Raw genomic sequence first — 115,343 nt, forward strand, 5'->3', positions numbered from 1 at the left:
ATAAAGCTGCCGGAATGTCTAAGAGCGTTTTTCGCTGTTGCGGGTGCAAAAGTAGAACCTTTTTCCGCTTCTGCAATACTTTTTACCGGCTTTTTTAAATCTTTTTTCAAGTTATTTCTTAACTATCTCATAACGGACGCTTTACATTTTAAGATTTTTCAGTTTTGCGTAAGGTTTTTCTTCGTACGGCCGCGTTTTTGGCATTTTTTGGCGCTTCCGGATTCCCGATTCTGCAAAGTTTTCAGGTTTTCAGCCTCTTTTTATATGATTCTCCACCATTTTAAAGGAGGCTTTACATCCCAAAGCTTCTTCTGGAAACCGAGGCCATAGCCCCGATAGGAGCGGAAATCCTTTTTATGGCGGGGTTCGCCATAAAAAGATTGGAGCGCATAGCGGGAAACAGCTCCTTATTAATATTAAAACTGCAATGCTGGAATTCCAAACATGAAAAGCTTTGGCTCCGCTCAGCAAGACGATCAATATTTTATACTTATATATATGTATACAAAAACAAAACCCGACAGGTTTTCAAAATCTGTCGGGTTTATGTACTATTATATATATGTAGAATTATTTCTTATTTAAATCTTTTGCTTTTTGTTGCCACTTCTCTGCTAGATCTTCGTAATCTACAGGATTGGCTGACTTTTGATTTGTTAATCGACCAGATTCAAATGCTCGAACTAAAATTGTCTCTATTAAATAGTCTTCGTTAACTTCGTATGGCTTATACTCTTCTTTTAAACTAATGTCAAATAAATTAGCGGTTGTATTAGAAACAAATGCCTTGAATCCACTTTTTAGTGTTTTAATCAACTCATATGTCGTAATTCCTGTTTGACGATGTATGAGCTTTACTAAAATCTGCCCTTGTTTTCTAGAGAGCTTTTTAAGCCTTTCTTCAAATTCGTTATTCAGATAATCTTCTACAATCTTAAAATACTTCTTTTTCTCGCGACTTGTTTTTAGACGAGCCATTCCGTTATTCAATGCAGTTAATCGCTCTGCGGCCAGTTTAGCATACGGGTATACTTTATATACTCTATTTTGAAGAATCTGAAATTGCTTCATTTCTTCTGGACTCATCTTTTGCCCTTTTGAAATAATTATTTCTGGCAATTGAATAGTGTCTCCAAGAATAGAGTCTTTCTCTGTCAATATATATCCCATTTGTTCATTTTCCTTGGGAGTAACTTGGGCTTTGGATGAAAAACAAACTAAGAGTATAAATAAAAAGGTGGTTAGTCTCATTGAATCATAATTTAAATGTAAAATTATATATTTATACACAACTCTGATACCAAATTTATATTTTAGCAAAAAAATATTTTTATGATTACAAATTCTATCTTAAATGATTCTTCAATAGCATTTTTAGAAAGCTACCTAAATAACGCTTCTCCAACAGGTTACGAAAGTGAGGGGCAAAAACTTTGGATGAATTATTTAAAACCTTATGTAGATACATTTATTACAGATACTTATGGTACAGCTGTTGGGGTAATTAATCCAGATGCTCCTTATAAAGTTGTAATCGAGGGACATGCAGATGAAATTTCATGGTATGTAAATTATATTACAGAAGATGGTTTAATCTACGTTATTCGAAATGGTGGTTCTGATCATCAGATTGCTCCTTCTAAAAGAGTAAACATTCATACTAAAAACGGAATCGTTAAAGGTGTTTTTGGATGGCCTGCAATTCATACTCGTTTACGTGACAAGGAAGAGATTCCTAAATTAAGTAATATTTTTATTGATTTAGGATGCGAAAATAAAGAGCAAGTTGAAGCTTTAGGTGTTCACGTTGGGTGTGTGATTACTTATCCTGATGAATTTATGATTCTTAACGAAAACAAATTTGTCTGCCGTGCTATCGATAATAGAATGGGTGGTTTTATGATTGCCGAAGTTGCTCGTTTATTAAAAGAAAATAATAAAACGCTTCCTTTTGGTTTATATATTGTGAATTCTGTTCAGGAAGAAATTGGTCTTCGAGGAGCTGAAATGATTGCACATAGAATAAAACCAAATGTTGCGATTGTTACTGATGTTTGTCACGACACTACTACTCCAATGATTGATAAAAAGGTTGAAGGAGACCTTAAAATGGGTAAAGGTCCTGTTATTGGTTATTCTCCAGCTATTCAGAACAAATTACGTGATTTGATCGTAGATGCTGCTTCAGAAAATAAAATTCCGTTTCAAAGGCATGCTACTTCACGTGCAACGGGAACAGACACTGATGCTTTTGCTTATAGTAACGGCGGTGTTCCTTCTGCATTGATTTCGCTTCCGTTGCGTTATATGCATACCACAGTTGAAATGGTTCATAGAGATGATGTTGAAAATGTTATCCAATTGATTTATGAGTCATTACTAAAAATTGAAAACAATCAGACGTTCTCATATTTCAATTAAAAAAACAATTCTACATATTAAATTCGACCGTTTCTTGAAATGGTCGAATTTCTAAATTTACGAATAATGAAAATACTACTACTCGAAGACGATTTTACTTTGTCGAAAGAAATCTCAGCATTCTTTACCTCAAAGAAGTTCGAGTGTATTCCTTATTATGATGGTTCATTGTTGTTGAAAAAATATTTTCCGTATGAATATGATCTGGTTATTCTGGACATTAATGTTCCCGGATTAAACGGAATAGAGGTTTGCAAAGGCATTCGTAAAATCGACATTAAAACACCAATAATAATGCTTACTGCTTTTAGCGAAATTGAAGACAAATTGTCTTCATTTGATAATGGAGCAGATGATTATTTAGTAAAACCATTTCATTTTGAAGAATTGTATGCTAGAGTACAATCTCTTTTAAGAAGAAAGGAAGTTCCGCAGCAAGTAGAAAGTAAAATTGTAATCAGAGATTTAGAAATTTTTGAAGAAGACATGAAAGTTTTTAAATCTGGTGAAGAAATTAAACTTACTCCAAAAGAGTTTAAATTGATTTTAATTTTGGCTCATGCCAAAGGAAAAGTGCTTTCGAAACAATTTATTGCCGAAAAACTTTGGGACTATCATATTGAAACGAACCAGAATACTATTGAAGTTTATATTAACTTTTTAAGAAAAAAAATCGACAAGGATCACGAAGTAAAACTTATTCGTACCAAGGTTGGCTATGGCTATTATCTAAGCGATCAAGAATGACATTAAAAAATAGAATATCACTTTTAGTAAGTCTACTGTTTACCATTCTTTTTGGACTGGCATCTACAGTGATATTCATTTTGTATTCTAATTATCGAAAAGAAGAGTTTCGAGATCGATTAGAGATTAAAGCTTTATCTAACATTAAATTACTGGTTAATGTCAAACAAGTCGATAATCAACTTTTAAAAATAATAGATCAAAATTCTATTAATAAGCTGTATGATGAAAAAACATTAGTTTTTGACTCTAATTATAAGTTAATCTATAGCAGTATTGATGATGCTAAAATTAATTGGTCTGTTGAAGACTTAAAGTTTTTAAAAAAGAATAAAACCTTTTTTAAACAGCAAGGGGATTATGAAGTGTATGGCGTTTTTTACGATACAAACGATAAGGACTTTTATGCTTTAATATCTGCAACAGATAATTATGGTAAAAAGAAACTGCTTTTTTTAAGATACACATTAATCATTTCGTACATTTTCTTTACCACAATCTGTTGGTTGCTAACTTCTTTTATGGTTAGAAAAGCAATGAATCCGCTTCTTGCTTTTCATCAGAAAATAAAGAACATTAACGAAAATAATCTCGATACCAGAATTGCATCTAACAATACCAAAAATGAAGTGGATTTGCTTGCTGATGAATTTAACTTTATGATGGACCGAATTGAGATTTCATACCAAAAACAAAAAGAATTTACTGCTCATGCCTCACATGAATTAAGAACGCCACTTTCTAGAATGACTTCTCAGATCGAAAATGCTATTGCTGATCCAGAAACAAAACCTAAAAATAGTTCTTTCTTAAACAATATATTGTCTGACGTTAATCATTTAGGTGAATTAATTAATTCGCTTCTCATTCTTTCAAAAATTGATAATAGAAAAACTGAAAACAACGAAATTCAGCGTATAGACGAGATTTTATTTTCCTCAATCGAAAAAATCAACAAAACATTCCCAGATTTTGTGATTCTTTTTGAAATGGAAGAAAGCGATGATTTAGATACCGCATTAGAAATAAAAGGAAACAAAAACCTTCTAGAAATTGCTTTAACTAACATATTAAAGAATGCCTACATTTATTCAGACAATAAACAGGCTAAAGTAAAAATAAGCACTGATCATTATCATCTTATAATTTCTGTTTCAAATACAGGAAATACTTTAAACGAAGAAGAACAAAAAAATCTTTTCGAACCTTTTATGCGTGGGCAAAACTCAAAAAAAACTTCAGGTTTTGGGCTCGGACTAAGAATTGTTCATCGCATTTTGACAGTTCACAGAGCAAACATAACCTACTCAACTCCAAATATTAACACGAATTTATTTCAATTATTTTTCGATTTGTAAACTTTTTTAAGCTATTTTTAAGGTAGATTTTAAGCTCCCCTAAAGCCTGTTGATAGCATATTTGTATAATCCTAAATTAATACAATGAAAAAGTTATTCGCATTGCTGTTGTTTGCGGTTTTAAGTCAGACTGCAATAGCACAAAAAACAGTCACGCTTCAAGACTGTGAAAGCCAATTCTTAAAAAAGAATTTATTTTTATTAGCATCTCAATACAATATCGATGCTTCTAAGGCTCTAACCATTCAAGCCCGTATTTGGGATAACCCAGTAATAACTGCTGAACTGAATGCGTATAACCCAGAAAGAGACAAGTTTTTTGACATTGGCAAAGAAGGCCAAAAAGCATTTAGTATCGAACAGCTTATTTATCTTGGCGGAAAAAAACGTAATGAAGTTAAGTTGGCTCAAACCAATACACAATTGGCAGAATTACAATTTAACGATGTGCTACGCACCTTAAAATTGCAATTACGTAAAAGTTTTTACACGGTTTATTACAATACTAAAAACCTTGAAAACACAGATAAACAATTGGCTCACATTGAAAATCTGATTAATTCTTATTCGGTTCAGGCTCAAAAAGGAAATATTCCTTTAAAAGATGTGGTACGTCTACAATCGTTATATCTGAATTTTAAAAATGAGCGCCTTGAAGTCGTAAACAATAATATAGAAGAGCAGGCAAATTTAAAATTGCTTTTGAACGAGACTGAAAATGTAATTCCTTCTGTAAGCAAAGATGATTCAAATAAGTACTTAAAGGTTATTGCTTTTGATCTTAAAGGGTTTGAAGAACAAGCTATTGCAAACCGTCCTGATTATTTAGCAAAGCAAAAAGAAATTGAAGCCAATGAACTCAATGTGCGATTTCAGAAATCGCTTGCTGTTCCAGATCTTACTTTGGGTGCCAATTATGACCAGCGAAGTGGAGCTTTCAATAAAGAAGCCAATGTTAGTATAGGTATTCCGTTGCCGCTTTGGAATAAAAACAAAGGAAATATCAAATATGCTCAAACTATTCTAGAACAATCAAAAGTTGAAAAACAAAATTTTGAACTACAGCTTCAAACTGAAATCACTTCTGCTTGGACAAAATGGGATGAATCTAGACAAAACTACAGTGTAATTAAACCTACCGTAAATTCTGATTTTGAAGCTGTTTACAACGGGATGCTAACCAACTTTCAGAAACGAAATGTCAGTCTTTTAGAATTTACCGACTTCATGGAAAGCTACAATCAAGCAATAATTCAATTAAATGAATTGAAGAAAAAAGTAGTATTAGCAGGTGAAGAATTAAACAGTACCATCAACAAAGATTTATTTTAAAACAGTAAAGAAATGAAACATATATTATTCGTAGGAATCGCAATTGTAAGTCTATCTCTAGCAAGCTGCAAAAAAGAAGTCGAAAATCCTGAAACAAATACCTCTTTTGTTTTAAGCAACGATATGCTAAAAACGACAACTACTGCAAATGCAGAAATGCAGCCCTTAAAAAATGAATTAAGTTTTTACGGAAAAATTACTGCTGACAATAATAAAATGATAGATGTTTATCCTTTAGTTGGCGGAAATGTAATGAAAGTAAATGTTGAGCTTGGTGATTACGTTAAAAAGGGACAAGTTCTAGCTACAATAAAAAGTACCGATGTCGCTGATTTTGAAAAACAATCTATTGATGCAAAAAGTGATTTATTGGTTGCAAAAAACAATTTAAAAGTAGCTCAAGAGTTATTTGACGGAAAATTAAATTCTGAAAGTGATGTGCTTCAAGCAAAATCTGAAGTTAATAAAGCACAATCTCAATTGAGCAAAATTCAGGAAACTTACAAGATCTATAATATTAAAGCAGGATCCATATATGAAGTAACGGCTCCGATAAGCGGTTTTATTATTCAAAAAAGTATTAATCAAGATATGCTTTTACGAAATGATCGTTCTGAAAACATATTCGATATTGCAGAAATCAGTGAAGTTTGGGCAATGGCAAACATTAATGAAATTGATATTAATAAAGTTAAGCTAGGAACCGCCGCAGCTGTTACCACTTTAAGTTATCCAGATAAAACATTTCATGGGAAGGTTGATAAAATCTACAATGTAATTGATCCTGAAACCAAAGCAATGCAAGCAAGAATCAAATTAAACAATCCTGATTATATGCTGAAACCTGATATGAATGCCAATATAAAACTATCATTTAACGAAGGTCAGTCTATGATAGCCGTACCGAGTAAAGCTATTGTTTTTGACAAGAGTAAAAACTTTGTTGTTGTATTTAAGGACCGTAATAACATAGAAACAAGACAAGTAGAAGTTTATAGAGTTGTAGGCGATACAACCTACATTTCAAGTGGATTAAAAGAAAGTGAGAAGGTAATCACAAACAATCAGTTATTTATTTACGGTGCTTTAAATAATTAAGACATGAACAAATTCATAAAAAATATCATTGCTTTCTCTTTAAAGAATAAAGCATTTACTTTCTTTTGGGTCGGATTATTGGCTGTCGCAGGATTTATTTCATTTAAAAACATGCCTATTGACGCCTTCCCAGATGTTACCAATACACAAATTATCATCATTACACAATGGAACGGAAAGAGCGCCGAAGAAGTAGAACGCTTCGTTACTTCTCCAATCGAGATATCAATGAACTCGGTTCAGAAAAAAACCAGCGTTAGAAGTATTACAATGTTTGGGTTATCGGTCATTAAAATCATTTTTGATGATGGCGTCGATGATACTTTTGCTCGCTTTCAGGTAAACAATTTACTGAAAAACGTTTCGCTTCCGGATGATGTTGAACCTGATGTACAGCCACCTTATGGGCCAACAGGAGAAATTTTCAGATATATTGTAAAAAGTGACAGCAGAGACAGTAGAGAATTATTGACTTACCAAAATTGGGTAATAGATAAACAATTGCGTTCTCTTCCTGGTGTTGCCGATTTAAATGTTTTTGGAGGACAAACTAAAACGTACGAAGTTGGAGTTGATCCAATAAAATTAGCTAAATATAATATCACGCCATTACAAGTTTATAACGCAGTAAATGCAGGTAACTTAAACGTTGGTGGTGACGTTATCGAGAAAAATGGACAAGCATTTGTTGTTCGTGGTGTAGGTTTATTAAAGTCTAAAGAAGATATCGGAAATATAATTGTTGATGATGCAGGCGGAAATCCAATTCTAGTTAAAAATCTTGCTGATGTTTACGAAAGTTCAATGCCAAGAGTTGGACAAACCGGTCTAGGAAATAATGATGATGCTGTTGAAGGGATTGTCGTGATGCGTAAAGGCGAAAATCCGCAGGAAACTCTTGCTTTAATTAAAGCCAAAATTAAAGACCTTAACGATAATGTTTTACCAAAAGATATTAAAATTGAAACATTCTATGATCGTGATAATCTGATGAATTTCACGACCGAAACCGTAATGCACAATTTATTTGAGGGTATAATTCTAGTTACTGTTGTCGTATTTCTTTTCATGGCCGACTGGAGAACTACTTTTACAGTATCGATCGTTATTCCGCTTTCATTATTATTCGCTTTTTTATGTCTTAAAATGATGGGAATGAGCGCCAACTTATTAAGTTTAGGTGCAGTCGATTTCGGAATTATCATTGATGGTGCCGTTGTAATGGTCGAAGGATTATTTGTAGTCTTAGATCATCGAGCACATCAATTGGGAATGGAAAAATTTAATAAAATTGCTAAAGGAAGCTTGATTAAGAAAACTGGAACAGAAATGGGTAAAGCCATTTTCTTTTCTAAATTGATCATTATTACAGCTTTACTTCCTATTTTCTCCTTCCAGAAAGTAGAAGGAAAAATGTTCTCTCCCCTAGCCTTTACATTAGGTTTTGCATTATTGGGAGCACTTATTTTCACCTTGACTTTAGTTCCGGTTCTTTCTCATATTCTATTAAATAAAAATGTAAAAGAAAAACATAATCCGTTTGTTAATTTTTGGGATCGAATTGTAGGCAAAGGATTTGCTTGGACATTTAAACATAAAGTTCAAACATTAATCGCTTCTATAGGATTACTGGCTGCGGTTTTCTTTTCTGCTGGATTCTTAGGAACAGAATTTTTGCCACAATTAAATGAAGGTGCACTATGGGTAACGGCTGAATTACCAATGAGTACTTCTCTTCCTGAAAGTGTTAAGACGGCAGCGATGATTAGAAAAGACCTTGAAAGTTTCCCTGAAGTTAAAAAAGTTTTATCTCAAACTGGTCGTAGTAATGACGGAACCGATCCAAACGGTTTTGGATTCATTCAGCTTCAGGTTGATTTATTGCCAAAAGCAGAATGGAAGCGCAAGATTTCGATGGATGATCTGATTAATGAAATGGATAATAAACTGAAAGTTCATCAAGGAATTACCTATAATTATTCGCAACCTGTAATTGATAATGTTGCTGAATCTGTAGCAGGATTCAAGGCTTCTAATGCAGTTAAAATTTATGGTGATGATTTGAATAAATTAGACCAGTTAGCCAATGAAGTTTTAGCTCAAATAAAAAATATTCCTGGTATAAAAGATGCTGGTATTTTAAGAAATGTTGGTCAGCCCGAAATTAGCGTTATTCTAGATAGAGAAAAAATGGCGGCTTATGGAGTAACTTTAAGTGACGCTCAAGCAGTTTTAGAATTGGCTTTTGGAGGAAAAACAGCAACTGAAAAATATGAAGATGAAAAGAAATTTGATGTTCGTGTTCGTTTTTCAAAAGAATATAGAAAAGATGAAAAAGATTTGGAAGAAATTAAAGTTCCAACCATCAGCGGAATTAAGATTCCTTTAAAAGAAATCTGTGACATTAAAACTATTACTGGTCCTGCATTTATTTACCGAGATAATACCAAACGTTTTATTGGAGTTAAATTCTCTGTTCGTGATAGAGACTTAGGAAGTACCATTGCCGAGGCACAGCAAAAAGTAAATCAATTGAAGCTTCCTGCAGGTTACACAACAGGCTGGACCGGAGAATTCGAAAACCAAGTTCGTGCAAGTGCGCGTCTTGCTCAGGTTGTGCCAATCAGTTTAATTGGAATATTTGTTCTTTTATTTATTTTATTCGGAAACTTTAAAGATTCCCTTCTTGTTTTAGCCAATGTTCCGTTTGCCATTATTGGCGGAATTATTGCTCTTCATATTACAGGAATGAATTTTGGTATTTCTGCGGGTGTTGGATTTATTGCACTTCTAGGAATCTGTATTCAAAATGGAGTAATTCTGATATCTGAATTCCATCATAATCTGAAAGCCAAATTCTCACTAGAAGAATCTATTTTTAGAGGGGTTAAAGCCAGAACTAGAGCTGTGGTGATGACAGCATTAATGGCCTCTATTGGTCTTATGCCAGCAGCCATTTCTACAGGAATTGGTTCAGAATCTCAAAAACCACTTGCCATTGTAATTATTGGAGGTTTAATGACCGCAACTGTATTAACTTTATTGGTATTTCCAATTTTATTCTGGGTATTCAATAGAAAAAAAGATGTGCCAATAGAATAAACAATCAAAATATTTAGTTTTAAATCAATTTGTTGGGATTTAAAAAAGAAGAAGCATCATTCTCGTAATGATGCTTTTTTGTTTTTAGATCATTTAACTTTAAAACAAAAAAAATGACCTTTTGCTCAGAAAGGTCATTTTACTAACTCAAAACTTTTAAACTGTTATTTCAAATCTTTCAAAAGCGCAATTGCATCTGAAGCATTTGATGTTTGTGCATATTTCAATGCCGTAAAACCTTTTTCATTTTTGGCATTAGGATTTGCTCCATTAGCCAATAAAACTTTAATGATTTCATGTTTATTGTAACGTGCAGCGATCATTAAAGGAGTAAAATCTTCAGAGATCTGATTAACGTCTGCGCCGTATTCAATAAACTTTTTAACTGTTTCAATGTCGCCTTTACTAATAGCAACATTCAAAGGAGTTGCAGTATAACCTGTGCGCTCAATTGGATTTTTAACAGTTGTAACTCCGTTTGAAGCCATTGCTACATTTCCAAATGTCACTAAGGCTAGTCCTAAATAAATAACTGATTTTTTCATAATGATTGATGTTTATTAAATGATTGATGATGATTTTAATTTGATGATGTAAAAGTAAAATATTTTATCGTATTATGCATTACAAAGTACCATGTTTTAACCAATTCTTAACAGTTACTTAATAAAACGGTAATCAAAGAACCTTTAAGTTATCAAATTATTGATTTTACTATAATAGACTACAGAAAAGAAAAAATGTTACAACAAATCTTATTTTTTTTCAATCTTTTTGCAAAGGCAGTTATTTCGAACTCTCAATTATTTTTTTAAATTTACTATAAGATTAAAAATCAAAAGCATATTTTTTTAATCTAAAAGCCCTATAATTTGTCACTTAGCAAAAAAAATCTGTTTAAAAAAGCTATTAACCTTAAAACAAAAAACCATGATTTTTATTAAAAGATTACTCGTCATCTTAATTTTATTTATTTCAATTGTTTTAATTGCGGCTTATTTTATGCCAAAGGAATATTCGGTTGAAAGAGAAATTACAATAAATAGATCTGCTGATAGTATTTTTAAGTATGTCAGATCCCTAAAAAATCAAAATGAGTTTAGTGTATGGGCGAATATGGATCCAAAAATGAAAGTTAATTATAAAGGAATTGATGGCGCAGTAGGCTCTGTATCTTCTTGGGAAAGTAATGTTAAAGAAGTTGGCGTTGGCGAGCAAGAAATTACAAAAATAACAGAAGGACGACGCCTAGATTTTGCACTTCGTTTTAAAAAGCCAATGGAAGATACTGCTGTTGGTTTTATGTCTACAGAACCTGTTTCAGGAAATCAGACAAAAGTAAAATGGGGAATCAGCGGTGTAATTCCTTATCCAACCAATATTATGCTTCCCATGCTGAAAATGGATCAAATGATTGGAAACGATTTACAAAAAGGTTTAGAAAACCTAAAAGATAAGATGGAAGAGAATTAATCTCTCATTAAAAATAAAAAGCATCATCGAGAAAATGATGCTTTTTTCTTTTTCATAAAATGACTATCGTCGCGACTTTTCTAAAATAGCTATCGATTCAGTTGCTTTAGCATAATTAGCATAGTCCAAAGCTTTAAACCCTTGCTCATTTACAATTGATGACTTAGCACCATTTGCTAATAAAATTTTAATAATTTCAAAATGATTATAACGAGCAGCTAACATTAGCGGCGTCATCTTTCTTGAAATCTTATTGACATCTGCACCGTATTCAATACATTTTTTCACTTTTTCAATATCTCCCTTGCATATAGCTCTGTGTAAAGGTGATGCAGAATAAGCTGGAATCTCAATTTTATTTTTAATTGCCAACTCTTTACTAGAAGCAGTGGCAAAACTTGCAAATGCGACAAAAGTCATTCCTAAGATAATTACTGTCTTTTTCATAATTGATTGTTTATTAAGTGATTGATGATGATATATTTATACTATAGACGACTAATAAATGATTTGGTTTCTGATTTTTGAAAAAAGAATAAAAAAAGCATCATCTTTCTATAAGATGATGCTTTTCTTTTTTGCTTTTAAAAATTTTATCTAAGCCCTTTTAAAATGGCTGCAGACTCAGTTGATTTCGCATATCTGGCATAATCCAATGCTCTAAGTCCATGCGAATTTTCAATTGAAGGTTTAGCTCCATTTGCCAATAAAATTTTAATAATTTCTACATTATTAAAACGAGCCGCAAGCATTAAAGGCGTCATGTTTCGCACAATTTTATTTACATCTGCGCCATATTCAATGCTTTTCTTTACGGTTTCAACATCTCCATTGCACACTGCCAAATGTAAAGGCGATGAAAAATTGAAAGGAATTTCAATTTGATTTTTACTTTCTAACTTCAAGTTAGAAGCTGTTGCAAAATTTGCAAATACGGCCAAAGCCGTTCCGAAAACGATTACTGTTTTTTTCATGATTGATTGCTTGTTTAATGATTAATGATTGTGATGATTACTTGTTAGACGCTCATTACATAGAAAACGTTGCATTAGAAATGAAAAAAAGATAAAATTTCTTGGAGCAAGATTAAAAACCTCAATCAAGCACGCTGAAGTGTGTTTTTAATTTAATTTTTAGCAAAAAAAAATACCCTGCTGTAAAAACAGCAGGGTATTTTATTATAAATTTTAAAGCTTAAGTATTCGTTTAAGCTCGAAATTGTTATTTTGAAGAAAGGTATTCTAATACATTTTTTTCAATACGCTGATCAATATTATCAATATCAGCTTTTACAAATTCCTCTCCTAAAATGTTCTCATATAATTCAATATATCTTTCAGAAACAGATTCAATGTATTCATCTGACATGTTTGGAATTTGCTGCCCATCTTTTCCTTGAAAATCATTTTCGATTAACCAACGACGAACAAATTCTTTAGATAATTGTTTTTGCTCCTCTCCTTTTTCTTGTCTTTCAGCATATCCGTCTGCGTAGAAATAACGAGAAGAATCTGGTGTATGGATTTCGTCAATTAAAACAATAACACCATCTTTTGTTTTTCCGAATTCGTATTTTGTATCTACCAAAATCAATCCGCGTTTAGCAGCGATTTCAGTTCCTCTTTGAAATAAAGCTCTTGTATATTTTTCTAGAATTAAATAATCTTCTTCAGAAACAATTCCTTTAGCCAAAATATCTTCGCGAGAAATATCTTCGTCATGAGAACCATTGTCTGCTTTTGTAGTTGGTGTAATAATTGGCTCTGGAAATTTATCGTTTTCTTTTAAACCTTCAGCCATTGTTACGCCACAGATTTGTTTTCTTCCTGTTGCATATTCACGAGCTGCATGTCCAGAAAGGTAACCGCGAATAACCATTTCTACTTTAAAAGGATCACATAAGTGTCCAACAGCAACGTTTGGATCTGGAGTAGCAATCAGCCAGTTTGGAACGATATCTTGCGTCAATTCCATAAATTTTGTTGCAATCTGGTTCAAGATTTGTCCTTTGTACGGAATTCCTTTTGGCAAAACTACATCAAAAGCCGAAAGTCTATCGGTTGCTACCATTACTAAAAGTTCGTCGTTAATATTGTAAACTTCTCTAACTTTTCCGCGGTAAACTGATTTCTGGTTCGGGAAATTAAAATTTGTAGTTGTGATTGTATTGCTCATTATCTAGTTGTGTTGTTTTTTATGAAGGCAAATTTAAAACTATTTGGCAGAGCAAACAAAGAAAATATTACTTCAATTTTAGTGAATTATTTAAAGCTTAAAATTCCTTTGCCAAAAGATTTAATAGATTCATCTAAAGCTCCTATTGTAGTATCGGTTAACTTTCTAAAATCATCTGATTGTACAATCAGAATTTGCCCTTGATTATGTGTTGGTGCGGTGGGAACAAAAATCACGGCAGAACCGTTTTCATTCTCTTCAATTAAATGTGCAGGTTGCCAAAAATCTCCGTTTTTAAACAAAATAGGCAAATCTGTAACGGGTTTAGGCTCATGATTTCTTTTTAAAAGTTTTTCTTCAGCCTCTTTTTTATTTTTTTCATAACCAGGCAAAAAGATCATCAGCTTCTCGTCTATCCAATTCGTAAATCGTTTTAAAACGGCCAATCGCATTAAATAGCCACTTAAATAAATCAAAATCAACAATATTAATCCACCAGCAATATCTGTTGCATATTTTCCCAATACCAAATCTAAGCGTAGAAAGTGTGCAAATTTTTCTCCATAATCCTGAAAGAACTTCCAGACTTTTCCCAACAAAATAAAAAAAACTAAAAGTGGTAATAAAACTAATGCTCCTGAAATGCAATTTCGTTCAGCTTGAAGTAAAAATCTTTTCATGATTAAATAGTTAAGGTTAAAAAAATAAGAGCTAACTCTCTGTGAATTAGCTCTTATAAAAATAACTATTATTTATTATTCAGCAACAAACTGAATATAAAACATTCTTAATTAAGTTGTTGCAAACTCTTTATCTAGAATTTTTGAAGCAATATATTTTGCAACACCATCTTCTGCATTTGTTTTAATTACTTCTAAATCTGGTAAAGCATCTTTTAAAATTGATGGAGCATTACCCATAATTAGACCTTTTCCAGTTGAAGACAGCATTTGCAAATCATTAAAACCATCTCCAAACGAAATAGCTTCATCCATAGTAAATCCTTCTTTTTCTAACACTTTTGCAATTGCAACTGCTTTGTCTACAGATTTATCCATAAATTCCAAACAAGTTGGCAAGCTAAAAGCATGATGCAAATGCTCTGAAGAATTGGCTAAAACAGCATCTCTCACTTTCAACAATTTTTCATGATTATCGCATGAAAAAAAGATTTTAATCGCTTTGAAATCTTCTATAGTTTTATAATCGACTAATTCTGGACGGTATTTTAATTCGGCTTGGAAAGAATTTAATCTTTCATTCCATTTATTAGTTTGCCAAACATTTTCCTTAAATAATACAACTGTCACATCTGGATCGATTTCTATATTTAATGCCGCTTTAACTACATCGCTGTCTAAATTAAAAGCAAAAAGTTCTTCTCTATTTGGTGAATGAATTCTTCCTCCGTTAGAACTTACAAGGTAAATTGGAACTTCAAGCGTATCAATTATAGCCATTGCATCAAGATGATGACGTCCTGTAGCTACAACAATCAAATAACCCTGATTATGAAGTTCTTGAAAAATTGATTTTGTGTAATCTGATATTCTGTGTTGTGGGTTGAGTAAAGTTCCATCAAGGTCACTTACTACCGCTTTTATATTTTTAAGTTTTGTCATATTAATATTCTAATATTTAGAATTGCAAATTTACGGCTTTAAGCTTGGTTAGACAAAGATTAGAGGCTTTGAAAACCAAAATTGAGGTAAGTTTATTATTTATTTAACTATTCCGTTAAATATTGCTATATAAATAATTTAAATCTTAACAATTCCTGTTTTATATAAATCAATAGCTTTTCTAATTATTATTTCAATCTGTTCCAAAGGCAAATCTTCATTAACATCAAACAGCATAATTTTCATTCTAGAGCGATTTTCTTGAATAAGAAAAACTTCGTCAAAATGCTTTCCTTCTACAATTCCTATATAAGGTTCTTTGAGTTTTTTATGAATCCACAAATAGCAGAACATTTTTCCTTTATAAGAGAAGAATGGCATTCCATATTTTAGAGTATTGGTTATCTCCTGATCTTGTTTTAGAATGATTTCTTTTAATGCCAGAAATATCCCTTTTATAGGTTCTTCTTGGTTTAGGTAAAAATCATCTAGTTGTTTCATTTTTTTAATTGAATTTAATATTCAAACCCATTTTTCCAATCAACAATTTCTTTTGGATGATTATAATCATTTGGATAATTACCTTTGATAAATTCAAACTGATTTTTTGTCAATAATACAATTTTTCCGTCATTGCCTGAGCTAATCGGATAAAACTGTTCATTACTATCTTGCATTTTAAGCTGATCATTTAACATTTCAATGAAATTCGAATATGCTATTGTCCAATCGTAATTTCCAAAATCATTATCGAAAGCAACATATTCTTTTCCGTTTAGTTTTATCTTATGAAGTAAATGTTTATCAGTTTGAGATTCAAATTCTTCAGATATTACAAGTTTTAGATTTAACTTATCAAATAAAACTTTAAAGGTTTCTAAATATTGAATTAATCCTCCTCCTTCAAACAATGTTTCAGAATCAATAAAATAAAATCTATTATCTGTAAAACTTAAATCTTCTCTCATTTGACCTTCAAAGAAATTCAATTGATCATAAGACTTTTCAAATTCATATCTTGTAATTTGCAAATCATTTTTATCGGTTAAACTGAAAAAATTCAATCTGTTTAATTCTTGAACAATTTCCTTTCCACTTAATTTGTTTATTTTTCTTTCTGTTTTATTTTCTTCTCTTTTTTGAGCATAAAACTTAACTGCAAAAAAAAGTAAACCAACAATCAAAATAATTTTACTTTCCATTCTTTTTCAATGATAATAAAAAAATATTCGTTTTGCACTTTTCAAAAGAAAACGTACAAAACGAATATTAATAAATGTTAAAACACAATTCACGATTTACATTCAACATTTGACTAAAATTTATAATTAATCGTGGTTTTCTATTTGCTTATACGCATCGATTACCTTTTTAACCAATCTGTGACGAACGATATCTTTATCATCCAGATAAATAATTCCGATGCCTTCAATATCTTTCAGAACCAAAAGTGCTTCTTTAAGACCAGAAATGGTTCTTCGCGGCAAATCGACCTGACCTGGATCACCAGTAATCATGAATTTGGCATTTTTTCCCATACGGGTCAAAAACATTTTCATTTGTGAATGTGTGGTATTTTGAGCCTCGTCAAGAATTACAAAAGCATTGTCAAGAGTTCGTCCGCGCATAAAAGCTAAAGGTGCAATCTGGATAATTCCTTTCAGAATATAATCTTCCAGTTTTTCATTCGGAATCATATCGCGTAATGCGTCATAAAGCGGTTGCATGTAAGGATCAAGTTTTTCCTTCATATCTCCAGGCAAGAAACCAAGATTTTCACCTGCTTCAACTGCCGGACGCGTCAGAATGATTCTTTTTACTTCCTTATCCTTCAGCATTTTTACTGCCATTGCAACTCCCGTGTACGTTTTTCCTGTTCCGGCTGGACCTACTGCAAAAACCATATCGTTCTTTTTAACAGTATCAACCAGCAATTGCTGATTTGGCGTCATTGCCTTCACAATCTTACCGCCAACACCATGAACTAAGATTTTGTCATGATCGTAAGCTCTCTTTTCATCCTGACCATCACTCATTATTACACGTTCTATTACATTATCGTCAATATTGTTGTAACGTGTAAAGTGAAGCATTAATCTTTGAAATCTTTTTTCGAATTCGTCTAAAACTTCTTTTTCGCCAAATGCCTTTAAAGTTGTCCCTCGCGCTACGATTTTAAGCTTCGGGTAATACTTTTTAATGATTTCTAAATGGCTGTCTTGCGCGCCCCAAAATTCTTTTGGTGCAATATCTACTAGCTCGATTATTCTTTCGTTCAAATGAAGTAGTTTTAAATTAAAAATTCCTTTTAATATTTAGTGGTTGTCGGGTCTTTTTTATTTATCACAATAATCAAACTCAGTTTTCAATTTCATTATCATAAAACTTAAATCAGTGTTTTTGAATATTGTAACTTGCAAATGCTTTAAAAATCACAATTTGTCTTTTCTTTCTTTCAATTTGTGTTTACTATTATTAGCTTTGCATTTCTCAAATTTAATGAAAATTAGATTTAAATACTATCAATAGTTATAAACAAAAATATGTCAATAATTACCCTTACTACAGACTACGGCTTAAAAGATCACTTTGTGGGGTCGCTGAAGGGTAAAATACTTTCTGAAAATCCAGAAGTTCAGATTATTGACATTTCTCATGACATTGATCCCTTTAATACTGCCGAAGCAAGTTACATTATTGGCGCCGCTTATATGAGTTTCCCAAAAGGAACTGTACATCTTATTGGTGTCGATATTGAACGCAATAAAGAGAACCAGCATATCGCCATGCAATGGAACGATCACTATTTTATTTGTGCCGACAACGGAATCTTAAGTATGCTGACACAAAAAATCGTTCCGCAGAAAATTGTAGCAATCAACATTCATGATCGCTTTCCTATTGAAGCTACAGATTTGGATATTTTTATTCAGGTTGCTTCTCACTTATCTAGAGGCGGTTTATTGAATGTTATTGGAAAAGAAATTCCTTCTATTAAAGAAGCTACAGAATTACAAGCTCTTGTGGCCGATGACGGAAATTCTATAAAAGGCAATATCATTTATATTGATCATTTTGGAAATGTGGTTACAAATATTTCTAAAAAACAATTCTTAGAAATTTCACGCGGACGTCCTTATGAAATCGTGATGAAACCAAAAAGCATCAAGACAATTCTGCCAAATTATTCGGCAATTGCAACTTCAGACAAATATCCAATTAAAACCTATGAAGGAGAAAAACTGGCTATTTTTAATGAAGCGGGATTTCTTGAAATTGCTATTTTTAGAAGCAATCCTTCTAAAGTGGGTTCTGCAAATAGTTTACTTGGTTTAAATTATCGTGATGTGATTACGATTAAATTTTCTTAGTTAGATGGATTCTAATACAAAAAAATATATCATAAATAATTTAAAGTGGCCTGCCAATCAATACATTTCAAATTATTTTGCTTTATTTTTTCCCTTTCTTTTTATTTATGCAGGTTTAAGCAAGTATGATGACGATGAATCCGCTTTAACATTAATCATTGTTGGAATATCAGTTTTAATTTATATGATTTTCAGAATTGAAAGTGAGAGAAGATTTAAGGAAATATTTTTCAACAAAGATCTTTCTACCTCTGAAATTGGAAAATTGATAGAGTCAACTGGATGGACTCTAATGGCTAATTCTAATGCTAGCGGAATTATAAAACTGAATACAAGCTCTTCTTTTTTGGATCCAGGTCAAACCGTTACAATTATTCGAGTAACAAAAGAAAAAGTAATACTCAACACTCGGCCCAATGGCAGAGCTTTTTTTACTTTTTTCAAAGATATACTCAATTATAATAAAGTAAAACAAATATTAGCAAAATAAATATTTGGTCAATAAAATTATTTTCTCAAAAGAATTATTTATATAAAAAAGAATGATCTATTTTGGTATTTTTGCGCACCTGATAAAGTTTTTAGGCATTTCAAAAATCTAAAATCTGAATTCTAAAATCTAAAAATAATAAAAAATGTTCGTAAGAATAGTAAAAATGAGTTTTCACGAGGAAAAAATTCCTGATTTTCTAGAGAATTTTGAATCTGTGAAAGAGAAAATACGAAATGCAGAAGGAAATCGTTTTTTAGAATTGTATCAGGACAAAAATGATAAATGTATCTTTTTCACTTACAGTTATTGGGAAACTGAAGAAGATTTGGAAAAATACAGAAATTCTGAACTGTTTAATACCGTTTGGGATTTTACAAAAAAACTATTCAATGCAAAACCAGAAGCTTGGAGCGTTGATAAATTGATGAGCTTAAATTAAAACGATATTTAACCGCAAAGAACGCAAGTTTTTTTGTTAAAAAGCTTTGTATAAAACGCTAAGTTCGCAAAGCTTCAAGCAAAAACTTTGCGAACATTGCGTAAAACTTTGCGTTCTTTGCGGTTAGAAAAAAATTGAAACAAAATATATGAAGTCTATAATTTTACGAGAAATAAAATCCTTTTTTGGCTCTCCTATTGGCTATTTGGTCATTGCTATATTCCTAATCAGCAACGGGCTTTTTTTATGGGTATTCGAAGGAGATTATAATATCCTAAATACAGGCTATGCCGATTTAACTCCGTTTTTCACATTGGCTCCATGGATTTTGATTTTCTTAATTCCAGCCGTTACTATGAGAAGTTTCTCTGATGAAAAAAAGCAAGGGACTTTAGAATTGCTTCTAACAAAACCATTATCAATCTGGGAAATCGTAAATGGTAAATTCTTTGGCTCATTTTTGCTGATTATTTTGGCTATTATTCCAACTTTAATTTATGTAAAAGTAATTTCAGATTTAGGTTCGCCAGAAGGTAATATTGACATGGGAAGCACTATTGGTTCTTACTTCGGATTATTATTTTTAATAGCTTCTTATTCAGCAATTGGTATCTTTACTTCTACCCTTTCAGAAAATCAGATTGTGGCATTTATTGTTGCCGTTTTTCTTTGCTTTTTCTTTTATTTTGGTTTCGAAGGTCTAGCTTCTTTAATTCCAGGTTCAAACAATTTTATTTCGATTTTAGGAATGCAGAGTCATTTTAAAAGTATGAGTCGTGGTGTCATCGATACTCGAGATATTATTTATTTCATAAGCATTGCCATTGCTTTCTTGTCTTTTACAGTTTACCAATTAAAATCTTTTAAAGCCTAATGAAACCATTTACAAAGCAAAATTTAAAGACGTTAGGCATCACTATTTTTATTTTAGTTGTATTAAATGTCCTTGGCACCTTATTTTTTCATCGTTTTGATTTAACCAAAGACAAACGTTATACCTTATCGCCAACTTCGTTAGGAATTGTAAAACAAGTCAAAAATCCGCTTTCTATAAAAATATATATGGCAGGTGATCTTCCTGCTGATTTTAGACGTTTACAGCAGGAAACTAAACAATTATTAGAAGAATTTCAAGCCTATAATAGCAATATTGTTTTTGAATTTGTTGATCCGTTAGAAAATGAAGACGAAAGCGAAGAATTGACAAAATCACTTTTCCAAAAAGGATTAACTCCTGTAAATATTACCGTTGACGATAAAGGAAAACAATCGCAAGCTATGGTTTTTCCGTGGGCAGTTGCAGTTTACAATAACAAAGAAGTTAATATTCCTTTATTGAAAAATATAATGGGATCTTCTACTACACAAAAAGTAATTGGTTCTATTCAGCATTTAGAATATTCAATCGCTGATGCCATTAACAAAGTAACTAAAAACAAACAGAAAAAAGTTGCCATCATAAAAGGAAATGGTGAATTGAACGAAATTCACGTTGCCAAAATGCTGATGCAAATTCGCGAAAGTTATTTTATCGGACCATTCACTTTAGATTCTGTTGCAAAAGATCCGAACGGAACTTTAAATGCGCTGAAAAAATATGATCTAGCCATTATTTCTAAACCTACAGAAAAATTCTCTGACGAAGAAAAAGAAGTTCTGGATCAGTTTATTATGAATGGTGGAAAAACGCTTTGGTTAATTGACCAAGTGGCTGCCGATATGGACAGTTTGTACAATGATATGGGAGCAACTCTAGCATATCCTAGAGATTTAAACCTTAATGACATGTTCTTCAAATACGGATTCAGAATTAATCCTGACTTGATTAAAGACGAACAAGGAACTCCAATAAAATTGGCAACTGGCGAACAAGGAAGCGCAACACAATATCAGGATTTTATTTGGAAATTTGCGCCACAGGTTTACCCAACTAGCACACACCCTATTGTTAAAAATCTAGGTGGAATTAAATTCGATTTCGCAAATCCGATTGACACTTTAAAAAACGGAATTAAGAAAACTGTTTTATTACAATCTTCTCAATATTCTAAAACAATTGGTTCTCCAGTAGAAGTTAATCTGAATATGGTGACTGAGAAAACAACTCCGCAGGATTATTTAAACAAAGGAAACAAACCACTTGCTGTTTTATTGGAAGGCTCTTTCCATTCGGCTTTTGAAAATAGAGTTTTACCTTTTAAAGACAATTCTTTCACAGTACAAGGAAAACCAAACAAAATGATTGTGGTTGCTGACGGGGACATCGCAAGAAACCAGTTAGACAAAAACATGATGCCGGTTGAATTAGGTTACGACCAAAGAACAGGCCAATTATACGATAACAAAGACTTCATTATGAATTCTATAAATTATCTTCTTGATGATACAGGACTTATTAACATTAGAAGTAAAGATGTAGAATTGCCTTTATTGGATAAAGAAAAAGTTTATGAAAGTTATACCTTTACGCAATTCATAACTATCGGAGTTCCAATTCTAATTTTATTAGTTTTCGGACTTGTATTTACTTTTGTAAGAAAAAGAAAATACAGTAAATAGATGTTAATAAAAAAATGTAATACTTTCGATAGTTTAAGATATATTTGTAATCCGTATATTTAGCACTTTATTTGCTAAAGCATCCATCAAAAAATAAAATAAAACAGATGAAATTTATAGTATCGAGTTCGTACTTATTAAAACAATTACAAGTTTTAGGTAGTGTAATCAATAGTAATAATACGTTGCCTATTTTAGACAACTTTTTATTTGAACTAAACAGCAATGAGTTGACCGTTTCTGCTTCAGATCTTGAAACGACTATGTCGGCTACATTATCGATCGATTCTACAAGTAAAGGAAGTGTAGCAGTTCCTGCTAAACTTTTACTTGAAATTTTAAAAACTTTCCCAGAGCAACCTTTAACTTTTACTGTTGAAGATAACAACACAGTAGAAATTAGCTCTAATTCTGGTAAATATGCATTGGCTTATGCTGCAGGAGAAGAATTTCCTAAAGCAGTAAGTCTTGAAGATCCATCTGTAACACTTGTTCCTGCAGAAGTTTTAGCAACTGCGGTAAGCAAAACTATTTTTGCTGCTGGAAACGATGATTTGCGTCCGGTAATGTCTGGAGTATTCTTCCAATTTTCACCAGAAGGATTAATTTTTGTGGCTACAGATGCTCACAAATTGGTAAAATATGCTCGTACAGATGTTAAAGCATCTCAAGTTGCAGATTTCATCATGCCTAAAAAACCTTTAAACATTTTAAAAAGTATTTTAGGAAGCTCTGACGCTGAAGTAAAAATTGAATACAACGATTCAAATGCGACTTTCTCATTTGACAATTATATCTTAATGTGTCGTTTAATCGACGGAAAATACCCAAACTACGAAGCGGTAATTCCAAAAGAAAACCCAAACAAATTAATGATCGATCGTTCTTTATTCTTAAGTTCTGTTCGTCGTGTTGCGATTTTCTCTAACAAAACTACGCACCAAATTCGTTTAAAAATTGCTGGAGCTGAATTAAACGTGTCTGCAGAAGATATTGACTACTCAAACAAAGCAGAAGAAAGATTGACTTGTGATTATCAAGGAGATGATTTGCAAATTGGTTTCAACTCTCGTTTCTTAACAGAGATGCTAACTAATCTTCAATCTGACATGATTATGCTTGAAATGTCATTACCAAATAGAGCTGGTATTTTAACGCCAGTTGATGGTTTAGAAGAGGGAGAAACAGTTACTATGCTTGTAATGCCTGTAATGTTAAATAGTTAACATTAAAGTTTCTTTCTGTTACAGGGATATTTTTTAGTTTCAATATAAAGATCTATTATTGTAAAAAAAAAGATATCGCTATTAACCAACCATTTTTTATACCTAGAAACCGCAATTCCCATAAAGAGTTGCGGTTTTTTATTTGAGGTTGTTTTTTTTCAAGTTTCAAGTTGATATACTATACGTATAATTTATAACGCAGAGTACGCTAAGGTTACGCAAAGTTCGCTAAGATTATTTTTTTAGGATTCTTTTGGAATGCAAAGAGCACAAAGCTTGGTGGACATATATTTTTATAGAAAATCTTAGAGAAAAGAAAACTTTGTGACCTTTGCGTAACCTTAGCGCACTTTGCGGTAAAAAAACACAAAGCATATCAAACTTGAAACCTGAAACTTGAAACAAACAATTTTCCGTATCTTTGTAACATGAAAATAGAAATTTGGTCGGACATCATGTGTCCGTTTTGTTATATCGGAAAAAGACAATTGGAAACTGCACTTGCAGTATTCCCTAATAATGAATTTGAAATTGAATGGAAAAGCTTTCAGCTTGATCCAACCATAACTTCTCAGCCAGACATGGACGTTTATACGTTCTTGGCAAAAAGAAAAGGCATGTCGATTGAACAATCTAAAGAAATGCACAAAGGCGTCACAGAACGCGCTAAAAGCGTTGGTTTGGATTATAATTTTGATAAAGCTGTTATCTCGAATTCTTTAAACGCTCACAGAATTATTCAATTAGCTAAAACCAAAAACATGGGTGACAGAATGGAAGAGATTTTCTTTAAAGCTTATTTTACTGACGGAAGAGATTTAAATAATGGTCTTACTTTAATAGAATTGGGAATTCAGGCTGGTTTAGAAGAAAATGAAATCAGAGAGGTTCTTGAAAGTGATTCTTTATTCTTAAAAGAAGTTGAGTCAGATATTAAAGAAGCGGGTGAAATTGGCGTTCAAGGGGTTCCATTCTTTGTTTTTGATCGAAAATATGCAGTTTCAGGCGCTCAGCCAATTGAAACGTTTGTAAAGACAATTCAAGAAGTTTTAAAATAAAACTTTAAAACATAAAAAACGTAAAAGCGTGCTGTTTATATTTAAACAGCACGCTTTTATTATTTAGTTCTACTTTAGAAACTAAAAAAATTAATGGCCTGCTCTACCTTTAGAATCAGTTAATTTTGTAGTAGTGCTTTTTCCTCTAGAACCAGAAGTTGATTTTTGAGTTTTTCCAGAATCTTTCATTCCAGATTTCGAATCTTTTCTTGAAGTTTCCATAATGTTATAATTTTTTAAATTATTAGTTATACAAAGTTGCAAAACACATAAACAATTGGTTTACAGAATTAAACTTGATTTTTACAAAATAAGAATTAAACTCAATTTACAGAATAAACGAATCATGTAAAATTAAATTCGAATTTTATAATTTTTTCAACTGCTTAATTTTCAAATTTGTATATATCATTTAAGATAAATACTTACTAATTTAAAATAGCAGCCATGAGAACGGATACCGACAACAGAAAAACTGCATTACTAAATGATTATAAATGCAATAAACCAGATCACGTAGACACTGCCCATGAAAATGAAGCAATGGATCAAGAATTTACTTCAGGACAAGATCCAGATACTCACTATAGAAATCGATGCGATCATTTTTCTGATGATTGTTACGAAATCATAGAAAGCGGACTCAATCTGGCTGAGGATAATACGCCCTATTCTTCTTATGATGATACAAACCCTTATAACAGTTATAATTTAGATAACGAAAATGATAGATATAGCTGTCCTCCTTACAGAAATTTTGAATATTAAAAAACTCCATAACAGTTATGTCGCCAAAGAATGATCAGGAAATTATGAATGAATACTTGTCTAATGAAAGAACTTTATTAGCATGGCTTCGCACGGGAATTGGCATAATGGTTTTTGGATTTGTAGCCGTAAAATTTTCTTTATTCTTAAAACAGGTTCCCACTAAACATTTAGGAGAAACTGTTCCGCCTAACAGTAATTTCACCATCTATTTAGGTATTGGATTATTAATTGCTGGCGCATTGACTATTTTGCTGTCATACCTGCGTTATATGCACACAATCAAACTATTAAAAAAAGGAAAGTATCAATATTCAACAGCAATGCTTACCTTTATTACAATGATGTTATTTGTATTAAGTATATCTCTTATAGCTTATCTAATCATTGCAGCAAGCGCATAGAACAATTATCCAATTTCCAAATTTTCTACTTATCTAATTAAAAAATGACTCCGCCATTATTACAATTTAACGATAAAGGAATTTACTGCCAACAGGCCGATGTCTATCTGGATCCGTGGCGGCCAGTTAAAAATGCAATTATTACGCATGGCCACTCTGACCATGCCAGATGGGGACATCAAAATTACATTACGCACTATTCGAATATTCCCATTATAAAATATCGTTTGGGAGACATTAATGTTTCAGGAAAAAATTGGAATGAAACTTTTACGATAAACGGAGTGAAATTTTCTTTTCATCCTGCGGGTCATATTATTGGATCTGCGCAAATAAGAGTAGAATACAAAGGCGAAATCTGGGTTTTTACTGGTGATTACAAAACCGAAGATGACGGAATTTCTGTTCCGTACGAAGTAGTAAAATGCCATTCTTTTATTACCGAATGTACTTTCGGACTTCCCGCATTCAAATGGGAACCACAAGCAGATGTCATGACTGAAATTAATAATTGGTGGGCTGAGAATCGTGCAGAAGGAAAAACATCAGTATTATTTGGATATTCTTTAGGAAAAGCACAACGATTACTAAAATATCTTGACCCAAGCATCGGTCAAATTTACACACATGGCGCAATAGAAAATATGACTAATATTGTCCGACCAATGATTGATCTTCCTCCAACTATAAGAGTAACGTCTGAAACTAAAAAAGAAGATTTATTAGGAAACATTGTAATTGCACCGCCAAGCGCGCATGGAAGCACTTGGATTAGAAAAATGACTCCTTTTGTAACAGGAACAGCAAGCGGATGGATGGCTTTTAGAGGAGCAAGACGAAGACGTGCCGTTGACCGCGGATTTGTTTTAAGCGATCACTGCGATTGGACAGGTTTACTGGAAAGCATAAAAGCAACTGGAGCAGAAAAAGTAATCTGCACTCACGGCTATTCAGATATATTCTCGAGATACCTAAGAGAATTAGGTTACGACGCCAGAACAGCAAACACACAATACGAAGGAGAAACCAATGATACTGATGAAGGATAATAGTAAAATGCTATCTTTTAGATGTAAAATGTAAAAGATAAAGCATTTAACACATCTAATTTTCACATCTAACCTTTCACAATAAAGAAAAATGAAAAACTTTGCCGAGCTTATAAAAACCTTAGATAGTTCTAATAAAACATCGGTAAAAGTTGATGCGCTGACTAACTATTTTCTAAAAGCAAGCGATGAAGACAAAGTCTGGACAATTGCCATACTTTCGCACCGTCGCCCTCCACGACCTGTAAATACCACTTTATTACGTTTATGGGCAAACGAATTGGCTAATATTCCGCTTTGGCTGTTTGAAGAAAGTTATCATATCGTGGGTGATTTGGCCGAAACAATTGCGTTGGTTATTCCAACTACAAAAGAACATTCCGATAAAAGCTTGACCGAATTTTTACAGGAAATAATCGCTTTAAAAAAGAAAACAGATTTCGAGAAAAAAGAATACCTGCAAACCAATTGGCTGAATTTGAATTATTACGAAAGATTCGTTTTCACTAAATTAATCACAGGCAGTTTCAGAATTGGTTTAAGTCAAAAACTGATGACGCGAGCACTTTCTAAAGCTGAAAATATTGACGAAGATACGCTCGCTTATAAATTAATGGGCGATTGGAATCCGAATGCGATTACGTTTCAGGAATTAATTTTGGATGAAAAAAGTAGCGATTATTTATCGAAACCTTATCCTTTTTATTTGGCTTATCCGATTGAAGGTGAAATTGAAAATCTTGGAAATCCAGAGGATTGGAGCGCTGAACATAAATGGGACGGAATCCGTTCTCAAACCATTATTCGCGATAATGAAATTTACGTCTGGAGCCGTGGAGAAGAATTGGTAACCGATAAATATCCTGAATTTCAAACTTTCAGCGGAAATATTCCAGACGGAACTGTTATTGATGGAGAAATTCTGCCTTTCATAGACAATCAAATTGGAACATTTAACGATTTGCAAACCCGAATTGGAAGAAAAAATGTATCGGCTTCTGTTTTAAAAAATACGCCTGTTATCATAAAAGCTTATGATTTGTTGGAATGGCAGGGAAATGATATTCGAAATCTTCCATACGAAGAACGCCGTACATTATTAGAAGAACTATTTACGACTTTAATTGGCAAAGAAATCCCGCTACAGCTTTCAGAGCGAATTAATTTTTCGACTTGGGAAGATGTCGCAAACGAAAGATTAAAATCTCGTGAAGTGAAAAGCGAAGGTTTAATGCTGAAACGAAAAGATTCTCCCTATTTAGTTGGAAGAAAAAAAGGAGATTGGTGGAAATGGAAAATTGAACCTTTAACCATAGATGCCGTCCTCACTTACGCCATGCGCGGTCACGGAAGACGATCCAATCTGTTTACCGATTATACTTTTGCACTTTGGCAGGAAAATGAAAACAAGGAACGCGAGCTCGTCACTTTCGCGAAAGCATATTCTGGTTTAACCGATGCCGAATTTAGAATGGTAGATGATTTTATCAAAAAGAATACTTTAGAACGATTTGGCCCAGTGAGAAGCGTTACACCAAAATTGGTTTTTGAAATTGGTTTTGAAGGAATAGCACTTTCCAAAAGACATAAAAGCGGAGTTGCAACACGCTTTCCGCGAATTTTAAGATGGCGACACGACAAAAAAATTGAAGATGCCAATTCGATAAAAGATTTAAAAAATATGATTTCATAATGAATAGAGAGCAGTTATTTACCATAGCCAATAATTGGTTTGAAAGTCAGGGATGGAAGCCTTTTCCGTTTCAGACTCAGACTTGGACTGCGTTTTTGCAGGGAAAAAATGGTTTATTAAATGCTCCGACTGGAAGCGGAAAAACCTATGCGCTTTGGCTTCCCATCATTTTAAATTACATCAAAGAAAATCCGAATTATAAAACAAAACATAACTCAGGATTAAAAGCGATTTGGATTACGCCTTTACGTTCATTATCAGTAGAAATAAAGCAAGCAGCAGAGCGAGTTTTGACAGATTTAGACATTCCAATGACAGTCGGAATTCGTTCTGGCGATACATCAGCATCTGAACGAGCCAAGCAAAAAAACAAAATGCCCGATTTGCTGATTACAACCCCCGAAAGTCTGCAGTTACTTCTGGCGACAAAAGGTTATGCGAGTATTTTTAAAAATTGCAGTTCAATTGTAATTGACGAATGGCACGAATTGCTCGGAACCAAACGTGGTGTGCAAATAGAATTAGGTTTGTCAAGATTGAAAACCATTGCTAAAAATATTCGTATTTGGGGAATTTCAGCCACAATTGGAAATTTACAACAAGCGCAAGAAGTTTTACTTGGAGTCGATTCTGAAGCCTTTCATAATTCCGTTTTAATCAAAGCGGTAATCAACAAAAAAATAAAAGTTGTTTCCATAATTCCAGAGAAAATGGATACCTATCCGTGGCGCGGACATATGGGATTGCATCTGATTGATGAAGTAGCAAAAATTATAAAAGCCAGCAAAACGACTTTAATTTTTACGAATGTTCGTTCGGCTTGCGAAATCTGGTATCAAAGATTATTAGAGAAATATCCCGAATTTGCTGGCGAAATGGCGATGCATCATGGAAGCATTGACAGAGAAACCAGACTTTGGGTAGAAAATGCCATTCGGAATGAAGAATTAAAAGTCGTGGTCTGCACTTCTAGTTTAGATTTAGGTGTTGACTTTGCTCCTGTCGAATCGATTATTCAGGTTGGAGGCCCAAAAGGCGTTGCTCGTTTCATGCAGCGCGCCGGACGAAGCGGACATCAGCCTGGAAAAGAAAGCGTTATTTATTTTCTCGCCACTCATGCTATTGAATTAATCGAAGCTTCTGCATTGAAAAAAGCAGTTGAAAACAGCGTCATAGAAGATCGTGTTCCGTACTTAAACAGCTGGGATGTTTTGGTTCAATATCTTAATACATTGGCCGTTTCTGATGGATTTTATCCAAACGAAATTTTTAAAGAAATTCAGGGAACTTTTAGTTATCAAACCATTTCGGATGAAAATTGGAACTGGATTTTAAATTTCATCACACAAGGAAGCCAAAGCCTTCATGCTTATGACGAATTTAAAAAAGTGGAAATTGACGAAAACGGCTGTTACAAAATAAACAGCAGAATGATTGCTATGCATCACAGAATGCAGATCGGAACTATTGTTGGCGATGCCGTTATGAATGTAAAATATCTCAGCGGCGGTTATATTGGCACGATTGAAGAATGGTTTATTTCGAAATTAAAACCTGGCGACACTTTTATTTTCGCGGGAAAAAAACTGGAATTATTCAAAATCAGAAACATGCAGGTTTTGGTAAAAAAAGCAAGTCCGAAGAAAGAATCTAAGATTGCGAGCTGGATGGGCGGCCGTTTGGCTCTTTCTTCTCAAATGAGCGAATTGCTTCGAAAAGAATTATATCGCGCCAATACCGATAATCTTTCGCCAGAATTAAAAGCTTTACAGCCTTTATTTAAAAGACAGCGAAAAGAATCTATCGTCCCGAGTTCAGATGAGTTTCTAATTGAAACTTTTAAAACTAGAGAAGGGTTTCATGCGATTTTTTATCCTTTTGAAGGACGCTTTGTTCATGAAGCTTTAGCTAGTTTATTGGCATTCCGAATTAGTTTATTGCAATCCATCACTTTTTCTTTGGCTTATAATGATTATGGTTTTGAATTGCTTTCCGATCAGGAAATTGATATCGAAGCAGTTTTAGACAATAATCTATTTTCAACCGAATATGTACATCACGATTTGCAGAAAAGTTTAAACTCAACCGAAATGGCGCGAAGAAAGTTTAGAGATATAGCGGTAATTTCTGGATTAGTTTTTACAGGTTTTCCTGGGAAAATGGTTAAGACTAAACATTTGCAAAGTGGTTCGCAGTTGCTATTTGAAGTTTTTAGAGATTTTGAGCCCGATAATTTGTTATTGCATCAGGCGTATCGCGAAACCTTTGAACATCAGCTGGAAGAAGGACGTTTGATTTTAGCTTTAGAAAGAATTGCAAATCAGAAAATTGTTTGGAAACAATGCTTGAAACCAACTCCTTTTAGTTTTCCTATCATTACCGATCGATTAAGAGAAAAACTTTCAAGCGAAACTCTAGCTGAAAGAATCCAGAAAATGACCGCATCTTACATGAAATAGATTTTTATGAATATTCAAATACAAAACGAAAACTTTATTCTTCACCCAAGCGGTGCTGTTTTTTGGGAAAAGCAAAAAACGGTCATTATTTCTGATGTGCATTTAGGAAAAGTAACGCATTTTAGAAAACACGGAATTGCTATTCCGCAAAGTGCCATTTCTGAAAATTTTAGAAGAATCACCGAAGTTTTGGATTATTTCCTTCCTGAAAGAATTATTTTTTTGGGAGATTTATTTCACAGCGCCAAAAATGCAGAATGGAATTTATTTGAAAAATGGCTTTCGAATCATAAACAGGAAACATATTTAATTACTGGGAATCATGATATAATTGATGAAAGTCATTATAAAAAAATTGGAGTAATTGTCACAGAGATTTTAGAAATTGGCCATTTCTTTTTTACACATCATCCCACAGAAAAAGAAAATCTATTTAATTTTTCAGGCCACATTCATCCCGGAATTGTCTTGCGTGGCTTGGGTTTGCAGACTTTAAAGCTTCGATGTTTTTTTTGTAAACCAAACCAAATCATTCTTCCTGCTTTTGGTGAATTTACCGGAAAGTATTTTCTAAAACCCAGTTTAGAGGATACCGTTTATGCAATTGCAGGAAATGATGTAATTCAAATTAACAAAGAATAACGTAATGTTTTGGTGAAAATAAATTAATAAATTATTAATAATGAGCAGAGTATACGGTTTTTATATATAAAATACAATACAGATATTTTAGAATTTAAGCTTAAATTAGTTGGATTAACTTATAAAGCTTTGAAAATGAAGAATATCACATCAAAATTTGACAAAGTCCTAAACAATTCTACAACCTACGGAAATGTTAATCATGAACCAGATTCGAGTACAGAAACACAATTAAACACCCCAGAAAAATCGATGCCTTTTTCAGATCAGATTGGAAATTACCAACGTAATATTGGAATTTCGCTTAAATCTTATGAAAACAGCAAAATTTATATTGTAGGAAGCGGTATTGCAGGAATGGCCGCTGCTTATTATTTTATTCGAGACGGACGAATTCCAGCAAAAAATATTACTTTTTTAGAACAGCTTCATATTGATGGAGGTTCGCTTGACGGAGCAGGAAATCCAAAAGACGGTTACATCATTCGCGGAGGACGTGAAATGGATATGACCTATGAAAATTTATGGGATATTTTTCAGGATATTCCAGCCCTTGAAATGCCGTCACCATACACAGTTTTGGATGAATATCGTTTAATCAACGATAATGATTCTAATTATTCTAAAGCGAGATTAATTCATAAAAACGGAGAAATAAAAGACTTTAGCAAATTTGGCTTGAACAAAAAAGACCAGTTGGCTATTGTAAAACTTTTATTGAAAAGAAAAGACGAATTAGATGATTTGACAATTGAAGATTATTTTAGTGAAACGTTTTTAGAAAGCAATTTCTGGACGTTTTGGAGAACTATGTTTGCTTTTGAAAACTGGCATAGTTTATTAGAATTAAAATTGTATATGCATCGTTTTTTGCACGCCATTGACGGACTGAACGATCTTTCTTCGTTAGTATTCCCAAAGTACAATCAGTACGATACTTTTATAACTCCGCTGCGAAAATTCCTTGAAGAAAAAGGCGTAAACATTAAATTTCATACTTTAATTAAAGACTTAGTGATTCAAAGTAATACTGAAGGTAAAGTTGTTGAAGGAATTATTACAGAGCATGAAGGCAAAGAAAATAGAACCCCAATCGAAAAAGATGATTTTGTTATTGTCACCACAGGTTCAATGACTGAAGATACTTTTTACGGAGACAATAAAACCGCACCAATTATTGGCATTGACAACTCAACAAGCGGAAAAAGTGCCGGATGGATGCTTTGGAAAAACCTTGTAGCAAAATCTCCTATTTTTGGTAAACCTGAGAAGTTCTGCTCCAATATCGAGAAGTCGTCTTGGGAATCGGTTACGCTAACTTGCAAGCCTTCTGCTTTTGTAGAAAAACTAAAAGAGTATTCTGTAAACGATCCCTATTCTGGTAAAACAGTAACAGGAGGAATTATCACAATTACCGACTCTAATTGGTTAATGAGTTTTACATGTAACAGACAACCGCACTTTCCGGATCAACCAGATGACATTCTGGTGATTTGGGTTTATGCTTTATTTATGGATAAATCTGGGAATTATATCAAGAAAGTAATGCCCGAATGTACTGGAGACGAAATTCTTACTGAACTATCTTTTCATTTGGGAATTTTAGATAAACTAGATAATATCATTGCAAACACTATTGTTAAAACTGCTTTTATGCCTTACATCACATCGATGTTTATGCCGAGAGCAAAAGGCGACCGTCCTAGAGTTGTTCCTGAGGGATGCAAAAATCTTGGTTTAATTGGACAATTTGTTGAAACTAATAATGATGTGGTATTTACAATGGAAAGTTCGATTAGAACAGCGAGAATTGCGGTTTATAAATTATTGAATTTAAACAAACAAGTTCCAGATATTAATCCGTTGCAATATGATATTCGACATTTATTGAAAGCCGTTAGAACGCTGAATGACGGAAAATCATTTTTAGGTGAAAGCATTCTGCATAAAGTTTTACGAGGAACTTATTTTGAGCATATTTTGCCACCAATTGAAGAAGACAAAGAAGAACATGAATCTTTCTTTGCCGAACAGGTAAACCGATTCAAAGATTGGATAAAAGGAGTGAAAGATTAAATTGGGAATTATGAATTATTGATTTAAAATAATTTAAGTAATATTATCTAAAGCAATAAACTTCTTAATTAAAAAACCCAGTAAAACTAAAATTACTGGGTTTTCATGTTTAATCTAAATTGTAATCAGAAATTAAACATTATTGTTCATCGTTATTCATTGCAGACATCAATAAAGTGTAGGCGTTTTTTACTACCACTTTTGAAGAACTAGAAATGGCATCAGAAATAATCTGATTATATCCTTCGTTTTTAACTCCAGATTTCACTTCTACCATTTGAAATTGGTTATTGCCAAGTTCTGTAAATACATAAAATTTGCCTTCCCAACGCACTACAGCGTCTTCTGGAACAGTCAATGCTTTTTGGTTTTCAATTTCAACTTCTGCATTTACAAACAAACCTGGCAGTAAAGCCGGATTATATGTATTTACTTTACAGATAATTTCAGCCGCACGATCTCCATTTAAACTTTGATTGATAAACGCAATTTTAGCTCCGTATTTCTTAGTGTCAGAAGCATTTGCGTAAACCGTAACGTTCTGTCCTATCGAAAGAGAAGTAACATCTTTTTCGAATGCGTTTAAAGTTAAAACAATGTCTTTTTTATCGATTAATTCAAAAAGCATATCGGTCGGATTTACATATTTCCCGATGTTGATATTTACTTTAGAAACTAAACCATTAATAGGCGAAACTACTTTTATGGTTTTGCTAATAGTATTTACATTTAATGTTTTTGCATTAATTCCTAGTAAATTTAATTTTTGTTCTAACGAAGACATTGTAATTCGTTGAGTTCTCATTTCAGTAGTAATCTGTTCCAAAACCTTATCGCTTGCCGCTTTGTTCAAATTCAATTCTTTTTGCCTTCTATGCTCATTTTGTGCTAATTCGAATTTCTCTTTTGCCATCAGATAATTTTGCTGTAATTCGATAAACTGCATGTCCTCCAAAACAGCCAAAACCTGACCTTTCTGAACATTCATCCCCGCAATAAGATTTGTGCTTTTTACATAACCTCCCAGCGGAATACTAATACTGATCACACTTTTTGGAGGAACCGTTACAGTTCCTTGAAGCTGTAAAATCTCTTTGACATTTTTTATAGTCGGATTACCGCTTTCTAGTCCAGCATTTTTTACTTGTTCAGAACTTAATTTGATAATATCAATGCTTTTATTTTCAGCACTTTTAGTTTCATCATTTTTCTTATTTCCGCAAGAAATTAGAAATATAGCGCCTATAAACGCTGCAATATATTTTTTCATTTTAGATGTTATTTAGATTTTGAAGTGTCACGACTGCTTTATTATAAGCATTCAGCGCGTCCAGATATTCACTTTTAATTGTAATGGCCTGATTTACTACCAAAACCCATTGCAAATAGTCAATATCACCGTTTTGCAATTGGCTGCTTGAAGCTTCGATAATGGTTTGAGCATTTTTTAGTCCGTCCGTTTCATAATACGCCAAGCTTTCTTCGTATTTTTTGAGCTCTCGATCAGCATTTTCAATATTAGTTTTTACTTCAATTTTTAAAGCTTCAGACAACTCGGCATAACTTTCATACTCCGCTTTTAAGGCTCTTTTTCGTTCAGACTGACTTGTAAAAAAAATAGGGATTGAAAGTCCAGCATTTATATAATTAAATCTTTGTGAACTATCATAATAAACTTCTTGACCTGAAGCGTTAGTTTGAGTTCCAATAATACTTAAATTATTATATCCTAAAGTAATTTCTGGAAGCATTTTGGCTCTTTCAGTTTTCCATCTCCATTTGGCAGATTCCGATTCAAATTGCGAACGTTGAACGGAAGGAAGATTTTCTGTCTTTAAATTTTCGATTGATGTTCGATTTAAAACCGCTTTTAGTTTTTGCTTTTTAGGAGTATGTTCAATTTTATCTTGAAGTATTGCATTAAATGAATTTAAAGCAATTTCGATATCTCTGTTTACCATTACCAGCTGATTGCTGTAAAATTGTCTCGCAGATTGCGAAGCGCTTTTTTCTAAAACATTAGCTTCACCTGCTTTAAATCTTAAATCCGATTTCTTTTCCATAATTCTATAAATGGAATCAGCGTAAACCAAAAGTTCTTTTTTGCTTTGAAGCCATAAATAATCATAATAAACATTTCTGACTCTGGTTTTAATTTCCTGAGAAGTTAGCTGCACTTCAGCTTTTGCCTTATTAAAATCGGCTTGAAATGCTTTTTTCTGATTGCTGTAAACGGTAGGGAAAGCAAAAGTCTGACTAATTCCAAATCTGGTGTCTTTCTGTGCGCTATTAAACTGTCCGTAATCGGCATCGATTTGCGTTTGCGGAAGATTATATCCCGTCTTTTGCAAATGACTTTTAGACTGTTCATTTAATTTAGCCGATTTAATAGTTCTGTTATTTTGAATCGCAATTGAAATCGATTCGTCAAGCGAAATTGGCAATTCTTGTGCATTTGCCATATTACCAATAAAAAAGATGCTCAATAAAATGGTTAGATTGTTCATGTGTTTTTTTCTTTTTTTAGAAAATCCTTTTGCGTGATAGGTCATTAAATAAATAGCTGGAAGTACGAAAAGTGTTAAAAGAGTTGCTGTAACCAATCCACCGATTACTACAGTTGCCAGCGGTCGTTGCACCTCTGCTCCTGCTCCGTTGCTCAACGCCATTGGAAGAAATCCTAGCGAAGCAACAGCAGCTGTCATTAAAACTGGACGTAATCTGTTTTTGGTTCCTAAAAGGATTATATCAAAAGGATCTGTGATTTCACCGTGTTTTTGAATTCGGTTAAATTCGGATATTAATACGATTCCGTTTAAAACAGCCACTCCAAAAAGAGCAATAAACCCAACTCCAGCCGAAATACTAAAAGGCATATCTCGCAAGAATAAAGCAAACACACCTCCAATTGCAGATAGCGGAATTGCTGTAAAAATGATAATTCCTTCTTTAAACGATCTAAAAGCAAAATACAACAGAGCAAAAATCATTAATAAAGCAACAGGAACTGCAACTCCCAATCTGGCTTTTGCCTGCTGAAGGTTTTCAAAAGCTCCTCCATAAGTAATGTAATAACCTGGATCAAATTTAATTTGCTGATTCACTTTTTTCTGCAATTCTTCAACGATCGATTGAACGTCTCTTCCGCGAACATTAAATCCGACAATGATTCTACGTTTTGCATTTTCTCTCTGAATCTGATTTGGACCTTCCACTTCATCGACTTTAGCCACTTGATAAAGCGGAATCTGCATTCCTGATGGAGTTGCAATCAAAAGATTTCGAACGTCTTCAATGCCTTTTCTTCCGTTGTCTTCTACACGAATTACCATGTCAAAACGTTTTTCACCTTCGTAAATACTTCCAGCAACAGCACCTGCAAAAGCGGCGTTAATCGTTGCATTCACATCGGCAACACGCAAACCGTATTTCGCCATTTCTGCCCAATTGTAATCAATTACGATTTGAGGCATTCCCGTTACTTTTTCTACGTATAAATCGGCTGCACCTTCAACAGTTTTACTAATTGCTCCCAGTTTTTCAGCATATTCAGAAAGCTTTTGAAGATCTTCCCCGTAAATTTTACAAACCAAATCTTGTTTTGCTCCCGTCATTAATTCGTTAAAACGCATTTGAACAGGAAATTGAAATCCAGTAGTAACTCCAGGTGCAATTCGTTTAACTGTTTTCGTCATTTTATCTGCCAATTCAGGAAACGAAGAAGCACTTGTCCATTCTGATTTGTCTTTTAAAACAATAATCATATCTCCCCCTTCAATTGGCATTGGATCGGTTGGAATTTCTGCACTTCCAATTCTAGAAACAACTTGCTCTACTTCCGGATATTCTTTTTTTAATTCTTTAGAAATTTTTGTAATTGTTTCTGTTGTCGTAGAAAGATTCGTTCCTAAAAGCAAACGGGTTTCAACGGCAAAATCTCCTTCTTCCAACTGCGGAATAAACTCACCTCCCATTCTTCCAAACAATAAGACTGCGATTCCAAAAAGTACAAATGCTCCAATAACAATTGCTTTTCTAATGCGTAAAGCTTTTGTAAGCCAGCCTTCGTAAGCATTTTCTAATCTTTCCATAATACGGTCAGAAAGATTCTTTTTATGGCTGATTTTTTTGCTTAAGAATAAAGCGCTAACCATTGGCACATAAGTCAATGACAAAATGAAAGCTCCTAAAATGGCAAAGGCAACAGTCTGCGCCATTGGCTTGAACATTTTCCCCTCAATACCTTCTAAAGAAAGAATTGGCAGATAAACAATCAGAATGATGATTTGTCCAAAAACTGCTGCATTCATCATACGTGCTGCAGATCCTGTCACTTCTTTATCCATTTCTTCTTGCGAAATAGAATCTATTGCTTTGTATTTTTTTGAGCTGTGAAGATGATGTAAAATAGCTTCCACAATAATAACAGCTCCATCTACAATTAATCCGAAATCTAAGGCGCCAAGGCTCATTAGGTTTCCGCTTACGCCAAAAGTATTCATCATAATGATAGCAAAAAGCATCGCCAACGGAATAACTGAAGCTACGATAAAACCTGCTCTAAGATTTCCAAGGAATAAAACCAGAATCAGGACAACGATTAAAGCTCCTTCAATTAAGTTTTTTTCTACAGTTCCAATGGCGTTGTCTACCATTTTGGTTCTGTCAAGAAAAGGTTCAATTTTTAAACCTTCGGGAAGAATTTTTTCAATTTCGGCAATTTTGTCTTTTACATTGACAATAACATTATTAGCATTCTCGCCCTTTAACATCATTACAATTCCGCCAACAGATTCTCCATATTCGTCTGTTGTTAAAGCACCGTATCGAATCGCCGAAGAAGTTTTGACATTGGCAACATCTTTAACTAAAATTGGAAGTCCGCTCTGTGTGCTTTTAACCACAATGTTTTCAATATCTTCAATACTTTTGGCTAAACCTGTACTCCTAATATAAGATACGGTCGGGCCTTTCTCGATATAAGCGCCTCCAGTGTTTTCATTGCTATTATTTAAAGCTGTAAAAACTTCACTTATTGTTAAATTCTGCGCTTTTAATCTCGCAGGATTTACGGCAATTTCATATTGTTTAAGCTTTCCTCCAAAAGTTGAGACATCGGCAATTCCTGCTGTTCCTAAAAGCTGTCTTCTAATTGTCCAATCTTGAATTGTTCTTAAGTCTTCAAGAGAATATTTCTCTTCAAAACCTGGTTTTGGTTTTAGAACATATTGGTAAATTTCTCCTAAACCAGTGGTTACTGGAGCCATTTCTGGTCTGTTAGCATTTCTGTCTATTTCTACCTGTTGGAGTCTTTCTGTGATCTGCTGTCTAGCCCAATACACATCGGCATCGTCTTCAAAAACAACACTTACTAATGAGAGTCCGAAACGCGAAATACTGCGGCTTTCTTTAAGATGCGGAATATTGCTAATAGCTTGTTCAATTGGGAAAGTGATCAGTCTTTCTACATCTTCAGCTCCTAAAGATGGTGCTGTTGTGATAATTTGTACCTGATTATTAGTGATATCTGGCACGGCATCAATTGGTAATTGGGTAACCTCATACACGCCGTAGACAATCCACAACAGTGTAAAGATTCCAATTGCCAGTTTGTTCTTAACTGAGAACTGAATTACTTTATTAAGCATAATGTATTAATTAAAAAAATAATAGATGAGCAACCGAAAACATAACGCTTCAGCTACTTCAATAAAAATTTTAAGAAATAATCATGCTACCGGTGGTCGGAATAAGGAAAGTAGGTTTGGATCTGAATGAAGATCAAATCTATAAGTTGGTATTTTTGATTGAGGTAATTCCAGATTAAAAGGGACTGGAAGTAAATCTTTGTCGTCTAAAATAAAAACAAAGTGAAGGGAACTACTGCTAATTGTCTTGAAAGGAAGCTGCATATCACGGTCTGCATCATTATCCTTTAAATCTTCTCCCCAGTAATGCATAGACAAGAAATCGATGAAACTTAAATCCATCAGTTTTTTATGCTCTTGATAATGCTCAATCAGTATCGGCAATTTGTAAAACTGTTGTACAAAACTGCTGTTTGAAGCTATTAGAAAAATGAATATGTAGACAATTAATTTTCGCACAACGCAAATTTAACCCAAATTATATAATTTTCACTATGAAAAATAGTTTGAGTATATCTTTTAACAATTTAGACTTATTGAGATAACCCTTCCAAATGCTGAAAAACTGGAATTAAAGCTTTTCCTTTTTCCGTCAAATTATATTCGATATGGAGTGGTTTTAGCTTAATTGTAATTTTTTCCAAAAGCCCTTCTTCTTCCAATTCTTTTAAAGCTGTAGCCAAAGATTGTTTATTTGAGCCTTGAATTTGGCGTAACAAATTATTAAAACGCAAAGGCGATTCTACAGCCAAACGGAAAATTTCGGCTTTCCATTTTCCAGATAACATTTTTAAAAGTCTTTGTGCCGGACAAGTTTCTGTTTCTTCCATAATGATTGTGGGTAGTCAAAAAAATCTGACTTATTGTTTTGGAAAGTTTTTTAAATAAAATTTGTTGTAATTCTAAAGTAAAAATAGAAAATGAAAACAAAGAAACCAAGCGAAATGAGCATTGAAGAGCTCTTAAAAATGCAGAAGACGGTTAAAACAACAATTAAAATTTTAATATTAATTGCTATCTTATTGCTAATCATTATTGTATTTGTATTCCTCGAAAAAGGAGTGCTAAGTTTAATGATATTTCCTTTCTCAATGGCTTTTCTTATTACGAACTCTAATTCTCTAAAAGAAATCCAACAGGAAATTGCTTCAAGAAATCTGGAATAAAAAACCTCTGATAAATATTCAGTTATAGTTTTTAAATTTAATTTTTCTTAACTGAAAGTCTACTAAAAAAAATTAATTTTGGGACCACAATATAAGCCCCAAAATTATGATTATACAAAAAAGAACTTTTTATTTTTTCTCTCTATTCTTACTTCTTTTCTTCTCACAGCTGAATTACGCTCAAGAGCAAAAAACTGCAAAAAAAGAAAACCGCGGAAGATTGTTTAATGATACTACCGCAACAGATAGCGATTACTTAATGGCAATCGAGAAAGCTGGCGAAGTACTAGAATCTGCCTATAACGACATTGATTTCGCAGGCGATACGCGTCATCTATTTGGCGACATGAAACGTACTGAAAGTAAACTGGATTTAATCTTAGCCAGTTTAAAAGGAGCCAATCCTAATGTGCGAAACCAGCAAATGTACCGCATTGTACTTCAAGAGATCCAACAGGAACTAGAAGAACAGAACAAAGCCATCAATGACCGAAATCTGAATCTTGAAAACATCAAGAAACGTGTAATTGATCTGCGTAAAGACAAAACTTTAATTACTTTATTAAAAGATACGATCCGTCGTAAGCAGTTCCAGAAAGAATTCGGAAATCTTAGAAGAAGATATGTTGCTACTGATAGTCTAATGACTAAAAACCAGACTACTTTAAACAACAAAAAAAGACTTACAGTACAGCGAAAAATTTCGGTTTCTAATGCTTTAGCAACAGTTGAAAGTAAACTGGAAAAATCTGGAATAAGTATTTTCAAAAAAGAATATCCTTCTTTATGGCAAATTAATGACACAGCAGCTAAGAAAAGGGTAACTCACAATATTAAAGCAAAAATTATAATTGAAGAAAATGTCGCCGCTTACTACTTAAGCTACAAAGCTGGCGGACTTATCACTTTGTGTTTCTTTATGGGACTTCTGTTTTGGTACATTTCCCGAAACATCAAATACCTTAAAACAAATGGTTATGCTGAAAACCTTTTGCTTTTAAACTTTAAATACTTAAACCGCGGTGCTTTGCTTCCTGTTTTGGTCATTGCATTAAATATTGCCGTGGTTACCAATTTGTATGCTCCTGCTCTATTTTTAGAATTGATTCAGCTTTTCTTGCTTGGTGTTTTAATATTTCTTTTCAAAAATCAGTGGTCTGGAGTTGCCATGAGAAATTGGCTTTTTCTTTTAGGATTATTTTTTGCGCTTTGCTTTCTTGACTTGTTTATCACGATTGGATTATTGCAACGTTTTGCTTTTGTAGCCATTAATATTTTAGGAATTCGTTACGGTTTAGTTCAGATCAAAACACTTAAAGAAGAACTTTATATAAAAGGCTTTTTTAAATGGGCAAGTATCATTTTTATTGGTTTAAATGTTCTGTCTATTCTTTATAATTTATTCGGAAGAGTTTCTCTTTCTAATATGTTAAGTCTTACAGCTTTTATATCGCTCACCCAAATTGTTGCTTTAAGTGTACTTTTGAAGATTATTTTAGAAATTATTTTACTTCAAATTTATACTACTAGAGTAAAAAGAGGAATTGAAAAAATGTTTGATTACGAAAGTTTATCAGATACTTTGAAAAGACCTTTTATCATTGTCATTAGCTATATGTGGCTAATTGTAATTGCTTCGAATTTGAATATCTGGGAGTCATTGAGAAGTTCATTAACCAAATTATTAAGCCATCCAAATACAATTGGAAGCATTACGTTTACGCTGGGTAATATCGTTTTATTCTTCATTATTATCTGGGCTGCACACTTATTGCAGAAATATGTTGCTTATTTCTTTGGTGAAATAGATGATGAAAACGAAGAAAATATTAATAAAAGACAACATTCAAAATTGCTTATTACACGATTGGTTGTTCTGATAAGCGGTTATTTACTTGCTGTTGCGGCGTCTGGAATGCCTTTAGATAAATTGAGTATTCTTTTAGGTGCTTTAGGTGTCGGTGTTGGACTTGGACTTCAAAACATTGTCAACAATTTTGTATCTGGAATTATCTTGATTTTCGATAAGCCAATTCAAGTTGGTGATGTTGTCGAAATTAGCTCAGAATCTGGCCGTATCAAATCGATGGGATTAAGAACAACAAAAATCAATGCTCCAAACGGCGCCGAAATCATTATTCCGAATGGTAACTTATTATCTCAAAATATTACCAATTGGACGTATACGGACAATTTTAAATTGGTTGAAATAACTTTTGAAATCAATGGAGAAACGATTCCTGAGGAGATTAATACAACGGTAAATGAAACTCTTGCCAATCTTCCGTTGGTAAACAATTCAAAACCGTCACAAATATATTACAGCTCAATTTCTGATGGAAAATATAAACTTTTAATAAAGTTCTGGTGTAGCATTTACAGAACTGAAGAAACTATAAGTTCCGCAAGACAAGAACTTTATGTGAGCTTCAAAAATAAAGGCTTGACATTCTCAAGTTAAAACACAAAAAAAGGCAGTAACGAATTACTGCCTTTTTTATTGCATTAAATAGCCTTATTCTGATCTAAAATATTGAATTATTTTCTTGCTTTTAAAGTAAAATGTTAAATAATAGCATTTTAGCAAAAACACGTATAAACCCGCGTACCCATAATTTAGTTATAAAGTAATTTAGCATTGTAGTAAAATACTACGAAAACTAACATTAACTATTAAATCTAAAAAATTATGATGGAAGTATACATGGGAACTATTTTAAGTTTCGCGTTTAATTATCCACCAAGAGGATTCGCCTATTGCAATGGCCAAATCATGTCGATTTCACAAAATTCAGCATTATTTTCATTATTGGGAACAATGTACGGCGGAGATGGTATGAGTACATTCGCTCTTCCAGATCTAAGAGGTAGAACTCCTATTCACTTTGGTCAAGGACCAGGTCTTAATAATTATGTAATGGGTCAAAAAGCTGGCAGCGAAACGATGACATTATTGACACCAAACATGCCTGCCCACGTACATAGTCTTACAACTGGAACTGTTTCATTAGCTTTAACTACTAATGCTGCAACTGGAGGAACAATTTCTAACGAAACTGATAACGGAAACAACTCTTTATCTTCAGGCGGTTCAACACCAAATATTTACAGTGAACCAGGAACTGGAACTGCTAAAATAGGCGGTATTTCTGCAACTGCAACTTTAGGAGGAAACACAAGTATAGCTGGAGGAACTCAACCTTTTGATTTACATAATCCATACCTTACTATTAACATGTGTATTGCATTACAAGGAATTTTTCCATCTAGAAACTAATAATTCAAAATAGAGGCATTTTTTGCCTCTATTTTTTTAATCTCATTTTATGGATAACGACATTAAAATAGGTATTTTACTTCCAAAGTCGCAACAGTATCCTTCATTAGATAAAGATTTTATAAGGGGTTTGAAACTCAATAATCTAAACGTAAAATTTTTTGTAGAAAGTATTGGTATTGGTGCAGATGAAAAACTAATAATTGATAAACTTCAGAAGTTTACTTTTCAAGAAGATATATCAATTGTTATTGGCTTTCTGGGACATCGTAATATACCTGAAGTCTATAAATATGCATCTAATAATGATATTTTATTATTGGTTGCAGATTTGGGAGCAACAACTCCTTATCAAACCTCTGAACACAAAGGAATATTTATAAATTCATTAGGACTAACTGATTCTTGCTATTTTTTAGGCCAATATTTTTCAAACAATGAATATCAGGTAGCAACTTCTACTTCTTATTATGATTCGGGATATGGTTTGCTTTCTGCATTAGAATATGCGTTTAAAGAAAAAACTCATTTTACGGGGCATTACATTACTCCTTTTATGCCAAGAGAAAATGAAGCGTTATATATGGATCAGATTATAAATACGCAGCAACCCAATGCTGTTTTTGCTTTTTATAGCGGTTTATATGCAGACGAGAATGCTGATTTTTTAAAACAAAATAAACTTACTCAAAAATATCCTTTTTATGTAACGCCTTTTTTTATCAATGATAAAATTTTGGATGAATATAAAAATAATCCCCATGAACTTTATGTAGTCAGCAGCTGGATGCAAAACGATACAGAGTCAGCAGATTTTACTTCGGGATATAAGGAAGTTTATAATGAAAATCCATCTCTATTTTCGGTTTTAGGTTACGAAAATGGTCTGATATTAAAGAATTTACTTTTAAATGCCAGAAATTTAGAAACAAGTTCTTTAATTGAAGAAATGCACAGATTAAATATTGAAGGCCCGAGAGGCACTATCCGATTTGATAAGGATACTAACAGAACACTATTTAACCATTATATATACCAATTAAACTTAGATCCCTTAAATAATATAAGCTTTAGAAAAATTGAAACATTGATAAACGATGGGGATTTTATTAAGGCTTTTGCCTCACAGACAAAACCTGATTATGTGGGAGGCTGGGACAATGCTTATCTATGTCATTAACTAAACTGTATGTTATGAAAAAAAAATTACTTTTATTTTTAACGTTCTTTTGCGTCTTTGGTTTACATCAAAATATAAAAGGACAAACTTTAGGGCCTGGTGATATTGCTTTTATCGGCTTTGATACTGGAGGCTTGGATGGTTTCAGCTTTATAGCCCTAAAAAATCTACCAGCAGGAGAAATTGTATACTTCACTGAAGAAGGTCTCGCTGCAGATGGTCCCACTGAATCTCGCTGGATCGGTAGTGGGGAGCCGCACATCAAATGGACAATACCACCTGGGGTAACTTGTGGAAAAATCATCTCAGTTATTGAAACTACTACAAACAATGTCTTTACAGTAACAGGTGGATCAACTTCTGATTTTGTAATTAATCCAGATGGAGCTACTTACAGTTTTAACCTATCTGCAGGCGATCAAATGCTAGCTTATCAAAGTACTGCTAATACCGTTAGACCTGCAATTTCGGCAGCCACGATTACTTTTTTAGCAGGTATTCATGGCGATTTTAATTCTCTCAATTATGATTCCACAACGCATTGGAATAGCCGCAGCATAACAACTGGTCTTGGAGGTGCTGAGAGTATCATACCGCCGGGATTAACTAACGGAGTGAATTGTGTTGCTTTATTTCCTGGGACCAATGAAGAAAGTCAGTATTTCGCAAAATATACAGGAACTTTAGTTGGTACTTCTGCTGTTTTAAGAGCTAGTATTAATAACTATACGAATTGGACTTTCACATCAGCAACTTCTGTTCCTCCTGGGACTACTCAAGGAATTTTACCTAGCAATTATACTCCAAATTTAACTTGTACAACAGTTCCATCAGTAACCACCACTGCTCCCGTAACAAACTACGGAGCTCTCACTGCTACATTAGGAGGTTCAAACACTGATGGTGGTGACACAATACTGAGTAGAGGTATTGTTTGGTCTCTTATGCCAAATCCTGTTATTGGCGGTTCGAATGTAACAAATTTGTCGGCAAGTATTGGTACTGGCACTTTTAGTGTAAATGCAACTTTGCTTCCTTCGGGAACTACTATACATTATGCGGCTTATGCATCGAATTCAGCTGGAATTACTTATGGCACTCCTGCATCATTTTTGACAAATGCACCCTTATCTGCTGTACAGTCACAAAAAAATGCTTGCAGTGGCGTTAACAACGGAACGGCGACAGTAACTCCTTCAGGAGGAAAAGCACCTTATACTTATGCATGGTCTACTGGTTCGACTGCAGCAACAATAACAGGTTTAATGCCATCTAATTATTCGGTTAATATAACAGATAGCGAAGGAAGCATGACATCCAAAACTTTTACTATAGGACAAGACTCGGCTATACAAGGACCATATACTGTTACTAATGTATCCTGTTTTGGAGGAAGTAATGGAGCCATAGATCTTACTCCTACAGGAGGAAGCGGATCATATACCTATAACTGGGGAGGCGGAATAACAACACAGGATAGAACAAATCTTGCTGCTGGCTCTTATTCTGTTACCATTACCGATTCTAACAATTGTAGCATGGTCGTAAGTAATATTGCAGTTGGCCAGCCTACAGCAGCACTTAACGGAACAACAAATGTAACCACTGTAGCATGCAACGGCGGAAGCACTGGAGCTATAGATCTTACACCTTCAGGAGGAACTGGACCTTATACTTTCCTATGGAATGATGGTATAACAACTGAAGATCGAGCAGGAATTCCAGTTGGCTCATACTCTGTTACAATAACCGATACTAATAGTTGTACTAAAACTATTAGTGATATCTTAGTTACTCAGCCTCCTTTGATTTCTACATCAGCAACTATAACTAATATTGCTTGTTTTGGAGGAAATACAGGAAGCATTGTTCTTAATCCGTCTGGTGGTGTTGGAGGCTATAGCTATTTATGGAATGATGGAGTGACTACACAAAATAGAACAGGACTAATTGCAGGCACATATAACGTAACAATTAGTGATGGCAATAGTTGTTCAAGACCTTTTAGCTATACTGTTAATCAATCTAATGCTGCACTTGGAGGAAATGTAACCGTAAGCAATGCTTCATGTAATGGCGGATCTAATGGTTCTATTGATCTTACACCATCTGGAGGTACGCCAGCCTATACGTACAACTGGAGTGATGGACCAACAACTCAAGATAGAACAGGACTTATTGGAGGAACATACTCTGTTACAATAAGAGATGCCTACAATTGCAGTTTTACTATAAGCAATATTGTTGTTGGTCAGCCGGCCACAGCTTTAAGCACATTAACTGGAGGAGGTCAAACAGACGTATCATGTAATGGTGGCGCGAACGGTACTGCAACAGTTGCCCCTACTGGAGGAACTCCTGGTTATACCTATTCTTGGGCACCTACTGGAGGAACTGCAGCAACAGCAACAGGTCTTGTAGCAGGCACTTACACTGTAACCGTAACCGATGCTAATGGATGCCAAGCAACAAGAAGCTATACTATTGGACAGCCAGCCTCAGCTATAAGCCTATTAACTGGAGCAAGCAAAACAGACGTAGCTTGCAGAGGAGGCAACAACGGTACTGCAATGGTTACCCCAACTGGAGGAACTGGAGCATATACCTATTCATGGGCACCTTCTGGAGGAACCGCAGCAATAGCAACAGGTCTTGCAGCAGGCACTTACACTGTAACCGTAACCGATGCTAATGGATGTCAAGCATTTAGAACCTTTGTTATTGCACAGCCTGCAGCAGTATTAAGTGCGGCGACTGGTGGAGGTCAAACCAATGTGTCCTGCTATGGAGGCGCTAACGGTACTGCAACAGTTGCACCAACTGGGGGAACTCCAGGTTACACTTATTCTTGGAATACAACTCCTATTCAAACAACTGCCTCTGCAACCGGACTTTCTGCTGGAACTTATACAGTAACAGTAACCGATTCCAAAGGATGTCAAGCAACTAGAAACTTTTCTATATCTCAGCCACCTGTACTTGCAGCAAGCAACGGTGGTCAAACCAATGTTTCTTGTAATGGAGGATCAAATGGTACAGCAACTGTAAATGTTACTGGAGGAACTGGAGCTTATACTTACTCTTGGGCTCCATCTGGAGGAACTGCTGCAACTGCATCTGGTCTTCAAGCAGGAATTTATACTGTAACGGTACAAGATGCTAATACTTGCCAGACTTCTCAGACCTTCAATATTTCAGAACCTTCAGTTTTAGACGCTACACAATCTCAAACAGATGTTTTATGCAATGGCGGAGCGACTGGAACAGCAACTGTTACCGCATCTGGTGGTTCTGGCAACCTTACCTATTTATGGTCTCCATCTGGAGGAGCGGCAGCTACGGCTACTGGACTTTCTGCTGGTACTTACACTTGTAAAATTACAGATGCTAACAGCTGTTTTATTACTAAAACTTTTATCATTGGTGAACCATCTGCACTAAATGCGACTACATCTCAAATAGATGCGACTTGTTCTACTGGCGGTCAAGCCACAGTAACACCATCTGGAGGTGTGGGAGGTTATAGCTATTCTTGGTCACCTTCTGGAGGAGCTGCTGCTACAGCAAGCGGATTAACAGCTGGTACTTATTACTGTGTAATCACAGATGGCAATGGTTGTTCTATTATGAGAAGCGTTACGATCAATACAACCAATACCCTAGTCGCTACTACTGGTAAAACTGATTTGCTTTGTAATGGAGCAAATACAGGCTCTGCTTGGGTTACTCCATCAGGGGCTCCTGGACCGTTTACCTACGAGTGGACTCCAAATGTAGGAAACACTGAGACAGCTACCGGCCTTACTGCAGGAAATTATTCTGTAAAAATTATCGCTAGCAATGGATGCTCTATTGTGAAAAACTTTACTATCGCTCAACCATCAGCTATTGTAATAACGCCAGGCGCAAAAACAAATGTTAGCTGCAATGGCGGAAACAATGGTTCTGCAAGTATTTCAGCAACCGGAGGAACTGGCGTATATACGTATTCATGGGATACAACACCTGCTCAATCAACAGCTACTGCAACTGGTCTTAAAGCGGGAACTTACATCGTAACCGTAAAAGATGCTAACTCTTGTACTAAAACACAAAGTGTTACCATAACAGAACCAGATGCCCTTATTGCTACAACATCTCAAACTGATGTTTCTTGCAATGGAGGTTCTAACGGATCTGCAACAGTAAATGTAACTGGAGGAACAGGACTTTATACGTATTCTTGGTCACCATCAGGAGGAACTAATGCAACCGCAAGCGGATTATCTGCAGGAACTTATACAGTAACTATAAAAGATGCTAACCTATGTCAGACTACGGCAAGCGTAACTATTACTGAGCCGTCTGCTCTTACAGCAACAATAGCAAAAACAGATGTTTTATGTAATCAAGCAAATAACGGAACAGCAACTGTAACTCCTTCTGGAGGAACTGGAACTTATACATACTCTTGGTCTCCGTCTGGAGGAACTGATGCAACAGCAACTGGATTAAGTCCAAATACTTATACCGTAACTGTTACCGATGCAAACGGATGTTTTGTATCCAAGTCGGTACAAATTACAGAACCTACAGCTCTTTCAGCAACATATACCAAAACCAATGTTACTTGTAACGGAGGTGATAATGGTACAGCATCTGTAACTGCAATTGGAGGAACTGGAAACTATACCTATTCTTGGTCTCCATCTGGAGGAACTGCTGCAACAGCAACTGGTCTTACTGCAGGAGAATACATTGTAACTATTACAGATGAAAACTCATGTTCTACTAGTAACACCATCACCATTACTCAACCTGATGCTTTGGCCTTAACTACAACTCCTGTGGCAGTATCTTGCCATAACGGAAATAACGGATCGGCTACAGTAAGCGTAACAGGAGGTACAGGGGCTTATACTTACTCTTGGGCTCCATCTGGCGGAACAGCTGCTACAGCAACTGGTCTTGTAGCTGGAACTTACACTGTAACTATTACAGATGATAATTCTTGTACAGCTACTGCAACTGTTGAGGTAACTCAACCTGCTAATCCAGTTAATTTAAATACTGCAGTTGTATCAGGAATAACTACAACTGGTGCTTCATTATCTGGTACTTCATCTTCTACTGGAATTAATGTTGATAGCGGATCTTGCTTGACAGAAGTTGGTTTTGTATATGCACAACATGCCAACCCTACTACAGCCGATACTAAAATTAATGTTACCGCTGCATTAGGAACATTTACAAACTCTTTATCTGGACTTAGAGGAAATAGAACTTATTACGTTAGAACTTATGCTGTAAACAGTAATGGTTTTATTAATTATGGAAACGAAGTAAGTTTTACAACACAAAAGTATACTCTTACTATAGCTGCAGCAGCAGGTCATACCAAAGTGTATGGCACAGTAGATCCTGTATTCAATTACACAGCTTTAGGCTTTGCTAACGGAGATACAAACTCAATACTTACTGGTCTGCTTTCGAGAGATGCTGGAGAAAATGTTGGAAAATACAACATTAAACTAGGAACAATAAATCCTGGTGCAGATTATGTAATTGCTTTTACAGGTGCTGAATTTGAAATTACTAAAGCTAACCAAACTATTACTTGGAACCAAACTTTAGAATTTGGATGCGCAGATTCAAACAATGTAACTTTAACAGCAACAACAGACAGTGGTTTACCAGTTTCTTATGCCATTGCAAATGCAGCATTAGGAACAATTTCTGGATCAACATTAAATATTACAGGTTCAGGAAATTCAACCATTACAGCAACGCAAAATGGAGATCAGAATCATAATGCAGCTACAGCCGTTGTTAAACCGATAGAAATAAGCCAATCTGGGCTTGTTATACAGCAATGGGCAAATGTTCTATTCTTTGATAATAAATCTAACAATTATGTAGCTTGGCAATGGTACAAAAACGGAGCAGCCATTTCTGGCGCAACTCGTCAATATTATAGCGAAATTGTACCATTAAACGGCACTTATCATGTAATTGCAAAAGACAAAAACGGAAATTCAATTAAATCATGTCCAATTGAAACAACTGGAACGGTTTTCACCAAGAAAATCAAAATCTATCCTAACCCAGTTAAACCAGGAGGTGAATTTACTTTAGAGTGTGATTTTAGCGAATCTCAACTTAGCGGATCTGAGGTAGTTATTTATGACATCGCAGGAAAATTAGTGCAAACTATTTCAAATGTAAAAGCCAAAAATCAAATTATCGCTCCTTCGCAAACAGCCTTATACATTGTTGTTCTTAAACTGGCTGATGGTCAGCTAAAAACAATCAACTTATTGGTTAAATAAAAATGAGATTTAATTTAAAATTACAAGCAATGAAAATTAAAGCCACCATAGCTATACTAACACTGTTTAGCGTCACGATAAAAGCACAGGAAATCAATTTTAAAATTAACGGCGGTCCGTCTGGAATTCTATACGATAGCAATATCGGAGACGGTAAACTAAAATTTGGCGGAGGAATAGGTGTTGGATACACCTATTTCTTCAGCGATCACTGGGGAATCTCAACTGGAGTTGATGTTACTTACAATCAAAATAGTTTTGAATTGAATAATGGAACTACCATCTCAACTTATGAAGTCGATGACCAGACTTCTGCATTTGAATATCAGGTAACTCCAACTAACTACAAAGAAGATCAGCACTTTATTGGTTTCGCAATTCCCTTAATGATGCAATACAGAACATCAATTGCTTCTCAGACACAATTGTATTTCGGATTTGGAGGAAAAATTATGTTTCCGGGAAAACAAACTGTAAAAGCTTCGGCTTCTGAATTACAGCTTAGCGGTTACTATCCTGATATAAATCTTTTGATAGATGATCTGCCTTCTCACGGATTTGGAAAAGTAACCAACTGGCAGGATAAAACTACTGTAAGTTTAGATCCAGCTTTTATGTTAAGTTTTGAAACTGGTCTTACATTCAAACTAGCAGAAAAAACAAAGCTTTACACAGGTTTGTACGTTGATTACGGTTTAACAGATTTGGCAAAAGAAACTGCAAATACCAATATTGTAGCTTACAACCCGAACGGACTTGACAATATTCAGGTAAACGGTACAATTGGAAATGGCAAAATCGTTCAGGAAAGCCGTTACCTATCTGCTGGAATCCAACTGAAATTAGGTTTTTCATTAGCCAAAGACAAACCAGAACCTGTACAGCCAAAAGCAGAACCAGTTACTCAGACAGAAACAGCCCCTGTTCAGAAAGAGGTTCCTGTACAGCAAAAAGTTGTAGAAGCAGTTCCCACTAAAAAAGAACTGACAACACAGGAACGCAATTATATAGAAAAACAGCCTCTTGCTTTCCAAGAAGTTGGAAATACCAACGTAACGCCAGAACTTGCTTCAAGATTAGATGAAATTGCTAAAATTCTAAAATCAAACAAAGACACAGATCTGAACATTACTGGATATACTTGTGATATAGGAACTGAAAAACGTAATCTTGAAATTGGAATGAAAAGAGCGCAAGCAGTTTCAGATTATTTACAGAATAAAGGAATTGAGTCTAATCGTATGCATTTATTCTCAAAAGGAGAAAGTGAACCTCTAGTTCCAAATACCCCAGCGGAAAACAAGCCTCTAAACAGAAGAGTTACTCTTGTATTAGTTGACGGAAAATAATTTTTTTAATCTACAATCGTAAAAGCATGATAAAAGAGTTTCCTTCTCTTTTTCATGCTTTTTCTTTTTTATTTCTTATCGTAAATCATATCAGTAGTTTCTAAAATTGCATTAGAGTATATTTTAATTTAAAAACAATTCAAAAGCTAACAAATATCATGTTTTCTTTTTTGTTTAATACCTTTCTTTGTTTTAATTAAAACTATTCCAGACACTTAACCAATTCTTTACAACGTATTAATTGTTTAGCCATGCATATTGATACTGACTTACTTTACACTTGGGGAGCTGTAGCTAAAAAGATTCCCAAAAACTCCATTATTTTCTTCGAAAATGATGTGGCTGTTTCTTATTTTCAAATTTTAGAAGGAACTGTAAAAATGAGTTACACCAATGAAGATGGTAAAGATTTGACAGTTGGCATTTTTAATGAAGGAAATAGTTTTGGCGAACCGCCACTTTTTATCGGACAACCCTACCCTGCTTCTGCAATTGCTCAAACAGATTGTGTTATTTTAAAACTATCCAAAAACAACTTTTTTTCATTTCTTGAAGAAAACCCTGAAATGCAATTTAAGATACTCAAGTTATTTGCATGGAAAATCTATAACAAGATTGTATTTTCTAAAAATATAGTCAATCATAAACCTGAATATCGCATTCAGTATTTTTTAGATAATTTAAAAAAACAAAACAATATAGCCAATTCAATAAAAATGAAAATTCCGTATACGAGACAAGAAATTGCAGATTTTACAGGTCTTCGGGTAGAAACCGTAATACGTACATTATCGCTTATGAGCAAGAACAAAAAAATTGAAATTATAGATCACAAATTATTTTATTAATTTGATGTCTTATGATTTGAGTCATACCAAAACAAGACGATTTTTTCTTTTTTTGTATAAGGTTAAAAGAAATTATTAATTCATCTCTTATATCTTTAAAAACTAAAAACGGGAACTTTTTTGAGTTCCCGTTTTTATATTAAGAAATGACTTTGTTCATCATCCATTTAGAAATATTCTCTGCCCTTACTTTTATCTCTTCAGCTTTTTCTCCTTCAAACAAATCATTTACCGTTTTTTTCCAAAGTTGGGTCCAATGTTTAAAATGGACTTCTGTAAGCGTACTTTTCTGGTCTAACATTCGATGTTTCAACATAGGATTTCCATCAAAATTTCCAGTATGAAAAATAATATTATCCCAAAAATCGTACATAATCGGAAGATGTTTCTCCCAGTTTGTCATCGCAATTTCTGTAAACAAATATCCTATAGTCGAATCTGTTTTTACTTTTAAATAAAAAGCGTCGACCAATATGGTTATATCATCTTTATTTCTAATATCTGTTTTCATATTTTTTTGATTCTGAGTGAATATAAAACATTAAAGATCTTTGCGGTCAAATTTTCTAATCGAAATTAGAAACGGAACAACAATCCATAAAACGAGTAATAAGAAAGAAACCAACAAACCAATAGCTGTTCCAAAAAAATCTTTAAATATAGCTCCAGTATATCCCATCATAGCAGACTGATCCAAATGAAGCAATATCTGTATTCTGGCCAAATCAATCGGACTCGAAGCTGTAATACCAACCATGGCTTCTTCTATTGGATATTCTGCAAATTGAAACAAAAGAAACAACACCAATGCATCAAACAATATAGCAAAATACATCCAAAATAAAATGGCCAAACCTATTCCTTTTGCTTTATCTCGAGTTAGAATACAGCTCAAAAAAGCCAATGAAACAAAAACAATCGAAATTAAACTTCCCGACAAAAGCATCATTAATCCTGCCATGCCTGGAGCATTTAGCAAAAGCGGAATTCCTGCACCAAGAAAAAAAGCCAAAAACATTGCTATGGAAAGACCAGCAAACAAACTAATCCAGATTTTTTTTCTTTTAATGGGCTGGCTTAGCAGAAGCTCTATAAATTCTGAACTATTGTAAATATAAATAGTCGAAAAAAGAATAGATACCAACGGAACTGTAAATAAAATTACATTCAAAATCGTCAATAAACCTTTTGCCGTATTGTCTTCAAGCATAAAAGATCCCCAAGAAAGCAATGCCAGAATTAAGGCATAACTCACAATAATCTTATTTTTAAGAATATCCAATAAGACAATTTTAATTATTCTGTTCATGCTGTTTTTCTTTTAATATGGTAGCGATAGATTTTGAAATTTTGGTCTCGCCTGTTGATTCCAAAAGGTCTTTAATCGTTTTATGAAAATGAACTTTTCCGTCCTGCATAAAAATAATCTGAGTAATCATATCGTCTAGTTCACTTAATAAATGCGAAGTAATCAAGATTAATTTTCCTTTGTTTTTTTCCTTAATGATTTTCTCCTTCAAAATTTCTGCAGCCAACGGATCTAGCCCTGCTGTAGGTTCGTCGAGGATTAAAACATCAGGATTAAAAAGAAAAGCCAATGTTGCACTTACCTTCTGTATTGTTCCGCCTGAGAGAGTTCGCATTTGTTTGTCGCTCATTTTATCCAGTTTAAAAGTCTTGATTAAATCTTCATCCAACTCATTTTTCGAGTTTCTAATTTGCTTGATCATGGCTATAATCTGAGCGATTGTCATATTGTCGGGATAACGCCCAATTTGAGGCATATACCCTATTCTGTTTCGATATTCGAACTTCTTTAAGATAGATTCATCATGCAGCAAAACATCACCGCTATCAGGCAGTACCATTCCTAGAATCGATTTTATTAAAGTAGTTTTTCCGCAACCGTTTGGGCCAATAAGCGCAATGCATTCTCCTGCTTTAAACTCAAGGTTTACATCTTGCAAAACTTGTAGTCTTCCAAATTTTTTATTAATATTTTTTAAAGTAATCATAATACAAGAGATTTCATTTCGGGAGATTCATCTACAAAGTTGTCGGGTGTTATACTCGGAAGGATTTTTTCTGATTTATCCAAAAGCGTAATCATAAAACTTCGGAACAAAAGCATAGCCGATGGATTGTTTTCGGTAATAACAGCAAAAAGACTAAGCGGATGAAACGGCACATCGCCAATTCCGTCATGATTCAAATCATAACCCTCATATTTATCCCAGTAATTATTATTGAAATGATTCAAAACCAGACTTCCATTAGTGCTGATGTCAAAAGTATTGGAGAGAAAATTATTAAACGAAATCACATTATCCATACAGCTTGCCTGCACTTTCATTCCCCATCCATTATCTTTAAAAATATTCTTCTCCAATTTTACACGGCTCGTTCCTTCCATATAAATTCCTGAAGTATTACGAATAAATTTATTTCCAATAATGTAACTATCTGAAATTTCTTTGAGCAGTAAACCATAAGCCGCATCACCCCAATTCTCTTCAAAATAATTGTTGAACATTTTTACATTTTTGGTAAACATAACCGCTACTCCCGCTCCATTATTTTTAAAAACATTGCCTATGTAAGCATCATCATTAGAGAACATAAAATGCAGTCCGTAACGGATGTTGGCTTTAGAGATATTTCGCCAAATAACAGAATTAGAAACAAACTCAAAATAAATTCCGTCCCGATGCCCAGAAATTTTATTCCCAATAATCTGCATGTTCTCGCTTTTCCAGCAATGAATTCCATTTCCAATGCGTTGTTCTTCTTTTTGATATGCTTTTATGATATTATTTTTTACAATGCAGTTTGTGCCTTTTTGGACATAAATGCCGAAAAAATTATTCTCCAAAAAATTATCTTTTACGATAACTCCTGTTTTATTGTATATTTTAATTCCACAAGGATCATTCAAGGAAGCAAAACCAGAATTTATCACTTTAAATCCAGAAAAAACTACACTATCTGCTTTTATGGAAACCACTTCATATTTTTGCTGTCCGTCCAGAATTGGCAGATTTTTTCCCTGTAAAATCAGTTTTTTATCTATAATAATATTGCCTTCTCGGTAAACACCTTTATCAACTATAATAGTATCGCCAGACTTGGCAATTTCGATTGCCTTTTTGATTGTTTTTACAGCTTTGTTTGGGCCTACTTCAATTTTTTGTGACCAAAGACAATTAAACAATAATAGAAGTGAAAGGCAAAAATGCAGTTTCATGTTTTAAATATTTTAGTTAAGACTACATTTTAGTTATTCAAAATTGCTGCCCATTCTTTTTCTTCTCCTTTTGTTTGTGCCTCAAATGCTTTTGCCTCGCTTTTATTGGTAAAGGCAGCAATGTTCCCATTCATCGGACTTTTAATTGTTCCTCCTGAAACGAAAAAGGCACTTTCAACCGGAATTAGTTCATTACTTTTAGTGTAATCGTGTACATAATACTTCTTGATTTTAGTGTTATTATGTTCTTTAGAATAATGTGCCATACAGGCAATGTCATCAAACTTGTATACTCGTCCTTTCTCTGTAATAATTTCAGCTCCATGTCTGCCATCGCTAATTCCCATCATGCAGAAATCACAATTGTCAACATTTAGTTTTATAGGTACAGGTTTATCATTGGAACATGAAAAAAGAAAGGCTGGAGCAATCAGAATGCCCAAGAGCCGACCGTATGGTTTGGCAAATTTTTCTTTTATAATAGCTGCAAAAAGCAAAACTCCAACTGCAATCAGCAACCATCCACCAATATCAGGAATTGAATATGCTCCAAAATTTAATAATTGTTTGTATCCAAGCATTGGAGGCTGATAAGCCATTCCGGGAACTCTGATAGCAGCATTGGGATCTAGATTATGCCCATATTCGTAATTCCATCTGTAGAAATCGCATGCAGACAATATTCCAAACAACACAAAAGAAAAAAAGAAAACAAAGAGTCCTTTTCTTTTTGATTTCCACGCACAAGCAATTGAAACAACACCTAATCCTGCTAGAATAAACGGCAGAACTTTAAATTCAATAAAATCTTCTGTATGCAGAGTTTTCATTCCGATATAATGATTCAATCCGTTTATAATATCTACATCACCAGCAATCTTAGAGGCATGAAGTTTCAAAACCAAACCTTCTGGATATTGAGGTGCTGTAAGTTCAATTTTCCAGATTGGAAAAAAAATAGCGCCAATCAATAAAAGCCCAGATAAAAAGAGCATCATTTTGGAAAAGGGGGATAATTTTTTATTTCTCATAATAATTCAAAATAAAAGGGAACAAAGAATACTTTGCTCCCTTAAGGTTACTGGCTATTCTTTTGGTAAATTGGTACCTACACTATAAGTAATTGGCACATTGCTTCCTGCTGGCGAAACTCGTACATAACCCTGCATTTCTTGATGCAGTGCACTACAGAAATCTGTACAATAGAATGGGAAAATTCCTTTTTTCTGAGGAATCCATTTTAATGTTAAGGTTTCTCCTGGCATAATAAGCAATTCGGCAGTATTTGCACCTTTGATTGCAAATCCGTGAGGAACGTCCCAGTCTTGCTCCAGATTCGTAACATGGAAATAAACTTCATCTCCAACTCGAATTCCTTCGATATTATCTGGCGCAAAGTGAGAACGGATACAAGTCATATAAATATGTACTTTATTGCCCTCTCTAACCACTTTGGTTTCTTTTTCACCTTTAGTCGCATATGCATGGCTGTTTTCTGCAATTTTGTAATACTTCAACTGTCCGTTATTTATTACTTTTTCTGCTGGAATACCTTGTGCATAATGCGGTTCACCAATAGTAGGATAATCTAAAAGCAATTTCATTTTATCTCCACTAATATCAAATAACTGAGCACTTTGTGCTAATTCTGGACCAGTTGGCAAGAAACGATCTTTAGTAATTTTGTTGTAAACCACCATGTATTTTCCAAATGGTTTTTCTGTATTTCCACCAGGAACCATTAAGTGTCCAGGAGAATAATAAGTTGCTTTTCTATCTAAAACTTTTAAGTCTTTAATGTTCCATTTCACTACTTCAGACGAAACGAACATTGTGGTATAAGCATTTCCTTTTCCATCAAATTCTGTGTGAAGAGGTCCTAAACCTGGCTTTTGAACTTCTCCATGAAGAGCAGCTTCATATTTCACAACTGGAATTCCAGCATAATTGCCATCAAACTGCTTTTTAGCAATAGCATCTTTCAATTTTGTAAAACTGAATACAGGAATTAAAGCTGCCAATTTTCCACTACCTACAATATATTCTCCTGTCGGATCAATATCACAGCCGTGAGGCGATTTCGGACATGGAATCATGTAACAGATATCCTTAAGTTCTGAAGCATCTAGAGTAAGTACTTCATTTTTAATTTCAGATTTAGCAGTTTGTGTTTTTTCATCCCAAGTATTGTGGGCATATTTTGCGGGAATTCGTTTTCCTTTTCCAGCTTTTATATATTCTTCTGCTTTTTTCCAATTTACCGCCATGATAAAATCCTTATCATTCTTAGAAGCATTAACCTCCAATAAGGTATTGGCTTGTTCTGTATTATAGCATGAGAAGAAAAACCATCCATGAGATTCTTTTTTACCGGGGTGGCTAAGGTCAAAATTCACACCTGGAGCTACAATTTGAAAAGCAAGATCCAATTCTCCTTCTTTTCCAACTTTCACAAAACTTAGATATCCTTTGAAATTTTTCTTGTAGGTATTAATTGGAACATCTCCATTATCATTATCTGCAGGAACACTAAAACGGCTTGCACCTACAACATATTCTGTATTTTGGGTAATAAATGGCGAAGAGTGATTTCCTCCGCAATTTGGAAGCTCGATAATTTCTGCTGTTTTAAACGTTTTCAAGTCAATACGTGCAATACGTGGCGTATTATTGGCATTGGCAAAAATCCATCTTCCATCAACTTCTCCATTTGTTTGCGATAAGTCCAAGTGATGCTGATCATCCCAAGGCACATAACCATGCGAAGTATTCAACATAGGCTTTGTTTCTTCACTATAACCATAACCACTTTGCGGATCTTCAGAAAACACAGGCATTACTCTTAACAGTCTTCCGCTAGGAAGTCCATAAACACTGACCTGACCGCTAAAACCACCAGACACAAAATTATAGAATTCATCATATTTACCGGGTGCCACATATACTTTTGAGGCCGCATCACCTTCAACAGCATCCGTAGAATCTTTTGGTTTGCAAGAAACAAAAAGAGCGCACCCTAACGTAACAACGAAAATCGATTTTAAAAATTTATTTTTCATAAGGCTATTATTTTTTGATTTTGATTTCTTTATTTCACTCCATCATTCTGACGCATATATTCTAAAATAGATCTTGCTTCATCATCTGTTAGTCCTTGATTTGGCATACGAATCATACAAAGCTCTAGTTGCGCTTGCAATTCAGGATCTTTATCAATCATTGGGTCTGGATTGGTAATAAAATTCATGATCCATTGTGGTGTTCTTCTTTCTGTAACACCTTTCCATCCAGGTCCAACTAATTTTTCGTCAGTAGGTTTATGGCATGAGGTGCATTTTACTTCAGCAGTTTTAAGTCCTTTTTCAGCTAGTGCTTTATCTAAAGAAGCTCCTAACTCAACTGTCTCAAACTTTCCAATACCTCTTTTAGGATCATAGGATTCGGCATCAGCTGTTTTTTCTGTAGGAGCAGGAGCTGAAAAATCTTGGTCGGTATTTGACTTTTCTTTTCCGCATGATACCATAAGGAAAAAACCAAACATTGTTAATAGGAATAATTTGTTCATTACTTTGTTTTTAATTGTTAAACTTTTGATCAAAATTCTAAAACTTGTTTTTCACAAAGTATGATTACAATCATATCCTCAAAAAAAAGTTCATAATACCTTCGTATTCTCAAAAAACAGGTAATGAAGTTTTGCATTTACATATTTTTATTTGCAGTGGTATTTCGCCCAGCTTTTCCATTTCTGGATTATGTAATCAACTACCATTACATTTCAACTGAATTATGCGAAAACAAAAATGCTCCCGAACTTCATTGTAATGGAAAATGCCATTTGAAAAAAGAGCTGGCAAAAAGCTATAAAAATGATACGCCAGCTTCTAATGAAAAGAAAAGTGAAACAGCAGAAACTGTGATTCTGTTTATGGTACAAATACCAGTATTCTCTTTTGAAAAAAATAGAGTTTCTACTTTTATAGTAAATTCATTTTATAACAACTTATATTCTCATTTAGAGGCCGTCAACATCTTCCGTCCTCCGATTTTTATTTGATTTTTATTTCATTCTTTTCCTTCTATCGAATTTATTCGACAGACCTTTTATTATCATATTTAAATTAAAATCTCATGAAAATTTTAAAATACACAGCACTTTTATTTTTAGCAATTACCACATTCTCTTGCTCTTCTGATAACGATTCTTCTTCAACTCCAGTTGATGAAACAAGCGGACTTCATAAAATACAGGAAATCGCAAATGATACCCATATTATAGAATTATTCTCTTCAACAGGTTCTTTAGTTCAAGGTTATAATCATGTCTCGCTTAGAATAAAAGACAAGAAAACCAACAATTATATCCCTGATGCCGAAATCAATTGGACACCGTTAATGCATATGGCTATGATGCAGCACTCCTGTCCAAGATCTGAAGTAGAAAAAGTAGACAAGAAAACGGTATTTGAAGGAGATATCATTTTTCAAATGGCGCAAAACGAAACGGAATATTGGGAACTAAGCATTACATACAAAATTAATGGCGCAAGCTACACCGCAACTGACAAAATAAATGTTCCTGCATCTTCAAAACGAACTGTAAGCTCTTTTAAAGGAAGCGACGGAAGCAATTATGTAATTGCCTATATCGCACCATCTTCTCCAAAAGTCGCTATAAACGATATGACAGTGGGTATTTATAAAATGAAGGATATGATGACTTTTGAGGCTGTAAACAATTTCAAAATCAAAATTGATCCAAGAATGCCAAGTATGGGAAATCATGGTTCTCCTAATAATACTGATTTGCTTCAATCTGAAACCAACGGCTTTTATAAAGGAAAACTTTCTTTAACCATGACAGGATATTGGAAAATAAACCTTCAAGTTTTAAATGCTGATAATGAAGTTTTAAAAGGAGAAGCAGTTACAACAGACAATCCGTCAAGTAGTCTTTATTTTGAGATTGAATTTTAAATCTAAAAAATAACAAGAAAGAGACAAAAAACAATTTGTCTCTTTCTATTAAAGTATGAAATGATGAAAAATCTAACAGCAACCTTCTTGGCTGTATTTTCAACAATATGCTGGGCGCAGGAAAAACCAAATGATAGTCTAGAAACCGTAAAGCTTAACGAAATAATTGTCATTGGAAGTAAAACTTCTTTACATCTAAAACAATCAAAATCATTGACATCTGTAGAAGAATATCTCTCAAAATCATCAAAAGTAAATATGATCAAAAGAGGTGCTTATGCATGGGAACCAGTTATAAATAACATGGCCACAGAACGCACCGTGATTACAATTGACGGAATGCGCATATTTGGCGCGTGTACTGACAAAATGGATCCGATTACTTCTTATGTTGAGGTTTCAAACTTAGCTGAAGCCACCGTTGCATCAGGACAACAAGCTAGCTGTCACGGAGCAGGAATTGGCGGATCTGTCGATTTAAAACGCAATCAGTTTAGCGAGAAAAATACAGGTTGGAACGGCAGTTTAAATTCTGGTTTTGAAAGTAATAATCTGCAAAAGATTATTGGTGCTTCTTTAGGCTATAACAATTCTCGTTTTTATACCCATATCGATTTTATGCATCGAGATGCCGATAATTATAAAGCAGGCGGCAATAAAGAAGTTGCTTTTTCTCAATTTACCAAATACAACATTTCTGCCAGTACAGGTTATTTTATAAACAAACAGAATCTTTTAGAAGCTTCTGCAATTTATGACAAAGCTACTAATGTTGGCTACCCTGCTCTTCCTATGGATGTATCTTTAGCGGAAGCGAAAATTGTATCATTAAGTTATAAATACTTACTTAAATCGAGCTTCGTAACAAATTGGGAAACAAAAGGATATTTTAATTCCATCACCCATAAAATGGACGACACCAAAAGACCAAGCGTTCCTATACATATGGATATGCCAGGTTGGTCTGATACGTATGGATATTATTCCAAAATTAAAGGAAAAATTAAAAAGCATAGTTTTCTAGCTGATTTGAACGGATTTTACAATAAGTCAATTGCCGAAATGACAATGTATCCTTCTGATCCAAATGAAAATTTGATGTTTATGTATACTTGGCCAGATGTTAGAACTTTGTACAACGGATTGTCTTTAGAAGATAATATCAAAATTTCTGAAATTGAAAATATTCGAATTGGCGTTAATCTCGGATTTCAAAATAATACCATAGCAAATGATTTTGGATTAGCAAGTCTTCGCATTTTTTATCCTGATATGGATGCTTCAAAAAACCGCTTCCTGAAAAGTTTTGCAGCAAATTATGCCCAAAATAGGAAGCAATTTGAGTTCGGATTTGGTTTGGCTTACGCCGAAAGAGCCCCGTCGGTTTCTGAAGGCTATGGTTTTTACTTGTATAACAGCAGTGATTTTTACGATTATATTGGAAACCCCAATCTAAAAAATGAAAATGCCATTGAAGGAAACTTTTCTGTTGGATATAAAACATCACAATTAACCGCAAAAATTTCAGGCTCTTACTTCTACTTTTCAAATTATATAATAGGTAAAATTGATCCAAATACGCTTCCTATGACTATTGGTGCTTCCGGAGTAAAAAGATATGAGGCCATTGACAATGCCAAAATATTCAATACCGATTTTAATCTGACTTACGATTTTCTTGAAAATTGGCAATTCAAATCTCAGCTTACTTATAGTTCGGGAAAAGATAATGAAGGAAATAATTTGCCATTTATAAGTCCGATAAAATACAGCGCTGGAATCGATTTTAAGAAAGAAAAATTTAATGCAGGAATTAACGCTTTAGGAAATCTAACTCAAAATGAATTTGCAAAAACGTACGGACAAACCAAAACTTCAGATTATCTCATTTTTGGACTTAATGCAGGCTATGCTTTCAATTGGAATCAAAACATTTTAAAATTTCAAACCGGTGTCGAGAATATTTTTGATAAATATTACACCACTTATGCCGACTGGAACAAAATTCCGAGAATGGGCCGAAATGTCTTTGTAAATCTCACTTTTACTTTCAATTAAGATTCAATTATTAAGGTTAACATATACAAACAAATATAAAACAGTATGATTAGAATCATGTTTTGAAAAAAATGATGATAATATATTTACCCTATTAAAATTATGTATTAAAACATACTTTTTATACAATCTTAAAAAATAAACATCTATCACCTTTATAGGTTAGTGAAGCCAAAGATTCAAAAAAATAATATGAACAAGAACTTTTTAGTACAGGAAATAATCCGATTGAAAAAGGAAAAAAATGCCGTTATCCTAGCTCATTATTATCAAGATGAGGAGATTCAGGAAATAGCAGATTTTATTGGAGACAGTCTTGAATTGGCAAAAAAAGCTCAAAATACAAATGCTGATATTATCGTTTTTGCAGGAGTCCATTTTATGGCAGAAACAGCAAAAATTTTAAATCCAAATAAAAAAGTGGTATTGCCCGATTGGAACGCTGGCTGTTCGCTTGCTGATGGCTGTCCACCTGAAGATTTCAAATTATTCAAAGAACAGCATCCCGATCATATTGTGGTTACTTACATCAACTGTTCTGCACAAATAAAAGCCATGAGCGATTTAGTCTGCACATCGGCAAATGCCAAAAAGATAATCGAATCTATTCCGGCAGAACAAAAAATCATATTTGCTCCTGATGAAAATTTAGGCAAATATCTACAGAAAGAAACCAAACGCGAACTGGTCTTATGGAAAGGCTCTTGTGTTGTACATGAAGCCTTTTCATTAGACAAACTAATTGAAATATATAACAAAAACCCGACTGCAAAAATTGCAGCACACCCTGAATCTGAAGACCATATTTTAAAAGCAGCACATTACATTGGCTCGACTTCAGGAATTATTAATTTCATTAAAACGGATCCTGCTGCCGTTTTCATTGTGGCCACAGAAGCCGGTATCCTGCATGAGCTTACGAAAGCTGTACCTGATAAAACGCTGATTCCGGCTCCTACCACAGAAGACAACAGCTGTGCCTGCAGTGAATGTGCCTATATGAAAATGAATACACTCGAAAAACTGTATTCGTGTCTTAAAAATGAAAGACCTGAAATGCTGGTTGCTGAAGAACTGAGAACAGAAGCATTAAAACCTATAAAAAAAATGCTTGAACTCTCTTAAAAACAAAATAACTCTAAATCAAAATAACATGCTTAAAACAGATATACTTATCATCGGTTCTGGTATTTCGGGATTATTTTTTGCCATGAAAACGGCAAAAAAACGTCCAGACCTATCAATTGTTATAATGACGAAAGAAACAGCCAAAAATACCAATACAAGACTCGCACAAGGCGGTATTGCGGTAGTAACAGATCTTATAAAAGACAGCTTTAGTAAACATATACATGATACGCTTCGTTCTGGAGGCGGCCTATGTGATAAAGAAGTGGTTAATATGGTGATTAAACAAGCTCCGGAAAGACTTCAGGAATTAATTGAAATAGGAGCTTCTTTTGATAAAAATGAAAAAGGCCAATGGGATTTAGGTCTAGAAGGCGGACATTCACAACATAGAATATTACATCATAAAGATAGCTCCGGACAGGAAATCGAGCAGAAATTGCTCAAAATGATCAAGAAAATGCCCAATATTGAACTCTTAGAAAATCATATGGTCATTGACTTAAATACCGAAACAAAAAAAGCTAAAACAACTTGTACCGGAGCATTTTTCTTTGAAAAAAAACACAACCGTATTAAATATATTAGAGCTAGAACCATCGTTTTAAGTACAGGCGGATGCGGACAGCTTTTTGAAAATACAACAAATCCGAAAATTGCAACAGGAGACGGATTGGCAATTGCAGCGCGAGCAGGCGCAGAAATTGTTGACATGCAGTATATTCAGTTTCATCCAACGGCTTTATATACAGGAAAAGAAAATCCGTTGTTTTTAATTTCAGAGGCTGTTAGAGGTTTTGGAGCCCATATTGTTAATGAAGAAGGAAAAAGATTTTTATTTAAATATGATATCAGAGGCGAATTGTCTACACGAGATATGGTTTCTAATGCTATTAGTAAAGAGCTCCAATTAAGTGGAAAAAATCATGTTTATTTAGACTGCAGACATCTGGATCAGAAAGCTTTTGCAAATCAATTTCCAGTCATCACAGCACATTGCAACGAATTAGGAATCTATCCAGAAAAAGATTTAATTCCTGTTGTACCTGCAGCACATTATCAATGTGGTGGAATTAAAGTGGATCAAAATGGTGTTACTTCTATTAAAAATCTCTACGCTATTGGGGAATGTGCTAGAACAGGTCTTCATGGTAAAAACCGTTTGGCATCAAACTCACTTCTTGAGGCTATAGTATTTGCGCATCAAGCTTCAGAAAATGTAGATAGAACTATTGCTGAATTTATTTTTTCATCCCAAATACTAATTCCGAAGTTTCCGAAAGCTCATAATGTAGATGATTATCTCGCTTTTGAAATACTTAAAAAAGAATTACAAAAACTGGTTACCGCATATTACACAAGTGAAGAACGCGATGCAGAGTTAGCTTTTGAAAAAATAAAAGAGCTTCATAATTATGCCGTTTCACTTACAGAAACGCACGAAATTACGATTCCGTTTATAGAATTTTCAAATATGATTGCGGCTTCTTTGTTGATCATTAAACAATGTAAAACTGCGGCAGATCAAAAAATATGCTGAAACCAAAATTAATCTATACCCCCAACCATTATGAAACTAACATGCAAAACAACCATTGGTGAAATTGTCGCAGATGATTTCAAAACAGCAGCCATTTTTACAAAATTCCATATTGATTTTTGTTGCAAAGGATATCGAACTATCGAAGAAGTCTGCAAAAAAAGAGATATAGAAGAAAGTGTTCTTATAGAACACATTGAAAAAGCAAGAAGCAGTTCTGCTAATCAGTCTTTTGATTATAAAAACTGGACGGCAGATATGATTGCAGACTATATAACCAAAACCCACCATAGATATGTAGAAGAAAAGTCTCCTGTCATTTTGGAGTATTTAAATAAATTATGCGGTGTTCACGGTGCGATTCATCCAGAGCTTCATGAAATTCATACTATTTTTTCAAAAACGTATTTGGATCTCACAGCTCATATGAAAAGAGAAGAGTTGGTTGTTTTTCCTTTTATTAAAAAAATGAAAGCCGCACACAGTAAAGGTACAGAACTGGAAACACCGCCTTTTTTATCTATTGAAACGCCAATTGCAACTTTAAAAGACGATCATATTACAGAAGGTCAACGTTTTAGAAGAATTGCTGCTTTAACCAATAATTATACACCTCCTGTTGACTCGTGCAATACTTATAAAGTAGCATTTCTCATGTTAGAAGAATTTGATAAAGATTTAAAAAAACATATTCATCTGGAAAACAATATCCTGTTTCCAAAAGCAATTGAGCTTGAAAAAACATTTGAAAAAGTGTCTTAAATAAAAACAAAACCATGGAAAAATATGTAATCAAACGCAACGGAGATTATAAGCCTTTTGAAGCTTATAAAATTCAGGATGCCATTCAAAAAGCCTTTCAGAGCGTCAGTCAGCCAGTAGACAAGAGAATTTTCAAAACTGTTCTTTCTGGTCTTGAGGCAAAATACTCGTGGCCTGTAGAAGAAATTCAGGACATTATAGAAAGAGTGCTTTTTGAAAACGGATATTTCCAAACCATGCGTTCGTTTATAATTTATCGTCATACGAGAAAATTACAGCGAGAACATATTAACGGTTTAAACGATGACACCACTTATATAGACAGTACACAAACTGTTGAAGAATACATCAACCAATCAGATTGGCGAATTAATGCTAATGCAAATATTTCGTATTCAAACGCGGGACTAGTCAGCAATACCACAGGAAAAGTTATTGCCAATTATTGGCTGGATAAAATATATAATAAAGAAGAAGGTTCTGCTCACAGGAATGGCGACATACACATCCATGATCTGGATTGTCTTACCGGATACTGCGCTGGTTGGAGCTTGCGTGTGCTGTTAAATGAAGGTTTTAACGGCGTGCGTGGCCGTGTCGAGAGCAGACCTCCTTCTCATTTTAGAGAAGCATTGGGCCAAATGGCTAATTTCTTAGGAATTTTGCAAAGCGAATGGGCAGGTGCTCAAGCTTTTAGTTCTTTTGATACTTATTTAGCACCTTATGTTTTTAAAGATCAGCTTTCTTATGAAGAAGTCTTAAAAGGAATTAGAAGTTTCGTTTACAATCTAAATGTGCCTGCACGTTGGGGACAATCGCCTTTTACGAACATTACTTTGGATTGGAATGTTCCAGAAGATTTAAAAGAACAGATTCCGACTAGAAATGACGAACATTTATTTTTAAAAATTCAAGATCAAAATCTAATTGAAGAAGCTAAAAACAGAGGCGTTTCTAAATTGATAGATTTGAAATATGCTGATTTTCAAAAAGAAATGAATCTTATCAATAAAGCGTATTATACCATTATGACTGAAGGCGATGCCAACGGTCAACCTTTTACATTCCCTATTCCGACAGTAAATATTACCGAAGATTTTGATTGGAATGGCGAAAATGTAGATTTGCTTTTTGAAAATACGGCGAAAATTGGTTCGTCTTATTTCCAGAATTTTATTGGAAGCCAATATCTATTGGATGATAACGGGAATCGAATCGAAAATCCAGATGCTTATAAACCAAATGCGGTACGCAGTATGTGCTGCCGTTTACAGCTAGATTTAAGAGAATTGCTAAAACGCGGAAATGGTCTTTTTGGAAGTGCCGAAATGACGGGAAGTATTGGCGTGGTAACCATCAACATGGCTCGTCTTGGATATTTGCATAAAGGAAACATAATTAGTTTGTTCGAACATTTGGATGAATTGCTTCAAATTGCAAAATCGACTTTAGAGAAAAAAAGGATTTTTATACAGCAGATGTACGACCGCGGGCTTTATCCGTATACACAGCGTTATTTGAAACATTTTAGAAATCACTTTTCTACCATTGGCGTAAACGGAATGAATGAAATGGTTGTGAATTTTTCTGAAGGAAAACAAAATATAACCGACACTTCAGGAATACATTTCGCGACAGAAATTCTAGATCATATTCGACTGCGAATGAAAGAATTTCAAGAAGAAACAGGAAACCTTTATAATCTAGAAGCAACTCCAGCAGAAGGAACAACGTATCGTTTTGCAAAAGAAGACAAAAAACGTTTTCCAGAAATTCTGCAAGCGGGACAAAATGAAAACATATACTATACTAATAGTTCACAAATTCCAGTCGATCATACCGATGATCCTTTTGAAGCCTTATTGCTTCAAGATGAATTGCAATGCAAATACACTGGCGGTACAGTTTTGCATCTTTATATGAGAGAAAAAATTAGCAGTCCAGAAGCCTGTAAAAACTTCGTAAAAAAAGTTTTAACCAACTTTAAACTGCCTTATATAACCGTAACACCAATTTTCAGCATTTGCCCTATCCACGGCTACTTAAACGGAGAACATGAATATTGCCCAAAATGCGACGAAATTTTACTCAATAAAAACAATCAAAAACACTTGGCTTATGAAAACGAAAACGCTTAAAATTCTAGAAGAAAAAAAATCCCAAAGAAGCAAATGTTTGGTTTATACACGTGTAATGGGGTATCACAGACCTGTAGAAAGTTTTAATATTGGAAAAAAAGGTGAACACCAACAGCGTACACATTTCGAAGAAACCATCATCTATTAAAGGAATATTTAGCCTCACGCCTTTTACTTTATTAGATTATCCGCATAAAACGGCCTGCATTGTGTGGTTTGCAGGCTGTAACATGCGGTGCTTATACTGCTACAATCCAGATATTGTTTTAGGAAAAGGAAAAATAGATTTTGATGCTGTTCTTTCGTTCCTTAAAACCCGAAAAGGATTACTAGACGGAGTAGTTTTAAGCGGTGGCGAATGCACTTTACACAAAAAAATAATTGATTTTATAAAAGAAATCAAAACGATGGAATTTGCGGTGAAAATAGATACCAACGGTTCCAACCCAAAAATATTGAATAGCCTGATTCATCATCAATTAATTGATTATGTCGCGTTAGATTATAAAAGTCTTCCTCATACCTTTAAAAAACTAACGCAATCAGGCTTATTTTCAGAATTTGAAGAAAGTCTTTCTATTTTAATTCGGTCGAATATTTCATTTGAAGTTCGTACTACTTTTCATTCTTCTTTAATCAAAGAATCTGATTTTACAAAAATGATTGAATATCTTGAAAATCAAAATTTTGAAGGAAATTATTATGTACAGCATTTTATGAATAATGTGCCAACACTTTCAAAACTAGATCATTCAAATAAAGAAATACAACTTAAAAACTTTTCCACTCCAAAAATAAAAGTTATTTTTAGAGATTGACAACTCAAAATGAACACGTTATGACTTCACATCATTTTGTATTAATACTTCATCTTTTAGCTGCTACAATCTGGGTTGGTGGTCATTTGCTTTTAGCTATTTGTTATCTTCCAACAGCATTGAAGAACAAAGACCCTAAGATTATTTTAAACTTTGAAAAAAAATACGAGAAACTCGGCATGTCTTCTCTCGCTTTACTCATTATAACCGGAATTTGGATGGCATATGATTTTGGTGTCACAGCAGAAACCTGGTTTCACTTTTCTAGCGGATTTGAAAAAGTAGTTTCCATAAAACTGATTTTGCTTTTCTGCACTTTCTTTTGTGCAGTTTGTGCACAATTTTTCATTATTCCAAAACTTAAACCAAATAATATCAATAAAATGACTGTTATTATATTAACGGTTACTTCAATTGGTGTTGCAATGCTGGTTCTAGGATCGACACTGCGTTATGGTGGAATTTAATTAACTCAACTAACTGATTTTTAATGCAAACGCAATCTCGATTTTTTTTGAGATTGCGTTTTAACTTTACAGCCTATTAATTAAGACATCATACCTACAAGTATTGGCCCAAAAGCAGTCAATAATATATTGGCTAATGCGTATGGAATAGTATAGCCTAAAACTGGAAATTTACTTCCCGATGCATCTTGGACGGCTTTTAATCCGATTGTTGAGGTCCCTGCACCTGTTTGCGCGCCGAGTAAGATTAGGGGATTTATTTTTAATATATATCTTCCAAAATACATTCCGATGATATGAGGAATTAAGGCGACAGCCACACCAGCAAGCAAAATGCCAAAACCAGTTTCTTTAAGACCCGAGATAAAACTTGGACCAGCTGCAAGACCAACAAGCCCAATAAACGCTGCAAGACCAACGTTGTCAAATATCCACAATGCGGGCTCTGGAATTCTGCCAAAAACTGGCGTTCTTGAATGCAGCCAGCCAAAAATCAGTCCCATTACCAACGCACCACCGCTTGTCGTTAAAGTTACTGATACACCAAATAATGTAACCGAAAGCAAACCTAAAAGTCCACCAAGGACAATACCCAGACCAACAAAAATTATATCGGTCTCAGGACTTAAACGATCTAGATAACCAATTTCTTTCGCTGCTTCTTCCAATTTTGCAGGTCGCCCTGAAAGATTTAAAATATCACCTCTATTCAAAACTGTTTTTGACTCAAGTGGTATTTCATGATTTTCTCTCGTTATCTTATTTAGCATTAGTCCATGATAAAAACTACTTTTTCTAAGAGATTTCACTGTTATTCCATCGATAGCCTTATTGGTGATCGTAACATCTAAATGTGCTAGTGGAAAATTCAGCAATTCCTCATCCAAAACTTCTGGTCCAATAGAAAAGAGACTGTCCAAAATGATTCCGTGCTGCCCCATAATAACCATAACATCATCTTTATGAATTATAGTATCGGGGTTTGGATCTAACAATTGATCTTTATGGCGTATTCTCTGAATAACAATATTCTTGTTGGATATTAATCTCTCAAACTCGCTTATACTGATTCCAATCCATTTCTCATTGGTAATTTTATACGCCCGAATAATCCATCTCTGATAGGCGCTTTTCATTCCTGGACCGTATTCAGTTTCACCCGAAATGGTTTCTGCCAGTTTATTACTTTCTTCAACTAAATCAATGCCAAGCAATTTTGGAGCAATTCCAGTCAGAAAAAAAACAAAAGATGCTGCTCCTACAAGATAAGTTACAGAATAGGCTACTGGAATATTATTGATTAATCTTGTTTTCTCTGCATCAGCAAGATTTAAGTGGCTGATAGCATCTGAGGCGGTACCAATTACAGTTGATTCGGAAAACGCTCCTGCTAATAATCCTGCTGCTGTTCCTATGTCATAGCCTAAAAAAGTAGAGACAGAATATGCCACTATTAAACAAGATAAGCAAATTACCAAAGTGAGCAATAATTGTGGAAAGGCATTCTTTTTAAAACCTTGAAAAAATTGGGGTCCGACTTTATATCCTGTTGAAAACAGGAAAAAATCAAAGAAAATAGTTTTTACAATATCAGGAATTTCAATATCCAACTGGCCAATTAGAACTCCAGCGAATAAAGTTCCTAATACTACACCAATTTTAAATGTACCTATTTTAATGCGTCCGATTAAGAATCCAAAAGCTAAGCATAAGAAAAGTGCTAGTTCAGGATGTTCTCTAAGTATAGCTGTAACCATATTGCATCTTTTTTTAGATAAATTTAATCAAAAAAAAACAATCAAAACACTATATTTCAATTAATTACAATTATATTATATAGAATAGAAAAATAACAATGCCGTTGTGTTCTTTATTACTAGACATATCTTTTTTAGCCAGATTTCCTATTTCTCTACCCATTCGCGGAATGCAGCTGTTTGGCTTTGGCTTGTTTTGAGGTGAGTTTTATAATCTTTTAGCTTGATGGCCAGTGTATTTTTATTATAGCGCTCTATTTTTTCTATATAAGGTTTGTGAATGAGTTCACCTCGGTTTATGCGGTAAAAATGCAAAGGATTGAGCTGTTCTTCTATTTCCTTTAAAGTTGATTCGGACAGCAGATGTTTTTTTCCTTGACAGTCATAAGCAAATACCACGCCTTCATTCGCTTCAAAAAACAAAATGGCTTCCGTGTCCAGAAAGTAAATACCTTGATGCGTACTGATTGTAAAACGCCTTTTATAAGACTTCTCTGAAAAATTCTGTCGGATAAGTTGGGTCAAATTGATGATTGCATTTTGTTCTTCAGCTGCTGAATGTTTAAGCAAGCGAAATTTATCCCAAGCTTTATTAAAACGCTCTTTGGAAAAGGGTTTCAGCAGATAAGCAATTCCATTGCCTTCAAAAGCATTCATCCAAAATTGGTCATAAGCAGTTGTAAAAATTATGGGACACGTAACGGAAACTTGTTCATAAATTTCGAAAGCATTTCCATCCAAAAGTTCAATATCAGAAAGAATAATATCAGGTTGATGGTGGTTCAAAAATTCAATTGCAGATTGCACCGTATCCAATTCTGCCAAGATTTCAGTTGGCGAATCCAATTCTTTTATAAAGCGTTTTAGTTTTTTCCTTGCCGGAATTTCGTCTTCTATGATTAGTATTTTTATCATATGTTTTGCTTGTGAATTAAAGGAATACTGACCGAAAAAGTTTTTTCTGTTTGATGAATTTCTATACACCTTCCAGAAAGCAGTCCATACTGTTCTTCTAGGTTCTTCAATGCCCGTCCTGATGCTGGCTTGCTGTTTCGTTTAAGATTGAGGTTGTTGGAAACAGAAATATTTGCACCTGTTTCTATTTGAATGCGAATCGGTTTCTCTTTCGTTCCCAAATTGTGCTGCACCGCATTTTCCAGAAGCAATTGCAATGCCATCGGAACAATAAAGCCATTAGTGTTATCCATTTCAATTTGCAGCTGATAGGCGTTTCCGTATTTATAATCGAATAGCTTGAAATATTGTTGAACAAAATCAATTTCTTCCTTAATGCTAACCAACTCTTTATCTGTCGACTGTAAAACGTAGCGATAAATTTCTGCAAATTCATTTAGAAAATCTGAAGCTTTCTCTTTGTCCTCTTCTATCAGCTGATCCAATATGTTCAAGTTGTTAAACAGAAAATGCGGATTTAACTGGGTTTTAAGCTGGCTAATTTTACTTTCCGCCAATGCTTCATTATAGGCTGTTAGTTTCTGCTGATGCTTTTTATTATCTTGATAATAGTAATAAGCTAGAAAAAAACTGCCGTAAATAAATCCGTCCAGAAAATGTGAAAAAAGCGAAATCGTCAAGGTATGCGGATTAAAATTTCTTGCTATAGTACCAAATGCCAGTGAAATCAAAAATCCAATCAGCAACATTGAAACTACAAATGCAAGCAATGACCAACCAAAAACTTTCAGCATTGTCCGTGTATCGAAAACATCATTTTTTTGCCATTTTCGTATAAAGAAAAGAATAATTAAAAACAAAATACCCGCTCCTATCAATGTTGCCAATGCAGCTTCTGGGGTAAACGTATATGCATTGATCTCCTGTCTTCCTACAATTCGGGTGTAAATAGACTGCACATATGCAAATAGCAAGATAAACAGTAAGAAACCGCGGTTTTCGTTTATTTTATGGATGATATTTTTCATTACATTTTGGTAGGGCAATTTACAAAAAAACAGTTCTATATATTCCATAGAACTGTTTCATACTAATTGGCATTTTATTTTTTAGTCTCTGGAAAAGAAACAATCGTATTTCCCTTATCGTCAAAGAAATCGAGTTTTGCATTGTTTTCCTTGTCCACATAAAACATTGCTCTAGGCATTCCTTTATCGTCGAAAAGAAACAGTCCGTTGTTTTGACTTCTAGATTTACCAAGCATCACACGAGGAACCCCGCCCAGTAACCCTTTCGTCTCATATTCTTTATATTTCTCCTCCATCAGTTTCGGGTCTTTTTTGCGGAGTTCTTCCAGCTCTTTCATAATTTCCATGGTTTTAAGCTGTGACTCTTTACTTGGTCGATCGTTGAATGCAAGTGTGCTGCTCACAAATCTTTTTTCATCCTTTTCAATATCTTGCATTAGTAATTGCATTACCTGATCTCCATCATATTGATCGTAAGTAAGAGAAAGCCCTGCTGAATGTCCATTCTTATTCTTCTTTCCGTCATATATGAAGCCACCTGTTTCAATGCCTTCCTCGTTGAAGAACAGCATTCCTGAACGCTTCTTACGCTCGGAATTAGTAGAACGATTATTGATTTTGTCAGTTCCATTCGGAAAACGCTCGACATTAGTAATGACCATTTTTACCGTTCCGTCTTTTTCTACAATATTGATTCGCTCGACATCAATCTCACCGAATCTTTGGTTCTCCGACTTTTTGAATGCGGATACCATAAGGAAGGTTACACCAATCCCCACAACTGCAGCAAATGCTCTTAAAAATACAAGTTCTCTATTCATCTCTTTATAATTCTAATTGTTTAATGAGACAAAAGTATTCTGGTGTTGGTCCATACTCAACAGCAAAACAATGAATACAGGAAAAAAACGTATGAACTAAGGAAAATTAAAAACATTTCGGCTATTCATCTGCTAACACGAGTATCTCGCTCATGCTTAACTTTGTGCTTTTCGAATTACATTTCCAACAACGACAAATCCTCCCAAACATCAACATAATTGCCATTTTCTGCAATTAAAAATCTGCTTCCAGGAGCTAATCCTAAATAAGGTAAAAGTAATGGACAATAATCTGTTAAGTGAGAAGCATGTAAAGGCTTAAAGAAATCATCAGCCTCAGAATAGTCACCGGCCCAGATATACCAACCATTTGTACCATTTTCAACACGAAGCCTAGATGCGTAAATTGGCATTTCGTAGTTTTTCTCAATTATATTTAATGAAATTCCAACTTTTAAATGCAAATCACACGGTTCAAACTCAATTCCGTATTTATTACAAATTTGTTTTTGAATTTCAATTATTTCCCCATTTTTCATTTTTTTATTTGTTTTAAACCAACCACTCACTAACCAGTTTTCGATACGTTTCACCAATTGGCAGAGCCACACCGTTCGTCATCAGAATTTGATTTTCATTGAAATTTTTGTTTTGCTATTCCAAATTTAATTAAAACTTTAGTGTATAGATATTTTGTTAGTATGAGATTTAATTTTTTTGAAATATACTATCGGGAATAAAAAAAATGTGCAAAGATCAAAGACACTTGCACATTCTTTTTAAATTAACACTTTCAAGAGTACGTTGAAAACAAACATTAGCTCCTATTTTAAAATAAGCAGTCACAATTTATTCCTACCGTAGTTATGCCATCTGATGAGTAAGCATTGTAAGATTGTCCTGCTTCTGCTTGAACAGACTGTTGACCAGTTACTTTTCCATCTTTTTTAAATACCCATGTAAAACATTTACTTTCGGTTGCTGTTACAGTTACATTGTAAGGGTTTCCATATGCCTGTAAAAAACCACAAATTAAATTTTGGCCTTCAAAATCATTAATAACATTTTTGATCTTAGATAATTCTAATTCAGTAATTTTAGGAAGATTAGCTCCATCAATAATATTTTTCATTTTTTTTATTTTTAATAATACTTACTCTATAAGGTTTTCAGTTTCCCCTAAGCTATTTTAATAAGATACACACAAAGAAATAAAACATAACAAACTAATAAACAACAATATAACTTTTACATTTTCAAAAATAAACAACATACAAACGTAAAAAAATACTCACTTTTGAGTATTTTTGTTTAATTGCTTTTTGTTTTAACGTTAAATTCTTTACATGCTTAATAACCCACTAGAAGAACTTCAAAAAATATGGAATGATGTTTCTAAGTCTAATAGATATACATCTCCTGACTATAATATCGATTATATAAAGAAAATAGTCGATATTTTCTCAATTGGAGAATATTACTATCTTATTTTTAATCTTGCAACTTCAACAATCGAATATGTGCAAGAAAATGTAACCAAAGTTTTAGGTTGTTTACCACAAGATTTCACTACAGAATACTCTATTGCTAATATTCATCCTGAAGATATTCCTTTCTTTTTAAATATTGAAAATACTGCTATGCATTTTTTCTCAAACTTTTCGAGTGAGAAAATTATGAAATACAAAATTAGATATGACTATAGAATTAAACATAAAAATGGAAACTATATTCGAATTCTACAACAAATATATACTATTCAAACTACCTCAGAAGGTAGACCGTTAAGAGTTCTTGATATACATACTGACATTACCAATCTAAAATCTACTGGGAAACCAATATTATCATTTATAGGATTAGATGACGAACCATCTTTTATTGATGTTAAATTGCGAACCATTTATAAACCAAGCAAAGAAATTTTAACGAAAAGAGAGAAAGAAATTTTAAAAAATTTATGTGATGGTCATAGCAGTAAGTCACTATCAATTAAATTATTTTTAAGTGTAGAAACAATTAATACACATCGTCGAAATATTTTAAGAAAAACACAAACAAAAAACATAACAGAAGCCATTATAAAAGGGATTAAGGAAGGATGGTTTTAAAATTATTGTTTAATATTATATTTTTTTAAACCAACCACTCACTAACCAACTTCCTATACGTTTCCCCAATTGGCAAAGCATTACCGCTTTTCATTACAATCTGATTTCCATCAATAACCTTAATTTTATCTTTTGGAATAATATACGAACGATGAATTCTAATAAATTGGTTTGATGGAAGTTTCTCCAAAATATCTTTCATATTTTCCAATGCCATAATCTTTTCGTCATTGGTATGAATGCGAATATAATCTCGTAATCCTTCAATATAGAGAATATCGTTTAAAGCAATTTTATAATGCTTTCGATCTGCTTTTACAAATAGATAATCGTTGTCTGCTTTTTCAGTAACTTGAAAAGTTTCTTGCCAGCGAATAAATTTCTCAACACTTTGATAGAAACGGTTAAACGTAATGGGCTTCAACAAATAATCAATTACGTGAAACTGAAAAGCTTCCAGAGCATATTGCGGGTAAGCCGATGTAATGATAAAATTATACTTCTGATTAAACATCTGCATCAATTCAATTCCCGTTAATTGCGGCATCTGAATATCAATAAAAATCAAATCAACCGATTCTGTATTTAGAACTTCAATTACTTTAAAAACATCACTGTCAGCATACAAAACATTCAATCTGGAAATTTTAGAAGCATAATCGGCAATTAGTTTTACAGCAAAAGGTTCGTCGTCTAGAATAATGCAGTTTATTTTTTTATTCATTTTAAATCTATTTCAAGTTCGGCTGTAAAATGGTTTTCCTCGTTTGTAATTTTAAGTTGGTGTTTTTCGGGATAATGAATCTCTAGACGCTTTTGCAAATTATCCAATCCAATTCCACCTAAACTATCTTTTTTCTGCGTTCCGATTTTATTTTTCACTTTAAAAATTAATTTTCCTAATAAAACTTTCAAGTAGATTTCGATCGGTTCACTATTAGAAACAGCTCCGTGTTTTAATGCATTTTCTACTAAAGGTGATAAAATATACGGCGGAATTTCTTCAAACTCATTTTCCAGTTCCAGCTTCAAATCAACAAAAAGGCTTTCCTGATGCCTCAATTCTTCGAGTTCAATATACGCTTTTATATACGCAACTTCGTCTGAAAGTTTAATCTTTTCTTTCTGCGATTCGTAAGTCGTAAAACGCATAATCTGGCTTAATTTATCAATTGCAGTTAATGACTTATCTGATTGAAAATAAACCATTGAATAAATGTTATTTAAAGTATTAAATACAAAGTGCGGATTAATCTGTGCTTTCAAAAATTTGATTTCAGTATTCTTGTTTTCTTCTAGAATAAGCTTGTTGTATTCTAAAAGACGAATCGAATAAATAACAAACCAAAGAAACGAACTCAAAATAATAGACATACTGCTGTAATGCAGATTATCGAGCATATAATTCAGAAAATTAACGCTCGTATAATTTACTCTATCAAATAAAAGTTTGGTTATGATCTGTTCAAAAAAGAATCTTAGAAAAGTAAAAACGAGATACGAAACAAAAACTCCTGCAAAAAGTCTTTTCCAATTAAAAGCTTTGAAAACCTTTTTCATTACGATCAGATAATGAAAATAAAACGTAATAATAAAAACGATAAAATAAGTGCAAAGAAATAAATCAGGTACAGAAAATCGTGCTCCAATCGGATTTTTTACGAAGGTGAAATATGAAATTAAAAGCCAATAAATAATATGAATTAGACATTCTAGCCTTTTGGTAATGGTTCCTTTATACATTCGGTATATTTTTAAAACAAAGATATACATTCAGTAAAAAGCTTTTTATGGGTTTGCAGATTAATTGGCGGGGTTTGTCGATAAAAGTGGGTTTTAGATTTTAATTCTAACAGTTTTGTCCTGTAATTAATTTTTAAACCATGAACAGAATCATTTTAGTATCAGTTGTATTTCTATTTCAAATTAACACGTTTGCTCAGCAATTTTCTTTAAAAGGAAAAATTATAAATCAAAACAAAACACCTTTAGAATTTGCAACAGCGACTTTATTAAAAACCGACAAAACGTTGTATCAGCAAGCTTCAATTGATAGTTTAGGTAACTTCATTTTAAGTCCTGAAAAAGGGAATTATAAGTTAATTATAGAACAATTTGGAACCGAATTCAGTGTCAAAGAAATAATCATAAATAAAGATCTTGATTTAGGAGAAATAGAAGTAAAAGAACAGATTCAGCTTGACGGTGTAACAGTAAAATCTAGAAAAAAACTGGTTGAGCAAAAAGTAGATCGATTGGTTTTTAATGTCGAAAATTCGGTTACTGCAACTGGCGGTACAGCTTTGGATGCATTAAAATCTACGCCAACAGTAAGAGTTCAGAACGAAACCATTTCTATTGTTGGAAAAGGAGACGTTTTGGTTATGATTGATGACCGTTTGAATAAAATGACGCAAGAAGATTTAACTGCATTTCTAAGATCGATTCCCGCGGATAATATAAAAAGCATTGAAGTAATTACAACGCCTCCAGCAAAATATGAGGCGGAAGGAAACAGCGGTTTAATTAACATTAAATTGAAAACAGCCAAAGCCAATTCGTGGACTGCAAATTTCGGAACTACTTATACGCAAAGAAGTTATGCAAGTGGAAATATAAACGGATTATTTATTTACAATTACAACAAATTGTCGCTTCAAGCTTCGATTAATAAAGGAACAGATCAATTTCGAACCACTTCTAATAACCGAATTTATTATCCAAATGAACTTTGGAAACAAGATATTGCAACCAAATCAAAAACCAATTTATTAAGCATTGGTTTTGGCACTGATTATAAATTAACGGAGAAATGGGCTTCTGGAGTAAAATATTTAGGAAGTTTTAATGATAGAAATTTAGCAAATAATCCGCTGACAACTCGTTATAATACTTCTGGCGAAATCAACTCTTATATTCTTTCTGATGTGAATGCGCAAAACAAACCGCAAATGAATTCTTTAAACTGGAATAATGCTTTTGCTTTAAATAATGAAGGTAAAAACATAACAGTCGATTTGGATTATTTTAATTACCAAAAAGACGATTCAAGGACATTTTCAGGGAACGAAATGAATAATCAAAAAGAAAATATTCCAGGAACTTATTTTGCAGCAATTAATTCTAATTTAAACTTATTGAAAAATTACTCAGCAAAAATCGATGTTTCGCTTCCGTCTTCTTGGGCAAATATTAGTTTTGGCGGAAAAGGATTTTACACCAATACCAAAAATAATCTCATGGTTTTTGATAACGAAACTGGAACTCCAATCTTAAATACTGATTTTTCTAATATATTCACTTACAAAGAATACAATGAAGCTTTATATTTTTCTGCAAATAAAAAATTAAGCGAAAAATGGGAAACGCAAATCGGTTTAAGAGCCGAAGCTACACAAACAGAAGGTTATTCTGAAAATCTGAATCAAACTAATAAAAATAATTATATCAAATTATTTCCAACGGCTTATCTGACTTACAATGCAAACGAAAATAATACGTTCTCGCTAAACTACAGTAGAAGAATCCGCCGACCTGATTTTGATTATTTGAATCCGTTTGTCATTAAGACTAGTCCGTTTTATTATTCTGAGGGAAATCCATTTTTGAAACCTTCTATTATTGACAATTTTGAGTTTTCTTATATCCGAAATCAAAAATGGGTAAATACAATCTATTTTTCTCAGGTTTCTAATTTCGGACAAGAATTAGCCATTATAGATCCTGAAACAAATGTTACTAAAAGCACGCCGATAAATTATGCAGACACTTACCAAATCGGGCTGTCAACCTATTACAATTTCAATAAATATTCTTGGTGGAACAGCTATATGGGATTCAATTTAAACTATCAAAACGTTAAATCAAGAACTAATTTAATTGCATCTGTCGACGGCTACAATGGCTATATATATAGCAATAACGATTTTACTGTAAATCAATCTAAAACTCTTTTTTTGGGTTTAAATTATGGTCTGCAATTGCCAGGACGTTATCAGGTTTTCAATATATCTACTTTGAACATTTTAGATGTTTCTGTGAAATTTCTAGCCTTAAAAAAGAATCTTTCGATTACTTTGACAGGAGAAGATCTATTGAATGCTCAAAAACCATTAATCTCTTATTATTCAAACGGAATAAAAAACACGATGAGAAACTATGGAGACTCTAGAGGTTTCAGAATTTCTTTGAGTTATAAGTTCGGAAATCAAAATGTAAAATCTAAAGAAAGAAATTTTGGAAATGAAGAGGAAAGAAATAGAGCGAATTAAATTTTTATAGAAAATTTAATTTAGGTAAAAACAGCATTAAACACTAGCTTTTCAAAGCATTTGATGCTGTTTTATCTTTTTAAAAAGCAATCAGATACACAAAAAAATCATTTTTTATTTGTTTTTATGACCAATCGGTCATATATTTGTATCGTTAAATACAACCTATCATGACAAAAGGTGAAGAAACCAGACAATTTATTATAGAAAAAGCCGCTCCTATTTTTAATACAAAAGGAATTGCTGCAACTTCTATGAGCGATATTATGGAGGCAACCAAATTGTCTAAAGGAAGTATGTATGTTCACTTTGAGAATAAAGATGTTTTGGCCTGCGCAGCAGTAGATCATAACATGAAAATACTAAGCACTAAACTAGAAACCGCTCTAAGAGAAAGTAAAAGTGCCAAAGAACAGCTTTTTGCTTATATCGAGTTTTTCAGTAATCCGATCAATCCACCCGTAATTGGCGGATGTCCTTTGTTAAACTTTGGAACCGAAGCAGATGATACCAATCCGATTGTAAAAGAGAAAGTAAACACTGCTATCAAGCGAGGGCAATCTCTTTTAACTTCGATTATAGAAAAAGGAATTGCTAATAAAGAATTTAATCCAGATTGGAATGCATCAGAATTTGCTACAGCACTTTTTGCCATGCTTGAAGGCGGACATTTAATGTCTAGAGTATCTGGAAATAACGATAACATGAAAACAATAGAGAAAAGTCTAAAAAAAATTATATCTGAAAAATTGATATAATTTTTTTTTACCACAAAAATGACCGATTGGTCATTTTTAAAAATCAATTAATTATAAAAATAAACACCATGTCAAAAACAATTTTAATTACAGGAGCTTCAAAAGGATTTGGAAGAGCTTGGACAGAAGCCTTTTTAGCTAAAGGTTACAACGTAGCTGCAACAGCTAGAAACTTAGATACTTTAAATGATCTAAAAGAAAAATATGGAAGCGCCATTTTACCATTAAAACTTGATGTCAATAATCGCGAAGAATCATTACAAGTCGTTCAAAAAGCAAAACATCATTTTGGAACAATTGATGTTTTAATCAACAATGCGGGTTATGCGCTTACTGGAGCTGTAGAAGAGGCAAGCGAACAAGAAGCGAGAGAACAGTTTGAAACCAATTTCTTTGGAACTTTATGGTTAACACAAGCTGTTATTCCTATTATGAGAGAGCAAAAAAGCGGTCACATTATTCAAGTTTCATCAATTTTAGGATTAGCAACTTTACCAACAGGAATGGGGCTTTACAGCGCTTCTAAATTTGCGGTTGAAGGTTTAAGCGAAACATTAGCATCTGAAGTAAAACAATTCGGAATCAATGTGACTTTATTGGAACCAAACGGATACGAGTCTAACATCTGGCATACTGGAATTACAAGCGAAAGTTTGCCTTATTATGACGAAATTAAAAAAGCTCTGGCTGAAAGAGAAAACATATTTGGAAAAGTTGAAGCGACTGCTCCAATAGTGGTAAAATTAGTAGAAAACGAAAATCCTCCTTTACGATTGTTATTAGGAAAAGTAGCATACCCTTTTGTAAAACAAAGCTATGACCAAAGATTAGAAAGCTGGGAAAAATGGAAAGATGTTTCGGTTGAAGCACATGGTTAATTCGTTTTAGATTTAAAAATAAGAAAGGCAATCCTATGAGATTGCCTTTCTTATTTATTTGCTTTTTGATCAAATTAAAAATTGCCAAACGTATTTCGATATTTATCCATCACAGTTTTGAATAAATCCTTATTTGATGGTGGCGAAAGTACGATTGCTCTCGAACCCGAATCTATAGATTCTTCAATACTTTTTAGACTTTTTCCTCCAGTTGACATTACAGGAAAATCGGGGAATTTATTAGATATCTCTTTTACAATTTTATTGGTTTGAGCTCCTCCCGAAACATGAAAAATATCTACGCCTGCTTTAATTTTTCCATTTAAAAAATCATAATCAGAAGATGTGACTGTTGCTATGATGGGAATGCTAATTTTTTCTCTTATTTTTTTAACGTCCTTGTTCTCAAACGGAATATTGACAATAATTCCTGATGCGCCCATCTGTTCGGCATAGATTGCCATTTCTACCGATTTTTTGCCTTTGGTTTTTCCGCCACCGACACCGCAAACAACAGGTTTTCCAGCAAAATCAATCAGCGTTTTAATTATTTTGGGAGATGGCGGAAAAGGATACACCGCCAGAATTGCATCGGCATCATTGTTTTCGATAAGCGCCATGTCTGTAGAAAAAAGAAACGATTTTAAGTTTTCATTTTTAAGTAGTAAGCCTTGGCAATTTTTACCAATAATCTCTGGTGTAGTGAGTTCTTTGTCTACAATCTTGCTTCTTCTAAACAATCGATTCCAAAGTGAAGTTTTCTTTTTATTTTCCCAGAATGAGCCTGAAATTGAACTAATCTGCATGGTCTTATTTTTTTACATTTCGACCAAATTTAATATAGCAAAATCTAAATTTTCTTAAAATAAAAAGTGAAAATACGGATTTTGTAATGAGTTGGAGAAAATTTGTAGTGAAACAAAATTTTCCATTTAGTTTAATGGAAAATCTAACAAAAGAAAGACTCAAAATCGTCTGATCATTCCGTAGGAATGTTTGGTTGGTAGAAAAAAAATCCCCCCATATTCACGTTCCGTAGGAACGTTTGATGCTATTATTATTGAAAAATTATATTCAAAAATCAGACGTTCCTACGGAACGTAAAACAACGGCTCAACATAATTCTACCGGCCGGATGTTCCTCCAGAACAACACCATATTTACCTCAAAATAAAAAAGCGCAAAATCTATCAGATCTTGCGCTTTATACTTTATTTGATTTTTTATGCCTTAGTCTTCTTAGTTTTAGACTTCTTCCCTTTCTTCCACCAAATTATAAATCCAGTAATAGGCAAAGAAGCTCCAATCAAACTTACCAAACTCCAGATTATTTTTCCTGTAAGTCCGAAGAAAACTCCTGTGTGCAAGTCGTGATTACTAGCTTCATAAACATCTGCGGTGTTGTTGTCTTTATATAATTTGGTTCTGAGCATCTGACCTGTTTTTCCGTCAAAGAAAAGCGTATTTTGATTTCTTGCCCAATCATTCGGATACGTCATTCTCAAGCGAAGTTCACCCGTTTTTCTAATTGAAAATGAAACTGAAGTTGCACCTGGGTATTTTGCATTTGCACTTTCGTAGATATTATTATAACGAACAGGAATTGTAGTTGAATCAATTTTGGCATTAGAAACTACTTCATCACCTTTTCTGAGCTTGCTTCCTGTTACCAGACTAACTCCTTTTTTAACGGTATCATATTTAAAATACGTTCCAGAAAAAGCAATTAAAAGCAAAAAAATAGAAGCATAGAATCCTAAAACCTGATGCAGATCAAAATTGATTCTTTTAAAAGAACCGCTCCATTTTATCTTCAAGGATTGTTTAAGCAGACGTCTTTGTTTTGGAAACCATAAAATTAATCCCGTAATCAGCATAACGATAAAAATTACTACCGACCAGCCTTGAATAAATTCTCCAACTTCACCCAAAAGCAAAGTACGATGTATTTCTAGTACAGTATTCAACCAGTCTGCTCCCTGTTGGTTTATTAAAGTCCCATCGTACGGATTAAAATAATAGGTCTTTTTCTTTTTTGTCGAAATTTGAACTGTGGAATTCGGTTCAGCTTTATCAATTTTTAAAGCTGTAATTTTCTGTTTCGGTTCCAGACGTTCATAATTTTCAATTATAGTTTTTAAACCTATAAATGGCTTTTCCTGAACGGGAACATGAAGATATTCCTTGTTTGCGTAATCGCGAATTTCTTCTTCAAAAACATAAAGAAAACCCGTAATACTCACTATAAAAACAATGAGGCCCGATGCTAAACCGAGCCACAAATGTATTTGTCTGATAGTATTTTTAAAACCTTTGGTCATAATTTGCAATAAAATCCAAATGTAGATAATATCATTTTAAATCCCGAATTGAATTCTTAGAATTTAAACGTAATATTTCCGGTAACTCTCGTTGGGTTTTGAGCCGCTAAACGATATGACCAGTATTTTTCGTTGGTAAGATTGTCAACTTTTAATCCTAATCTAAATTTTGGTCTGTCATAAAAAACAGAAGCGTCTAAAACGGTGTAAGAAGGAATGCTGAATTTAAATGTAGAAGTATTCGTTTGATAATATTCACTTCCATAAATTCCTCCAAAACCAAATCCAAGACCAGAAGCTGCGCCTTCTGTCAATCTATAACTTGCCCAAAGATTGGCAGTTGTAGGCGAACCTGCTGTTGTAGGTCGCAAACCGTTAATGCTTGGATTAGCTTTTGTGTATTTACTGTCATTATACGTATAACCAGCCACAATGTTTAAACCTCTAATCGGATTTGCAATTAATTCGGCTTCAAAACCTTTACTCAATTGCGTTCCGTCTTGAATCTGGAAGTTTAAGTGATCTGGATCATCACGAGTCACATTGGTTACTTTTATATCATAATAGCTAAAAGTTGCACTAATTTTGTTGAAGTCAAGTTTAACCCCACCTTCTAACTGATTCGCTTGATTTGGCTTAAAAGTATTTCCATAGAAATCAGATCCGCCAACATTGTTGAATCCGTTCATATAATTTCCAAAAACTGAAACTTTATCTTTAACCACTTGGTAAACTGCTCCAAATCTAGGAGAAAATGCCGTCTGATTGTAATTTCCTGCAATAGAATCACGGCTTGGGTAATATACTCCTTTGTTAATATAACGATCAGCTCTAACACCTCCCATTACCAATAATCTATCGGTAACATTCAATACATCAGACACGTAAGCACTATAGGTTCTTTCGTTGTTTGACACCAAATTTGTGTAAGTAGCATTTGCAAATAAAGGCTCAATTTTGTTTAGAGTAAAATTGTTGTAAGCATCGCCGGGTTTTCTAAAATTAATTGCTGGCATGTTTACTGTTGCATCGTTACGTGTCGCACGAAGACTGTAAAAATCTAATCCAGCCACTACTCTATTACGCAATTTTCCAATTTTAAAATCTCCGTTGAAGTTTTGCTGAATATCAGTTCCATAATAAGGATAATCTTGATTGGTAACTTGCTGCCTCAAAGTTTCATTACTCAACATTGTCAAAGCCACAACATAACCTTCTGATGAAGATCTTGTACGCGAAACTATCGTTTGTGAAGTCCATTCGTCTGAAATTTTATATTTCAATTGCGCAAAAATATTATATTGCTGCCCCGTATAATTTACAGTATTATTAGCAAAAGAAAGATTGTACGGAATTCCTAATTCTTCTATGCTATGAGCTGTAGCATCTGCTTTTGTATACGGTGCTAATCGCGTTGGCGAAGTTCCTTTTGAAGCACTAAATTCAGCATCAATCAATAAAGTTAATCTCTCGTTTACTTCATAAGAAAAACTTGGCGCAATAAAAAAGCTTTTATTAAAACCCGCATCCTGAAAACTTCTTTCGCTATGCAATGCTGTATTGATTCTAAAAAGAGCTGTTTTATCTTCATTAAGAGGTGTATTGATATCAGCCGTTAAACGATTCAAATCCCAATCACCAGCTGAAAAAGACACTTCACCTTTAAAGAAATTAAAAGGCTTTTTGGTTACCCTGTTAAACAATCCTCCAAAAGAAGAAATTGTACTTCCAAATAAAGTTGCCGATGGTCCTTTGATTACCTCAATACGCTCTAAATTTGAAGGATCAATTGAGTTATAGGTAAAACTTCCGACACCATTTCTAACCAATTGCGGTGTAGCAAATCCTCTAGAAATGTTAGTTGTTCTTCCTTGATTTCTTACTTCGGCAATACCTGCTCCAGGAACATTTTTAAAAGCGCTATTATAATCTGTAATAACTTGTTCTTTCATCAATTCCTTGCTTACGATAGTGTAAACCTGCGGGTTTTCCATATTTTTCAGTTTCATTTTAGAAACCTCTTCACTTTCTTTTCTCGCAAATCGATTTCCTCCAGAACTTACAATCACTTCTTCTAATTTTTGCGAAGTATAAGTCAGTTCAAAATCAAGCGTAACTTCCGTATTGTTTTGATCAATAATTACCGAAGCTGGAGAAGATTCGTAACCATTTAATTTTATTTCAACTAAATAAGTTCCGAAAGGGATATTTTTTAATTGGTAAGTACCATCAGAATCAGTAGTTGTAGTTTTATTTAATTCTGAAATTTTAACTGTTGCACCTTGTAAATAATTTCCGTCTTTAACAACAGCTTTACCCGAAATTGTACCTACAGTTGATTGAGAAAAAGCCGTTTCTGAACAAAAGAAAAGGATCAAAAAGGCTGTAAACACTCGACATAAAACATTGTCTTTAAGTGTTTTGAAAATTGTTTTCATATAAAATTAGTGATTTATCCTTATTTAGACTGGATACAAATATATAAACGAGATCTGACTTCTTAGCGAAAGATTAAAACTTTCTTAAAAAATAATTAAAAAGAAAATCTCGAAAACGTTTTCTGTAAAAATCAGTAGGAATTAAAACTGGAAACGCATTTACTGCTTGATTCAAAAAACCTTACTTTAAATAAATTTAAAATATATTTTTTAAGTGTTTTTCTTACTAGTTTTCAGTTATTTATAAGTAAATCAACATTTTTCAAAAATAAAACAGGTTGCATAAACCGTTATTGTTTTCTATTTTTATAAAATCAGGTTAAAACTCTTAACAGCCCGATTTTAATATTAAATAAGAGAAAATTAAAATGAATAACGACAAAAAACTAAAAGCTGTCGCTTTCGGAGAAGTACTTTGGGACATTTTTGATAATGAGAAAAAAATTGGTGGCGCACCTCTAAATGTAGCTCTTCGCATGAAAGCTTTGGGCGTAGATTCTAATATGATTAGCTGTGTAGGAAATGATGCAGACGGAGAAGCGATCATTAATGAAGTCCAAAAATTAGGCTTAGACACCAATACCATTTTAAAATCTGATGACTTCCCAACAGGATTGGTAAACGTAACTTTAGACGATACAAAATCGGCTACTTATGAAATTCTTTATCCTTCTGCTTGGGACAAAATTATCTTAAACGAAGAAACGAGAGAACTGGTTGTTAGCTCAGATGTTTTAATATATGGAAGTCTAGTTTGCCGTGATGACGTTTCGAGAAAAGCTTTAGAAGAATTGCTCAACACACATACCTATAAAGTTTTTGATGTTAATCTTCGAAAACCACACTACGATTATGAAACTTTACAGCATTTAATGCAGTCTGCCAATTTCATCAAATTTAATGATGAGGAGATTATGGAGATCAGTGCCGCTTTCAATTCTCCTTATACTACATTAGAAGAAAACATGAATTTTATATGCTCTTTGAGCAATGCTACAGCAATTTGCGTTACAAGAGGAAAAGATGGTGCGCTATTATTATGGGATAAACATCTTTACGAAAATGAAGGCTACACTGTAAAAGTCGAAGATACTGTTGGTGCTGGCGATTCTTTTTTAGGAGCTTTAGTCACTTCGCTTCTAAACGGAAGACAACCACAAGAAGCTTTAAATTTTGCTTGCGCAACAGGAGCTTTGGTAGCTGGATCTACAGGCGGAAATCCTGATATTCGTATAACTGATATCGAAAATCTGATTAATAAAAATTAATATTCTTGTAGATAGAATAGTCAAACCCGACAAGTTTTTAAAACCTGTCGGGTTTACAACACATATAATAAATCATTTGTGAAGCCTGATTTTAAAAATCAGGCTTTTTTTATACTTAAATCATTGCTTTTTGCTTTCAAACATGGGAAATATGTAAATTTTAAATGAAATTATTTCTTCCTAATCTATATGGGCGCAGTAACTTGTGATTTCAAATAATTTAAGGAAGAATGATGAAAAAATTACGAATTTCACTTATCAATATACACGGACTTTTAAAAGGTTCTGGTCTAGAAATAGGGCGAGATGCAGACAATGGAGGCCAGACCAAATACATATACGAATTAGCCGAATTTTTATCCCAGCATGAAGATGTCGAACACGTTCATCTTTTTACCAGATTAATAGACGATCCCGCTCTTTCTCCAGAATATTCAGTGCCTGTAGAAATTATAAATGATAAATTGGATATTAGGCGAATACCGTTTCTAGGAAAAAAATACAAACCAAAAGAACAGCTTTGGGAAGGTCTTGATACTTTTGTAAATGGTGCGATGCAGCACATTAAACAGCATAATATTTTTCCTGATTGGATTCACTCCCATTATGCAGATGCGGGATATGCCGCAGCCGAATTATCTGCCGTTTTAAATATTCCTTTTGCACACACAGGACATTCTTTAGGATTTTACAAAAAGAAAAAACTAATTGAAAGCGGTGAAACAGAAGAAGAACTTGAGAAAAAATTTAAGTTTAAAGCCAGAATTTCTGCAGAAGAAAGAACCTTAGAACTCGCAGAATTTATTGTCACTTCGACCGAACAAGAAATTGAAACCTACAAGGCCTATAAAAACTTCGAATTAGGAAAATACCACGCCATTTCTCCCGGAATAGATACCCGAAAATTTGTTCCTTATTATTATCAGGAAAATGATTCTGATAAACATATGGAAGAAGCTCAGCGAAAATATTGGGTTGCCGAATCTATTTCTAAATTTCTAACCAATCCCCATAAGCCTATTATTCTGGCGCTTTCGAGACCTGACCGCCACAAAAACTTAAATACTCTAATTGAAGTTTACGGAAAAGACAAAGAACTGCAAAGCATAGCCAATCTGGTCATTTTTGCTGGAATTCGAAAAGACATTGCCAAAATGCCAGAATCGGAGAAAAACGTTTTAACCGATTTGCTTCTTTTAATGGATAAATACGATTTGTACGGAAAAATGGCAATTCCGAAGAAACATGATGTTGAAAATGAAGTTTCGATTATCTATCGTTATGCCGCAGAAAAAAGAGGTGTTTTTGTCAATTTAGCTTTACATGAAAATTTCGGTTTAACCGTTATAGAATCGGCTAGTTCTGGACTTCCTGTTGTAGTGACCAAAAACGGTGGCCCTTCAGAAATTATTCCTGTTTGCCAAAACGGAGAATTGGTGAATCCGCAAGAAGAAAGTCAGATCAAAAAAGCACTTCGAAATATTTTAACCGATGAAAATCAATGGAAATATTACTCAAATAATGGTGCCATTAATATCCAGAAATATTATAGTTGGGTCAGTCACGTCAATCAATACGTCGATTTGATCAATGAGAATTTGTCGGTTTCTTCAACTGGAATCAAAAAACAGCATTATCCCAATATCAATATCAGCCGATTAAAACGAAAGATCGATCACTTATTGGTTTCTGATATTGACGGAACATTAATTGAACCCAAATTGGCCAATCCAGGTCTGAAAGAATTAAAAACACATTTGACTAACCGAACTGATAAAATGGCTTTTGCAATGGCTTCGGGACGAAATTTGGATTTAGTAAAAAAAGTAATTGACGAAGAAGAATTTCCCCTACCCGACTTTATTATTTGTTCTGTTGGAACCGAGATTTATTACACCAATGGAAAGGATTATATTTTGGATAAAGGTTGGGCAAAATTTCTTGCAGGAAGATGGAAACGAGAAGATATCGTAAACAGATTAAAAGCCATTAAATGGATAAAAATTCAGGAAGAAGAAGCTCAAAACCCTTATAAAATCTCGTATTATTATGATAAAGAACAGTACAATCATGATGAACTAATTACCGCTTTAGGAACAGGCTGGTATAAAGTCAATATTATTCCGAGTCATGGGCAGTTTTTAGATTTTATTCCCAAAAGAGCTTCCAAAGGAAATGCGATTAAGTTCTTGTGCAGAAAATGGTCTATTCCGTTAAGCAATGTAATTGCGGCAGGAGATTCTGGAAATGATGTCGATATGTTTAGAGGTTCTGTAAAAGGAATTATTGTTGGAAATCGAAGTGAAGAACTTGCCGATTATGAAACAACAAAAAGCATTTATGTCGCTAAAAATTCTGCTTCAGAAGGGATTTTGGAAGGTTTAAAACATTATAAAGTCATTAAATAAAAAGAATAAGCCACGAATTACACGAATTTAAAAATAGTTCAACGACAACTTTGTCAAAGTTTAAAACTTTGACAAAGTTCTTCAACTTAGAATTCGTGAAAATTCGTGCCATTCGTGGCAAAAAAAAATATACTAACAGTTTAAAATAAATAATAAAATGTATTCAGGTTCAGGATTTAGCAACTGGGAAATTGGAGATGTTGATGTATTTATTGATGAAAAAGGAATTCATCATTTATTTCATTTAATTATTCCTAATCACGATTATATAGCACATGCGATCTCAAAAGATGGTCTTTCGTGGAAACGAGTAAAAAATGCCTTATTTGTTGGCGATCCCGGAGAATGGGACGACGATATGTTATGGACGATGCATATTAGCAAAAAATCGGATGGTGAAGGTTATGAAATGTATTACACTGGCTTGAAACGTCAGGATAAAGGAATTGAACAAAAAGTTGGAAGAGCCATTTCTGCCGATTTAATTACTTGGAAAAAAGAAAACCTATACGGACTTCCTTTTAAAAGCGAAGCTCCACATTATGAAGGTCCAAACAACAATCCAAGGCAATGGATTAGTTTTCGTGATCCTTTTAAATACCAATACAAAGGCGAAGATTATCTGTTAATCTGCGCCCGAAGCGCCTCTGGACCAACATATCGCAGAGGCTGTATTGGTGTTGCAAAAAGAGAAAAAGAAGGTTTTGTGCTTCAAAAACCGCTTCATATTCCGTATGTTTATGATGATGTGGAATGTCCTTGTGTTTTTGAAATTAAAGGAACCCATTATCTTTTAGGATCCATTAGAGAAGATATTAAAATTCGTTATTGGTCTTCGCCAGAATTTAGAGGAGAATATTCTGCATTTCACAATAACGTACTGATGCCACAAGGAAACTATGCTGCCAGAGTGGTTAAAGATGGGAAACACTTCTTGGTTTACAATTTCTATTTTGCAGACGGAAATGTTAATACACACCGCGTAATTCCGCCACCAAAAGAATTGGATGTTGATAAAAGCGGAAGACTTTTGCTGAAAAGTTATTACTATTGGGAAAAACTGTATCAGAAAACGATTCTTCAAAAAGACCTTCCTCACCCCTTGCCGATTCTAGGAAATCCAACTGCAGAATTTGTTTTGGAAAACGAAAGCAAATGGCGTTTTGGATGCCGAAGCGGTTACGAAATTTATGGTTTCGAAAAACCTTCTAACGATTTTGTATGGGAAGGAACATTGTCTGTTGAAGGAATGGGAAAAACGGGTTTTGTAATTGAATGTGATAAAGAAGGCACAGGATATTACATTTCGATTGATTTTATGAATGGTTTTGTCCAATTTAGAGCTTGGGGATTTAATGAAAAGGATGTGAAGAATAATTTTATTTTTGAAAACATTCAGACCAATCAATTTGAAATCAGCGAAGAAAAACAGATCTCTTTTAAGATTATCCGTTATGGAAATTACTATGAGCTTTCGATTAACGACATTGTCAAACTGACTTTACTAGATTTCAAATACAATGAAGGAAAAATTGGGATTTACGTCTGTTCGGCAGTTATCTCTATAAGCGATTCTAAAATTCATGTAATTCCAGAGCCAGAAAACGAATATGCTGCTTCAGATCCTGAAAAATATGATAATGAACTACAGCCTAATTCTTTAATTTAAAAAATTATGAATATTAAAATCCTTAAAATCCAAATTGCGTTAGTGCTTTTACTAATTTTTAATGCCACAAATGCACAACAAAAAGACGCTGAAAAATGCCGTTATACCAAAACCAATTATGGATTTCTGATGGTTCTTCGCGAAGGCGATAATGTTTTGGAACTAATTGAAAATCTTGCAAAAGAACAAAAAATACCTTCTGCCAATTTTACTGGAATTGGTTTTGCACAAGAAGCCACTTTCGGTTTTTATGATTTTGGCGAAAAGAAGTTTCATCCCAAAACTTTCAATAAAGTCGAAATGGGAAGTATTACAGGATCTATTGCCTGGAACGGAGACAAACCTTCGATACACATGCACGGCGTGGCAACCGATGACAAATTTGATGCGTACGGTGGTCATATTTTGGGCTTAAAAGTCGGAACAGGTTCTATGGAAATTTATATCACAGTAAATTCAGAAAAATTAGAAAGAAAAATTGAACAGCCTTTGAATGCGAACGTTTTACAATTGCCTTGTTTGAAGTAGATTTTGGTTAAAGGAGCTGTTTTTATTTTGAAAGATAAAACCTATATTGGCGTTCCAAACTCATAATTTAATAAAATGCCACAAAGTCCGTCTCCCGAAGAGGTAAAGAGAGTTTTCGAAAATTATTTTTCTGCTGATATGAATATCTGGAAAGGATTTTCGGAGAAAATTAAAATACGTGAATTTAACAAGTCTGAAATCATAAAAGATTATCACGGTGTCGAAAAATATCTCAACATCATCATCAAAGGATCTGCGGGTTTATTTGTTTGGGACGGAAAGAGAGACATTTGCATCAATCTACTTTACGAAAACAGTTTTATAAGTGATTATATGTCTTTTTTAAATCAGCAGCCGTCAGTTATTAAAACTGAAGCTTTAGAAGATGTAACGCTTTGGTCTATTTCTCATCAAGATTTAAATGAATTGTACCAAAGATCTGAAACAGGCTTGCGAATTGGAAAAGCCATTTCTGAAATGCTCTACGTGCGCAAACAACAAGAACAGATTAATCTTTTGACGCTTTCTCCTCAAGAACGCTATTTGAAACTTATAGAAGGGCGACCAGAAATTTTTCAGAGAACACCTTTAAAAATCATTGCTTCTTATCTCGGATTAACAGCCGAAAGTTTAAGCCGAATTCGAAAAAGAGTCATGGAAAAATGATTTCTTACCCAAAGTCAATTTTATTTTCATTTATGCGCCATAAGTTTGCTTCACTAAACCAAACAAATTTAAAACGATGAAAAATAAAATCAACTTTGGAGCAATTATAGTTTTTTATGTAATCGCAGTAATCTGCAGATATGCAGCTGTAAAAACCAATTTATTATCTGAAATAGAAAATCCGTATTTAGTGATTTTGCTTCGTGGCGTTGGTCCAGCTTTAGGAGCTTTAGCGGCAATAAAAATATTCTCGCTTCATAACCCGATGTCATTAAAAGGAATATACAAAAACGCAATTGTTCCTTTTGCCGTATATTGGTTGCTTCCTGCCGTTTTAATTGCTGGCGTTTATTATGTAACTATTGGCAAATTCCCAATTTTATTAATGTTTACTGTTTTAACCTACGGACTTTTGGAAGAAATCGGCTGGCGAGGATTTTTACAAGAACAATTAAAATCGCTTCCTAAATTTACTTCTATATTAATTATTACTGTCCTTTGGTTTGCTTGGCATTTAAATTTAGAAACCACGCTAAGCAACATGATTTTCCTTGGAATCATTTTCTTCGGAACTTGGGGAATAGGAAAAGTATATTCTTCTACAGGATCATTACTGGCTGTGGCAGGAGTACATTCGCTAAACAATTTCTTCCGCGATGGCTTGCATGAAACAGAACTTACTTTAATTGCAATTTTACTATTAATATGGGTTGGTTTTATTATTCTTTACAACAAAAAATTTAAAACTGTTGCAAATCCAGCTTAACTTAATTCTGCAGGCAATTGAGATAGTTTCTGCAAAACCTAAGAGAATAATTTTTTCACGCAGATTATGCAGATTATGCAGATTTAAATCAGTGAAAATCCTTTAATCTGTGGCAAAAAAAAACAGCGCAAACATTTTAAGTTTTGCGCTGTTTCTATTCTAATTTAATCTTTCCGTAGTTTCAACTCTCAAACAATGTTCACTACCAAGATAAAGCGGATTTCCATGTTTCTCAGACCAGAATCCGTCTAAAACATCTTTAGTGATACATTTGTAAACTACAACACCTTTATAAATTTTATTGTCGTCTCCTTTATAATTAAAATTAATTACCAGAATATTATCTTTAAAAAAGCCTGTTCCTTTTTGCTGATGCGAGTTGATAACCCAATTTGCTTTAATTCTGTTATTTTTATCCAACGTTAAAGTCAAAACACCTTTGTATGTAATGTCATTACTGTCGTCCTGATTGCTTCCCGAAACAGAAAAGGTGCCTACTAAATCTTGTATTGTCATTGGTAAATGCTGCTAATTTTCGGCAAAAATAAAGATTATCTTTTAAATGAATTTCTTATTCTCTTTTTCCCTAATAAAAACGATCTTTATCTTTTAAGACAAAGGTTGAAATTTTGTTAATTTATTATCAAATTAAGTAAAGTTCGTGTAAGAATTATGACTAAATTGGTAGTATGAGAACAAATCCCGATGTACTTATTATTGGAGGCGGTCTTGCAGGTCTTGCAGGCGCTTTACACTTATCCAAAAAAGGATTGAAGGTTGTTCTTATCGAAAAAAACACCTATCCAAAACATAAAGTCTGCGGAGAATATATTTCAAATGAAATTCTTCCGTACTTGCTATGGCTTGGTGTTGATGTTTCAAAACTGCATCCCACAAGCATTTCTAATTTTGAATTTACAGCTCAAAACGGTAAAACGGCAAAAACAAAACTTCCGTTGGGCGGTTTCGGAATCAGCCGTTACGAATTGGATCATTTTCTATTTCAAAAAGCAGCAGAAAACGGCTGTTCGATTATAGCAGAAACAGTTACCAATATTTCTTTTGAAAACGACATTTTTACTATAACAACTTCCGAAGAAACGCTTTCTGCAAAAATAGTTCTGGGCGCTTATGGCAAAAGATCTAATATTGATCAGGTTTTGGAAAGAGATTTTATTTCTAAGAAATCACCATGGTTAGCCGTTAAAGGACATTATTCTGGAAATTTTGATGAAAAACTTGTCGCTTTATACAATTTTCAAGGCGGTTATTGCGGTGTTTCAAAAGTAGAAAACGACATTGTAAATATTTGTTATCTAGCCGATTTTGAAACTTTTAAAAAATATAAAAATATTGAAGAGTATCAGAAATCAGTACTTTATAAAAATAAAAAGCTAAAAGCTGTTTTTGAAAACAGCACTTCCTTATTTGAAAAACCTTTAACCATAAGCCAAATTTCATTTGACAGAAAAGAACCTGTAGAAAACCATCTTTTAATGATTGGAGATACTGCAGGATTAATTCACCCAATGTGTGGCAACGGCATGGCAATGGCCATTCATAGTGCCAAAATAGCTTCCGAATTGGTATTGGATTTCTATTATGGAAAAATAGAATCCAGAAATGAATTGGAGAAAAAGTATATTCAGGAATGGAAAAAGCATTTTAGTAAAAGATTATTCTTTGGACGAATATTAGCCAAAGCGCTGACCTATAAAAATTTTACACACGCAATGACAACTGTAGCCGCTTCAGTTCCGTCATTGCTTTCTCTTATTGTAAAACAAACACATGGACGCCCCGTAACAGTTGAATAAATGAGTGTAAACACCAAATATAGAACCGAAGAAATTGAAATAATGGACGATTTTTCGCTTGAAGGCGAAGAACTTATTGGTGCTTTAGATCAAATTGCTTCTATTAATCAATTGCTTGGCGGAAACAAACTCACGCTTCACGGCATTAAAGAGCTTTTAAAAAAGGCTGATACTTCCAAAACGATTACCGTTGCAGACATAGGTTGCGGTAACGGAGATATGTTAAGAATGCTTGCTAAATATGGCAAAAAACAAAATCTAAATTTTAAATTAATTGGTATTGATGCAAATGCTTTTACGATTGATTATGCCCGAAAACTATCTAAAGATTTTTCAAACATTAAATATCTATGTATGGATATTTTTAGTGAAGAATTCAATCAGCTAAAATACGATATTGTCTTATGCACGCTTACACTGCATCATTTTACAAGCAATCAAATAGCCGATGTCATGAATACTTTAAACAAAAATGCTTCAATAGGCATTGTTGTAAATGATCTTCATAGAAGCAAATTGGCTTACCGATTATTCGAACTGATTGGTTTTGTTTTTAATCTCAACAATATGTCTCGAAACGACGGATTGATTTCGATTTTGAAAGGGTTCAAAAAAAAGGAATTAGAGAACTTGTCGCAAAAATTAAACTTAAAAAACTATTCCATAAACTGGAAATGGGCATTTCGCTACCAGTGGATAATTACAAAAATATGAGTGTAAAGATAATTACAGCTGTTAAGCAGCTTCCGCAATATTCAAGAACCACAGAAGAAATACTTCCGCTTGTCGATGTATGGCTTGAAGGTCAGGAAGAACGTTTTATCAAAAAAGTAAAAAAGATATTCGAAGGTGCTTCTGTTGACAAACGTTATTCCATCATGGAACCTTCAGAGGTTTTTACCGCTACTTCATTCGAAGAAAAAAATGATATTTACAGTCGTGAAATGATTGTTTTAGGATATCAGGTTTTAGAAAAAGCATTAGAAAAAACAGGCTGGGATCCGCAGAGTTTAGATTACATTATCACCGTAAGCTGTACTGGAATTATGATTCCTTCGCTTGACGCTTATCTAATTAATAAAATGAAATTGAGACAGGACATCGTTCGTCTTCCTGTAACCGAAATGGGTTGCGCCGCGGGAATCTCTGGAATCATTTACGCAAAGAATTTCCTCAAATCAAATCCAGGAAAACGTGCAGCTGTAATAGCCGTAGAATCGCCGACGGCAACTTTTCAGCTGAATGATTTCTCAATGCCAAATATCGTCAGCGCAGCTATTTTTGGCGATGGCGCTGCCTGCTGTTTATTATCATCAAAAGAAGGAGATACTGGCCCTGAAATTCTCGATGAGCAGATGTATCATTTTTACGATGCAGAACATATGATGGGTTTCAAACTCACTAATGGCGGCTTGCAAATGGTTCTCGATATTGAAGTTCCTGATACGATTGCTTCGCATTTTGAAGATATTATCCATCCGTTTTTAAAACAGAATAATCTTGAAATAAAAGATATTGATCATATGATATTTCATCCGGGTGGAAAGAAAATCGTCACAACTGTCGAATCGCTTTTTGCGGGATTGGAAAAGAATATTGATGATACAAAAGAAGTTCTCCGAGAATATGGCAACATGTCAAGTGCTACCGTTTTATACGTTTTAGAAAATATAATGAACCGAAATCCGAAAAAAGGAGAAAAAGGTTTAATGCTAAGTTTTGGCCCTGGATTTTCGGCACAAAGAGTTTTATTGCAATGGTAATTTGAAAGTTTATGAAATTAAATGAAATAATAGCCCAACTTCCGTACAGCGAACCTTTTTTGTTTGTTGATGAATTGCTCCATGCTGACGAAAAAGGTATCACAGGAACTTATACCTTCAAAGAAAATCTTGACTTTTACAAAGGACATTTTAAAGATAATCCTGTAACTCCAGGTGTAATTTTGACCGAAACGATGGCTCAGATTGGAATGGTTTGTTTGGGAATATTTCTTTTAGGAAATGAATTAGGAGAAAACACCGTAATCGCTTTTACTTCTGCAGATATGGAATTTTTAAAACCAGTTTACCCAAATGAAAAAGTGACGGTAACTTCTGAGAAATTGTTCTTTCGTTTTGGAAAATTAAAATGCAATGCCGTAATGAAAAATGAAGCTGGACAAGAAGTTTGCAGAGGCGTATTAGCAGGAATGATAACTAAAAGATTATGAAAAAACGAATTGTAATAACTGGTCTTGGAGTAACAGCTCCAAATGGTGTCGGAATTCCTGCATTTAGCCATGCACTGCAAAATAGCATTTCGGGTATTCGACATGATGCTCAGTTGGAAGAATTGCAATTTTCTTGTCAGATCGCGGGTCAGCCTCAAATATCTGAGGAAATGAAATTGCAGTATTTTACAGAACTCGAGCTTCGCGGATTTAATAGTACAGGAATTTTATATGGCGTTATTGCGGGTTTAGAAGCTTGGCATAATGCAGGATTGCCATTTAATGAAAATCCAGATTGGGACAGTGGCGCCATTTTTGGAGCTGGCACTTCTGGAATAGATAAATTTCGCGAAAGCATTTATAAAATTGATGAACTGCAAGTCCGAAGATTAGGAAGTACTGTTGTTGCACAAACCATGAACAGCGGAGTGAGCGCCTATCTTGGAGGTAAAATCGGATTGGGAAATCAAGTTACAACCAATTCTTCGGCTTGTACAACTGGAGCCGAAGCTATTTTGATGGCTTATGACCGAATACAATCTGGACAAGCAAAACGAATTCTTGCAGGCAGTACTTCTGATAGCGGACCTTATATTTGGGGAGGTTTTGATGCTCTTCGTGTTTGTTCCTCAAAATTTAATGACAAACCAGAAGAAGGCTCAAGACCAATGAGCGCTTCAGCAGCAGGATTCGTTCCTGGTAGCGGTGCTGGTGCTTTTGTTATTGAAGACTTGGAAACAGCTTTAGAACGTGGAGCTGTAATTTATGCCGAAATATTAGGTGGAAATGTCAATTCAGGCGGACAAAGAGACGGCGGGACTATGACGGCTCCCAATAGCGCAGCAGTGCAAAGATGCATTAAAACGGCTATTGAAAATACAGGAATTAATCCAAATGAAATTGATGCCATAAATGGGCATTTGACAGCTACAACAAAAGACAGTCTTGAAATTGAAAATTGGACAAAAGCATTGGAGAGAAATGGTGCTGATTTTCCGTATATTAATTCTTTAAAAAGCTTAACGGGCCATTGTTTAAGTGCTTCTGGAAGTATCGAAAGTGTTGCTTCGGTATTGCAACTTCACGAAGGATTTTTGTTTGGAAATATAAACTGTTCTGATCTTCATTCTGAAATTGTGGCGCTAATTGATCCTTCAAAAGTGCTTTTAGAAACTATTAAATTCAACCCAAAAATAATTGCAAAAGCCAGTTTTGGTTTTGGCGATGTAAATGCATGTATATTATTTAAAAAATTTGAAAACTAACATGGACAGACAAGAACTTATCGCAAGATTAAGAGTAATTATTAAGCCTTTTGCAACTAACACAGAAGCATTTGAAAACCTTACCGAAGAAACAGATTTTATTAAAGATCTGAATATCAATTCGGCCAATCTGGTTGATATTGTACTAGACATTGAAGAAAACTTTGATGTTGTAATCGACAATGCCGATATGGAACGCATGCTTGATGTAAAAACTGCTGTTGAAATCATCGAAACTAAACTAGCCGAAAAATGATTGGAAACGACATTATAGATCTTGCGCAGTCACGCATAGAAAGCCGTTGGCAGCGCAAAGGTTTTATAGAGAAGCTTTTTACTGTCGAAGAACAGCGGTATATTAAAGATTTTGACAACCCTGAAATTATGGTATGGCTTTTATGGAGCATGAAAGAGGCGGCTTATAAAATTTACAACCGCCAAACCAAAATAAGAGAATTCAGCCCCAAAAAGCTTTCTTGTTTATTGGATTCTTTAAACGCTAATTTGGCTTTTGGAAAAGTCAGTTGCAATGAAAATGTATATTATTCTAAAACTATATTTTCTTTAGAAAGTATTCATACGATCGCAGTGGATGATCCAAAAAACATCAATAATGTAATTGAAGTTGAAAATAAAGAAATTATAAAAGACGAAAACGGAATTCCATACTTAAAAACTGACAATACGCTTCAGGATATTTCGATCAGCCATCATGGAAGATTTGAAAAACGAGTAGCATTTTTTAGAAGATAACTTTTAAACATTTAATAAAAACTCTTTTAGTACGACGGCATGATTTATTTCTAGATCTTTTGCTCCATACAATAAAGTCAATGACTGTTTCTCAGCAATCTTTCTTAGACGCTCCACTTCTTCTTTTTTTGATTTTAACTCTTCGATATATAATTTAGAAAATTCTTCAAAACGCTCTTTTTTATGATCAAACCACAAACGCAATTGAGGCGAAGGCGCAATTTCTTTGTTCCATTCATCAATTGATAAATCCGTCTTCTTTATTCCGCGCGGCCATAAACGATCTATCAGTATATGATACGTGCCGTCATTTTCCTTGTGATTGTAAATCCTCTTGATGTTTATTGCTTTCATTTTTCTATCGAATGTTTAATATTAAATTTAATAAAAACGACTTCTTTATACACTTCATCTCTCTGTTTTTTTTGTAGTTGTTTGGAAAAGCCATGAACGGTTATTCAGAATATTCTTTATATTTGATATAGATTACATTCCAAGTTAATTCACTAGAAATATGAAATCAATGAGAATACTTTTTACAAAAACGGTATTATTTTTATTGCTCTTATCCTTATTTTCATGTGAAAATAAAAAACCGAAACCTGTCACAAAACCAGCATATAAAGCCGGTGTCATTTTATCTTTTGATGATGCTTATGTCGACGAATGGTCTGAAGCAGATCAAGCTTTGCGAAAATATTCTTGGAAAGCCACATTTAATGTCTGCCGAATTGATTCTATTGGAGCTCCAGAAATTAAAACACTTTTAGAAATGCAAAAATATGGTCATGAGATAGCTGGACACGGCTATCATCATTACAATGCAGTTAAGTTTACCCAAAAATATAGTGTTAAGGAATACATGAAGCAAGAAATTGATCCTATGATTATTTCCATGAAAAAGAAAGCTTTCAACGTTACTTCTTTTGCGTATCCATACGGAGAACGATCAGATTCTTTAGATCAGGCTTTATCTCCTTTATTCAAAATCATAAGAGGAAGAGCATTTGGAGGCGAAATTCCAGAAAAACAGGATAGCTATTTTAATAATTCTAAAATTGTATTTGCATTTGATATTGACAACAGTCACGTTCATTTCAGCATTCCTTATTTGCTTGAATTATTAGATTTTGCCAAAAAGAATAATAAGATCCTAATTTTATGTGGCCATAAACCAGTTAAGGAAATAACTGAAAATTATCAGACCAAAATAGAAACCTTAGAATTCATTTGTAAATACATGAAATTGAATGATCTTAAGTTCTACCGCCTTTCAGATTTAGATAATCTGCTTCCGCCTCAGCTTTAATCCGTAAAATTTAAAATATAAATAATGAAGATATATCTTGTTTTTATGCTTGCTGCCGTAGCCGTTTGTCAGGCTCAAGTAAAAAATCCTGTACTCAAAGCTTCTTCAAAAATCTGCTATATCAAAGAAGGCAATGAAGAAAAAACAAAATGGTATTTAGATCCAAAAGCGAAACCAGATTTATACGTTACAAATAAAAGTCCGAAAGAGAAAATTGTTGCTTTTTATACTAATGAAGATTCTATCAGCATAAAATTAAAACCTGGAAAAAAGTTTGATTTTACAGTTCTTTTAAACAATACCGATACTTGTTTTACACGCGTTGAATGTCCGCCTTTAAAAAACTTTTCAAAACTTAAACCTGAGATTCACGATACAATTCCATTTGTGCTTTCAGAGTATAACAATATCATTTTTAAAGTAAAATTAGACGATAAAGAAACTCTTGACTTAAAATTTGATTCAGGAACTAGTGATTTTCTTTTAACAAATGAAATACTCAATCAGCTAAAATTAAATAGTTTAAAAGGTCATAGTTTTAAACTAGGCAATCAAATCTGGAAAAATCAGGAGATTTTTCCTGTCGAATTATCTGGACAAGGAACTGTGGGCCGTTTTGGATGGAATTTATTTGATGGAAAAATAGTAGAAATCGATTATGATAAAAAGATCTTTATAATTCATTCTAAACTATCAAAACGAAACAAAGAGTACACGAAACTTGATATGGAATTTACTCGTACTCTATTTTGTATTCAAGGAAATCTTCAAATAAACAATACTGCTTATAAAGGACGTTTTCTTTTTGATAATGGCTATCAGCGTACCGTAATGCTCGATCAGCAAATCATGAGGGAACAGCAATATCCAAAAGAAAGTTTACCTGTTATCAAAAAAGTTATTTTAAAGAACGGACAAGGAGAAGAAATTCCGGTTATAACGGTAAAAAACGAAAAATTTTATTTAGGCGATTTATGTTTAAATGATGTGCCAGTACAATTGCTAGCGACAGGTAATCCGGCTCAATTCAAAACCCATATTCTTGGCAACGAAGTTTTAAAAAGATTTAATACCATTTTGGACTTTCAGGAAAACAAAGTGTACTTAAAACCCAATTCTTTATGGAATGAGTCTTATACTGAAGGCTCTTGAAAGACAATCACTATAGAAAACTAAAGAATCCAATTTTAAAACCGACAACTTGAATTGGATTCTTTTTTTGTATTTTTAATCATTCATAAGCTTTTCTATTACCTGATTTAAAATGCTAAAAGAAAGAACATTCAGAGTTTTATTTTTGACAATCTTTATTCTTTTTACGATTCCGACTTGCTACGGACAGTATAAGATTTCGGGTTATATTGATGCAGAACAAAAAAACAAAATCATCTATTTGAGTCTGCTGAAATACGACGAGGAAACTATGATTACCGAAAATCAGATTCTTTTTTCGACTCAGACCGATAGCTCAGGTTATTTTGAATTTAAAGGACAGCTCTTGTCTGAAAAAGACAAACTTTACCGCATTCATTCCAATATTAATACAATAAAAGGATTGCAATTGGTTAGTGATAACGAGAAGAGCAATTATTACAATTTTATATTTTCTAATAGAGATACAATTTATTTCTCTAAATCTGGTAACAATTGGTTTAGCGAATCCAAAAACAGTAATTTGGCAGATAAAGAATGGAGAAAACTAAAGTCTTTTGAAGAGAGTTTAGAGAAAAATAATGCTCAAATCAAAAACAAGGAAGCACAGCAACAGGCCGCAAATGATTTTGCTGAAAAAGTGAAAGCATATAGCGAAAAGAACCTTAAGCACCCTTTGTTAAAACTTTTAGCATTTTCGGATATTAAACGAAATGATTTTAATCTAAAAAACGATTTTGAAAAAAATGAGCCGTTTTATGATGCAGTTTCAAACACATTGAAAAATTACTATGGAGAAACCTCTTATTATCTCCAATATCAAGATGAAATTTCAAAAATTTCCAATGTCATTTTACAGCAAAAATATGCCTTTCAGAAAAAGTTGAATTATACCTTGGGTACACTAGTTTTGATTTTGACTTTTATTTCTATTTATCAATTCAGAAAATTAAAAGCTTTTAAACCTAAAAAAGCGATACAAGGAACTTCAAGTCTGGCATTGACCAATCAGGAAGAAAAAATTACCAAATTGATTTTAGAAGATAAATCGAACAAAGAAATTGCCGATGAACTTTTTATCTCGCTAAGTACGGTAAAAACCCATATTCGAAATCTTTATGCGAAATTGGATGTAGCAAACCGTCATGAATTGACAGCTAAATTGAAAAATCATCCTTGGGATTAGTCCCAATCTCAGCCTCTTCGTAACTAATTTTCCAAATTCCGCGATCTAATTTTGTTTCCGAAATCTTAAATCAATCGGAAATGAAAAAGAATCTTTTATTGTTAATCTTCTCTACAATCTTGCAATTTGTTACAGCGCAAGAAGCAGATAAAGCTTTTAAAAACAGGCAAAACATTCAAGAAAAGCTTATAGAAGCAAAAGCACTTTTAGAAAAAGATAACGAAAAACTTTGGGGAAAACCCATCTGGAACGACAGCATCATTATAATTGACTTTGACAATTCAATCTACAGTTTGGTAAAATTACCTAATAGCAAAACGGATAATGGAATTTTGTATTCTAAAATTATGGAACCTAATTCGCTTGTTTTTGTTAATACCACACAGAAATATGAAGGTAAAGAATATGCTACGGTTCTGAATAATTATCTGGATGATAAAAGTGCTACAATCATTCATGAATTGTTCCATTTACTGCAAATGAAATCCCGAAAGTTTAACGGAAATCCAATTGAATATCTTGACGAAACCAATGCTCGTATTTTATTGCGATTAGAATATCAGGCATTAAAAAATGCTTTGAAAGCGATTATCGAAAAAAGAAAAATAGATGAGATCAAAAATTATTTGAAAGATGCTGTAATATTTAGAAAAGAAAGACAACAGCAATATTCAAAATATTTGAATGATGAACTGGAAATAGAAACTTTGGAAGGTTTGGCAAATTACACAGGTTTTGTTTTGTCTTCTTATGACAATAAATATGAAAAAGCAATTGAAGAAATTAACCAGCGAGAAGAAGCAAAAACGTATACCAGGCCTTTTCCTTATGCCACAGGACCAGCTTACGGATTGCTTTTTGATTATTTGAATATTACTTGGAGAAATAGTTTAGATAAAATATATAATTTCAATGATATTTATGAAGTTATGATTTTAAAATCAAAATTAACTATCACAAATAAGCGACTAGAATTAGCCAAATCCAGAAACAATTTTGATAAAATAAACAAACAGGAAATTACCCAAGCAGAAGAACAAAAAAAGCTAATCTCTTATTATACTGATTTACTAATTAACAAACCAACTCTTAAAGTTGCACTTGCTGATATAGACCATTATGGGCGCACTTTTAATATGAATGGCACCCTAACTTTAAAGGATAACGGAATTGTGTATTCGAGTATTAAAGGCCGTGATAAATCGGGAAACAACTTTGGAAATTTCACCACGATCGATGGTAAAAATCAATTGGGTAAAGCTGGTATTTTAAGTTATGATAAAGATGGAAAAACTTATTTTGTTTTTCCGGTTCCTTTTAAAATTGAAGATCAAAAAATCACAAACGAATTTTACGAAATAGAACTAAATCCTGATTGGAAAATTGTAAAACAAAATGACGGAAATATGGAAATTGTCAGAAAACCTAAAAGCTAATTTATATCTTTTATAAAATGAAACGAGCTTCAAAAAATTTGAAGCTCGTTTCATTTATAATAAAGTTTCCTCATCTTCAGGATTAAAACTGCCTTCGTCAGGATATTTTATGGTTCCTTTCAATTCTTCCACTCGTTTTGGATCAAATTTCGGAAGTTGTAATTCACTGTTTTCCTTCCACTTTTTAACTGTTTCAGAGATTTCATCTGCTTTTTCTTTGGAAAAAGGAGTATCACGCGCCATATATAATGTTTGCGATGGATAAGCCAATGATGTTCCGCTTCTTTCTATAATATCCATCATTCTCAACAAAAGATCTTCCTGAACTTCTTGTGATGTTTCAAGATTTATAGCTTCGATATAAGCTGTGATTTCGACTTTTAAAGCATCAGCAGTAATACCTGTAAAACGTACAATTGGAGGCGTATTTATAATGGCAGGGTGCGCATACAGCAAAGATCTTAGTTCTACAAGAAGATAACGCATTTGGTCCGGAGTGGTTTCCATTCTAAAACCAAAAATCGGATTGAATATAAAACGGTCGCGATGTGCATAATTTTCTATTTTACTAGCAGATAACTGTCCGTTCGGAATCGTCACAATAGTACGAGCTGCAGTACGAAGTGTTGTAGAACGCATACCAATGGCTTCTACTGTCCCTTTTATATCATCAACTCGGCAGTAATCGCCAACACGTAATGGCTGATCGGCAATAAGGCTTACACTTCCCACAAAGTTTTCTATCGTTTTTTGTGCTCCAAGAGCCAATGCAATCCCCCCGATTCCTAATGCTGCAAGTCCGGCTGTAACGTCTACACCAATAATTCCTAATAAGGCAATGATTCCGATAACAACGATTGCAGCTTTCATCGTACGGCTCAAAAACAAAACCGCAGATACTGCAGAAGCACGTCCTCGATTATTCATTCTGCTTCGAGTATACATACTTACAAAATCGGTCATTCTCCAAAGCAGGATCAAAAAGGCTACAATTCCGATTGTGATTATTATGATGCTAAATCGCTGACGTACTATTATCGAAATTCCCATTCGTTGCGTAAGTGCCACGAATAAAATCACTGTCATATACATCTGAACCGGTAGTGTAAATGCATCTATAATTGCTGTTCCTTTTTCAGTATCTGCTTTCTTCCATATTTTTTGAATAAGAAAAATAAGTACGTAAATAAGAAGTCTTGATAATAAATAAGTAACCACTGCCATGACCACCACTACTCCCCAGTGTCCAATTGGTACATTTCCTAATTTTCTATCTTTTAGAAATTTGGGTAAAACTCTATCTAAAAAAGTTTTTTCTCCACTAAGATCTGCTCCACGAATTGCTTCTACTGTTTCTGCAGAAAAAAGCCATAATGCTGGTTCGCTGTCATCTGATTGATTTTCTAAATAAAGCTGTATATTTATTTTATCTGTGGATATATTTCCAACCAAATCTATACCTGTTGTCAGATTATCATCTAAACGTCCTAATTCTTTATTACTTAGAATAGATGATGGCGAAAAATTTCCTCCCTGATCCAAGAGTTGCTGAAAAGTCTTTGCTATTTGTATTCTTTCAGATGTTTTACGATAGGAACGTTTACTCAGAACAAGATACTGACTTGCACGCAGATAGTTCTGATCACCAAGTGCTTTAATGAATCCGTTGACTGTTCCTTGAGGTGTTCTTCTTCCGAGTGAATCATCTGGAATCTTAACTGGTTCTTCTGTTGTAGTCTTTGCTCCGCCTAAAAGCTGTGCTTCTGTTATGCTGGGTTTTAACAACAAAACCAAAATCAACAAGAAAAAAAGCAATAATCGTTTTGTACCTGAAATCATACTCTATCTGCTTTAGTAATGACCATTAAAAATAAGAAATATTGAAGATATACAAAACGTTTCCATCAGAAAAAGCAGAAACAAACAACAATAGTTCTTCTATATTCTTTAAAATTCTAAGCAAAAACCTTCATTAGATTTTGTAAGCGCAATTCTCGAACTTTTTACAAATTCAATCAAACCAAATGACTTTAATTTCTCAGTTAAACAAACTATTTCATCATCTGTTCCTGTGCCCTGCAATATGGTATACTCTCTTTGAATTTCTAAAATTTTAAGATCGCTTTCGCGAAGCATAACTTCCATATTCATCTCTATCGCAAATATGGATGTTGGGATTTTAAATAATGCAACTTGTATAAATACAATATCCTTATTAAACGAGTAATAACATTTATAAACTTCGATAATTTTCTCAATTTGCGCAGTTATATTAATGACTGTATCTAAAGTTTCATTTACTACAATAGTATGTCTGTACATATTTTCAATTTCGCAAATAGACATATTAAGGCTCAAAATCTGGATTTGTTTTCTTAAAAACATGCTAGATAATTTGCTTATTAATCTGATCTGGTCTTCGGAGTAAATAGTTAGAGTAAATTCGTTTTTCATTGTGTTTTTTATTTGTGCTTTTTTATGAGTTATGGGAGAAAGAAAAAAGCCTTTCACATTTGACTGAGAAAGGCTTTTATGAATAGACAATAGAATCCTGACTCGTCATGTGATACGAATAATGATACTTGAAATAATAATGCTATTCTGAATTGATTTTTTCATATTGCTATAAACAAAAAAACCTCCCGTAAAAGGGAGGTTTTCTAAATTGTATATTTTACTTATTTATATAACACCCCTTCACTACTATCGAATGATAATTGTGATAATAATTGAAGCGATGTTAATGCTATTTTTCATTTGCTTGATTTGATTGCGCAAATATATTGATATTTTTCAATCTTTAAACTATTATTATAACAAACAAAAAATCCGTCTTTTACAACGGATTTATTTGCTTTTGAATTTTAAGGTATCAAGACAGCTCTGCCTTTTATTTTTCCTTGTCTCATTCTATCATAAACTTCATTAGCATCATCAAGTTTATGTTTTTCGATTTCGATATGAATTTTCTTTTGTCTTGCCAAACCAACCACTTCCATCAGTTCTGTTCTTGATCCCCAATACGGATTGGTCATGCTTACGCCAAAAGGCAATCCGTTCATGCTATATTGATAATGTCCTCCTCCAAGACCAACAATGGTAAGATCTCCATCAAGGCTGACTACTTTTGTTCCTAAGTCTATTGTAGAAGTTGCTCCAACAAAATCTAGAACTACTTTTGCTTTTTTGATTCCAGTAATTTTCTGAATTTGTTCTGCAGCATCGGCGTCTTTAGAATTAATTACATAAGCTGCACCCAATTCTTTTGCAAAAGCCAATTTATCTTCTGTCACATCACAAGCAATAATTTCAGCTCCGCTTATTTCTCTTAATATTTGTAAAGCAACATGGCCTAATCCGCCAACACCAATTACTACCACATATTCGTCAGCCATTAATTTAGGAAGCGAACGTTTTATCGCAGAATAAGGTGTAAGTGCCGCATCTGTCAATGGAGCTGCAATAACAGGATCTAAATCATATATTGGCACTAAAAGTCTAGAAGACGGCACCAGCATATAGTCGGCCATACCGCCATCTAAACCTAATCCGCCACCGTATGCTTGTTCAGATTGATGATCACAATAATTTTCTTTGGACTGCTGGCAAGGTTTGCAATGTCCACAACCCCAAGGACCGTATACAAGAACTGCGTCTCCTTTTTTATACCCTTCGACATTCTCGCCAATTTCTTCGATCCATCCAGCATTTTCATGTCCTAATGTAAAAACTGTTCCAACCACTGTTCCTTCATCTATAATATGCAGGTCTGAGTGGCAGACACCAGCGCCGCCAATCCTTAATAACACTTCATCACCTTTAGGAACAGGTTTTTCTATATCATTAACTACACGGACATCTTTGTGCCCAAAAAAACGTACTGCTTTCATAAAATAAACTTTTAGATTACTATTCTACTAATTTACAACTTGTATCTTTTAGAAGTTTTATCACACAAGTTAAGTTTATCCTAATTTATTGCTAAAACAGGCTTTTCTTTTAGAATACGGTTATCATTTGGAGTAAACAAAAAATAAAAAAATCTGATTTATTGATATAAAAAAAGAGAACCGAAGCTCTCTTTTATATTTATATTTTGGTCTTACTATTTAATAATAAACAGACAATAAAATTTTAGAATTTGTACTTTCTATATATTTTGAAAGTCTGCCTAAAAATTCTTGATTAACCATTGGACAACCGTGGCTGTTGATGATATAGTATTCTTTTTCGTCAGACGGAACCTCTTTGTATGAATGTAATACAATGGCACGTTTCATGGCATTATTATTTGATTCGTCCAATCCAGCAAGTCTGAAAGCTTTTCCGAATATTCCTTTATATGGCTTTTCTACCGAATATCTTCCTAATGAAGTGCAATTAGATTCTGGAGCATTACTAAATTGTAAAATATCACCTTTTATTCCAGTTTCTGAACCTTTTCCATGTGCAACCAAACCCTGATCAAGAATTTGATTATTCTCTAAATCGTAAACAAAAAAACGATTTCTTCCTGATTTAATTTTCATATCTACAAGAAAAGCAATTTTGTTGCTATACTTGTGATTTGACGCCGTAAAAGCCTTAATCTCATTTACATGCTCTGTGAGTCTTGCAAATTCGATTTCGTCTAAAATTTCATCTTCGTCCCTCATACTTAATGAGGCAAACGAACTTAAGGAAAAAAGCAGTGCCAATAAAAATACTCTCATATCCGGCAAAATGTTAAGTTAATAGTTATGACTTGGGGTCATTGATAAATTTTCTGTTGCAAAATTATACACAAATCTTATACAATTCCCATATCATAAGTTAAAGATATTATAAATATCTGAAAACAACAATATTATATGTTAATATTCGATTAAAATACCTGATTTAATGTTGAAATGCTATGTCTAGTGTTAATATTATCCGTTTTTAGCCACGGCCTATTTTATTTTATTAAAAAAATAATTTCTGTCCAGTAAAACTCACTTAACAGAAATTATTAGAAGCATAAACGCAATTAGTTATTTAATATTTTATCTGCTGCTTTTTAATTAAGCCACTTTGCCAATGTATCCATAATTAATTTCTGATCATCTACAGAAAAATGCTTGACCCTGGTTGAATGGCTTCCTTGCGGAAGTACCATTTTTAATGCATCAACACCTGGCTTAGGTGTTGGGGAACATGAGAACCAAGTGTCATAACCTCCGTAGATATATAAAATCTTATCCCCTTTACTCTCAACATATTTACGCACTTTTTTAATGTATTTTGGATTGTATTTAATTACAACATCTTTCGGTGCAAATCGTGCATTAGAGCTGCTTTTTACAATAGTTAACAAATCTGCAACAGGCTCAAGATCGAAACCATAATAGCCTAATTCGCTCAAATGCTGATAATAAGAAGGCAAATACACGAACGACATTTTATCATTGTAAGTACCTACTCCAACAATTTTATTCAAATAATCGAAAAGCTCTTTTGCCGAGGCGTTTACTGGCGGAATTTCATTGCATTTTCCTCCCCACTGCCAAAAAGAAAAAGGAAATTCTAAAACAGCATATTCCAACGCTTCCGCGAAAGGAACTTCTGTAAATTGCATCTTTTTCTCAGCTGAATATTCTTTAAAAACCTCTAAAACAGCTTCTCTATTTTGCAAAACAGCTCTTTGAAAAACTGTTATTTTTGTTCTGCATTCTTCCGTTCCAATTGTTCTTGTGTGAGTTATAGTTCTCGGATCTTCGCAGGTATTAATTAGCGGTGCTACATACGGCATTGCCACATCAACATCATTTGGATATATAGACTTATAAATTAAGGATGTTTCTCCTCCTTTACTAATTCCGGTAGAAATCCATTTACCTGAATATATTTTTTTCAGTTTAGTAACAATGTTATGATAATCTTCAATCGCCTGATCATTGGTTAAATATTCCCACTGAATTGGATTTGGCCTTGATTTTCCATAAAAACGATATTCAACAGCAACCTGATTGGCTTGCAACAAACTGCTTACTTCGCTCTTAATATTTTCTGTATTATAGCCGTGAGTTTCAATTACAGTTGGTCTGTCATAACCTAAATGCGAAAGATAAATATAATGCTGAAAAGTCCCTTTTTCTGGGTGTTTATGATCAAGAGGCTCGTCTAAAATTAGTTGATACGATTCGGTATAATTTTCTAAATTATCAATTCGCGTTATGATGGCTTTTGGAAATAATTCGGTTAGTTTTTGCTGAAGATTTAGTGAAGATTCCTGCGCAGAAACGGCAAAAAAGTTCAGGAAAAGGAAGAACAGCGTAATAATAAAGGATTTTCGATTCATTTTTAATCTTGTTATTTTGAGTTTTTAAAAGTAAGCGCAATACAAAGCAAAAACTGATACTATATTACCCTTAAAATATAATATTTTATCTAGTTCGCATCAACATATGACAAAATCAAAATATTCCTTTAATTTTATTGAAAAATTGAACTTCGTATCAGTTTTATAGTTTGCACCACATTAAATAATAACTTAAAAAAATAAAAAAAATGGCAATTGGAGTTGGCGGATCAACTATAGATATTGAATTAGAAAAAATACAAAACATGACGCTTGGCGTTGTGCCAATCGGACTTCCTGAGTATAAACAGCGTATTAAAAAAGCGGTTGCTTTAATGAAAGAACAAAATTGCAAAGCGCTTTATGTAAATGCTGGAACAAATCTGTATTATTTTACAGGAACAAAATGGAATCCGTCTGAACGTATGGTTGGCGCGATAATTCTCGAAGATGAAACGGTTGAATATATTGTTCCGAAATTTGAAGAAGGTACTTTTAAAACTTTCATGAAAGTTGAAGGAAACCTAAACTTCTGGGAAGAACATGAAAGCCCATCTGAATTGTTTGGGAATATTCTAAAAATTAAAAATATAACTGACGGCAATATTGCGCTGGATGAATCGGCTGCTTTTTTTCTAATTGACGCAATCTCAAAAGCAAATCCAAATTTCAATTTTGTAAACGCTCAGCCTATAACTGCGGGATGCAGAATGCATAAATCGGCAAATGAAATCGCTATTATTCAAAAAGCGAAAGACATAACGATGACTGTTCAGAAAGCAGCGGCAAGTATTTTATATCCAGGAATTCCAGTAAGTACAGTTGTCGATTTTATCCATAGAGCGCATATTAAGGCTGGTATTGCATCGGGTTCTTATTTCTGTATTGTTCTTTTCGGAGAAGATTCACAGTATCCTCACGGAGTTACTTCTCCTCAAAATTTAGTTGACAATGATGTGGTTTTAATTGATACTGGATGCCGTTTAGAAGGTTATTTGTCTGATATCACCAGAACTTATGTGTACGGAACTCCAAGTGACGAGCATAGAAAAATTTGGAATCTTGAAAAAGCAACTCAAAAAGCAGCTTTTGATGCCGCTCAAATTGGAGTAACATGTGGTTCTGTAGATGATGCTGCACGTAAAGTTTTAGCAGAAGCTGGTTTAAGCGGAGATTACGAAATTCCAGGATTGCCACACCGAGTGGGTCACGGAACAGGTTTAGATATTCATGAATATCCTTATTTAGTAAGAGGTAATCAAACTATCCTGAAAGAAGGAATGGTAGTTAGTAATGAGCCTATGATCTGTATGCCAGGTCAATTTGGTATTCGTCATGAAGATCATTTTTATATGACGACTGAAGGCCCTAAATGGTTTACTGAACCTATGCAGAGTATTGATAATCCGTTTGGATTATAGATTAAAAATAATTTTTATTTAATAAAGCACAAAAGAGCTGTTATTTAAGATGGCTCTTTCTTTTATTAAATATATGTCGCTCCTCTGGAGCTTTTTGATCTTTGACGATGGTTTTTTCTATAAATATTTTGCTTCTCCGAAGCTTTGAAAAAAAAGAGGCTGTCTCAAATAGACAGCCCTTTTCATTTTAACTAAATTAACTATTACTCAACCAATAATTTTTTCTTTTCTACAAATTTTCCATCTGTAGCCACAACAATATAAACTCCTTTATTTAAATATTTAAGAGAATAAACTGTTGTATTATGGATCGTATCTACCAAGTGGCCTGTGCTATTGTAAATTGACACTTTAACTTTATTGATATCAATGTTTTCAAAAGTAAAGTTTACAACGTCTGAAGCTGGGTTTGGATACATTGTGAATGCCTTTGCTGTATTTGTATTTATACCAGGCAAACCAGCACTTCCTGATTGCAAATCAATTGTATGAGAAGCACTCCATTGACTAAAAGCCGTTCCATTTATTGCTCTTACTCTAAATTCATATACAGTTTGAGTTCCTTGTTTTGGAATCCATAAATAATATGTTGTAGAAGTTCCAGCAGATGTCCATCCTGAAGAAGTATTCAATTGCACTTCATAAGATGCTGCATCTGTAGATGTTGCCCAAGAAGCGTAAAACCCTGATGAGTAAACACCCGCATTTTCAAGATTAGCTGGAATTGTCAAAGTTGCTGGATTTGGCGGTACAGAAGTTCCTGCTTGAACAGTATAATCTTCGATTTCACCATCTCCTAGATTTCCACAAGTTGAAGACGGATTAGCATTATATTTCATTACAACTCTCATTCTGGTAGTTCCTGTAAATGATTGAGGCGTAAAACTTGTCGTTACTGCACTATTTGATGAGATATTATTAATTACTTTTTCAGATGCTTCAAACTGATTGTTTTTATTGTAATCAATCCAAACTCCCCAATATTCAGTATATGCAGAACCACTAAAACCTGGAGTTAAAGTAACGCTTGTATTTGCATTCGGATTTAGAGTGATAACTTTCGAAGTATAATCTGCGTAACCGTTTGTTTCTTTTCCAGATGCGTTTACAAAACTTCCTACTGCTACAGAACTTATGTATTCGTAACTATTTGCGCCTTGTGCGGTACACAATGGAGCTGCTGGAATTGCTATGGTAACCACGTTAGAATAAGCAGAATAATCAGAACCTGATTTTGCTCTAGCTCTATATTTATAAGTCGCATCAGCAGTTAAACCTGTATTAGTATATGTGGCAACAGTATTAGCTAGTGTAGCAATTTCTGCATAAACATCATCTGAACCTGCTCTTTCAATAATTACATTTGTTGCATTTGTTGCATTATTAGTCCAGTTAAG

At 33.7% G+C, this 115,343-nt stretch carries 101 protein-coding genes (1 of these 101 running past the window's edge); 60 read left to right on the top strand and 41 right to left on the bottom strand.

Features of this window, described 5'->3' with window-relative positions; all coding sequences use genetic code 11:
- Positions 1–570: 570 nt before the first annotated feature.
- Positions 571–1,251 (bottom strand): DUF4294 domain-containing protein, encoded by a 681-nt coding sequence (locus JI750_RS21100; RefSeq protein WP_202006388.1) that lies wholly within the window; start codon positions 1,249–1,251, stop codon positions 571–573.
- An 81-nt stretch (positions 1,252–1,332) separates the two neighbouring features.
- Here JI750_RS21100 and JI750_RS21105 point away from each other — a divergent pair, with 81 nt between their 5' ends.
- The 6 genes from JI750_RS21105 (at position 1,333) to JI750_RS21130 (ending at position 10,058) form a co-directional block, all read left to right on the top strand.
- Complete coding sequence (locus JI750_RS21105) at positions 1,333–2,421, top strand: M42 family metallopeptidase (protein ID WP_202006389.1); 1,089 nt, start codon at positions 1,333–1,335, stop codon at positions 2,419–2,421.
- Between the two features lie 66 nt (positions 2,422–2,487).
- On the top strand, positions 2,488–3,168 hold the full coding sequence (locus tag JI750_RS21110; RefSeq protein ID WP_202006390.1) for a response regulator transcription factor: 681 nt from the start codon (positions 2,488–2,490) through the stop codon (positions 3,166–3,168).
- A complete protein-coding gene (locus tag JI750_RS21115; RefSeq protein WP_202006391.1) occupies positions 3,165–4,526 on the top strand; it encodes a HAMP domain-containing sensor histidine kinase in 1,362 nt (453 codons plus the stop codon). The genes JI750_RS21110 and JI750_RS21115 overlap by 4 nt, the downstream gene beginning before the upstream one ends.
- An 84-nt stretch (positions 4,527–4,610) precedes the next feature.
- The gene (locus JI750_RS21120; protein ID WP_202006392.1) at positions 4,611–5,858 is read left to right on the top strand and encodes a TolC family protein; all 1,248 of its coding nucleotides are present in this window, start codon (positions 4,611–4,613) and stop codon (positions 5,856–5,858) included.
- A 12-nt stretch (positions 5,859–5,870) separates the two neighbouring features.
- Positions 5,871–6,956, top strand: coding sequence for an efflux RND transporter periplasmic adaptor subunit (locus JI750_RS21125; RefSeq protein ID WP_202006393.1), 1,086 nt, complete (start codon positions 5,871–5,873; stop codon positions 6,954–6,956).
- A gap of 3 nt (positions 6,957–6,959) precedes the next feature.
- Positions 6,960–10,058, top strand: coding sequence for an efflux RND transporter permease subunit (locus JI750_RS21130; RefSeq protein ID WP_202006394.1), 3,099 nt, complete (start codon positions 6,960–6,962; stop codon positions 10,056–10,058).
- Between the two features lie 164 nt (positions 10,059–10,222).
- Here the strand turns inward: JI750_RS21130 and JI750_RS21135 are convergent, their stop codons facing one another.
- Entirely contained in the window at positions 10,223–10,603 is a 381-nt protein-coding gene (locus JI750_RS21135) for an ankyrin repeat domain-containing protein (RefSeq protein ID WP_202006395.1), read from the bottom strand.
- A gap of 385 nt (positions 10,604–10,988) precedes the next feature.
- Between JI750_RS21135 and JI750_RS21140 the strand changes: the two genes are divergently transcribed.
- Positions 10,989–11,531: an SRPBCC family protein gene (locus JI750_RS21140; RefSeq protein ID WP_202006396.1), complete on the top strand. Its 543-nt coding sequence runs from the start codon at positions 10,989–10,991 to the stop codon at positions 11,529–11,531.
- Between the two features lie 63 nt (positions 11,532–11,594).
- Here the strand turns inward: JI750_RS21140 and JI750_RS21145 are convergent, their stop codons facing one another.
- The 8 genes from JI750_RS21145 to JI750_RS21180 all read right to left on the bottom strand — a co-directional run bounded on the left by JI750_RS21145 (position 11,595) and on the right by JI750_RS21180 (position 17,607).
- Complete coding sequence (locus JI750_RS21145) at positions 11,595–11,978, bottom strand: ankyrin repeat domain-containing protein (protein WP_202006397.1); 384 nt, start codon at positions 11,976–11,978, stop codon at positions 11,595–11,597.
- A gap of 146 nt (positions 11,979–12,124) precedes the next feature.
- Positions 12,125–12,505 carry an ankyrin repeat domain-containing protein gene (locus JI750_RS21150; RefSeq protein ID WP_202006398.1) on the bottom strand — a complete coding sequence of 127 codons (381 nt, stop codon included), beginning with the start codon at positions 12,503–12,505 and terminating at the stop codon, positions 12,125–12,127.
- Between the two features lie 247 nt (positions 12,506–12,752).
- A complete protein-coding gene (locus JI750_RS21155; RefSeq protein WP_202006399.1) occupies positions 12,753–13,706 on the bottom strand; it encodes a phosphoribosylaminoimidazolesuccinocarboxamide synthase in 954 nt (317 codons plus the stop codon).
- Positions 13,707–13,792: 86 nt separating this feature from the next.
- The gene (locus JI750_RS21160) at positions 13,793–14,386 is read right to left on the bottom strand and encodes a hypothetical protein (RefSeq protein ID WP_202006400.1); all 594 of its coding nucleotides are present in this window, start codon (positions 14,384–14,386) and stop codon (positions 13,793–13,795) included.
- Between the two features lie 111 nt (positions 14,387–14,497).
- Positions 14,498–15,328, bottom strand: coding sequence for a Cof-type HAD-IIB family hydrolase (locus JI750_RS21165; protein WP_202006401.1), 831 nt, complete (start codon positions 15,326–15,328; stop codon positions 14,498–14,500).
- A 138-nt stretch (positions 15,329–15,466) separates the two neighbouring features.
- On the bottom strand, positions 15,467–15,829 hold the full coding sequence (locus tag JI750_RS21170; RefSeq protein WP_202006402.1) for a DUF1801 domain-containing protein: 363 nt from the start codon (positions 15,827–15,829) through the stop codon (positions 15,467–15,469).
- 14 nt (positions 15,830–15,843) lie between these two features.
- On the bottom strand, positions 15,844–16,530 hold the full coding sequence (locus JI750_RS21175) for a hypothetical protein (RefSeq protein ID WP_202006403.1): 687 nt from the start codon (positions 16,528–16,530) through the stop codon (positions 15,844–15,846).
- A gap of 126 nt (positions 16,531–16,656) precedes the next feature.
- Entirely contained in the window at positions 16,657–17,607 is a 951-nt protein-coding gene (locus tag JI750_RS21180; RefSeq protein WP_008469028.1) for a PhoH family protein, read from the bottom strand.
- Between the two features lie 264 nt (positions 17,608–17,871).
- Here JI750_RS21180 and JI750_RS21185 point away from each other — a divergent pair, with 264 nt between their 5' ends.
- From JI750_RS21185 to JI750_RS21215, 7 genes are all read left to right on the top strand, one after another.
- Entirely contained in the window at positions 17,872–18,699 is an 828-nt protein-coding gene (locus JI750_RS21185) for an SAM hydrolase/SAM-dependent halogenase family protein (protein WP_202006404.1), read from the top strand.
- A 4-nt stretch (positions 18,700–18,703) separates the two neighbouring features.
- Positions 18,704–19,189 carry a hypothetical protein gene (locus JI750_RS21190; RefSeq protein ID WP_202006405.1) on the top strand — a complete coding sequence of 162 codons (486 nt, stop codon included), beginning with the start codon at positions 18,704–18,706 and terminating at the stop codon, positions 19,187–19,189.
- A gap of 145 nt (positions 19,190–19,334) precedes the next feature.
- The gene (locus tag JI750_RS21195; RefSeq protein ID WP_202006406.1) at positions 19,335–19,631 is read left to right on the top strand and encodes a putative quinol monooxygenase; all 297 of its coding nucleotides are present in this window, start codon (positions 19,335–19,337) and stop codon (positions 19,629–19,631) included.
- A gap of 148 nt (positions 19,632–19,779) precedes the next feature.
- Positions 19,780–20,505 carry a gliding motility-associated ABC transporter permease subunit GldF gene (gene gldF, locus JI750_RS21200; RefSeq protein WP_202006407.1) on the top strand — a complete coding sequence of 242 codons (726 nt, stop codon included), beginning with the start codon at positions 19,780–19,782 and terminating at the stop codon, positions 20,503–20,505.
- Positions 20,505–22,190: a gliding motility-associated ABC transporter substrate-binding protein GldG gene (gldG, locus tag JI750_RS21205; protein ID WP_202006408.1), complete on the top strand. Its 1,686-nt coding sequence runs from the start codon at positions 20,505–20,507 to the stop codon at positions 22,188–22,190. Before gldF ends, gldG begins: the two co-directional genes overlap by 1 nt.
- A gap of 107 nt (positions 22,191–22,297) precedes the next feature.
- The gene (gene dnaN / locus JI750_RS21210; RefSeq protein ID WP_202006409.1) at positions 22,298–23,416 is read left to right on the top strand and encodes a DNA polymerase III subunit beta; all 1,119 of its coding nucleotides are present in this window, start codon (positions 22,298–22,300) and stop codon (positions 23,414–23,416) included.
- Positions 23,417–23,844: 428 nt separating this feature from the next.
- A complete protein-coding gene (locus JI750_RS21215; protein ID WP_202006410.1) occupies positions 23,845–24,474 on the top strand; it encodes a DsbA family oxidoreductase in 630 nt (209 codons plus the stop codon).
- A gap of 90 nt (positions 24,475–24,564) precedes the next feature.
- On the opposite strand, the gene JI750_RS22130 is transcribed toward JI750_RS21215, so the two are convergent.
- Positions 24,565–24,696, bottom strand: a complete 132-nt coding sequence (locus JI750_RS22130; RefSeq protein WP_255566807.1) for a hypothetical protein — start codon at positions 24,694–24,696, stop codon at positions 24,565–24,567.
- Between the two features lie 225 nt (positions 24,697–24,921).
- Here JI750_RS22130 and JI750_RS21220 point away from each other — a divergent pair, with 225 nt between their 5' ends.
- The 7 genes from JI750_RS21220 to JI750_RS21250 all read left to right on the top strand — a co-directional run bounded on the left by JI750_RS21220 (position 24,922) and on the right by JI750_RS21250 (position 33,565).
- Positions 24,922–25,242, top strand: a complete 321-nt coding sequence (locus tag JI750_RS21220) for a hypothetical protein (protein WP_202006411.1) — start codon at positions 24,922–24,924, stop codon at positions 25,240–25,242.
- A 17-nt stretch (positions 25,243–25,259) separates the two neighbouring features.
- Complete coding sequence (locus JI750_RS21225) at positions 25,260–25,646, top strand: YidH family protein (protein ID WP_202006412.1); 387 nt, start codon at positions 25,260–25,262, stop codon at positions 25,644–25,646.
- A 44-nt stretch (positions 25,647–25,690) separates the two neighbouring features.
- On the top strand, positions 25,691–26,695 hold the full coding sequence (locus JI750_RS21230) for a ligase-associated DNA damage response exonuclease (protein ID WP_202006413.1): 1,005 nt from the start codon (positions 25,691–25,693) through the stop codon (positions 26,693–26,695).
- Between the two features lie 91 nt (positions 26,696–26,786).
- Positions 26,787–28,388 carry an ATP-dependent DNA ligase gene (locus tag JI750_RS21235; RefSeq protein ID WP_202006414.1) on the top strand — a complete coding sequence of 534 codons (1,602 nt, stop codon included), beginning with the start codon at positions 26,787–26,789 and terminating at the stop codon, positions 28,386–28,388.
- On the top strand, positions 28,388–30,847 hold the full coding sequence (locus JI750_RS21240) for a ligase-associated DNA damage response DEXH box helicase (RefSeq protein ID WP_202006415.1): 2,460 nt from the start codon (positions 28,388–28,390) through the stop codon (positions 30,845–30,847). Before JI750_RS21235 ends, JI750_RS21240 begins: the two co-directional genes overlap by 1 nt.
- 6 nt (positions 30,848–30,853) lie before the next feature.
- Positions 30,854–31,489, top strand: a complete 636-nt coding sequence (gene pdeM, locus JI750_RS21245; protein WP_202006416.1) for a ligase-associated DNA damage response endonuclease PdeM — start codon at positions 30,854–30,856, stop codon at positions 31,487–31,489.
- 135 nt (positions 31,490–31,624) lie between these two features.
- The gene (locus JI750_RS21250) at positions 31,625–33,565 is read left to right on the top strand and encodes an oleate hydratase (protein ID WP_202006417.1); all 1,941 of its coding nucleotides are present in this window, start codon (positions 31,625–31,627) and stop codon (positions 33,563–33,565) included.
- A 139-nt stretch (positions 33,566–33,704) separates the two neighbouring features.
- Here the strand turns inward: JI750_RS21250 and JI750_RS21255 are convergent, their stop codons facing one another.
- From JI750_RS21255 to JI750_RS21270, 4 genes are all read right to left on the bottom strand, one after another.
- Positions 33,705–34,835: an efflux RND transporter periplasmic adaptor subunit gene (locus tag JI750_RS21255; RefSeq protein ID WP_202006418.1), complete on the bottom strand. Its 1,131-nt coding sequence runs from the start codon at positions 34,833–34,835 to the stop codon at positions 33,705–33,707.
- A gap of 1 nt (position 34,836) precedes the next feature.
- Complete coding sequence (locus JI750_RS21260; protein WP_202006419.1) at positions 34,837–39,213, bottom strand: CusA/CzcA family heavy metal efflux RND transporter; 4,377 nt, start codon at positions 39,211–39,213, stop codon at positions 34,837–34,839.
- Positions 39,214–39,294: 81 nt separating this feature from the next.
- Positions 39,295–39,672, bottom strand: a complete 378-nt coding sequence (locus JI750_RS21265; RefSeq protein WP_202006420.1) for a hypothetical protein — start codon at positions 39,670–39,672, stop codon at positions 39,295–39,297.
- 74 nt (positions 39,673–39,746) lie between these two features.
- Positions 39,747–40,043: a winged helix-turn-helix transcriptional regulator gene (locus JI750_RS21270; RefSeq protein WP_202006421.1), complete on the bottom strand. Its 297-nt coding sequence runs from the start codon at positions 40,041–40,043 to the stop codon at positions 39,747–39,749.
- Positions 40,044–40,133: 90 nt separating this feature from the next.
- Here JI750_RS21270 and JI750_RS21275 point away from each other — a divergent pair, with 90 nt between their 5' ends.
- The 7 genes from JI750_RS21275 (at position 40,134) to JI750_RS21305 (ending at position 53,341) form a co-directional block, all read left to right on the top strand.
- Complete coding sequence (locus tag JI750_RS21275; protein ID WP_202006422.1) at positions 40,134–40,379, top strand: hypothetical protein; 246 nt, start codon at positions 40,134–40,136, stop codon at positions 40,377–40,379.
- 106 nt (positions 40,380–40,485) lie between these two features.
- On the top strand, positions 40,486–42,840 hold the full coding sequence (locus tag JI750_RS21280) for a mechanosensitive ion channel family protein (protein WP_202006423.1): 2,355 nt from the start codon (positions 40,486–40,488) through the stop codon (positions 42,838–42,840).
- 228 nt (positions 42,841–43,068) lie between these two features.
- The gene (locus tag JI750_RS21285) at positions 43,069–43,656 is read left to right on the top strand and encodes a phage tail protein (protein ID WP_369410045.1); all 588 of its coding nucleotides are present in this window, start codon (positions 43,069–43,071) and stop codon (positions 43,654–43,656) included.
- A 49-nt stretch (positions 43,657–43,705) separates the two neighbouring features.
- Positions 43,706–44,836, top strand: a complete 1,131-nt coding sequence (locus tag JI750_RS21290; RefSeq protein WP_202006424.1) for an ABC transporter substrate-binding protein — start codon at positions 43,706–43,708, stop codon at positions 44,834–44,836.
- Positions 44,837–44,850: 14 nt separating this feature from the next.
- Positions 44,851–51,144 (top strand): MBG domain-containing protein, encoded by a 6,294-nt coding sequence (locus tag JI750_RS21295; protein WP_202006425.1) that lies wholly within the window; start codon positions 44,851–44,853, stop codon positions 51,142–51,144.
- Between the two features lie 29 nt (positions 51,145–51,173).
- The gene (locus JI750_RS21300) at positions 51,174–52,493 is read left to right on the top strand and encodes an OmpA family protein (protein WP_202006426.1); all 1,320 of its coding nucleotides are present in this window, start codon (positions 51,174–51,176) and stop codon (positions 52,491–52,493) included.
- 251 nt (positions 52,494–52,744) lie between these two features.
- Positions 52,745–53,341, top strand: a complete 597-nt coding sequence (locus tag JI750_RS21305) for a Crp/Fnr family transcriptional regulator (protein WP_202006427.1) — start codon at positions 52,745–52,747, stop codon at positions 53,339–53,341.
- Positions 53,342–53,480: 139 nt separating this feature from the next.
- On the opposite strand, the gene JI750_RS21310 is transcribed toward JI750_RS21305, so the two are convergent.
- The 7 genes from JI750_RS21310 to JI750_RS21340 form a co-directional block, all read right to left on the bottom strand.
- Positions 53,481–53,852, bottom strand: a complete 372-nt coding sequence (locus JI750_RS21310; protein ID WP_202006428.1) for a group III truncated hemoglobin — start codon at positions 53,850–53,852, stop codon at positions 53,481–53,483.
- Positions 53,853–53,882: 30 nt separating this feature from the next.
- Complete coding sequence (locus tag JI750_RS21315; RefSeq protein ID WP_202006429.1) at positions 53,883–54,650, bottom strand: ABC transporter permease subunit; 768 nt, start codon at positions 54,648–54,650, stop codon at positions 53,883–53,885.
- On the bottom strand, positions 54,634–55,356 hold the full coding sequence (locus JI750_RS21320) for an ABC transporter ATP-binding protein (RefSeq protein WP_202006430.1): 723 nt from the start codon (positions 55,354–55,356) through the stop codon (positions 54,634–54,636). The genes JI750_RS21315 and JI750_RS21320 overlap by 17 nt, the downstream gene beginning before the upstream one ends.
- The gene (locus tag JI750_RS21325; RefSeq protein WP_202006431.1) at positions 55,353–56,585 is read right to left on the bottom strand and encodes a nitrous oxide reductase family maturation protein NosD; all 1,233 of its coding nucleotides are present in this window, start codon (positions 56,583–56,585) and stop codon (positions 55,353–55,355) included. Before JI750_RS21325 ends, JI750_RS21320 begins: the two co-directional genes overlap by 4 nt.
- A gap of 29 nt (positions 56,586–56,614) precedes the next feature.
- A complete protein-coding gene (locus JI750_RS21330) occupies positions 56,615–57,583 on the bottom strand; it encodes a nitrous oxide reductase accessory protein NosL (RefSeq protein WP_236673125.1) in 969 nt (322 codons plus the stop codon).
- 87 nt (positions 57,584–57,670) lie between these two features.
- Positions 57,671–59,644, bottom strand: coding sequence for a Sec-dependent nitrous-oxide reductase (gene nosZ / locus JI750_RS21335; RefSeq protein WP_202006432.1), 1,974 nt, complete (start codon positions 59,642–59,644; stop codon positions 57,671–57,673).
- A 29-nt stretch (positions 59,645–59,673) separates the two neighbouring features.
- Complete coding sequence (locus JI750_RS21340; protein ID WP_202006433.1) at positions 59,674–60,150, bottom strand: c-type cytochrome; 477 nt, start codon at positions 60,148–60,150, stop codon at positions 59,674–59,676.
- Between the two features lie 123 nt (positions 60,151–60,273).
- Here JI750_RS21340 and JI750_RS21345 point away from each other — a divergent pair, with 123 nt between their 5' ends.
- From JI750_RS21345 to JI750_RS21390, 10 genes are all read left to right on the top strand, one after another.
- Positions 60,274–60,642 carry a hypothetical protein gene (locus JI750_RS21345; protein WP_236673126.1) on the top strand — a complete coding sequence of 123 codons (369 nt, stop codon included), beginning with the start codon at positions 60,274–60,276 and terminating at the stop codon, positions 60,640–60,642.
- Positions 60,643–60,716: 74 nt separating this feature from the next.
- Complete coding sequence (locus JI750_RS21350) at positions 60,717–61,562, top strand: FixH family protein (protein WP_202006434.1); 846 nt, start codon at positions 60,717–60,719, stop codon at positions 61,560–61,562.
- A gap of 60 nt (positions 61,563–61,622) precedes the next feature.
- Complete coding sequence (locus tag JI750_RS21355) at positions 61,623–63,620, top strand: TonB-dependent receptor (protein WP_236673127.1); 1,998 nt, start codon at positions 61,623–61,625, stop codon at positions 63,618–63,620.
- A gap of 192 nt (positions 63,621–63,812) precedes the next feature.
- On the top strand, positions 63,813–64,745 hold the full coding sequence (nadA, locus tag JI750_RS21360) for a quinolinate synthase NadA (RefSeq protein ID WP_202006435.1): 933 nt from the start codon (positions 63,813–63,815) through the stop codon (positions 64,743–64,745).
- Positions 64,746–64,773: 28 nt separating this feature from the next.
- On the top strand, positions 64,774–66,288 hold the full coding sequence (gene nadB, locus JI750_RS21365; RefSeq protein WP_202006436.1) for an L-aspartate oxidase: 1,515 nt from the start codon (positions 64,774–64,776) through the stop codon (positions 66,286–66,288).
- A 30-nt stretch (positions 66,289–66,318) separates the two neighbouring features.
- Positions 66,319–67,050: an iron-sulfur cluster repair di-iron protein gene (gene ric / locus JI750_RS21370; protein ID WP_202006437.1), complete on the top strand. Its 732-nt coding sequence runs from the start codon at positions 66,319–66,321 to the stop codon at positions 67,048–67,050.
- A gap of 14 nt (positions 67,051–67,064) precedes the next feature.
- Positions 67,065–69,188, top strand: a complete 2,124-nt coding sequence (locus JI750_RS21375) for a ribonucleoside triphosphate reductase (RefSeq protein ID WP_202006438.1) — start codon at positions 67,065–67,067, stop codon at positions 69,186–69,188.
- Complete coding sequence (gene nrdD / locus JI750_RS22135) at positions 69,169–69,336, top strand: anaerobic ribonucleoside-triphosphate reductase (protein WP_202006439.1); 168 nt, start codon at positions 69,169–69,171, stop codon at positions 69,334–69,336. Before JI750_RS21375 ends, nrdD begins: the two co-directional genes overlap by 20 nt.
- Complete coding sequence (locus tag JI750_RS21385) at positions 69,290–70,006, top strand: anaerobic ribonucleoside-triphosphate reductase activating protein (protein ID WP_369410046.1); 717 nt, start codon at positions 69,290–69,292, stop codon at positions 70,004–70,006. Before nrdD ends, JI750_RS21385 begins: the two co-directional genes overlap by 47 nt.
- A gap of 20 nt (positions 70,007–70,026) precedes the next feature.
- Complete coding sequence (locus tag JI750_RS21390; protein WP_202006440.1) at positions 70,027–70,473, top strand: CopD family protein; 447 nt, start codon at positions 70,027–70,029, stop codon at positions 70,471–70,473.
- 80 nt (positions 70,474–70,553) lie between these two features.
- On the opposite strand, the gene aspT is transcribed toward JI750_RS21390, so the two are convergent.
- The 6 genes from aspT to JI750_RS21420 form a co-directional block, all read right to left on the bottom strand.
- Complete coding sequence (gene aspT, locus JI750_RS21395; RefSeq protein ID WP_202006441.1) at positions 70,554–72,230, bottom strand: aspartate-alanine antiporter; 1,677 nt, start codon at positions 72,228–72,230, stop codon at positions 70,554–70,556.
- Positions 72,231–72,377: 147 nt separating this feature from the next.
- Entirely contained in the window at positions 72,378–73,145 is a 768-nt protein-coding gene (locus JI750_RS21400) for a LytR/AlgR family response regulator transcription factor (protein ID WP_202006442.1), read from the bottom strand.
- Positions 73,142–74,173: a sensor histidine kinase gene (locus JI750_RS21405; RefSeq protein ID WP_202006443.1), complete on the bottom strand. Its 1,032-nt coding sequence runs from the start codon at positions 74,171–74,173 to the stop codon at positions 73,142–73,144. Before JI750_RS21405 ends, JI750_RS21400 begins: the two co-directional genes overlap by 4 nt.
- A 74-nt stretch (positions 74,174–74,247) precedes the next feature.
- Positions 74,248–74,994: a hypothetical protein gene (locus JI750_RS21410; protein WP_202006444.1), complete on the bottom strand. Its 747-nt coding sequence runs from the start codon at positions 74,992–74,994 to the stop codon at positions 74,248–74,250.
- A gap of 176 nt (positions 74,995–75,170) precedes the next feature.
- Entirely contained in the window at positions 75,171–75,533 is a 363-nt protein-coding gene (locus JI750_RS21415) for an immunity protein Imm33 domain-containing protein (RefSeq protein ID WP_202006445.1), read from the bottom strand.
- Positions 75,534–75,823: 290 nt separating this feature from the next.
- Entirely contained in the window at positions 75,824–76,126 is a 303-nt protein-coding gene (locus JI750_RS21420) for a hypothetical protein (RefSeq protein ID WP_202006446.1), read from the bottom strand.
- A 214-nt stretch (positions 76,127–76,340) separates the two neighbouring features.
- Here JI750_RS21420 and JI750_RS21425 point away from each other — a divergent pair, with 214 nt between their 5' ends.
- Complete coding sequence (locus JI750_RS21425) at positions 76,341–77,105, top strand: LuxR C-terminal-related transcriptional regulator (protein ID WP_202006447.1); 765 nt, start codon at positions 76,341–76,343, stop codon at positions 77,103–77,105.
- A 25-nt stretch (positions 77,106–77,130) separates the two neighbouring features.
- On the opposite strand, the gene JI750_RS21430 is transcribed toward JI750_RS21425, so the two are convergent.
- Positions 77,131–77,829 carry a LytR/AlgR family response regulator transcription factor gene (locus JI750_RS21430; protein WP_202006448.1) on the bottom strand — a complete coding sequence of 233 codons (699 nt, stop codon included), beginning with the start codon at positions 77,827–77,829 and terminating at the stop codon, positions 77,131–77,133.
- Positions 77,826–78,848 (bottom strand): sensor histidine kinase, encoded by a 1,023-nt coding sequence (locus JI750_RS21435; RefSeq protein WP_202006449.1) that lies wholly within the window; start codon positions 78,846–78,848, stop codon positions 77,826–77,828. Before JI750_RS21435 ends, JI750_RS21430 begins: the two co-directional genes overlap by 4 nt.
- A gap of 140 nt (positions 78,849–78,988) precedes the next feature.
- Here JI750_RS21435 and JI750_RS21440 point away from each other — a divergent pair, with 140 nt between their 5' ends.
- The 3 genes from JI750_RS21440 to JI750_RS21450 all read left to right on the top strand — a co-directional run bounded on the left by JI750_RS21440 (position 78,989) and on the right by JI750_RS21450 (position 83,012).
- Complete coding sequence (locus JI750_RS21440; protein WP_202006450.1) at positions 78,989–81,376, top strand: outer membrane beta-barrel family protein; 2,388 nt, start codon at positions 78,989–78,991, stop codon at positions 81,374–81,376.
- 170 nt (positions 81,377–81,546) lie between these two features.
- Positions 81,547–82,134: a TetR/AcrR family transcriptional regulator gene (locus tag JI750_RS21445; RefSeq protein WP_202006451.1), complete on the top strand. Its 588-nt coding sequence runs from the start codon at positions 81,547–81,549 to the stop codon at positions 82,132–82,134.
- Positions 82,135–82,202: 68 nt separating this feature from the next.
- Entirely contained in the window at positions 82,203–83,012 is an 810-nt protein-coding gene (locus JI750_RS21450; protein WP_202006452.1) for an SDR family NAD(P)-dependent oxidoreductase, read from the top strand.
- A 74-nt stretch (positions 83,013–83,086) separates the two neighbouring features.
- Here the strand turns inward: JI750_RS21450 and JI750_RS21455 are convergent, their stop codons facing one another.
- The 3 genes from JI750_RS21455 to JI750_RS21465 all read right to left on the bottom strand — a co-directional run bounded on the left by JI750_RS21455 (position 83,087) and on the right by JI750_RS21465 (position 87,771).
- On the bottom strand, positions 83,087–83,818 hold the full coding sequence (locus JI750_RS21455) for a hypothetical protein (protein WP_202006453.1): 732 nt from the start codon (positions 83,816–83,818) through the stop codon (positions 83,087–83,089).
- Between the two features lie 417 nt (positions 83,819–84,235).
- Positions 84,236–85,333, bottom strand: a complete 1,098-nt coding sequence (locus JI750_RS21460; RefSeq protein ID WP_236673129.1) for a PepSY-associated TM helix domain-containing protein — start codon at positions 85,331–85,333, stop codon at positions 84,236–84,238.
- Between the two features lie 56 nt (positions 85,334–85,389).
- Positions 85,390–87,771, bottom strand: a complete 2,382-nt coding sequence (locus tag JI750_RS21465; RefSeq protein ID WP_202006454.1) for a TonB-dependent receptor — start codon at positions 87,769–87,771, stop codon at positions 85,390–85,392.
- Between the two features lie 368 nt (positions 87,772–88,139).
- On the opposite strand from JI750_RS21465, the gene JI750_RS21470 reads away from it, so the two are divergent.
- The 6 genes from JI750_RS21470 to JI750_RS21495 all read left to right on the top strand — a co-directional run bounded on the left by JI750_RS21470 (position 88,140) and on the right by JI750_RS21495 (position 95,076).
- The gene (locus JI750_RS21470; protein WP_202006455.1) at positions 88,140–89,039 is read left to right on the top strand and encodes a carbohydrate kinase family protein; all 900 of its coding nucleotides are present in this window, start codon (positions 88,140–88,142) and stop codon (positions 89,037–89,039) included.
- A gap of 230 nt (positions 89,040–89,269) precedes the next feature.
- On the top strand, positions 89,270–91,447 hold the full coding sequence (locus tag JI750_RS21475) for an HAD-IIB family hydrolase (protein ID WP_202006456.1): 2,178 nt from the start codon (positions 89,270–89,272) through the stop codon (positions 91,445–91,447).
- Positions 91,448–91,604: 157 nt separating this feature from the next.
- On the top strand, positions 91,605–93,116 hold the full coding sequence (locus JI750_RS21480; protein ID WP_202006457.1) for a glycoside hydrolase family protein: 1,512 nt from the start codon (positions 91,605–91,607) through the stop codon (positions 93,114–93,116).
- 6 nt (positions 93,117–93,122) lie between these two features.
- Positions 93,123–93,644 carry a PPC domain-containing DNA-binding protein gene (locus JI750_RS21485; RefSeq protein ID WP_202006458.1) on the top strand — a complete coding sequence of 174 codons (522 nt, stop codon included), beginning with the start codon at positions 93,123–93,125 and terminating at the stop codon, positions 93,642–93,644.
- Positions 93,645–93,719: 75 nt separating this feature from the next.
- Positions 93,720–94,310 (top strand): Crp/Fnr family transcriptional regulator, encoded by a 591-nt coding sequence (locus JI750_RS21490; protein ID WP_202006459.1) that lies wholly within the window; start codon positions 93,720–93,722, stop codon positions 94,308–94,310.
- A gap of 76 nt (positions 94,311–94,386) precedes the next feature.
- Positions 94,387–95,076: a CPBP family intramembrane glutamic endopeptidase gene (locus tag JI750_RS21495; protein WP_202006460.1), complete on the top strand. Its 690-nt coding sequence runs from the start codon at positions 94,387–94,389 to the stop codon at positions 95,074–95,076.
- Between the two features lie 159 nt (positions 95,077–95,235).
- Here the strand turns inward: JI750_RS21495 and JI750_RS21500 are convergent, their stop codons facing one another.
- Positions 95,236–95,592 carry a prenyltransferase/squalene oxidase repeat-containing protein gene (locus JI750_RS21500; protein WP_202006461.1) on the bottom strand — a complete coding sequence of 119 codons (357 nt, stop codon included), beginning with the start codon at positions 95,590–95,592 and terminating at the stop codon, positions 95,236–95,238.
- 173 nt (positions 95,593–95,765) lie between these two features.
- Between JI750_RS21500 and JI750_RS21505 the strand changes: the two genes are divergently transcribed.
- Genes JI750_RS21505 through JI750_RS21535 form a run of 7 tightly spaced genes read left to right on the top strand, consistent with a single transcriptional unit; the run spans position 95,766 to position 101,123 of the window.
- On the top strand, positions 95,766–96,893 hold the full coding sequence (locus tag JI750_RS21505; protein ID WP_202006462.1) for an NAD(P)/FAD-dependent oxidoreductase: 1,128 nt from the start codon (positions 95,766–95,768) through the stop codon (positions 96,891–96,893).
- Entirely contained in the window at positions 96,894–97,607 is a 714-nt protein-coding gene (locus tag JI750_RS21510) for a methyltransferase domain-containing protein (RefSeq protein ID WP_202006463.1), read from the top strand.
- On the top strand, positions 97,604–98,656 hold the full coding sequence (locus JI750_RS21515) for a type III polyketide synthase (protein WP_202006464.1): 1,053 nt from the start codon (positions 97,604–97,606) through the stop codon (positions 98,654–98,656). The genes JI750_RS21510 and JI750_RS21515 overlap by 4 nt, the downstream gene beginning before the upstream one ends.
- An 11-nt stretch (positions 98,657–98,667) precedes the next feature.
- Positions 98,668–99,105: a 3-hydroxyacyl-ACP dehydratase FabZ family protein gene (locus tag JI750_RS21520; protein ID WP_202006465.1), complete on the top strand. Its 438-nt coding sequence runs from the start codon at positions 98,668–98,670 to the stop codon at positions 99,103–99,105.
- Positions 99,102–100,370 carry a beta-ketoacyl-[acyl-carrier-protein] synthase family protein gene (locus tag JI750_RS21525; protein ID WP_202006466.1) on the top strand — a complete coding sequence of 423 codons (1,269 nt, stop codon included), beginning with the start codon at positions 99,102–99,104 and terminating at the stop codon, positions 100,368–100,370. Before JI750_RS21520 ends, JI750_RS21525 begins: the two co-directional genes overlap by 4 nt.
- 1 nt (position 100,371) lies before the next feature.
- Positions 100,372–100,626 carry an acyl carrier protein gene (locus tag JI750_RS21530; protein ID WP_202006467.1) on the top strand — a complete coding sequence of 85 codons (255 nt, stop codon included), beginning with the start codon at positions 100,372–100,374 and terminating at the stop codon, positions 100,624–100,626.
- Positions 100,623–101,123, top strand: coding sequence for a 4'-phosphopantetheinyl transferase superfamily protein (locus tag JI750_RS21535; RefSeq protein ID WP_202006468.1), 501 nt, complete (start codon positions 100,623–100,625; stop codon positions 101,121–101,123). The genes JI750_RS21530 and JI750_RS21535 overlap by 4 nt, the downstream gene beginning before the upstream one ends.
- Positions 101,124–101,126: 3 nt before the next feature.
- Here the strand turns inward: JI750_RS21535 and JI750_RS21540 are convergent, their stop codons facing one another.
- Positions 101,127–101,477: a DUF488 domain-containing protein gene (locus JI750_RS21540; RefSeq protein WP_202006469.1), complete on the bottom strand. Its 351-nt coding sequence runs from the start codon at positions 101,475–101,477 to the stop codon at positions 101,127–101,129.
- A gap of 169 nt (positions 101,478–101,646) precedes the next feature.
- On the opposite strand from JI750_RS21540, the gene JI750_RS21545 reads away from it, so the two are divergent.
- From JI750_RS21545 to JI750_RS21560, 4 genes are all read left to right on the top strand, one after another.
- The gene (locus JI750_RS21545; protein ID WP_202006470.1) at positions 101,647–102,432 is read left to right on the top strand and encodes a polysaccharide deacetylase family protein; all 786 of its coding nucleotides are present in this window, start codon (positions 101,647–101,649) and stop codon (positions 102,430–102,432) included.
- Positions 102,433–102,456: 24 nt separating this feature from the next.
- Complete coding sequence (locus JI750_RS21550; protein ID WP_202006471.1) at positions 102,457–103,584, top strand: hypothetical protein; 1,128 nt, start codon at positions 102,457–102,459, stop codon at positions 103,582–103,584.
- Between the two features lie 112 nt (positions 103,585–103,696).
- Positions 103,697–104,770, top strand: a complete 1,074-nt coding sequence (locus tag JI750_RS22140) for a response regulator transcription factor (protein WP_305038675.1) — start codon at positions 103,697–103,699, stop codon at positions 104,768–104,770.
- Between the two features lie 80 nt (positions 104,771–104,850).
- Complete coding sequence (locus tag JI750_RS21560) at positions 104,851–106,206, top strand: hypothetical protein (protein WP_202006472.1); 1,356 nt, start codon at positions 104,851–104,853, stop codon at positions 106,204–106,206.
- Positions 106,207–106,260: 54 nt separating this feature from the next.
- Here JI750_RS21560 and JI750_RS21565 read toward each other — a convergent pair whose 3' ends face one another.
- The 5 genes from JI750_RS21565 to JI750_RS21585 form a co-directional block, all read right to left on the bottom strand.
- A complete protein-coding gene (locus JI750_RS21565) occupies positions 106,261–108,045 on the bottom strand; it encodes a mechanosensitive ion channel family protein (RefSeq protein ID WP_202006473.1) in 1,785 nt (594 codons plus the stop codon).
- Between the two features lie 108 nt (positions 108,046–108,153).
- Complete coding sequence (locus JI750_RS21570) at positions 108,154–108,660, bottom strand: acetolactate synthase small subunit (protein WP_202006474.1); 507 nt, start codon at positions 108,658–108,660, stop codon at positions 108,154–108,156.
- A gap of 410 nt (positions 108,661–109,070) precedes the next feature.
- Positions 109,071–110,096: an NAD(P)-dependent alcohol dehydrogenase gene (locus JI750_RS21575; RefSeq protein WP_202006475.1), complete on the bottom strand. Its 1,026-nt coding sequence runs from the start codon at positions 110,094–110,096 to the stop codon at positions 109,071–109,073.
- Between the two features lie 219 nt (positions 110,097–110,315).
- Positions 110,316–110,918 (bottom strand): murein L,D-transpeptidase catalytic domain-containing protein, encoded by a 603-nt coding sequence (locus JI750_RS21580; RefSeq protein WP_236673130.1) that lies wholly within the window; start codon positions 110,916–110,918, stop codon positions 110,316–110,318.
- A gap of 326 nt (positions 110,919–111,244) precedes the next feature.
- Positions 111,245–112,525 (bottom strand): S28 family serine protease, encoded by a 1,281-nt coding sequence (locus JI750_RS21585; RefSeq protein ID WP_202006476.1) that lies wholly within the window; start codon positions 112,523–112,525, stop codon positions 111,245–111,247.
- A 209-nt stretch (positions 112,526–112,734) separates the two neighbouring features.
- On the opposite strand from JI750_RS21585, the gene JI750_RS21590 reads away from it, so the two are divergent.
- A complete protein-coding gene (locus JI750_RS21590; RefSeq protein WP_202006477.1) occupies positions 112,735–113,946 on the top strand; it encodes a M24 family metallopeptidase in 1,212 nt (403 codons plus the stop codon).
- A gap of 203 nt (positions 113,947–114,149) precedes the next feature.
- Here JI750_RS21590 and JI750_RS21595 read toward each other — a convergent pair whose 3' ends face one another.
- Positions 114,150–115,343, bottom strand: partial view of a M43 family zinc metalloprotease gene (locus JI750_RS21595; RefSeq protein ID WP_202006478.1) — the 3' end only. The gene runs 2,652 nt beyond the window's last position; only the last 1,194 of its 3,846 coding nucleotides appear in the window; the start codon falls outside the window, past its right edge; the stop codon is at positions 114,150–114,152.

The sequence above is a fragment of the Flavobacterium tagetis genome, assembly GCF_016735615.1.
Classification (GTDB): domain Bacteria; phylum Bacteroidota; class Bacteroidia; order Flavobacteriales; family Flavobacteriaceae; genus Flavobacterium; species Flavobacterium tagetis.

Bases quoted from the DNA above. Each gene is read 5' to 3' on its own strand.
- JI750_RS21100 (WP_202006388.1), bottom strand. From the start codon at position 1,251: ATGAGACTAACCACCTTTTTATTTATACTCTTAGTTTGTTTTTCATCC.
- JI750_RS21105 (WP_202006389.1), top strand. From the start codon at position 1,333: ATGATTACAAATTCTATCTTAAATGATTCTTCAATAGCATTTTTAGAA.
- JI750_RS21110 (WP_202006390.1), top strand. From the start codon at position 2,488: ATGAAAATACTACTACTCGAAGACGATTTTACTTTGTCGAAAGAAATC.
- JI750_RS21115 (WP_202006391.1), top strand. From the start codon at position 3,165: ATGACATTAAAAAATAGAATATCACTTTTAGTAAGTCTACTGTTTACC.
- JI750_RS21120 (WP_202006392.1), top strand. From the start codon at position 4,611: ATGAAAAAGTTATTCGCATTGCTGTTGTTTGCGGTTTTAAGTCAGACT.
- JI750_RS21125 (WP_202006393.1), top strand. From the start codon at position 5,871: ATGAAACATATATTATTCGTAGGAATCGCAATTGTAAGTCTATCTCTA.
- JI750_RS21130 (WP_202006394.1), top strand. From the start codon at position 6,960: ATGAACAAATTCATAAAAAATATCATTGCTTTCTCTTTAAAGAATAAA.
- JI750_RS21135 (WP_202006395.1), bottom strand. From the start codon at position 10,603: ATGAAAAAATCAGTTATTTATTTAGGACTAGCCTTAGTGACATTTGGA.
- JI750_RS21140 (WP_202006396.1), top strand. From the start codon at position 10,989: ATGATTTTTATTAAAAGATTACTCGTCATCTTAATTTTATTTATTTCA.
- JI750_RS21145 (WP_202006397.1), bottom strand. From the start codon at position 11,978: ATGAAAAAGACAGTAATTATCTTAGGAATGACTTTTGTCGCATTTGCA.
- JI750_RS21150 (WP_202006398.1), bottom strand. From the start codon at position 12,505: ATGAAAAAAACAGTAATCGTTTTCGGAACGGCTTTGGCCGTATTTGCA.
- JI750_RS21155 (WP_202006399.1), bottom strand. From the start codon at position 13,706: ATGAGCAATACAATCACAACTACAAATTTTAATTTCCCGAACCAGAAA.
- JI750_RS21160 (WP_202006400.1), bottom strand. From the start codon at position 14,386: ATGAAAAGATTTTTACTTCAAGCTGAACGAAATTGCATTTCAGGAGCA.
- JI750_RS21165 (WP_202006401.1), bottom strand. From the start codon at position 15,328: ATGACAAAACTTAAAAATATAAAAGCGGTAGTAAGTGACCTTGATGGA.
- JI750_RS21170 (WP_202006402.1), bottom strand. From the start codon at position 15,829: ATGAAACAACTAGATGATTTTTACCTAAACCAAGAAGAACCTATAAAA.
- JI750_RS21175 (WP_202006403.1), bottom strand. From the start codon at position 16,530: ATGGAAAGTAAAATTATTTTGATTGTTGGTTTACTTTTTTTTGCAGTT.
- JI750_RS21185 (WP_202006404.1), top strand. From the start codon at position 17,872: ATGTCAATAATTACCCTTACTACAGACTACGGCTTAAAAGATCACTTT.
- JI750_RS21190 (WP_202006405.1), top strand. From the start codon at position 18,704: ATGGATTCTAATACAAAAAAATATATCATAAATAATTTAAAGTGGCCT.
- JI750_RS21195 (WP_202006406.1), top strand. From the start codon at position 19,335: ATGTTCGTAAGAATAGTAAAAATGAGTTTTCACGAGGAAAAAATTCCT.
- gldF (WP_202006407.1), top strand. From the start codon at position 19,780: ATGAAGTCTATAATTTTACGAGAAATAAAATCCTTTTTTGGCTCTCCT.
- gldG (WP_202006408.1), top strand. From the start codon at position 20,505: ATGAAACCATTTACAAAGCAAAATTTAAAGACGTTAGGCATCACTATT.
- dnaN (WP_202006409.1), top strand. From the start codon at position 22,298: ATGAAATTTATAGTATCGAGTTCGTACTTATTAAAACAATTACAAGTT.
- JI750_RS21215 (WP_202006410.1), top strand. From the start codon at position 23,845: ATGAAAATAGAAATTTGGTCGGACATCATGTGTCCGTTTTGTTATATC.
- JI750_RS22130 (WP_255566807.1), bottom strand. From the start codon at position 24,696: ATGGAAACTTCAAGAAAAGATTCGAAATCTGGAATGAAAGATTCTGGA.
- JI750_RS21220 (WP_202006411.1), top strand. From the start codon at position 24,922: ATGAGAACGGATACCGACAACAGAAAAACTGCATTACTAAATGATTAT.
- JI750_RS21225 (WP_202006412.1), top strand. From the start codon at position 25,260: ATGTCGCCAAAGAATGATCAGGAAATTATGAATGAATACTTGTCTAAT.
- JI750_RS21230 (WP_202006413.1), top strand. From the start codon at position 25,691: ATGACTCCGCCATTATTACAATTTAACGATAAAGGAATTTACTGCCAA.
- JI750_RS21235 (WP_202006414.1), top strand. From the start codon at position 26,787: ATGAAAAACTTTGCCGAGCTTATAAAAACCTTAGATAGTTCTAATAAA.
- JI750_RS21240 (WP_202006415.1), top strand. From the start codon at position 28,388: ATGAATAGAGAGCAGTTATTTACCATAGCCAATAATTGGTTTGAAAGT.
- pdeM (WP_202006416.1), top strand. From the start codon at position 30,854: ATGAATATTCAAATACAAAACGAAAACTTTATTCTTCACCCAAGCGGT.
- JI750_RS21250 (WP_202006417.1), top strand. From the start codon at position 31,625: ATGAAGAATATCACATCAAAATTTGACAAAGTCCTAAACAATTCTACA.
- JI750_RS21255 (WP_202006418.1), bottom strand. From the start codon at position 34,835: ATGAAAAAATATATTGCAGCGTTTATAGGCGCTATATTTCTAATTTCT.
- JI750_RS21260 (WP_202006419.1), bottom strand. From the start codon at position 39,213: ATGCTTAATAAAGTAATTCAGTTCTCAGTTAAGAACAAACTGGCAATT.
- JI750_RS21270 (WP_202006421.1), bottom strand. From the start codon at position 40,043: ATGGAAGAAACAGAAACTTGTCCGGCACAAAGACTTTTAAAAATGTTA.
- JI750_RS21275 (WP_202006422.1), top strand. From the start codon at position 40,134: ATGAAAACAAAGAAACCAAGCGAAATGAGCATTGAAGAGCTCTTAAAA.
- JI750_RS21280 (WP_202006423.1), top strand. From the start codon at position 40,486: ATGATTATACAAAAAAGAACTTTTTATTTTTTCTCTCTATTCTTACTT.
- JI750_RS21285 (WP_369410045.1), top strand. From the start codon at position 43,069: ATGATGGAAGTATACATGGGAACTATTTTAAGTTTCGCGTTTAATTAT.
- JI750_RS21290 (WP_202006424.1), top strand. From the start codon at position 43,706: ATGGATAACGACATTAAAATAGGTATTTTACTTCCAAAGTCGCAACAG.
- JI750_RS21295 (WP_202006425.1), top strand. From the start codon at position 44,851: ATGAAAAAAAAATTACTTTTATTTTTAACGTTCTTTTGCGTCTTTGGT.
- JI750_RS21300 (WP_202006426.1), top strand. From the start codon at position 51,174: ATGAAAATTAAAGCCACCATAGCTATACTAACACTGTTTAGCGTCACG.
- JI750_RS21305 (WP_202006427.1), top strand. From the start codon at position 52,745: ATGCATATTGATACTGACTTACTTTACACTTGGGGAGCTGTAGCTAAA.
- JI750_RS21310 (WP_202006428.1), bottom strand. From the start codon at position 53,852: ATGAAAACAGATATTAGAAATAAAGATGATATAACCATATTGGTCGAC.
- JI750_RS21315 (WP_202006429.1), bottom strand. From the start codon at position 54,650: ATGAACAGAATAATTAAAATTGTCTTATTGGATATTCTTAAAAATAAG.
- JI750_RS21320 (WP_202006430.1), bottom strand. From the start codon at position 55,356: ATGATTACTTTAAAAAATATTAATAAAAAATTTGGAAGACTACAAGTT.
- JI750_RS21325 (WP_202006431.1), bottom strand. From the start codon at position 56,585: ATGAAACTGCATTTTTGCCTTTCACTTCTATTATTGTTTAATTGTCTT.
- JI750_RS21330 (WP_236673125.1), bottom strand. From the start codon at position 57,583: ATGATGCTCTTTTTATCTGGGCTTTTATTGATTGGCGCTATTTTTTTT.
- nosZ (WP_202006432.1), bottom strand. From the start codon at position 59,644: ATGAAAAATAAATTTTTAAAATCGATTTTCGTTGTTACGTTAGGGTGC.
- JI750_RS21340 (WP_202006433.1), bottom strand. From the start codon at position 60,150: ATGAACAAATTATTCCTATTAACAATGTTTGGTTTTTTCCTTATGGTA.
- JI750_RS21345 (WP_236673126.1), top strand. From the start codon at position 60,274: ATGAAGTTTTGCATTTACATATTTTTATTTGCAGTGGTATTTCGCCCA.
- JI750_RS21350 (WP_202006434.1), top strand. From the start codon at position 60,717: ATGAAAATTTTAAAATACACAGCACTTTTATTTTTAGCAATTACCACA.
- JI750_RS21355 (WP_236673127.1), top strand. From the start codon at position 61,623: ATGATGAAAAATCTAACAGCAACCTTCTTGGCTGTATTTTCAACAATA.
- nadA (WP_202006435.1), top strand. From the start codon at position 63,813: ATGAACAAGAACTTTTTAGTACAGGAAATAATCCGATTGAAAAAGGAA.
- nadB (WP_202006436.1), top strand. From the start codon at position 64,774: ATGCTTAAAACAGATATACTTATCATCGGTTCTGGTATTTCGGGATTA.
- ric (WP_202006437.1), top strand. From the start codon at position 66,319: ATGAAACTAACATGCAAAACAACCATTGGTGAAATTGTCGCAGATGAT.
- JI750_RS21375 (WP_202006438.1), top strand. From the start codon at position 67,065: ATGGAAAAATATGTAATCAAACGCAACGGAGATTATAAGCCTTTTGAA.
- nrdD (WP_202006439.1), top strand. From the start codon at position 69,169: ATGAAAACGAAAACGCTTAAAATTCTAGAAGAAAAAAAATCCCAAAGA.
- JI750_RS21390 (WP_202006440.1), top strand. From the start codon at position 70,027: ATGACTTCACATCATTTTGTATTAATACTTCATCTTTTAGCTGCTACA.
- aspT (WP_202006441.1), bottom strand. From the start codon at position 72,230: ATGGTTACAGCTATACTTAGAGAACATCCTGAACTAGCACTTTTCTTA.
- JI750_RS21400 (WP_202006442.1), bottom strand. From the start codon at position 73,145: ATGATAAAAATACTAATCATAGAAGACGAAATTCCGGCAAGGAAAAAA.
- JI750_RS21405 (WP_202006443.1), bottom strand. From the start codon at position 74,173: ATGAAAAATATCATCCATAAAATAAACGAAAACCGCGGTTTCTTACTG.
- JI750_RS21410 (WP_202006444.1), bottom strand. From the start codon at position 74,994: ATGAATAGAGAACTTGTATTTTTAAGAGCATTTGCTGCAGTTGTGGGG.
- JI750_RS21415 (WP_202006445.1), bottom strand. From the start codon at position 75,533: ATGAAAAATGGGGAAATAATTGAAATTCAAAAACAAATTTGTAATAAA.
- JI750_RS21420 (WP_202006446.1), bottom strand. From the start codon at position 76,126: ATGAAAAATATTATTGATGGAGCTAATCTTCCTAAAATTACTGAATTA.
- JI750_RS21425 (WP_202006447.1), top strand. From the start codon at position 76,341: ATGCTTAATAACCCACTAGAAGAACTTCAAAAAATATGGAATGATGTT.
- JI750_RS21430 (WP_202006448.1), bottom strand. From the start codon at position 77,829: ATGAATAAAAAAATAAACTGCATTATTCTAGACGACGAACCTTTTGCT.
- JI750_RS21435 (WP_202006449.1), bottom strand. From the start codon at position 78,848: ATGTATAAAGGAACCATTACCAAAAGGCTAGAATGTCTAATTCATATT.
- JI750_RS21440 (WP_202006450.1), top strand. From the start codon at position 78,989: ATGAACAGAATCATTTTAGTATCAGTTGTATTTCTATTTCAAATTAAC.
- JI750_RS21445 (WP_202006451.1), top strand. From the start codon at position 81,547: ATGACAAAAGGTGAAGAAACCAGACAATTTATTATAGAAAAAGCCGCT.
- JI750_RS21450 (WP_202006452.1), top strand. From the start codon at position 82,203: ATGTCAAAAACAATTTTAATTACAGGAGCTTCAAAAGGATTTGGAAGA.
- JI750_RS21455 (WP_202006453.1), bottom strand. From the start codon at position 83,818: ATGCAGATTAGTTCAATTTCAGGCTCATTCTGGGAAAATAAAAAGAAA.
- JI750_RS21460 (WP_236673129.1), bottom strand. From the start codon at position 85,333: ATGACCAAAGGTTTTAAAAATACTATCAGACAAATACATTTGTGGCTC.
- JI750_RS21465 (WP_202006454.1), bottom strand. From the start codon at position 87,771: ATGAAAACAATTTTCAAAACACTTAAAGACAATGTTTTATGTCGAGTG.
- JI750_RS21470 (WP_202006455.1), top strand. From the start codon at position 88,140: ATGAATAACGACAAAAAACTAAAAGCTGTCGCTTTCGGAGAAGTACTT.
- JI750_RS21475 (WP_202006456.1), top strand. From the start codon at position 89,270: ATGATGAAAAAATTACGAATTTCACTTATCAATATACACGGACTTTTA.
- JI750_RS21480 (WP_202006457.1), top strand. From the start codon at position 91,605: ATGTATTCAGGTTCAGGATTTAGCAACTGGGAAATTGGAGATGTTGAT.
- JI750_RS21485 (WP_202006458.1), top strand. From the start codon at position 93,123: ATGAATATTAAAATCCTTAAAATCCAAATTGCGTTAGTGCTTTTACTA.
- JI750_RS21490 (WP_202006459.1), top strand. From the start codon at position 93,720: ATGCCACAAAGTCCGTCTCCCGAAGAGGTAAAGAGAGTTTTCGAAAAT.
- JI750_RS21495 (WP_202006460.1), top strand. From the start codon at position 94,387: ATGAAAAATAAAATCAACTTTGGAGCAATTATAGTTTTTTATGTAATC.
- JI750_RS21500 (WP_202006461.1), bottom strand. From the start codon at position 95,592: ATGACAATACAAGATTTAGTAGGCACCTTTTCTGTTTCGGGAAGCAAT.
- JI750_RS21505 (WP_202006462.1), top strand. From the start codon at position 95,766: ATGAGAACAAATCCCGATGTACTTATTATTGGAGGCGGTCTTGCAGGT.
- JI750_RS21510 (WP_202006463.1), top strand. From the start codon at position 96,894: ATGAGTGTAAACACCAAATATAGAACCGAAGAAATTGAAATAATGGAC.
- JI750_RS21515 (WP_202006464.1), top strand. From the start codon at position 97,604: ATGAGTGTAAAGATAATTACAGCTGTTAAGCAGCTTCCGCAATATTCA.
- JI750_RS21520 (WP_202006465.1), top strand. From the start codon at position 98,668: ATGAAATTAAATGAAATAATAGCCCAACTTCCGTACAGCGAACCTTTT.
- JI750_RS21525 (WP_202006466.1), top strand. From the start codon at position 99,102: ATGAAAAAACGAATTGTAATAACTGGTCTTGGAGTAACAGCTCCAAAT.
- JI750_RS21530 (WP_202006467.1), top strand. From the start codon at position 100,372: ATGGACAGACAAGAACTTATCGCAAGATTAAGAGTAATTATTAAGCCT.
- JI750_RS21535 (WP_202006468.1), top strand. From the start codon at position 100,623: ATGATTGGAAACGACATTATAGATCTTGCGCAGTCACGCATAGAAAGC.
- JI750_RS21540 (WP_202006469.1), bottom strand. From the start codon at position 101,477: ATGAAAGCAATAAACATCAAGAGGATTTACAATCACAAGGAAAATGAC.
- JI750_RS21545 (WP_202006470.1), top strand. From the start codon at position 101,647: ATGAGAATACTTTTTACAAAAACGGTATTATTTTTATTGCTCTTATCC.
- JI750_RS21550 (WP_202006471.1), top strand. From the start codon at position 102,457: ATGAAGATATATCTTGTTTTTATGCTTGCTGCCGTAGCCGTTTGTCAG.
- JI750_RS22140 (WP_305038675.1), top strand. From the start codon at position 103,697: ATGCTAAAAGAAAGAACATTCAGAGTTTTATTTTTGACAATCTTTATT.
- JI750_RS21560 (WP_202006472.1), top strand. From the start codon at position 104,851: ATGAAAAAGAATCTTTTATTGTTAATCTTCTCTACAATCTTGCAATTT.
- JI750_RS21565 (WP_202006473.1), bottom strand. From the start codon at position 108,045: ATGATTTCAGGTACAAAACGATTATTGCTTTTTTTCTTGTTGATTTTG.
- JI750_RS21570 (WP_202006474.1), bottom strand. From the start codon at position 108,660: ATGAAAAACGAATTTACTCTAACTATTTACTCCGAAGACCAGATCAGA.
- JI750_RS21575 (WP_202006475.1), bottom strand. From the start codon at position 110,096: ATGAAAGCAGTACGTTTTTTTGGGCACAAAGATGTCCGTGTAGTTAAT.
- JI750_RS21580 (WP_236673130.1), bottom strand. From the start codon at position 110,918: ATGAGAGTATTTTTATTGGCACTGCTTTTTTCCTTAAGTTCGTTTGCC.
- JI750_RS21585 (WP_202006476.1), bottom strand. From the start codon at position 112,525: ATGAATCGAAAATCCTTTATTATTACGCTGTTCTTCCTTTTCCTGAAC.
- JI750_RS21590 (WP_202006477.1), top strand. From the start codon at position 112,735: ATGGCAATTGGAGTTGGCGGATCAACTATAGATATTGAATTAGAAAAA.